Genomic DNA, 84,173 nt, shown 5'->3' on the forward strand with positions numbered 1-84,173 from the left:
CCAGTTTACCGAGCACTGAAAGACTTGAAAGGCTTTTAAAAGCCCTAAGATTCTTAACAGAGGAGAACCCTAACATTCTGAATTCGCTTACACTCATGAGAATGGAAAATATTCCTCCCACAAAAGGTTGACACAATCAAAGGGTGAATCGAGGTTTATCGAGACAGAGGAAATGTGCTATAATACTGGAAGAATTATTTTTTTAGCATAAAAAATTGACATCAAGGAAGGATGCAAGGGTCTGACCGGTCCTTGCATGGAAGATGGGGGACGCTTAAATGGTACGGATGAATCACCTGAATGACAAAGTGAACGAGATAAAAGATAACTTTTATGGGCTCATTGGCCATGCCTATCTTGAAAAGTACATAACGAAACCGATTGTGGATGAGGACAAGCTCCGCTTTTTATATACGATGCTAGCGGAAAAATTGCCGAAAAAAGATACAAAACTATTTACGCTGTCCGCGCTGCTTGTGGATGCGGCCCTCGAAATCCATGAAGCAGTCTCCCTTCATAACATTCAAACCGACCCAATCAAAAAAAATCGTCAGTTAAATGTGTTAGCTGGTGACTACTATAGTAGTCTCTACTATTACTTGTTAGCAGATAGTCGTCACTTGCCGATCATTCAAGTTTTTAGCCATTCAATTCAAGAAATCAATGAGTATAAAATGAAGCTCTATGATGGGAAAAACATTGACTTTGACGAAGTAAAAAACAATGTTGACAAGGTTGATACATTTTTATTGCAAAACTTAGCAGAGCACTTTCAACTCACGACATGGAAAAAAGCAATTTCAGTGTTCTTCCATCTTAAACGTTTAGTACATGAGCGAGAAGCATGGATCAATGGGAAGGCGACACCGCTTATGAAAGCGATTGTGACCGAACTGTTCGGTTCAAATCGACCTGTGGATGAGTTGAAAAAGGACGATCAGCTTCAAGTACTGGAGCTTTGGGAAGAAAAGGTGGAAGAAGGGAAGGATCATCTCCTTGAGCATGTAAAAGCTCTTCTTCCAAAGTTTGAGCGATTTTTCGTTGATCACTTGAACGATCTGTTCGGACCTGATTACATTCATGAAAAAGTAGCGGAAGAAGGGTAGGACATGACAGAAACGAAAGAAGAGCGAGTGCACCAAGTATTCGAAAAAATATATAAGCGTTATGATGTAATGAATTCTGTCATCAGTTTTCAGCGACACAAAGCATGGCGCAAAGACACGATGAAACGAATGAATGTGCAAGAAGGGCAGTCAGCCTTAGACGTTTGTTGTGGAACCGCTGATTGGGCGATCGCCCTCGGGAAGGCGGTTGGACCTACAGGCCATGTGGAAGGATTAGATTTTAGCGAAAATATGCTGAGCATCGGTAAGAAAAAAATTGCGGATGAAAGGCTAGACCATGTTTTTCTTCGCCATGGAAATGTAATGGAGCTTCCGTATGCTGATGATACGTTTGACTTTGTCACGATCGGGTTCGGGTTGCGGAACGTTCCCGATTATATGCAAGTGTTAAGAGAAATGACGCGCGTGACAAAGCCCGGGGGCAAGGTAGTCTGCTTGGAAACCTCTCAGCCAACCATTCCCGTATTTAAGCAATTATACTTTTTTTATTTCCGGCACGTCATGCCGCTCTTTGGAAAAATGTTCGCTAAAAGCTATGACGAATATTCGTGGTTACAAGAGTCAACTTTGTCTTTCCCAGGTCGTGACCGATTAGCCCAGATGTTTAAAGAAGTTGGCCTTACGGACGTGCAGGTAAAACCTTATTCAGGTGGTGCTGCAGCGATGCATCTTGGTGTGAAGGAAAGCTTTGACGAAGAATCGAGGAACGTAACGTGTTAAATAAAATAAAGATTATACTAGAAATGATCAAGTTCGAGCACACGGTTTTCGCATTGCCGTTTGCTTATTTTGGGATGATCTTAGGCTCACATGTTGTCCTAGGGCATTGGCCTTCCCTTACAACCTGGATTTGGATCACGTTAGCAATGGTAGGTGCTAGAAGTGCGGCAATGTCCTTAAATCGGGTGATCGATTGGAAAATCGATAAAGGGAATCCGCGAACCGCTGGACGAGCCATTCCGGCAGGTCTCGTCTCCCGTGTGGAAGTAAGTATCTTTATTATCGTTTCATTTGTTCTTTTGTTTGTTGCGGCATTCCAGCTAAACATACTGGCTGTTTATCTATTGCCGGTCGCTGTCTTTTTTCTTGTAATCTACTCGTACACGAAGCGATTTACGTGGGCATGTCATTTAATTCTTGGCATGACGATCGGGATTGCCCCACTCGGCGGTTGGGTTGGGGCAACAGGTACATTGTCATGGGATGCATTATTCCTTTTTATCGCCGTCGCTCTTTGGACCGCTGGATTCGATGTTATTTACGCTACTCAGGATGCCGAGTATGATCGTGAGCACGGATTAAACAGCATTCCGAGTCGATTTGGAATTAAGCGAGCTTTGCTAATGGCAAAAGGATTTCATATCATAAGCTTTTCCGCATTTTTAACACTGTTTTTCATAACAGAGCTCGGATGGCTCTACTTTATCGGTGTGTTGATTGCTGGTGGGATTATGGTGTATGAGCACTCGCTTGTAAAAGCAGATGATCTATCAAAAGTAGATGTGGCCTTTTTTACGATGAACGGAATCTTAAGCATGGTCTTATTTGTTTTTACGTTAGGAGATATGTTTATATGACAGTGTATAAAGGCATTTATACCGTCGGGATAACAGGAGCAAGCGGAGCGCAATATGGAATACGTCTCGTACAAGAGATGAAAAAAAAGGGATATAAGGTCCACTTAGTGATCACAGAAGCCGGCTGGCAAGTTTTTCGAGAAGAACTGCTCATCCAAACAGACGATCGAAAAATGGTGATTGATGAGCTGTTTGCGGCTGGCGATGGTGAAGTAAGCTTCCACCAGTTGGATGATTATACTGCGCCGATCGCAAGCGGTTCCTATCAAAATACGGGGATGATTATAATTCCGTGCTCGATGGGAACCCTTTCCGGCATTGCGCAAGGAGCGTCAGGGAACTTATTAGAGCGAACAGCCGACGTCATGTTGAAAGAGAAACGCCGCCTCGTCATCGTTCCAAGGGAAACGCCGTTAAATCAAATTCATTTGGAAAATATGCTGAAGCTATCGAAAATGGGGGTAACAATTTTACCTGCCATGCCAGGGTTTTATCAGCTACCAAAAACAATGGATGACCTGATTGATTTCGTTGTCGGTAAAGCACTTGACCAGCTCGGGATTGAACACGAGCTGTTTACGAGATGGGGTGAAGAACGTGACAATCACAGTCGGTGAAATAAAGTATACGAATGCTTTCCCCTTTTTTTACTATGTAGATCGAAATAAATTACTTGAAAAGGATTGCCATTTTCTCATTCAAACGCCAGCGACTTTAAACCGTGAAATGAAAGCTGGTCGAATTCAAGTGGGTCCTATCTCTTCATTTGCCTATGCGGAAAATGTAGATGAGTTCGTGTTGATGCCAAATTTATCGGTCTCGGCAAACGGGCCTGTCGGTTCCATTTTCCTCTATACGAAACGTCCAATAGAGGAGTTAGAAGGAAGTCGTATTGCATTAACAACAACTTCTGCCACTTCCGTTCACTTACTAAAAATTTTGCTCAAACAATATGTCGAGGTCAACGTGACATATGACGAAATGGACCCTTCCTTTGATGAGATGATGCAAGACCATGATGGCTGTCTTCTTATTGGTGATGAAGCGATCGTCACCTCTTGGCGGGAAGAGGTTGAGACATACCGTTATGATCTTGGCGAATTGTGGAAAGAATATACAGGTACTTCAATGACCTTTGCCGTGTTTGCCGTTCGCAAAGATGCAATTGCTCGGCAGCGAGCGATTCTAGAAGAACTTTACACTGCGTTTGTTTTAAGTAAAGAGAAAAATCGCAAGGAGCAGTATGCTTCAATGATTAGACACATCCAAAAAGGAATGGGTGGAACGACGGCTTTTTGGAACCACTATTTTTCGAATCTTGTATATGATTTTCATACGCAGCAGCAAAAAGGTCTGCTTCTCTTTTACGAGAAAGCATACGAAGAAGGTTTTTTACCTAAGCCGATCGAATCAATAAAAATCTGGGGTGACGTACGCACACACCACTCCAGCTTGATGTAAGGTGGCCGTTTATGAAACTAGCAGACATATATGCACATTTTCAGGAAGATATTTTTACGATCGAGCGCGAACTAGAAGAGGCGGTTCAGGCTAGACATGATATTCTACGGAAGGCCTCTGTCCATTTGTTAAAGGCTGGTGGCAAGCGGATTCGTCCAGTGTTTGTGCTGCTGGCAGGTAAGTTTGGCACATATGATGTCAACGTATTAAAGCATATTGCCGTTCCTTTAGAACTTATTCATATGGCTTCTCTCGTTCATGATGACGTGATCGATGACGCTGACTTAAGGCGAGGAAAAAAAACGATCAAGTCTCAGTGGGACAATCGGATTGCCATGTATACTGGTGATTACATGTTTGCGAAAGCCGTACAAACGGCAACCTATTTCGATGATCCAAACATTCATCAAATCATTTCAAATGCTATCAACGAGATGTGCCTCGGTGAAGTTGAGCAAATCCGTGACCAATACAACCCGAATCAACATTTGCGCATTTATTTCCGAAGAATTAAAAGAAAAACCGCTCTGTTAATAGCAGTAAGCTGTCAATTAGGAGCGCTAGCTGCGAAGGCAGATCCAGCGATTGTGAAAAAGCTATATTACTTCGGTTATTACGTAGGGATGTCCTTTCAAATTACTGATGATGTTCTTGACTTCGTCGGTACGGAAGAGCAGCTAGGGAAGCCGGCAGGAAGTGATTTACTGCAAGGAAATGTGACCCTACCCGCTTTGTACGCTCTCCACCACGATATGCACGCCAAACGATTGATTGAACAGGTGTTGGCTGATCGAGGCAACAACTCGGTTCATATGGAAGAGGTCATTGCCGCGATTGTTTCATCTGGAGGCATCGATTACGCTCTATCGATCAGCGATCTTTATTTGAAAAAAGCCATGCGAATGCTTGATCATCTACCCGATGATGAGCCGAAACAATTTTTACAAGAAATCGCCAATTATATTGGCAGACGAAAATTTTAACGGAATCGAAAAGTGACGTCTTGATATTCAACGATCAAGACGTTTTTCACGCTTTCTTAAATCTAATTGCGGAATTTCCTGATTTTTGCTACAATCATGGAGGAATGACCATACATAAAAGAAAAGGTGAGGGAAGAACATGGAACGTACATATTTAATGATCAAACCTGATGGAGTTCAGCGCAATTTGATTGGAGAGATTGTTTCTCGCTTTGAAAAGAAAGGGTTTACATTAATCGGCGCGAAATTGATGACGGTTACAAAAGAGCAAGCTGAAACACATTATGCCGAGCATAAAGAGCGTCCATTCTTCGGGGAATTGGTCGATTTTATTACGTCCGGTCCGGTTTTTGCAATGGTTTGGGAAGGGGAAAACGTGATTGCAACCGTACGGAAAATGATGGGTGCAACGAACCCTGCCGATGCCGAGCCAGGAACGATTCGTGGAGATTTTGGGGTCCAAGTAGCGATGAATGTCATTCACGGCTCAGACTCACCAGAAAGTGCTAAACGTGAAATTGATATTTTCTTTGATTCTTCAGAGCTTAATGAATATGACAAGGTCGTCAATCGCTGGGTATAACATGTTTAATTATTTTGTTTATAACAAGGCTGTCTCATGATCAGAGACAGCCTTTCTGTGTTTCCTTCCGTTTCTGTACAAATGATTCGCAAGCTCACCGTGATTTTAGCGGGTGGTTTGCGCTTTTCGAAAATCAGCTCACCCAAGACCGAGATTTGAATGTATAATAAAAGAAAAAACAACCACTGAAAAAAAGGGAGTCGAAACAAGGAGCTTATGGCAGACGATTATAATTGGTTCATTGAACAAGTAAAAGAGCGGACAGGGATTGATTTAAATCTTTATAAAGAAACGCAAATGAAGCGGCGGTTAATCGCTCTCCGAGAGAAGCGTAATTACCAAGATTTTCGTAGTTACTTCACAGCGATGACGAATGATGATACGCTGCAGAACGAATTTTTGGAACGAATGACGATCAATGTATCCGAATTTTTTCGCAACAGAAAACGGTGGGATGTTCTTGATGAGACGATCATTCCTCAGCTTTTAAAGGAAAAAAAACGGCTAAAAGTTTGGAGCGCTGCGTGTTCAACTGGTGAAGAACCGTATACGCTAGCAATGATTTTACAGAAGCATTTACCTCTCAAGGATGTATCGATTCTAGCGACGGATATTGATCGAGCCATTTTACAACAAGCGAAAGTAGGCTATTATACGGAGCGTTCGCTAAAAGAAATTCCTGTAGAGTTGAAAGAGCGCTTCTTTACAAAAGATCGCGCGGGTTACTACGTGAGCAATGAGCTTAAACAAGCCGTCACTTTTAAACAACACAATTTGCTTGCAGACCGATTTGAACGGGACTGTGATTTAATTGTCTGTCGCAATGTGTTAATCTACTTTACAGAAGAAGCGAAGCGTGAGCTTTATCACAAATTCAGCGAAGCTCTTCGTCCAGGCGGAGTCCTGTTTGTCGGTAGTACCGAGCAGATTTTTGAAGCATCTAAATATGGACTTGAGACGAATGAGACATTTTTTTATCGTAAAGTGTGACACAGCAGGTGAGTCCCTGCTGTGTTTTGTTCCTTTAACTCTGAAGCTTGGGTTGTTCATTGATTCAACTTAACCACGTTCGATCGTTCAGAAGAAAATTGTCATTTATGCTGAATTTGTAAATGCCTTTTGCTAAAATGACAGATGATAAGCAAGACCGATGTTTAAAAAAACATCGTGAACGAAAGACACAAATGATAAAGTATGTTATAATTTAACGCACAAAAGCAATAAAGAGAAGATCGGGTAGGAGGAGAGAGTCGAGATGAGGTATTTGACAGCAGGGGAATCACACGGTCCCCAATTAACGACTATTATTGAAGGTGTGCCAGCCCAACTAGAGCTGGTAGCCGATGACATTAATGTCGATTTAGCTCGTCGACAAGGTGGTCACGGCCGTGGGAGACGAATGCAAATTGAAAAAGATCAGGTGCAAATCGTAGGTGGTATCCGTCACGGTAAAACGACGGGTGCACCGATTGCCCTTGTTGTAGAAAATAAAGATTGGAAGCACTGGACGAAAATCATGGGCGCAGAACCTCTTACTGGCGACGAGGAGAAAGAGATCAAGCGAAAAATCACTCGTCCTCGTCCAGGACACGCTGACTTAAATGGCGCTATTAAATATGGTCATCGTGATATGCGAAATGTCCTTGAACGGTCCTCCGCTCGGGAAACAACTGTTCGAGTAGCAGCAGGAGCCGTTGCGAAAAAAATCTTGCGCACATTTGGAATTGAAGTGGGAAGCCATGTGTTAGAAATTGGCGGAGTCAAGGCGGAAAAAACTTCGTACGATCAATTGTCGAACCTAAAAGAGCTTGCGGAAGCTTCACCTGTGCGTTGTCTTGACAAAGAGGCTGAGCAAGAAATGATAGCGGCGATCGACCAAGCGAAAGAAAATGGTGACTCGATCGGCGGTGTCGTAGAAGTGATCGTCGAAGGTGTACCAATTGGACTTGGAAGCCATGTTCATTATGATCGAAAGCTCGATGCGAAAATTGCCGCAGCGGTGATGAGCATCAATGCTTTTAAAGGTGTCGAGTTTGGAATCGGCTTCGAGGCGGCCTCAAAGCCAGGTAGTGAGGTTCATGATGAAATTGCATGGGATGAAAAGAGAGGCTACTACCGGAAATCGAACAACCTCGGCGGGTTTGAGGGAGGAATGACGAACGGGATGCCGATCGTTGTTCGCGGGGTGATGAAGCCGATCCCAACCCTTTACAAGCCTCTTCAAAGTGTTGACATTGCGACGAAGGAACCTTTTGCTGCAAGCATCGAACGTTCAGATAGTTGCGCGGTGCCAGCAGCTGCCGTTGTAGCGGAAGCGGTCGTCGCTTGGGAAGTGGCCAATGCCCTTCTCGAAAGGTTTGGTGCGGATCAAGTAGAAGAGATTGAAAAAAACATTCGAGAATTCAATGAAAAGGCGAGGTTGTTTTAATGCCGGTTTTGACTGTCCATACATCGTCAAAAGTATATGATGTTACGGTAAAGTCGGGGGTGCTATCGCAGATAGGCTCATACATAGCTCCCCTGCGACCTTCGGCGATTCTCATAGTGACCGATGATCAAGTGGCAGACCTTTATTTGGATACCGTGAAATCAAGCCTGCATAATCTTGCCCCTTTGCATGCCGTCGTCTTGCCGAACGGAGAAGAGACGAAATCTTTTGATAACTATTATGCGTTGCAAACCGCTGCCCTAGAGTATGGACTTGATCGAAAGTCAATGATTATCGCCCTTGGCGGAGGGGTAATTGGTGATTTAGCTGGTTTTGTTGCGGCGACCTACATGCGCGGAATTGCTTACGTTCAAGTGCCAACGACGCTTCTTGCCCATGATAGCAGTGTAGGAGGGAAGGTGGCTATTAATCATCCTCTTGGTAAAAACATGATTGGTGCGTTTCATCAACCGGAGGCGGTTCTTTACGATCCACAGGTGTTTGCCACCTTACCGGAGCGAGAGTGGCGTTCTGGTTTTGCAGAAGTGGTGAAGCACGGATTAATAAAGGATGCCGCGTTTTATGCATGGTTACAGAAGTATATTAACGATTTTTCTCGGATTCAAGGAGAAATAGCTGAGGAGCTTCTGCTCCGCTCGATTCAAGTAAAGGCCAATATCGTGGCAGCAGATGAAAAAGAAAAAGGGGAACGAGCCTTATTAAACCTCGGGCATACACTCGGACATGCGATTGAAGCGGAGCTCGGCTACGGAAAAGTCACTCACGGCGAAGCGGTTGTTATCGGGATTATCTTCGCCATGAAACTGAGTGAAAAAGTGTACCATCAATCGCTACCGATCCAAGACCTAGAAAAATGGCTCAAATCTCTTGGCTATGAAACGAGGATTCCAAAAGGGCTTGATACAGGTGCCCTCATCGGAACGATGAAAAAGGACAAAAAGGTAGAGCGTGGAGTGATCCGTTTTGTCTTGCTTGAGGAAGTGGGTCATGCTGTCATCAAAGAGGTAGATGAACAGCTCATCCGAGAGCTATTGAATGTTGAAATAGAGGAGGAGACAACATGATCGTGCGTGGGGTAAGAGGAGCAACGACGGTCAAAGCAAATCAAGAGAAGGAAATCTTGGATGCAACCGAAGGGTTAATGCGTACCATCTGCGAAGAAAATGAGATCGATCCAGAGAACGTGGCGCAAGTCATTCTAACGGTGACAGAAGACTTAACGGCAACCTTTCCAGCGAAGGCGCTACGTCGTCTTGCTGGTTGGACGCATGTTCCGGTCATGTGTGCTCAAGAGATTCCTGTACCGAATGGGCTTGAAAAATGTATCCGTGTCATGATCACACTCAATACAACGAAGGCACAGAGTGAGATTCATCACGTATATTTAAATGAGGCGGTTAAGCTACGACCAGATTTGCAGTTGACAAAAGATTCCTAATCACGGTAGACTTAATAGCAAGTAGTAAAGCTTAGTTTACCAGTTTAGTTGAGATGAGAATGAAGAGTTGAGGAGAGTCGAGCTGAGGAAAGCCGATAAGTGGAACCAAGGCTAGCTCGAACAAAAAAAGGAGTTGGAAAGTCGTCCTTTCCATCACCTTTGTTAGAGTTAGCCTTTTTTAGATCACTTTTTAAAACCCTCATTTCGAATGATTCCTCGTTCCTTCATTCCTACAAAAAGGAGTGAGAGATCGATGAACGTAACCCCTTTTTCGGCTGTTAAAGCAGCCAACCAGCAGTTTCGCACAATTCCCGTAATCGGTGAATGCTTTGCCGATGCTGTTACCCCGATTCATATTGTCCAGCAACTTGGAGACGAAGTGGCGTTTATTTTAGAAAGTAAGGACGACGAATCCCCATGGGCAAGATTTTCATTTATTGGTCTGAACCCGTTTGTGGAGTTAATAGAACAAAATGGTGTCTATCAATCAATCAGCCGAAGCGGCTCGATTCTCGTGGAGACGGAAGACTTTAAATCGTGTCTACAACAGACGATTGACGTTTTGGATGTACAGCCATTGGAGCGGGAACTACCGTTTTACGGCGGGGCTGTTGGCTATATGGCGTATGATGCGATTGAAACAATTGAGAAAACGTTGGCAAATGCAAGAGAGAGTGAGGCGCCTCTCTATCATTTTCTTTTTTGTGAGACGCTGATTGTCTATGATCATACAGAAAAAAAGCTAGCGGTCATCTACTTAAGTACTGAGGATGGAGGATCCCTTGATACACGGTATAAATGTGCGGTCAATACCATCGAAACAGTGGTTGAAACGATTCATAAACGGCGGGACGGCGATCGGCTGTTACGTCCTGCACCGGTCCAAGATGAAGTCTCGTTTCAAGAGGTATCCTCTAACTATGAAAAAGAAGTATTTCTACGCGACGTAGAACGAATTAAGGAATATATTCGCGCAGGTGATATTTTTCAAGCGGTTTTATCACAGCGCTTTGAACGTGAACTATCGGTCCGTGCCCTTGACGTCTATCGCGTCCTGAGAATGATTAACCCATCTCCTTATTTGTTTTACATTAAGTTTCATGACGTAGAGGTTGTCGGCAGTTCTCCTGAGCGGCTCGTTCAAGTCCAAGATGGACATGTGGAAATCCACCCGATTGCTGGAACGAGAAAAAGAGGGGCAACACGGGAGGAGGATGAGGCATTAGCCAAGGAACTGCTAGCTGACGAAAAAGAGCGCGCCGAGCATTATATGCTTGTTGACCTTGCACGTAACGACATTGGTCGGATTGCAGAATACGGGACGGTCAAGACGCCAACCTTGCTAGAAATCGGTAAATTTTCACACGTGATGCACATCATTTCAAAGGTGACAGGAGAGTTGAAGCAAACGCTCCATCCGCTAGATGCGCTTCGCTATGGGTTTCCAGCAGGAACTGTTTCTGGTGCACCAAAAATTCGGGCAATGGAAATTTTAAATGAATTGGAGCCTACAAAGCGAGGGATTTATGCAGGAGCGATCGCGTACTTAGGGTTTGACGGAAACATCGATTCTTGCATTGCCATTCGCACGATGATCGTCAAAGACGGCCGTGCTTATATCCAAGCAGGTGCTGGAATTGTCGCCGATTCAGTACCCGAAAATGAGTACGAAGAGACGAGAAACAAAGCAAAGGCGTTGCTAAAGGCGGTAGAAATGGCTGAAGCCATGTTTGCGAAAAAGGAGGCGACCCCGCGTGTTTAAGGAAACGTTACGAGAATGTATGGAGGGACATACGTTAGCTGAACGGAAAGCCGAACAAGTGATGGATGCGATCATGAAAGGGGAGGCGACGGCAAGTCAAATCGCTAGTTTATTAACCGTATTACGCTTTCGTGGGGAGACCGTTGCGGAGATGACGGGCTTTGCGAGAGCGATGCGACGCCATTCCATCCAAATTGAACACTCGTTTTCACAAGTGGTCGATACGTGCGGAACAGGAGGAGATGACGTAGGGACATTTAATATTTCCACCGCTACGGCTCTTCTTGTCTCCGCATTAGGTGTACCAGTCGCAAAGCATGGAAATCGTGCTGTTTCATCCAAAAGCGGAAGCGCTGATGTTCTTGAAGCGTTGCAAATCCCGATCCAAAGCAGTCCAGAAGAGGCGACGGCTTCATTACAAAAGCATAACATGTGCTTCATGTTTGCTCCACTTTACCATGAGGCGATGAAACATGCGGTCGCACCAAGGAAAGAAATTGGGTTTCGTACGATCTTTAATTTGCTCGGACCGCTTACGAACCCGGCTCGTGCAGAGCACCAGTTGATCGGTGTTTATGACCGAAACTTTGCAGAGAAAATGGCGGAAACGTTACGTCGCTTAGGAACGAAGCACTCCCTTCTAGTAGCAGGTCACGGCGGTTTGGATGAATTATCGATCACAGGGCCGTCTACTGTATTTGAGGTGAAAGGAGATGCGATCGACCGATATGAGTTAATACCGGAAGACGTAGGGCTGGAACGTGGTGATTTGGCTCAGATCCAAGTAAGTACCGTTCAAGAAAGCGCCACGCTCATTGATCAGGTCTTAATTGGAAAAGCAAACAAATCAGCTCAACAGATCGTATTATTGAATGCAGGTGCGGCGTTATATGCAGCCGACCGCGTCGATTCAATAAAAGCGGGAGTTGCGCTCGCGAAGGAAGGGGTTGCTTCCGGACATGTAGCCGATCATGTGCGGAACTTACGACAAACAGATCAGGAGGCGGAGCAACATGCTTGATACTATTTTGCAAACGAAACGAGAGGAGATCGAGCGTTTAGCATTACCAGAACAGGTTGAAGTGAAGAAGGTATCATTATATGATGCTTTGCGCAAACCGAATCGATCGCTCGGTTTACTTGCAGAGGTAAAAAAAGCCTCCCCATCAAAAGGGCTCATTCGTGCCGATTTTCATCCTGTTGAGATCGGCAAGAGCTACGAGGCTGCTGGTGCGGACGCGATTTCCGTGTTAACAGATGAAACGTATTTCCAAGGGCATCGTGACTATTTGACAAAGGTGAAGCAAGCGGTAAACATTCCTGTGTTGCGTAAAGATTTTATTATCGATCGGGCGCAGATTTTAGAGTCGGTTCGAATCGGAGCCGATGCGATTCTATTGATTGTCGGCACCATTCCTACGACACGGTTAAAAGAACTGTATGATGAAGCCCATGAGCTTGGGCTAGAATGCTTAGTGGAAGTCCATAGCGAGGAGGAAATCGCTGAGCTATTCTCCGCCTTTACACCAACACTGATCGGCGTCAATAATCGTAATTTAAAAACGTTTGAAACCGATGTGGCCCAAACGGAAAAAATGGCCCAAGTTATCCCTCATGGAACGATGTTTTTAAGTGAAAGTGGGCTTCATACGTATGACGATTTGCAACGGGTCAAGCGAGCGGGAGCCACAGGTGTACTAGTAGGTGAATCGCTCATGCGGGCTTCTTCACCAGAAGAAGGGATTCAGCATTTGTTTGGAGGCGAACCAGTTGCAACCGATGCTTAAATATTGCGGAAACCGGTCGCTGGAAGATGTTCAAGCAGCTGCCACTTCAAAAGCCGATTATTTAGGGTTTGTGTTTGCTAAAAGCAAGCGGCAAGTGACGGTAAATGAGGTGACACGTTGGCTTGATCAGGTCAATGTAAACGGGAAAAAGCTAGTCGCCCTATTTGTCAATGAGCCGATTGATCAAATCGTAAATGTAGTGAAGCAAGGCCCATTTGATGTGATTCAATGTCACGGTACGGAAAACCGAGACTACATCATGACGTTAAAGGAGCGAATCGACCTCCCTGTGTGGAAGGCGATCCACCATTCAGGTCAAGGGCTGCAGATGATGAGAGCTCTAGAAGGGGTTGTCGAAGCTTTCGTTGTTGATGCAAAGGTCGAAGGTCAGTGGGGGGGAACGGGTCAGTCATTTGACTGGCACGTAGTCCCTCTCTATTTACAAGAAGGCAAGAGACAGCAGGTTCCTGTATTTATTGCAGGGGGAATCAATCCACATAATGTGGAGCTGCTTCTTCCTTATGGACCATGTGGGATTGATATTTCAAGTGGAATCGAGGAAAATGGACAAAAGAGTTCGGCGAAAATTTGTCAAATTGAAAAGAAGGTGTTAGGCGATGACAGTCACATATCCAGATGAGCGCGGACGGTTCGGCACGTTTGGTGGTAAATACGTGCCAGAAACATTAATGAGCGCGGTTGAAGAATTGGAATTAGCGTTAAACGATGCGATGAACGATGAAGCGTTTATTCACAACTACAAAGAACACCTGCGGGAATATGCAGGTAGGCCAACGGCGCTTACGTATGCAAAAAATATGTCCGAAACGCTTGGCGGCGCAAAGATTTATTTGAAGCGAGAGGATCTTCTCCACACGGGGGCTCACAAGCTCAATAATGCGATGGGGCAAGCGCTTTTGGCCAAGCGAATGGGCAAGAAAAAAATTGTCGCCGAAACAGGCGCAGGTCAGCACGGAGTCGCAACGGCAACGATTGCCGCTCGCTTCGGTTTAGAGTGCAAAGTGTTCATGGGGGAAGAGGACATGGAACGGCAAGCGCTGAATGTTTTTCGCATGGAGCTACTAGGAGCGGAGGTCGTTCCTGCTACGTCCGGCAGCAAAACGCTTAAAGATGCAACCAATGAAGCGATTCGCTATTGGGTGACCCATGCAGATGACACCTTCTATTTAATCGGTTCCGTTGTCGGCCCCCACCCATATCCACAGATGGTTCGTGACTTTCAACGGATTATTGGCGATGAAGCTAGGGTTCAGTTCCAGGAAATAACTGGCACGTTGCCGACAGAGGTGATCGCATGTGTTGGTGGTGGCAGTAATGCGATAGGAACGTTTTACCCATTTTTAGAGGATGACGTGAAGCTTATCGGCGTGGAAGCGGCGGGCAAAGGAGTCGAGACTTCTCAACATGCGGCGACGATTACGAAAGGACGAGTAGGTGTCATTCACGGATCGATGACCTACTTGCTTCAGGATGACGCTGGGCAAATTACCGAGCCGTATTCGATTTCGGCTGGGCTTGACTATCCAGGGGTCGGACCTGAGCATGCCTATTTAGCCAGTACTGGTAGAGTCAAGTATGACGCAGTGACCGATAAAGAGGCGCTCGACGCGTTAAAGCAATTGTCAGTCCATGAGGGGATCATTCCTGCTGTTGAGTCGGCACATGCTCTAGCGAAAGCATTTGAGCGGGCCAAACAGCTTTCACAAGAGGAATCCATTCTCGTTTGTCTTTCAGGGCGCGGAGATAAGGACGTGCATACATTAATGAAACATTTTCGAGGTGAGGGGCATGAGTAGGTTAGAGGGGGCAGTCAACGGCAAAAAGAATGTATTCATTCCATTTATTACAGCCGGTGACCCTAATCCAGAAGTGACGATTGAGTTAGCTCTCACACTTGAGGAAGCAGGAGCTGACATATTGGAACTTGGCATCCCATATTCGGATCCATTGGCGGATGGTCCAGTCATTCAGGCTGCCTCAAAGCGGGCATTAAAACATGAAATGACATTAGAAAAAGCTCTTTCCCTCGTTCCGAAAATGAGAGCGCAAGGGTTAACCATTCCTGTGATTGTCTTCACGTACGTGAACCCACTGCTTCAATACGGTGAAGAACAATTTGTGAAACGGGCGGCTGACTATCAAGTGGACGGTATTCTCGTTCCGGATATGCCATTTGAAGAAGGGGAGGCCTTGCAAGCAGCGTGTCAAGAGCATAACCTGTCCCTCATTTCCCTCGTGGCGCCAACATCGAACAAACGGATTGAAAAAATCGCCGCGCGAGCACAAGGTTTCGTCTATTGCGTCTCCTCGTTAGGAGTGACCGGACTCCGGGATGAGCTTGATCCTCGCGTTCACGAGTTTTTACAAACGGTAAAGATGCACGCCTCCGTTCCGGTTGTCGTTGGCTTTGGTATCTCAAGACGCGAGCAAGTCGAAGCATTGGCGGAAAATGCCGACGGTGTCGTCGTGGGGAGCGCGATCGTTAAGCTAGTTGGTGAGCTAGAAGACGAACTTAACGATCCAGAAAAACGGGAAGATGGACTGTTTAAAATAAAAAGGTTTGTTTCTGAGCTCATTTCATCGTAACATAGAGAGGAAGATCCTTTTACAAGGTGAGGTGCTAAAGTTGAAAATCAAGCCGCAAATTATCGGTTTGCCTCCATATAAGCCTGGAAAGCCGATGGAAGATGTGAAGCGAGAGCTCGGATTAGAGACTGTCGTCAAGCTCGCTTCAAATGAAAACCCGTTTGGTGCATCGCCGAAAGTAGCGGAAGCGATTCAGGAAGCGTTACATCATACGGCGATTTATCCTGATGGCTATGCGCGAACATTGCGGGATAAAGTTGCTCATTATGTAGGGGTAGCACCGGAAGAGCTTATTTTCGGAAATGGCTCCGATGAAGTCATTCAAATTTTATGTCGTGCGTTTTTGAATGAACAAACCAATACTGTTATGGCAGAACCGACCTTTTCTCAATATAAGTTAAACGCCGTCATTGAAGGAGCAGAGCTTCGCGAAGTTCCACTAAAAGATGGTGTCCATGATTTGGATGGGATGCTTGAGGTGATCGATGAAAACACGCGGATTGTCTGGGTATGCAACCCGAACAATCCGACCGGTACGTACGTTAGCGCTGAGGCGTTTCAGTCGTTTTTAGCCAAAGTTCCTGAGGATGTGCTCGTCGTTTCTGATGAGGCGTATGTGGAATATGTGACCGCAGATGATTATCCTGACACAGTTCCGATGATTCGTACGTACAAAAACCTAGTCGTGTTGCGCACATTTTCCAAAGTGTTCGGTCTAGCCGCTTTACGTATCGGATATGGCGTAGCCAATCAAGCACTCATTGAAAAAATTGAACCTGTTCGCCCACCTTTTAACAACAGCACGTTTTCGCAAGTGGCAGCTGTCGCCGCTTTAGAAGACGAAGCTTTCGTTCAATCGTCGGTGGAAAAAAACAACGAAGGGATGGTGCAGCTAACCGAATGGTGCTCACGTATGGGACTTGATTATTTCCCTTCGCAGACCAACTTTTTGCTTATTCATGTTAATCGTTCCAGTGATGACGTGTTTAATGCGATGTTGAAAAAAGGATACATTATTCGTTCTGGACGGGCGTTAGGTTATCCAGCCTGGATTCGTATAACGATTGGCTCAAAAGAACAAAACGACGGCTGTCTCGCAGCACTAGCTGATGTTTTAGCAGAGGAATTGACAACGCAACACCTGTCGTAAGGGTAGGAAAGAAACAGTCCCCCTTCTTCGCGGCAGTTAGGCGAGATCTTTTTCCAAAAAGGGGAGATCTCCCTTTTTCTGTTTTTTGGGTGAGAAAGGAGAGAACGTACATTGGCTCAACGTACAGTGTTCATTATTGGGCTTGGGTTGATCGGTGGTTCGATTGCCCTAGCGATTCGAAAAGAACACGATGTCAAAATGATCGGATTTGATGTCAATGAGCATCAAGTGAAAATGGCCCTCTCTCTAGGGGTCATTGACGAAGAAGCATCAACAATGGAAGAGGGAGCAAGCCAAGCCGATTTGATCGTGCTCGCCACACCTGTTGCTCGTACAACTAGAATTTTGCAACAATTGGCAAAGCTACCTTTGAAAGCAGATGCCATTGTCACCGATGTGGGAAGTACGAAAAAAGAAATCATGGAAGAAGCTCAGTTCCTTGAGGAGAAGAGAATTACTTTTATTGGTGGTCATCCGATGGCTGGTTCCCATAAAAGCGGAGTCGAGGCCGCGCGTGCCCATCTGTTCGAAAATGCTTTTTACATATTAACACCTTCAAAGGAGCTTACCGTAAAACCGATCATTCAATTGCAAAATTGGTTAAAAGGGACAAAAGCGAAGTTCATTGAAATGACACCGGATCAGCATGATCGCCTCGTAGGAGCCATCAGTCATTTTCCTCATATTGTTGCGGCCAGCTTGGTTCACCAAGTAGCCAAAATCGAAAGCGAAGACCCGATGGTTTCAAGACTTGCTGCAGGTGGCTTTCGTGATATTACAAGAATCGCTTCTGGTAGTCCGATCATGTGGCGGGACATCCTACTTCATAACAAAGATTCGCTCTTGCAATTGTTGGAAACTTGGGAGCGGGAAATGGAATTTGTTAAGCAGGTGATCGAAGAGGAGGACGAGGAGAAAATTCTTCAATATTTTCACGAAGCGAAGGTTTTTCGAGATGGTCTCCCGATTCATAAAAAGGGTGCCATCCCGTCGTTTTACGACTTGTATGTGGATGTTCCTGATCACCCAGGTGTGATCAGTGATGTGACTAGAATTTTAGCGAATGAAAAAATAAGCATTACCAACATTCGGATTCTTGAAACAAGGGAAGACATTATGGGGGTGCTTCGGTTGAGCTTCCGTTCTGAGGAAGATCGGGAACAGGCCAAACGCGTGTTGCAAGCAGAAATGTATGAAACTTATTTAATGTAAGGATGTGAGACAATGGAAAACAAAACAGTAACCCCTCATGCGAAAGGGCTAAAAGGTACGATTAAGGTTCCGGGAGATAAATCGATTTCCCACCGTGCGGTCATGTTTGGCGCACTCGCCAAAGGGACAACAACGGTAGAAGGGTTTCTACCAGGGGCTGATTGCTTAAGTACGATTTCTTGCTTCCAAAAATTAGGGGTATCGATCGAGCAAGCTGAAGAGCGAGTCACTGTAAAGGGAAAAGGCTGGGATGGTCTACGGGAGGCAAGCGATATTTTAGATGTGGGCAATTCAGGGACGACGACAAGGTTAATCCTCGGTATTTTATCTACTCTTCCGTTTCATTCGGTTATCATTGGCGATGAATCGATTGGCAAACGGCCAATGAAACGAGTCACAAAGCCATTAAAATCAATGGGCGCTCAAATTGACGGGCGCGACCATGGGAACTTAACGCCACTCTCGATTCGCGGGGGACAGCTAAAAGGGATTGATTTTCACTCGCCCGTTGCGAGCGCACAAATGAAATCTGCGATCCTTTTAGCTGGTTTGCGAGCGGAAGGGAAAACGAGTGTAACTGAGCCGGCGAAAACCCGGGATCATACGGAGCGAATGCTTGAAGCATTCGGAGTCAACATCGAAAAAGATGGGCTGACCGTGTCAATTGAGGGAGGACAAACGTTAACCGGACAGCATGTCGTTGTACCTGGTGATATTTCTTCTGCCGCCTTTTTCCTCGTAGCTGGTGCGATGGTACCACACAGTCGTATCACGTTAACGAATGTAGGGATCAATCCGACGCGAGCAGGCATTCTCGAAGTGCTCAAACAGATGGGAGCAACGTTGGCGATGGAGAATGAACGTGTGCAAGGCGGTGAGCCAGTGGCGGATTTGACGATTGAAACGTCAGTGCTACAAGGAGTTGAAATCGGGGGTGATATCATTCCGCGGTTAATTGACGAGATTCCAATCATTGCTGTCTTGGCCACCCAAGCGTCTGGGCGAACGGTCATTAAAGATGCGGAGGAGTTAAAAGTAAAAGAAACAAACCGAATTGATACGGTCGTTAGTGAACTTACAAAGCTCGGGGCATCGATCCATGCGACCGACGATGGAATGATCATCGAGGGGCCAACGCCATTAAAAGGAGGAGTGACTGTCTCGAGCCATGGCGATCATCGCATCGGCATGGCCATGGCGATCGCCGCTTTGCTTGCGGAGAAGCCGGTAACAGTTGAGGGGACAGAAGCGATTGCGGTTTCTTACCCGTCCTTTTTTGATCACCTAGATCGATTAAAATCGGAATAAGACATTAGGTGGTATACGTATTTGATGCGTGGCCACCTTTTTTCTTTGCAAACCTAGGTTTTCCTTCAAATTCACTACTAGACAAATTTATTTTAATTTTTTGAATGAACTTATTGACTTCTACCACCAATAAGTTATAATAAAGTCAGCGTATGGTTTCTCTCCACTCCTATCCATACTATACTCCTTATTAGCAATTTATTTGCTAAAGCTTAATTTGAAAGCGCTTCCGCTTTTAGGTTAAGCTCTTTTTTTGTTCTTTTTCCACGGCTCGATTCATAGCTTGTCTATAAGCAACGAATCGGGAGGGGAGTAATGGTGACATATGTCATTCAAGGCATTTTAAAAGAAGAAGAAGACCGGATGGTACGGCGCTCGTTTCTCATTAAAGGGAATGAGATTGCCTACGTAAATGGTCGCTTAGATAAGCTAACGTTCATACGGATGAACGGAGATCAGTTTTGCATGGCTCCAGGCCGTGTCATGAACAACGACGAATTAGAAACGAATTTGTCCATCTCCTCATTTAAGAAGACGTTAACTTCCATGATCGAAAAAGGGTGTACGTCGGTCGTTTACTTTGCTTCTGCGAACTATGAACGGCAATTGCCATTCGTCATCAAACAAGCGTACCATCGAATGAACAATTCGTTCATTGATTATGTCATAGGCTTGTCACTACCGGCACATTTACTCCGTCCCTCCGTCCTGAGATTTTGTAAAAAAGAAAAAATTCCTGTGCTACGATTTAGTCTTCAATCGATCGACGACTTGTATGACGTCCCATGGTCTCGCTTGCAGGACGTTCTTTATTCCTACCCTATCGTTCTTTTGCCGAATATGAACGAATTGCTGGAAGGTGAACGGAAGCTGGCGGAGGACCTTTGGGTCAGCTTGTGTGAAGCTCATCGGATTTATGGTACAACCCATCCACCGAACAGCCTAGAGGCATGGCCTAAAACCTTGTTAAAATTAGTCGGTCTGTATCCAAAGAAGGGGGAACTTCGGGTCGGTGGTGATGCGGATTACTTATTGTATTATGTGGCTAGGACAAACGCCACGCTTGCTGAGACGTGTGATCTTGATTATGATAGAGACAAGCCAAATGTCGTTGTGTTACGAGGGTCTGTGTTAAAAGCCAATGAGGTTACTTCCATTCGTCCGGGGGGTGGAAGGCGTATTCGCATCACCCGACCTGGTCAGTTTATTCCTGTCTCGGAAGCGAGTCATTGGGGTATGTAAGAATGAGGGCATGGCATCGTGAGAACGGTGCCTTTTCCTTTCTGTTTCCGCCGTTATTGGCGAGACACAAGTTTTTCTAATAATGAATAAACAAGTGATGAAGGCCAAAGAGGAGCGAATGGGATGAGATTGATTGAACAAGCGATTGAAAAAATTGAGAGTGGACAAGTGACAGAAGGATTGACTGCTTTAGAGGAAGCGGCGAAAACCGCTAACCATGAAATGAAATATACAGTTGCTGAAACGTATTATGAATTAGGTCACTTAGACAAAGCGCAAGCGATCATTGACGAGCTTTTAATGCTTTATCCAGATGAAGGGGGCTTGTATACATTTGCCGCCGAAATCCTCATTGATTTAAATAAAGAAGATGAAGCGATTGAGATGCTTAATGAGATTAAAGAGCAGGATCCCGCTTTTTTACAAGCGCAATTATTGCTTGCTGACCTTTATCAGCTCCAATCATTAGATGAGGTGGCGGAACAAAAGCTACTAAAGGCATACGAGGTAGCGCCGGATGAACCGATCATTTCTTTTGGCTTAGGGGAATTTTACTTAGAACGGGGAGACTATATAAAAAGCATCCCCCATTTAAAACGAGCTAAGCATGGTGGTTTAACAAATGATCAAGTGAATGTAAGTTTAAAGCTAGCGGAAGCCTACAGTGGTAGCGGGCAGTTTGAAGAAGCGCTGCCTCATTATGATGAGGGATTAAAACAGAAACTAGATCCTCATGGGTTGTTCGGATATGGGTACACAGCTTATTTATTAGGTGATTATGTCCTCGCGATTGAGCAATTTCAAGCATTGAAAGCATTAGATCCAGATTTTACGACCCTATACCCGTATTTGGCGAAGGCTTTAGAAGGGGAAAATCGTTTAGAGGAAGCAATGGATGTTTTAAAAGAGGGGATGATCGTGGATGAATACAACGAGACGCTCTACGTGCACGCAGGAAAGTTAAGCTTTAAAATGCAGCAACCGTCCAAAGGCGAAGCATTTTTACGAAAAACGATTGCCTTAAACCCAGCAAATGTTGAAGCAGTTCGGACCCTGGCAGCATACTTAAAACATGAAGGGCGATTTGAGGCGTTGGTAGAGCTGATCGAGCATGTGAAAGGGTATGGGGAGGAGGATCCGCTCTTTACATGGTATGAGGCAGCTGCTTTAAAAGAAGGAGACCAATTTAAAAAAGCTTATGAGCTTTATCAAGAAATCTCTGTTGCCTTCAGTGAAGATCCTGACTTTTTAGAGGAATATGGGGATTTCTTGCTCGAGTATGGCGATCGCGTGAAAGCGTTAGAACAATACCGAGCCGCTTTAACAGTAGACCCCCATCGTCTGCATGTAAAGGAACGGATTTATGAATTGGAGCTTCAAGGGGAAAATTAAAAAAAGTTAGAGGTATTTTCGTCGCCGAAGCCGAATGAATTATGGTAGGATGATATCAAAGGAAACGCCTGAACGTGCAAATGGCATTAGGAGGGGTATGGCGCATGGACGGCATTATTCCTGTTGTTGAAAAAAAGGATTTTTTGCGGTGGTTTTTAAAGGAGTTTACGTTGAAAAAGCGAGAATGTTCGTGGCTGCTTAATTATTTAATGAGCGATGATGATCTGATGGAGAACGTTCATTTTGTAGAAGAAGCAGAACGTTGTCCAAAAGCGCTTATTATGTCCACAAATGATGTGCATACAGTCCCTTTTTGTTTTCATAAGTATCAACAGGTCACAATGGATGCAGAAAAGGCGTTTCATGACATTCGCATGAATCCCGAGGAGGCGATCTACATCCAGCTTCATTTTTCCGGTGCAAAACATAACCCGAACTACATCGCCGTTTTAGAAGATAACCCGTACGTGCCTGAAAACGAGGATTTAATCGCAAAGCAGAAAAAACTGGCAGAGGCCTTTTTAGAAAGGTCCGTTCAGTCCTTTGAAGAAAAGGAGCTGCTTCGCCGAATCGATGAAGCGTTGGATGCGCGGGATAAAGAGACGTTCCTTACGTTCAGTCAACAATTGCAACATTTAAGACAACACTCTGATTAAAGGTTCTCCCCTTTGATCAGAGTTTTTCTGTTGATAAAGAAAGGATAATTGGAGATGCCTTTTCTTTTTTGTTTTTGAAAATATAGTGAAGATCGTTTCCCTGAAATAGTGGCTATGATATGGTTATATTGACAAACTACACGAAACCAAGCAAATTACGTTAGATAGGAGTTTGAACGGATGAAGTGGAATACGAATGATGTGGACGTTTATTTGCAAGAACAAGAGTACATTGATACGGCCGTCCTTTCTTTACTACCTGTTTCGTTTGCTGAGGATAAAAAGAGTAGATTGGAGCAATTTGAGTTTGCCTACACCCTTTCGAATGAAGTAGAGAAACAGTTTAAAGGAAGGATCGTCCAGTTTCCTTCCTTCACGTATCATGTCTCTGAGGAGCAAGAACAAGCAGTTGAGCGATTGCAAGTATGGTTAGATGATCTGAATACTCTTGGAATGAAGCATATTTTTTTAATTACGTCAGATAGTAATTGGAAAGGATACGAAAAAACCTGTGAGGAGAACGTAGAACTCGTTTGGGTGCCATCGATTCCTTTAGCCCATCTGGACGGGCAAGTGAAGCATAAAATCATCCAAGACCAATTGAACCAGCTGATCCCGATTATGACAAAGAAGTGGCAAAATCGGTAACAGTGCGAAGAGAGAATTCGTTTCATACCTTCACGCAATTGACAGTCGGTTCACGTTTTTGTAATATTGAGTATGTCCTAGTATGAATGTGTCTTACTTGTCCGTTTGGACTGAATTAGTATAGGTAGGGGGGGATATCAAGTGAGCGAAAGAGAGCACAAAGTTTCTCGCCGTCAGTTTCTTACGTATTCTTTAATGGGTGTCGGTGGATTTATGGCTGCTGCGGCGTCTTTGCCGATGGTACGGTTTGCCCTTGATCCAGCGCTAAAGGCTGGCGCAGAAACGGAGCTTCATTACATCTGTGATTTGGATGATTTGACAGAAGAACCACAATCTTTCAATTTGCAGTATGCACAGCAAGATGCATGGTATGAATCAGAAGCAAATCATACGGTCTACCTGTTTAGACATGGCGAAGAAGTGGTAGCCCTTTCATCCACATGTACGCACTTAGGGTGTACCGTTGCTTTTGGTACGAATGAAGATCATCCGGATCAGTTCTTCTGCCCTTGTCATTTCGGACGTTTCGAGAAGGACGGTACAAACGTTCCAAACTTGCCGCCTCAACGACCACTTGACCGTTATGAAGTATCGGTTGAAGATGGTAAAGTGTACCTCGGATCATTAATTCAAAACAGATAGGAGGGGGGTTCATAGATGTTACAGAGATTATACGACTGGATTGATGAGCGGTTTGATTTAACACCGATTTGGCGTGATATTGCGGACCATGAGGTACCAGAACACGTCAATCCTGCCCACCATTTCTCAGCCTTTGTCTACTGTTTCGGTGGCTTAACCTTTTTTGTAACCGTTATTCAAATTTTATCTGGAATGTTTTTAACGATGTACTACGTGCCAGATATTATCAATGCGTATCAATCGGTTGCATACTTACAAAACGAAGTGGCTTTTGGTGTCATCGTTCGTGGGATGCACCACTGGGGCGCAAGTCTTGTGATCGTGATGATGTTTTTACATACGTTACGTGTATTTTTCACGGGATCCTACAAGAAGCCTCGTGAGCTTAACTGGGTCATCGGGGTTCTTATTTTCTTCGTGATGCTCGGCTTAGGATTTACGGGATACTTGCTACCTTGGGATATGAAAGCTTATTTTGCCACAGTTGTAGGCTTGCAAATTGCTGAAAGTGTTCCGATTATTGGTGACTTTGCGAAAACGCTACTGGCCGGTGGAGAAATTATTGGTGCGTCGACGCTCGCTCGTTTCTTTGCGATTCACGTCTTCTTCCTACCAGCAGCCTTACTTGGTCTAATTGGTGTTCACTTTTATTTAATTCGAAAGCAAGGTATTTCTGGACCGTTGTAAGCCACCCCAACGATTTTTATCATTACGTTATAAAGGAGGGAATGTGGTGAAAAAAGGTAAAGGCTTAAAATTTGTAGGAGATTCCCGGTTAACGACGAAAGAACACCGGATGGCTAACGTGCCTAAAGATTATTCTGAATACCCAGGTAAGACCGAGGCGTTCTACCCGAACTTCCTCCTAAAAGAATGGATGGTCGGTGCCGTTTTCTTAACCGGATACTTGCTTTTAACAGTTGCTCATCCTGCGCCATTAGAGCGTATGGCTGATCCGACTGACTCAGGATATATTCCACTTCCTGACTGGTATTTCTTATTCTTATACCAGCTCTTGAAATACCCATTCGCATCTGGAGATTATAATGTTATCGGAACGGTTGTTATGCCTGGTCTTGCGTTTGGTGCCCTTCTGCTAGCACCGTGGCTAGACACTGGTAAGGAGCGCCGCCCGCTCCGTCGTCCGATTGCTTCAGGATTAATGCTCCTCGCGTTTGTGCTCATTGCCTATTTAACATGGGAATCGGTTGACCAGCATGACTGGGAAGCAGCTGCAAAGCAAGGGGAAATTGTTGAACAGGAAATCGATACAGAAGCGCAAGGATATGAGATTTACTCAAATCAACAGTCATGTATCGGCTGTCACGGAAACCAGCTTGAAGGTGGAGCTTCAGGTCCTAACTTAATCGAAAGTGAAATGACCGTCGACGAAATTAAAGAGGTCATTATTAACGGTCAAGGTGACATGCCTGGAGGAATGTTCGAAGGAACAGACGAAGAACTCCAGATTCTTGCAGAGTATATCGCCAACGATGGATTTGACCCAGAAGATTAATGGGATGAAAAGCTGACTGTCTCGTCAGCTTTTTTCTTTTTCACATGTTGTTACCGTTGTTATTGATAAAGGGGGAAGCATCTTCCATGTGGATCAAGCACCATTTGTTCTCATTTTTGGTCCGAAAAGACATACTTTGGGCACTGTTGGTCATCAACTTTCTCGGCACGATTTACGGTTACATATGGTACGCAGATCAGCTTGCGCAAACACCAGCGCATTTTTTGATTTTCGTTCCCGATAGTCCGACGGCTAGCTTATTTTTCGTCTTTGTGTTAATAGCTTTTTTACAGAGGAAAAATTGGTCCCTTTTTGAAGCATTTGCTGCTGTTACTTTAATAAAATATGGGATTTGGGCTGTGGCTATGATTCTCGCGGGTGCTGCCGCCGGCGATACGCTCAACTGGCAACATTACATGCTCATCTTCTCCCACGGCGGCATGGCGATCCAAGCATATTTGTATATGTCTTACTACCGCATCCGTTTGTGGCATCTTCTTGTCGTCTCTAGCTGGACGCTCTTGAACGATTATATTGATTACGCCCACCTTATGCATCCTTGGGTATCGAGACGGTTAAACGACTATGTGATTCCTGAAATTGCTATGTTTACCGTCGGGTTAAGCTTGTTTAGTATTTTATCTGTCTATTTCTTGTCGGTGCGGGGAAAGGCAGCGAAACGTTCACTAGAGTAATTCTAAGGAAGCAAGGCCTTCTTGTCCTTTTTTAGGTCTACTCTTGTCCACACCTACATAGGATGGGAGTAGATGAAGGAGGGACGATGGTATGCGTGTAGTAATAGCTGGTCTATGTTTCCTAGTTTTATTTCTCTCTCCCGTCCACCTAATGTACGGAGAATCAGATTCACAAGATACATGGAAAGAGTTGAACCGCACATCGGATCAAGTGCTACAACTTGTGAAGCAGGAAAAACTGGAAGAAGCCAAACAGCTGCTTGATTATTTTCAAACTCAGTTCGTCAAAGCGGATTATGAGGATCGTAAACTATCCATGACATCGCTTCGTACAGTGACGACTTCATATGAGCGAGCGAATCAGGCAGTGACGGCAACGAATATGGGACTTGATGAACGAATCAGGCATGTCACCGAATTTCGTCTTGTCGTCGATGCAATCGTGAGTGAGCACCATCCTTTATGGCTTCATTCTGAAACATCGATCATGCACGCGTTAACGCGAATGAAGGAAGCGATCCAGACGGAGGATCATCAAGGCTTCCAGCACCGTTTAAATGAATTTTTAAACCATTATCAAATGATCCGGCCCTCTTTGACGATTACATTGGAACCGGCCCATTTACAGCAAGTTGAATCACAGGTGAGCTACATGGAGAATTTTCGGATGGAACGATCGGCAGATGAAGTCGAAAACCATCTGAACCTTATGGAAGAAACGTTCACCGCTCTATTTGCTCAAGTGAAAGAGGATAGTGCTGATCCGTCTCTGCTTTGGGTAATGTTTACAATCGGGGGCATGATTATCGCTTCTTTATCGTACGCTGGCTGGAGAAAATACAAAGGGGAAAAGAGCAAAGTGAAAGTCAAAGAATAGTCACATTTTGCGTAGGCAAAAAGTTTGACATCATTTCACGCTTTTTCTATACTTAGAAGTAAGAAATGTTGAAAATAGAGGTGGTGCGACGAAATGGGTTTTTTGATTTACTTTGCGCTATTAATCATCATTCCGCTTTGGGCACAAATGAAAGTGAAAAGCGCCTACAAAAAGTATTCCAAGGTCCCTGCTTCATCAGGAATGACGGGAGCTCAAGTTGCTCGTAAAATTCTAGATGACAACGGGCTTTATGATGTCCGCGTGGAGGAAGTGCGTGGCACGTTAACAGACCATTACGATCCACGTGATCAAACGGTACGTCTCTCATCACAAAATTTCCACGGCACTTCGGTGGCCGGTGCGGCAGTAGCAGCTCACGAGGTTGGCCACGCCATTCAAGATGCCCATGACTACGCGTTTCTTCGCTTCCGTCACGCCCTTGTTCCAGTTGCCAATTTCGGCTCGAATTTTTCGTTCATCTTAATCATCGCTGGGATTCTTATGCAGGCGTCCGGCTTGCTCCTCCTAGGGATCGTCTTTATGGCAGCGGCGGTGCTGTTCCAGCTCGTTACCTTGCCAGTCGAGTTTGACGCGAGCAACCGGGCGATGAGCCAAATCGTCTCGGCAGGCGTCATCCGAAATGATGAAGAACGGGAAACACGGAAAGTGCTTAACGCTGCAGCGTTAACTTACGTAGCGGGCGCGTTAGTGGCTCTGTTAGAATTGGCTCGTTTTATCCTCATGTATATTGGGATGAACGACGACTAATGGTTCGGGTAAAAGCTTGAGTTCTGAATGGAACTCAAGCTTTTTTGTCATTTTAAACGCCGAGTGGTTTTTTGTTTTCATCTAGGGTAAAGCCTTCCCCGATCACATCTTGCACGTCGTTCACCGTAACGAAAGCCTGGGGATCGATTCGCTCTACTAACGACTTCAATCTAATTAATTCGTTTCGTCCTACGACGCAATATAAAATTTCCTTCTCCGTCCCGGTAAAGCTCCCTTTCCCTTTTAAAGTTGTCGCTCCTCGTTCCATCTCTTTTAAAATCGTATCGGCAATCGCTTCCGTATGCTCTGAAATAATAAAAGCAGCCTTCGCCGAATACGCCGTCTGCTGAATGAAATCAATCACCTTTGCGGCAATAAAAACAGCGAGCAATGTATACATCGCTTCTCGGTAGTTTAAATAGATGAGAGAGGAGGCGATGACGACGGCATCAAACATAAACATCGTTTTACCCATACTCCAGCCGAGGTAGCGAAATCCAAGTTTTGCAATGATATCGACACCGCCCGTTGTCCCACCAAAGCGAAACACAATCCCTAGTCCTGTTCCGACGAAAACACCAGCGAACAAGGCGGCCAGCGTCATGTCGTCATGTAAAGGAATGTCCATGAACTTCCAACGTTGAAACATCTCAAGGAAGACGGACACAGACACGGTGCCAATGATCGTGTAAATGAGGGTGACTCGGCCGAGAATTTTCCATCCGATTAGCAAAATAGGAATGTTTAGCACGAGATTCGTCACAGCGGGGTTGATTTGAAACATGAAATAGAGAATGAGGGTAATCCCAGTAAAGCCCCCTTCTGCTAAATTGTTTTCCATATTAAAATAAACAAGACCGAATGAAAAAATCGCGGAGCCTAAAAGAATGAAAACGATGTTTTTCCATTTTAATCGATAGGCCATAACGTGCTCCTTTCTTCCAACATGATAGCCTGCAATTACATATTTTAACGCAACGTGCGCCATTTCTAAAATCTTTTTTTTAAAAGGAATCAATTTCATAAAGCCTATCTCTTGAATCAGACAAGAATCCAATTTTCGTTTTATTGATTTTAAAAATGGATTTAAGCTGCTTGAATCATCTCCTTTTCGGAGAGTACTTTAGCTATGCGATCACACGCGAGTTTCGAACCGTTATAGACTAATTGTGTCAAATCAAAATGTACTTTTGCTCGTTTTCCTGTACGGTAACGAACATTATTTAATTGGAAGAATTCTTTAAGATAAGCGATGACGCGTTCGACTGCACTTCTTTGCTTGTAAAGATTTTTCCAAGCTTTTGAACCACGGGCTGGCGCTGTATAGCGACGTAGATCCGTCGTGATTTTCACTTTATAGACTTTCTGACAGAGCGTATCTTCTGCTAGCGGACAGTCTTTACACTCTTTTGGACGTGTATACTTTAGTGTCTCGTAAGTTGGGTCATAACTATCATACCGATATGAATGTTCGCGAACACAGGTAGGGGCAAAATACTTATCAAAGCCTACTGGTTCTGATTCATTCTTCTTGTTATAAGCAATAATGGACTGGGCACGGATCCGATAGATTTGTTCATAAATAGCGGGATAATCGTAACCTGCATCCAGTGTACTGTAAGAGATCGGAAGGATAGAAAGACGCTCATGAATGCCTTTTAATAAAGGGATTGCCGCTTTTCCATCATTTAGATTACCAGATGAGAATAGAGATTGAAGAATGTACTGACTTTTGGTTCCAACGGCTAAATGTCCTTTATATCCAAACCAATAAGCATTCTTTCCTTCACTATTTTTCTTAATGCCCCATTTAGGATCAGTTGGAACGGACGATCGTAATTCATTTAAAGGCGTATCAAGCTGAGATTCAATGGGTTTCTCAAAAACTGACAGAGCTGCTTCGCGTTCAGCCTGTTCTTGAACCCATTTCTCTTGTTCTTCTTTTGATTTACGCCCACGTTTTTTGGGTTCTGGTTTCGCTTTTTCTACTTTCGCTGGCGCTTGATCACGAGCTTCAATATGAGTCGCATCGATGGCAATGGTGTCGTCCATGACAAATCCTTCAATGATGGCTTGAAGAATCTGCGTTTCTTGAACACGTTCTAAAACATCTGATTCTTCTAATTTTGTGAGCATTCTTGAATAAGATGCTTCAGATGGAATCGCATCAGAAAGAAGGAATCCACAATCTAAACGGAACATGTAGTCATTCTTTAAACGTTTAATAAGATCTTTAATCGTAGGAATTCGTTCAAGAATTCTAGCTGTAAGTGAGTAAATCATCGCTGCGTAGTTTAGCTGAACAGGAGCACCATAAAGGGTTTTTTTCGATACAACAGCTAGAATCGGATCAACCTCAATTGTCGAAAATACCGCTTCAAAACGGTGGGTAGGTTCTAACTCATATAAATCTTGCAGGGCAAATAGGCTTCCTTGTCGTATAATAGTCATAAGGGAGTCTTCCTCCAGTCGTTAGTTTTGTGTGGTAACTTACTAATTCGACTTTTGGGGAGGTACTCCTTTTTTCGTGTCTTAAAAGCCTTACGAGACTAAGGGTTCAAATTATGAAATTTACTCAAAGGAATAAAAGTTTGTCAAAACGATGGCAAGTAAGCTAACATGGAACGTGTATGAACAGTGAGGTGATTAAAAACGTGTCACAGAAAACGATGCGCCAGATGCAGCAAGAAGTCGATGCTTACATAAGCCAGTTTAAAGAAGGATATTTTAGTCCGCTTGCCATGCTTGCCAGGCTGAGCGAAGAGGTCGGCGAACTAAGCCGAGAAGTGAACCATTTCTATGGCGAGAAGCCGAAGAAAGACTCCGAAGAAGAACGAACGATGGAGCAAGAGATGGGGGACATTTTGTTTGTACTCATTTGTTTTGCCAACTCATTAGAGATCGATTTAGAAGAAGCATTCACGTTAGTAATGAATAAATTTCATACACGCGATAAAGACCGTTGGACGAGAATTGAAGGAGATGAGGAACATGATTAAAGTAGCGGTTGCTGGACCGAGAGGAAAAATGGGGCGAGAGGCCGTTAAAATGATTCATGAAGCGGACACGTTGGAGCTCGTCGCTGTCGTTGACTCCAAACACGATGGGATGTTAGTTCGACAGCTAGATGGGCTTCCACCAAGTGACGCACCCGTCTACAATGAGCTGGAGCGATGCTTAACATCACAAACAATAGATGTCCTTGTCGATTTGACAACACCTGCGCACGGAAAGCGTCATATGGAGATCGCGCTCGATCACGGCGTTCGTCCAGTTGTCGGAACGACTGGCTTTACCGATGAAGACATAACGAATTTGCGAAAAAAAGCAGAAGAAAAAGGAATCGGAGCGATCATCGCCCCTAACTTTGCAATAGGAGCGATTTTAATGATGAAGTTTGCCCAAACGGCAGCAAAATATTTACCAGATGTTGAGATTATCGAAATGCACCACGATCGTAAGCTAGACGCGCCATCAGGAACGGCCCTTAAAACCGCTCAGCTGATTAGTGAAGTGCGCAAAGCGAAGCAGCAAGGGCACCCTGACGAAACAGAAGAGCTTAAAGGAGCACGCGGTGCAGACTTTGAAGGGATGTCCATCCACAGTGTTCGTTTGCCTGGCTTGGTTGCCCACCAAGAAGTTTTATTTGGTGGGGTTGGTCAAACGTTAAAAATCCGTCACGATTCGATGAACCGAGAGTCGTTTATGCCAGGCGTGAAGCTTTCAATTGAGACGGTTATGGGAATTGATACGTTGGTTTATGGCCTTGAAAATATTATCGAGTAGGTGAAGAATATGAGAATCGCCCTAATTGCCCACGATAAGAAAAAAGATGAAATGGTTCAATTTACGATTGCCTATAAAGACGTATTAAAAGATCACGAACTGTATGCTACAGGTACGACAGGTATGAAAATCATGGAAGCCACACAATTACCGGTGAAACGATTCAAATCAGGACCGTTAGGAGGCGACCAGCAAATTGGTGCCCTTGTAGCAGAAAATAAATTTGACCTTATTATCTTTTTACGCGATCCTTTAACTGCCCAGCCACATGAACCGGATGTGACCGCCCTTGTTCGCCTATGTGACGTACAACGAGTCCCTCTTGCGACGAATATAGGGACGGCCGAGATCTTAATAAAAGGGCTAGCCCGGGGTGATTTTACATGGCGTGAACTTGTCCATGATGAGGAGGAGCCACGTGTCTAAACTGGATATCCTTGCATTTGGCGCGCACCCAGATGATGTAGAAATCGGGATGGGCGCTACCCTATACCACTATAGGCAAAAGGGACATCGAGTGGGGATCTGCAATTTGACGAAGGCTGAGCTCTCTTCAAATGGGACCGTTGAACAGCGGCAAAAGGAGGCAGCCGATGCGAGCAGAATTCTTGGCATTGATGAGCGAATTCAACTCGATTTACCGGATCGAGGACTTCGTAATCCGTCCGAACAACAAGTGCGAAACATTGTAAGCGTCATTAGACACTATCAGCCGACGTTCGTGTTCGTTCCTTATCCAGTTGATCGCCATCCTGATCATGGGCATTGCGCTGAGCTCGTAAAGGAAGCTGTGTTTAATGCCCGGATTCGCAACTATAAGGCGGAAGGTGGAGCTCACCACGTACAAGATTTGTTCTATTATATGATCAATAGCTTCGAACGGCCGGATTTGCTCGTGGATGTGAGTCACTGTTATGAAGTAAAGCAAGCGGCACTTAACGCATATAAAAGTCAATTTACAAAATCGAAAGCAAGTGTAGATACGCCGCTAACGAACGGCTATCTAGAGGCAGTAGAAGCACGTGAACGCTTATATGGCAAGGAAGCTGGTGCTATGTATGCTGAAGGGTTCAAGCTCGACAAGCCTTTTGTCGTTCCATCATTTTTTAGATAGGAGAGGACGATGAAACGAAAAATTGGAATTAGTTGTTATCCTACAGTAGGTGGGTCAGGTGTTGTGGCGACAGAGCTTGGAAAGCTGTTAGCGGAAAAAGGGCATGAAGTCCACTTCATCACGTCAAGCGTTCCATTTCGCCTTGAGCCAGTCAATCCAAATATTTATTTTCATGAAGTAGAAGTGAACCAATACTCAGTGTTTAAATACCCGCCCTATGACCTGACACTATCGAGTAAAATGGCTGAAGTGGCGAAGAGACAAGAGCTGGATCTTCTCCATGTTCATTACGCTGTACCGCACGCCATTTGTGCCATTTTAGCAAAACAAATGGTCGGGGATTCGCTTAAGGTTGTCACGACATTACATGGAACGGACATAACCGTACTAGGGTATGATCCTGCATTAGCGGAAATTATTAAATTTGGAATTGAAAAGTCAGATTTGGTGACAGCGGTATCTGATGATCTTGTGAAGCAAACCAAAACGCTACTACATACCGAGAAACCGATCGAAACCGTTTATAATTTTGTCGATCCACGAGAGTATTATCGTAAGGATGTTTCAGAATTAAAAGCAACATACGGAATTGGCGAAGACGAAAAGGTGGTCGTTCATGTATCGAATTTCCGGCGTGTCAAAAGGGTCCCCGACATTATTCGCTGCTTCAGAATCATCCGTGAGCACGTGAAAGCGAAATTGCTATTAATTGGAGACGGACCTGACGCTACATTAGCCTGTCATTTAATTAAAGAGTTAGACTTAAAGGATGACGTGCTCATGCTCGGTAACCAGAAGCATATTCCTGAGTTGATGTCCCTTAGCGATGTCATGCTGCTCTTAAGTGAAAAAGAAAGCTTCGGACTAGTTGCGTTGGAAGCAATGGCTTGCGGGGTTCCCGTGATCGGAGCCAACATAGGTGGTATCCCGGAAGTGATTGTAGATGAAGAAACAGGGTATATTTGTGAAATCGGTGATATTCAAGGAGTCGCTCAGAAAGCCATTGAGCTATTAACGAATAAACGAAGACATGAGATGTTTGCTGAGGCAAGCATCAACAGGGCTGCGACTGTTTTTTCGTCTGAGCAAATTGTGCGGCAATATGAAGATTTATACGAGCAGCTTTTATCCGAATAATAATCGGTGTGATGGAGAGCAGGTGGAGCAATGGATGACGTGATCAAAAAAGGGTTAAGCATCGTATCTGAATTAAGGGACCATGGGTTTGAGGCCTATATCGTAGGTGGAGCTGTTCGGGATTATCACATCGGCAGAAAACCGAAAGATGTAGATGTGGTCACAAGCGCGTCACCGGATGAAATTCGCACCCTGTACCCACATGCTTTTCAAATCAACCGTCAGTTTCAAACGCTTACCGTTCACCTGCAAAAAGTAGCGATTGAAGTTTCGACGTTACGTGGTGGAAGCATTGAAGATGATTTATGCTCGCGTGACTTTACGATCAATGCGATGGCCTTAGCAATGAATGGCGACATCATCGACCCTACAGGAGGGAAAACGGATCTGGAGAACGGGGTAATCCGTTCCTTCCATCCGGAGGCGCGTTTTAAAGAAGATCCATTACGTATGCTTCGTGCGCCCCGTTTTGCCAGCGAGCTTGGGTTTACGGTTGCGAAAGGAACAGCTGAAGCGATCAAGGGATCTTGTTCATTACTGGCGGATGTGGCGGTTGAACGTGTAGAGAAAGAGTTAACGCAACTGATGATCGGAACACACCGTTCGAGCGGGTGGTGCCTTTTACATGAGACAGGGCTTTATCCTTTTATTCCAGGTGTTTCTCTTTCAAAGGAAACGGTTTTAAGAATGAAGGAGATCTCAAGAAGCCCAGGCCTCCTTCCTGCCGACGGATTCTGGGCGATTCTTTACCTGTTAGAAAATCGCAGCATGAAGCTCCCGCTAGCAAAAGAGAAGAAAAAACGGATCAGAACGATCGTCCACTATGTTGGCGAGCGCCAGAACCATTCATGGAACGAGACCATGCTTTATCAAGCGTCCTTGTCTGTTGCCACCGTTGTTGAACAAATTAGAGCACTATTTGGACAAGCCTCTGTACATGAAGAGGAGTTGCGGCAATTGTGGTCATCACTTCCGATCCAAACACGGACAGAATTGGCTGTGACCGGTCGAGATGTAATGGCTCATTTTCAAAAAAAGGGAGGGCCATGGCTAGCAGACACTTTGGCAGACATTGAGGAAGCGGTTTTACTTAAACATATAGAAAATGAGAAGAAGTCCATTATCCAATGGCTTGAAGAACGGAGGGTGGAGTCGTGAAAGAAACGTTGTTAAAAATGTTGCTTACGGCTGGAGATGACTTTGTTTCAGGCGAAAAAATAAGCCAAGCGATTGGTTGCTCACGTACGGCTGTATGGAAGCACATTGAGGAGTTAAGAAAAAGCGGTTATGAAGTGGAAGCCGTTCAACGGAAAGGATACCGTATTGTCAAACGTCCAGATCAAATTAAGCCACACGACATTCAAGTTGTGCTGGAAACGGAACGGTTCGGGCGGGAGATTACGTACCTTGAATCAACAGCATCAACGCAAACGGTCGCTCTTAAGCTCGCTCAAGAAGGAGCAAAGGAAGGTCATATTGTTCTCGCAAATGAGCAAACGTCAGGAAAAGGCCGAATGGGAAGAGGATGGTACTCACCACCAGGTTCAAGCATTTCCATGAGCATCATTTTCCGCCCGCAACTGCCGCCGCAAAAAGCACCGCAATTAACGTTGCTAACAGCCGTGGCGATCGTGAGGGCGATCAAGGAAACGACAGGGTTAGATTCCGACATTAAATGGCCGAATGACCTTTTAATCGATGGAAAGAAAATCGTCGGAATCTTAACCGAGATGCAAGCGGATCAAGACTCTGTTCATTCGGTCATTCAAGGGATTGGGATTAACGTAAACCATCAGGAAGAAGCGTTTGCAGAAGAAATCCGCAAAATCGCCACTTCCCTTGCGATAAAAAAAGGGGAACCGATTCAACGTGCTCCACTCATCGCAGCTATTTTAAAAAACATTGAGCTGTTTTACGACCTTTATCTCCAACACGGCTTTTCCCGAATTAAACCTTTATGGGAAGCTCATGCCATTAGCATCGGTAAGCGAATTCGTGCAAGAATGCTAAACGACGTTAAATTTGGAGTCGCAAAAGGGATTACCGATGATGGTGTTCTTTTGCTAGAGGATGATGATGGAAAGCTTCATTCGATTTATTCTGCAGATATAGAAATTGACCAATAGGGGATCTGGTCTTTATACTGTTACTAGATGGGCGGTATCCAATTCGGAACGGCACCATCTGACGAACGTTGTTTAAATTGGATGATTACAAATGAGCTGCCTTGATCCAAAAAGGACTAGGACAGAGGGATGATTGAACAGAGTAAAGTTCTGCATAGCTGAACGCTTATTTACGTATGCATGCAAAACGTCCCCTTCCTAGCGAAGGAGGACGTTTTTTCGTTCTTTCATCGACCTCTGAAAACATGAGGAGGGTGTTATGAAGACGACAGCAAGCTTTAAAAAAATGAAACAACAAAAGGAAAAAATTGCGATGATGACTGCTTATGATGCACCATCGGCAAGGCTAGTAGAGGACGCAGATGTTGACATGATTCTTGTAGGTGATTCGCTCGGAATGGTCGTGTTAGGTTACGATTCAACGATTCCGGTCACATTGGATGACATGATCCACCATACAAAGGCCGTAAAGCGGGGAGCGAAAAACACCTTCATCGTAACGGATATGCCGTACTTAACGTATCATGGCTCATTTAATGAAACGTTGGTAGGAGCAAAACGACTCATGCAGGAGGCTGGAGCTGATGCGCTTAAGCTTGAAGGAAATGGGGACATCATTGAAACGATTGAGCGTCTAACGTTAGCAGGTGTTCCGATCGTGGCCCATTTAGGTCTAACCCCGCAAAACGTAGCAGTGGAAGGCGGCTACCGAGTTCAAGCAAAGGATGCGAAAAGCGCAAAGCAACTATTGGCCGATGCAAAAGCAGTTGAGGCGGCTGGAGCGTTCGCCCTTGTGCTAGAGTGTGTGCCTGAGCAAGTCGCTACCCAAATTAGCGAAGAGTTAACGATCCCCGTTATCGGAATCGGGGCAGGCGCAGGCTGTGATGGACAAGTGCTCGTCTACCATGATGTGATCGGGTATGGAGCAGGTCACGTGCCGAGCTTTGTCAAGCAATATGTAAACATAACAAAGCCGATTGAAGAGGCCATGAAGCAATATGTTCAAGAGGTTAAGGCAGGGACATTTCCCGATAAAGATCACGCCTTTTCTCTTAAAGAGAATGTCATTCAGGAACTGTATGGAGGAGCACTCACATGATCGTATGTACAACGATCTCAGATTTACAAGCGCAGTTGCGAATAGAGCGAGAACAAAAGAGATCCGTTGGGTTCGTGCCAACGATGGGTTATTTACATGAAGGGCATTTATCCCTTGTCAAGCGAGCAAAAGAAGAACATGATACTGTCGTCATGAGCATATTCGTCAACCCACTCCAATTTGGAGCAGGAGAGGATTTAGATACGTACCCTCGGGATTTTGCTCGAGATGAACAGCTAGCCGAAGCGGAAGGTGTGGACATTTTATTTTACCCGTCTACAGACGAAATGTACCCGCGGCCTGCGTCGGTTCGTTTAAAGGTTACACAAGGGGTGGACGTCTTATGTGGAGCAAGTCGTCCCGGACATTTTGATGGTGTCGTCACGGTCGTGTTAAAATTGTTTCATTTAGTCGAACCAGATGCGGCCTACTTTGGATTGAAGGATGCGCAACAAGTAGCTGTTATTACAAATATGGTGGAAGATTTAAATGTAGGGGTGCAAATCGTCCCTTGTGCAACTGTCCGGGAAGTAGACGGTCTCGCGAAAAGTTCACGCAATGTTCGCCTAAGTGAAAAAGAACGAAAAGAGGCACCTGGTCTTTATCAAAGCTTACTTGCCGGGAGAGAAGCGCTAGATGCAGGGGAGAAGGATGCGGCTGTGATTCGAGAGCGGATTCGCCAATCTTTAGAGGAGCGCTTAACAGGCAGGATCGACTATGTTGAGGTGTTAAGCTATCCTCGGTTACAAAAGATTGAGCGCATTGAAGAAACAGTCATCTTAGCAGTCGCGTACCAGTTTGAAAATGCACGGTTGATCGACAACTTGATTGTGCCTTATGGAGAGTAAAGGGAGGATTATTCATGTTTCGTACAATGATGAAAGCGAAGCTTCACAGAGCCAGGGTGACAGAATCAAACTTAAACTACGTTGGCAGCATTACGATCGATGAAGATATTATGGATGCTGTGGACATAGTTGAAAACGAAAAAGTTCAAATTGTGAACAATAACAATGGCGCTAGATTTGAGACATATGTCATAAAAGGACCACGGGGAAGCGGTGTATTTTGCTTAAATGGGGCAGCGGCAAGGCTCGTACAAGAAGGTGATGTAATTATTGTCATTTCTTATGCTCTCGTGGCTGAAGAGAACGTGAAGGAGCACCAGCCAAAAGTGGCAGTTCTGAATGAATCAAACCAAATCGTTGAAATGCTTGGTACAGAGCCAGCTTCTACCGTATTATAAACCGAATACTCTCTCCCTGAACGTCAAACACTGAAAGTAAAAAAGGGGAGAGGACTATGGGTTCGTCATCTCGTCAGGGGTGGCGTTCCGTTTTTAAGGATGTCACACAAAAATGGGACGTCATGACCGTCGAAGAACAAGAAAAAGAACTATCCTTGTTAGAGGAGTGGACCGAGCGGGTGTTAGAGGAGTGGAGCGACATGCACGAAGCATGCATGACCCTTCGTGAGCGACAGCAGCAGTCATCCGTATTGGAAAAGTATCCACCTTACGTTTCAAAAGGAACCGCCCTTTATGATCTAGAAATGTTTCAGGAAGCCGCTATGCAATTTGACCGTGAATTGAAAATGCAACCTCACATGCACCACCCGCTCCTTCACTTGTATGCCATTTTCGCTAATCTCTATGGAGGTCAGAGGGAGCGATGTAAGGAACATTGTGTCTATGTGTTAACAACATCTGTTGACCGTCTCGTCCGTTATTTTACTTATATGGCACTCGGTACGTTATACATGCAGGAAGGTGAAGTGGAAGAAGCGCTTACTTCATATGAGCACGCTTCAAAGCTAACATTTCATCCTGATGTCATGTATAATTTAGGCATGGCGTATTTTCTTCAGCATCAATATGCACTCGCCATTCCTTGCTTTGTGGAAGTGATTAAGGATGGGGAAGAAGATGTGGATGCCCTTTATTTTTTAGGCTGTGCCCTTTGTGAAAGTGGCTATGTAGAAGAGGGGTGTGCAAAATGGCTTGAAGCCATTCAACTTTGTCCCCCTGAGAAATTTTTGCTGACAATCGGCACGAAGCTTGAATGGTACGGCTTTCATCAGGCTGCTGTTCATTGTTTTGAACAATTGCTGCAATCTCGCCAGCTTCGCCATTTAGCGAAGCACGGAATCGCTTGGAATCTTGCTCTTCAGGATGAACGGGAAAAGGCGATTCACATGTTGAAGGAACTCATAGCGGTTCCCCAAATTAGAGAAGATGTTCGCCTATCGATCGAGTTCCTCGCCCATTGTTGGAATGATGGGAACTTAAGGCAGCTTGCAGCAAGTATAGAAAGAGGTTAGAGAGAAAAATGAATAACCGCTTTGTCGTGATTGATATCGAAACGACAGGCCAATCGGTTGCCCAAGGAGATCGAATCATTGAAATTGGTGCTGTCGTCATCGAAGACGAGGAGGCTGTGGAGAGTTTCTGCACGCTCGTGAACCCTGAGCGCTCCATTCCTCCTTTTATAGAAGAATTAACGGGGATCTCTGACGAAATGGTGAAGGGGGCCCCGACATTTCATCAATGCATTCCGGAGCTTATGTCTATGCTCGAAGGGGCGGTTTTTGTTGCCCACAATGTTCATTTTGACTTATCCTTCCTGCAAAAATTATTGGAGCACGAAGGGTACGGACCGCTCCTTGTCCCTATTATTGATACCGTCGAGCTGTCTCGAATATTATTGCCAACTGAGGAAAGTTATAAGCTTTCAGCGTTAACGGAACAATTAGGCTTGGAGCACGAAAATCCCCATCGAGCGGATAGTGATGCGAAGGTAACCGCCGACTTGTTATTACTGTTGTTACAGAAGCTGCGGCAGCTTCCACTCATGACATTACAGCAATTAGAATTATTAAGTGACTCATGGATCAGCGATATGGGGCCGATTTTACGACAGTTGATTGAAAAGAAAATGCACGACCACGCCAGGGAAGAAGAAGCCTTTGACATTTATCGTCAGCTAGCCATTCGTAAGCCTGTCAAGATGAAACCACAAGAAGAAGAGATTATCACAACGACAGATACATTTCAGTCGTTTAAAGATAGGATTACACAAGAGGGAGGTTCCCTTTCCAAAGCCTTTCTTACATATGAATGGCGTCAGGGGCAACTGAAAATGATGGAAGTTGTTCATGAAGCCTTTTCGAATAATGAGCATGTGTTGATTGAAGCAGGGACAGGAACGGGCAAATCACTGGCATATTTACTTCCTGCTGCTTATTTTGCTCATATGGAGAAGGCGCCAGTCGTCATTAGCACACAAACGATCCCTCTGCAATCACAGCTTTTAGAGAGAGACATCCCGCTCCTGCAAAAGATTCTCCCGTTTCCGATAAATGTAGCTTTGTTAAAGGGGAGGAACCATTATTTAAGCTTGTGGAAATTTGAGCAAGCATTAGCGAGGGGCTGTGAACAAGATTCTTACGATACGATTCTTGCAAAGGCAGCGATTCTCGTGTGGTTAACAGAAACGGAGCGAGGGGATCGGGAAGAACTCAACTTGCCCACCGGTCCAGGAAGCTTTTGGGCAACCGTTGAAAGCGATGGTGTTTCCAGCCTTGGTAAATATGATCCTTGGTTTTCACGGTGCTTTTATCAGCGAGCGCGTATGCAAGCAGCAAAAGCAGATTTGATCATTACAAACCATGCGTTACTATGTACCGATATGGTGCAAAAAAACGGCCTTCTTCCGTCATTCAAACAAGCGGTCATTGACGAAGCCCATCATTTTGAAGAAGTGGCAAGCGATCATCTTGGGAAACAGACCGACTATTATAGCTTATATTATTTTATTCAACGGCTCGGTTACGGAGATAAGGAAGGCTTACTTGACCGAATGTTTCAACTCGCAGCAAAAGAAGACGTGAAGCTGACGGTTGATGAGGAGAAAGTAAAAACGATTTTGCAGGAGTGCCAGCTTGAACTTGATGAGCTCTTCCGCATGTTGCACCGTTACGTGCTACAAAATCGGTCAAGTTCAAAATCGGACGTCGGTCGATTAAGCTATCGCTACGAAAGCTTTCGCGAACAGGGGACATTGTGGGAGGCCATATTAGAGAGCGGGATGCGAGTACATCTTATGATGAAGGAAGGGATAAAAAAGCTCGAACTTGTATTAACGTGCTTTCATGATGTGTATGATCAACTTTCTTTTTTTGATCAAGGTTTACTTACCGATGCAAAAGGGGTAATTGACAGACTTCAAGAAGAGGAAAACAACCTTTATGAGCTCCTTCTCGAATCAGATCCAAATGCTGTTTATTGGCTTGAAATTGAACCACGTGGGGCGAAGAATGCTACTTTTTTATATTCTCGTCCAATCGAGGTTGGTGAATCGCTTGCCGATCGATTTTTCGCAACGAAAAAAAGTGTCGTACTCACATCTGCCACTTTATCCATCAAAGGGTCGTTTGATTATCAGATGGAGCGACTCGGGCTCCACGATTTTGGGGTTCGTACGGAAAGTATCCCTTCCCCGTTTTCGTATAAAGAGCAGGCGCGTTTATTGCTTCCGACCGATATTCCGGCAATTAAGGATGTTTCAGAAGAAGAGTACGCACAAGAGGTGGCGATTAAAATTTGGCGGATCGCCGATTGTTCTTCAGGTCGAATCCTTGTTCTCTTTACATCTTACGAAATGTTAAAACAGGTATACCAATATGTGAAGGATCTATCCATGGATGACTCCCTCGCCTTAATTGGCCAAGGAATTACAAGCGGTAGCAGAGCGAAGTTAATGAAAGCATTTAAGCTCCATGAAAAAGCTATTTTATTCGGAACAAGCAGCTTTTGGGAAGGGATTGATCTTCCAGGAAATGAACTACGTTGCCTTGTCATCGTGCGCCTTCCATTTGCTCCACCTGATCAACCATTGTTGAAAGCTAAGTTGGATAAAGCTGAAGAGGAAGGAAAGAATCCATTTCGTCATATTTCTTTGCCTCAGGCGATCATTCGATTTAAGCAAGGATTCGGCCGTTTAATTCGTACGAACCAGGACAAGGGAAGTGTGTTTGTGCTCGATAAACGAATTGCCACAACACGTTACGGTAGAGCCTTTCTCGAATCTCTTCCAGATGTACCTGTATATAAAGGAACGCTGGAATCGCTTATTGAGGCACATAAAGAATGGATGTAGGAGGAGTTATGGGAACGATCGTAAAAAATGTTTCAATCGTGACGGGTCAAGAAGAAGCGCCGTTTATCCGACATGGTTATTTTAAGTTTGCTGATGGCGTGATTGTAAGTGTTGCTGAAGGAACTCCTTCTCCTGAAGAAATCGATCGTGTTGAAGTGATCGACGGGAAAGGAAAGTGGGTCATGCCTGGCATGATTAATACCCATGGACATCTTGGCATGTCGTTATTACGCGGGCATAGCGACGACCTTCCATTGCAGTCCTGGTTATCAGAAAAAATGTGGCCCTTTGAAGGAAAAATGGATCGTGAAGCCGTACATCACGCGCGACAGCTAGCCATGGCAGAAATGATTAAATCAGGGACGACGACATTTTTAGAGATGTATCATTTGTATATGGACGATTTGGCGGAAGCGGTCGTTGAACAAGGGCCTAGAGCTGTCCTGATGCGATCCATGATCGGCCTTTGTTCGGAATCTGAGCAGCGGGAGAAACTGAAAGAAGCCGTAACTTTTGCTACCACTTGGAACGGAGATGGAAACGGGCGAATTACAACGATGATGGCTCCCCATGCCCCGTATACATGCCCACCTTCATTTATTGAGATGATTGTAGATGAAGCGGATCGAATCGATCTTCCGCTCCATACTCATATGGCGGAGACTCAACGGGAAGTGGAAGAGCATCGTAAAACGTACGGTGTCCATCCCCTCGTCCATTTTGAACAGCTTGGATTTTTAAAGGACCGCCATTGGTTACTGGCGCATTGTGTTCATTTAGGGGAGGAAGAGCTTGATATTCTTGAACAGCATCCTTGTGTCCATGTAAGTCATAATCCGATGAGTAATTTGAAGCTCGGTTCGGGAATTGCCAACGTTCAATCAATGCTTGAGCGGGGAATTAACATATGTCTTGGAACGGATAGTGTCGCTTCAAACAACCATTTAGACTTGGTGGAGGAAATGCGGATAGCAGCACTCCTGCAAAAAGGGGCTGTGCTTGATCCTACCGCGGTTCCTGCTGAAACGGCGATTGCTATGGCTACGAAAAACGGTGCAAAAGCCCTCCGTTTGCCACAAGTAGGTACCATTGAAGCTGGAAAGCGGGCTGATTTTATAATGATTGATCCCCAATGTCTTCATTTACAGCCACACGAGCATGTGATGTCCCATCTCGTTTATGCGCTGAAAGGGTCCGACGTTCAAGATGTTTTTGTCGAAGGAGCTCCCCTAATGCTCAACAAGGAATTAAAGACATTTGATGAAGAGAAATTGCAATTTGAAGCGAACGCTCACTATCAGCGAATTTGCGAAAAACTAAAATAGACCAGATGAGTTCCGGTCTATTTTAGTGGGTGTGGGCTTGGCAATTTTTTATTGTTTTTGCAGTTGGTTGCAGTCATCGTCTTGAAAACAGCTAGGGAATTGGGTCTCCCTTACAGACGGAGCAACCATTTGTGTACAAAAAGCTGAGCTTCGTTTGCTTAACGCAACAGATTTTTTGTAATGCTGAAACCATTTGGCAGTTGATACGACTGTTCGCATAACCATTCGTTCCCCCTGAATTGAACAACATACGGAATGTAGGGCTGCGTGTATGTCATTGGTTAGCTTACAATTAGTATGACCGTTTGCTACATCGCTATGATTAGTAATGAATGAGTACAAGGATAACTTTTAACAAGGGAGGATCCACCATGAATAGCAAAGTGGAGCTAATCTCAACTGTGAAAATAGACAAAAGCAAGGATCTGTATAAAATTGTTGATGCGTTAAACCGTACGTTAAAGGAAGATGACTTAATGTTTGGTTTATCGCTGGATAAAAAAGATGAGGAAAAAATGGTGTTTTCGATCTATCGTACATAAACGTAGTGAACGCTGTTAAAAAGGGGACAATCTAAATGAGGAAATGGCTTATTTTAATCGGAATTGTACTCTTTTCCGCCATTATTGGAGCAGGAGCATACGGGTACACTGTCATTAAAAGCCCGTTTAGTGAAGACGAGGAACAAGCGGTTCAGCTTGTGTTGAGCGAAGGCTATTTAACCACCGTAAACGATGCATCTTATTACCATGGTTCTGACGCTTATCAAGTCATTCATGGATTGGATGAAGATGGCGAGGAACGCATCGTTTGGGTCGGTCCAGATGATCAGGTGATCTCAAAGAAAGCTTCAGAAGGGATCAGTGAGGAAGACGTTCGTGCGATCATCGAGAAGGAGCTTGCTGTTCGCGAGTTGGTGGCCATCCGCCTAGGAGTTGAAAACAAGCACCCCGTTTATGAGGTCACATACTATGATGAAGAGGGCCGATTGTCGTATTATTATGTGTCTTTTTATGATGGCACATTCATTAAACGATACAGCCTAAGGCCGTAATCCGGAGCGGCACGAAATAAAAGTAGCAATTTTACGTAACCAATCGCAGAAAAGGCGAAAGATTCACAAGAAAAGCACTTGAATTGTCCGTTTATCCGGTCTATAGTAAGAGAAACAGATGAAGACATGGGAAGGAGAACGTAACAGATGGAGTTAGCTAAGCGAGTTTCTACCTTGACACCGTCATCAACATTGGCGATTACAGCAAAGGCAAAAGAGTTAAAGGAGCAAGGGCACGATGTGATCGGATTAGGAGCAGGGGAGCCGGATTTTAATACTCCTCAATACATTATTGATGCTGCGGTACGATCCATGGAAGAAGGGCATACGAAATACACCCCATCTGGAGGCTTACCAAAGTTAAAGGAAGCTATTATTGAAAAGTTTAAGCAAGATCAAGGGCTTACATATACAGCGAAGGAGATTATCGTCGGTACAGGGGCGAAGCACGTTCTCTATACACTGTTCCAAGCGTTGTTAAATGAAGGCGATGAAGTGATTATCCCATCTCCTTACTGGGTGAGCTATCCAGAGCAAGTGAAGCTTGCTGGAGGGGAACCTGTGTTCGTGGAAGGGAAAGAATCGAACGACTTTAAGTTAACACCAGCTCAGCTTGAGCCTGTTCTTACAGACCGAACGAAGGCGATTATTATTAATTCACCGAGTAATCCAACAGGCTCTTTATATACGCAAGAGGAGTTAGCAGCGTTAGGGGAAGTGTGCCTTAAGCATAATGTCCTTATCGTCTCAGATGAAATTTATGAAAAGCTTGTATATGATGGAGCAAAACATACATCGGTTGCGGAAATTTCCCCACAATTTAAGGAAAACACAGTCGTAATTAACGGTGTTTCCAAATCTCACTCGATGACAGGCTGGCGGATCGGGTACGCGGCAGGACCGGAGGCGCTCATTCAAGCGATGACCAATCTCGCGAGCCACAGTACATCCAATCCAACGACCAGCGCTCAATATGGAGCGATTGCCGCTTACACTGAGGATGATGGATCTGTCGAGAAGATGCGAGTGGCGTTCGAGGAGCGACTCCACACGATTTACGATAAGCTTGTGGCGATTCCTGGTGTATCGTGCGTAAAACCTAAGGGAGCATTTTATTTATTCCCGAATGTAAAGGAAGCTGCAGCATTAACTGGTCACGAAACGGTTGACGACTTTGTGAAAGTCTTGTTAGAGGAAGAAAAAGTCGCCCTCGTACCTGGCTCAGGGTTCGGTGCACCTGACAATGTTCGTTTATCCTATGCAACGTCACTGGAGCTATTAGAAGCAGCGATCGACCGAATTTCCCGCTTCGTCGAAATGAAACGCAGCAAATAACGAAGAACGACCATACTCATGGGGTGTGGTCGTTTTTTACTCCGATTAAGCTACGCTAAGGTCTACATCAAGGCACTAAAGACAACAAGAAAGGCAGACTAAGAACTTCACGTCCGTATAACAAAGAGCTCCAAAAAAATGAAGGTCAGCTTTATTACACAAGTCTTCAACTTCTACACAATGGTAGTCATTGACTTCAATTTTTCCAGAAGTATATAATGGACGTTGGTATACATATGAACCATGGAGGGAAAGACGTGAAAACTACGATTGCAAAGATCGGACAGTATGTTGATCAAGAGGTGACGCTAGGCGCTTGGCTTGCGAATAAGCGATCCAGCGGTAAAATTGCGTTTTTACAGCTTCGAGATGGGACAGGTTTTATTCAAGGAGTGGTTGTCAAAGCTGAAGTTGGAGATGAATGGTTTCAAAAAGCTAAAAATTTAACTCAAGAAAGTTCCCTTTATGTAACAGGGATTGTCCGTAAAGATGAGCGTGCCCCATCTGGGTATGAGCTAACGGTCACTTCCTTTGACATCATTCACGAGGCGACCGATTACCCGATTACACCGAAAGAGCACGGCACGGAGTTTTTGATGGATCATCGGCATTTATGGATTCGTTCTCGAAAACAGCATGCGGTGTTGCGAATTCGAAATGAAATCATTCGCGCGACCTATGAATTTTTCCATGAGAACGGCTTTGTCAAAGTTGATCCACCCATTTTAACGGGAAGTGCTCCAGAAGGAACGACTGAACTGTTTCATACAAAATATTTTGATGAAGATGCGTTTTTATCGCAAAGTGGTCAGCTGTATATGGAAGCTGCAGCACTCGCATTTGGACGGGTTTTTTCGTTTGGGCCAACATTCCGAGCAGAAAAGTCAAAGACGCGCCGCCACTTAATTGAGTTTTGGATGATTGAGCCGGAAATGGCGTTTGTTGAGTTTGAAGAAAGTTTGGAAATTCAAGAAAATTATGTTGCATACATCGTTCAGTCTGTGCTGAAACATTGCGCAATTGAATTAAAAACGCTTGGGCGGGATACTTCTGTTCTAGAAAGCATTCAAGCGCCGTTTCCACGGATTTCATACGACGATGCCATTAAGTTCTTGCATGAAAAAGGGTTTGATGATATTGAATGGGGCGATGACTTTGGGGCGCCACATGAGACGGCGATTGCTGAACATTTTGATAAGCCCGTGTTTATTACCCACTACCCAACCTCGCTAAAACCGTTTTATATGGAACCTGATCCTAACCGGGATGATGTGGTTCTTTGCGCCGATCTAATCGCTCCAGAAGGATATGGAGAAATCATCGGCGGTTCACAAAGAATCTCGGATTATGATTTGTTGAAAAAGCGGCTTGAAGAGCATGACCTTTCGCTCGATGCTTATGCGTGGTATTTAGATTTGCGTAAATACGGGTCAGTACCGCACTCTGGCTTCGGTTTAGGTCTTGAGCGAACCGTCGGCTGGATTTCCGGCGCTGGACACGTACGAGAAACGATCCCGTTCCCTCGTCTTTTAAACCGCTTGTATCCGTAAATCTGGGCAGCCTTTGCCCAGGTTTTTCTTTTTCCATAAATGATAATCAATTTCCATTAAGCCTTGGCGGTGAGGAACGTTTTCTAACATGATTGGGACATAGGTTACGCAAAAAACGGAAAACTCATGATATAATAGCCAAGAGGTGTTTCGACATGTATCCATCCATATTGACAAAGTGGTTAGAAGCAGGAGCCCTTTCCATTCCGAAATTGCTCATGCACCATTATCGCCAATTATCATTAGATGAGCAAGAACTCGTCGCTCTTTTACATATTCAAACGTTTATTGAAGAAGGAAGCTCTTTCCCAACACCCGATGATCTAGCATCTAGAATGTCACTAGCTAGTGTCGAATGCTCCAAGTGTTTAAACGGACTCATTAAAAAAGGCTGTTTGGCTCTTGAAAAGCGATCTGATGAAGAAGGTGTTATTTATGAACAGTTTTCACTATCCCCTCTATGGGAAAAACTTGCAGAGTTAGTGGCACGTGAAATAAAGCAATTAGAAGAGAAGCGCGGCCAGGAAGAAGAGATGACCCTCTATCGTTTATTTGAGCGTGAATTCAGTCGTCCTCTTTCTCCCATCGAAGGGGAAACGCTATCGATGTGGATTGATCAGGATCAACATACTCCTGAGCTAATAAAAGCGGCACTCCGAGAAGCTGTCATTTCTGGAAAGCTCAACTTTCGTTACATTGATCGGATTTTATTTGAGTGGAAAAAAAACGGGGTAACAACTTTAGACCAAGCGAAAAAATATGGGGAGAAATTTCGTACTCGTCAAGACAATCGTCCGCAAGATGCCCCGCGGGCCAAAGCGAATGTGATCCCAACGTACAATTGGTTAGATCAATAAAGGTAGAACAACGCTAGAAAGGGAAGAATCATGTTAACTAAAAAACAAACGCAAGAGGCACTAGCGGTCATTGCGGACATGTATCCAGATGCAGAATGTGAACTGACCCATTCCAATCCGTTTGAGCTACTCATCGCCGTAGTTCTTTCTGCCCAATGTACCGACGCACTCGTCAACAAAGTAACGCCTCGGTTATTTGCAAAATATAAAACACCGGAAGACTATATAGCCGTTCCGCTTGAAGAGTTAGAACAGGACATCCGTTCGATCGGCTTATATCGGAACAAAGCAAAAAATATAAAAAAGCTCTGTCAATCCTTGTTGGAGCAATACGGCGGAGAAGTTCCACAAGATCGAGATGAGCTTGTCAAGCTTGCAGGGGTGGGGAGAAAGACGGCTAATGTCGTCGCTTCCGTAGCATTTGGCGTGCCGGCCATTGCCGTGGATACCCATGTAGAGCGAGTGTCGAAGCGATTAGGCATCTGTCGCTGGAAAGACAATGTGACACAAGTAGAACAAACCCTTATGAAAAAAATCCCGATGGATGAATGGTCGATTTCTCATCATCGTCTTATCTTTTTTGGACGTTATCATTGTAAAGCGCAAAACCCTCAATGCGACATCTGTCCATTGCTTGATATGTGCCGGGAAGGGAAAAAACGCATGAGACGGAGGGGGGCACCATGAGTGTCATTGTGATTCCGCGTCCTTTTCAAAGGGAGCCGTTTTTTCGGTCAGATGAGACAACCGTTGAACCAATGAAAGCTCCCTTTGAAAAGATCATTCAGCAAGTGCCATTTTATTTTGATCTAGAGGGAGCTTTAGCACCGTGGAATGAGCGTGAGACGTATGTTCCACTGCTTTTCTCTGTGTGGCAGAAGCTTCTACCAATACTTGAAGCCTGTTATGAAGATCGAGATGTTCAGCGGGCGAAAGGACCGATGCTTTTAGCAACTGCAGCCTTTATTGATGCGTTATTTTGGACGAACGAACAGCCCGTAGAACGGCTGATCGGCGTTGAGGAAGATGCTAATGAGTTAGCCGTGAAGCCAGTCAACATTGAAGAGCGGCTCGCATTTTTATTAGCCGCTCCGAACAAGTATCATTCCTTTGTTCAATTACGAGCGATGATGGATGAACTGCGAAAAATGTATGCAAAATCGGTAGCCCTAGCGAAGGTAAAAAAGAGATAGCTTTGTGTGGAAATCAAAAGGTGGTGGAGAGAGATGCAGATGACAACGAGTCAACAAACGCGATCAGATGTGCTTACCTTTACGAGCGACGAACAAAAACGCCGAGCGCTCATCGAAGAAAAACAAGCAAGTCATCGATATGACTTAGCTTTTTGTGGCCATTATTCCGCTGGAAAATCAACCATTTTAAACAGACTAATTGGTGCCGAGGTATTGCCGACAAGTCCGATTCCAACGAGTGCCAACATTATTAAAATCGCCCAAGGCCCTCTCGGGTTGAAAGTGGAAAAAAACAATGGGGAATTATCAACTTTTACAGGTGAAATCCCATGGGATCAAGTGCGGGAGTGGGGAATGAATGGAGAGGAGATCTCCAGTTTAACCCTCACACTACCTCTCCCCTTTTTAAATGAGACGAGCTGTATTTTCGATACGCCCGGAGTTGATTCAACAGACCCAACCCATCAGGCCGTGACGACCGAACAGCTTTACACAACCGATGGGATCGTTTATGTCATGGACTACAACCATGTCCAATCGGAAACGAACCTCTATTTCCTCAAGCAATTATCGGATGAGAAAAAGCCAATTGTGATCGTCATTAATCAAATTGATAAACACGATGAGCAAGAAGTTCCTTTTGCTACTTTTGATCAATCGGTAAAAGACGTGTTCAAAAAATGGGGCATCGAGTTTGAAACCATTTATTATACAAGCATGAAAGTAGCTAACCATCCATTGAATCAGTTTTCGACGTTTGCGGAAGATGTGAAGAAGCGTCTGTATTATAGTGATAGCCTGATTCCGTTCGCCAAACAAAGACTATGGCAAAGTTTTTATTATGGGATAGAACGCCGGCTTCGTGATGAATTAGAACAAACGATCGAAGCGATTCATGAAGAGATGAGCGCAAACGGCTATGACCCTGCCGTTTTAACAGAAAAGACCAAGCTGGAAGCGGAACGAGAGAAAGTTCTTCAACTGCCACAAACGTTGTTGGCTAAAGGGGAACAAGAGGTGTCAAAACTTTTTCAAAACGTCACTTTGTTTCCGTTTACAACGACAGATTTGACTAGGGACTGGCTGGAGAGCGTTCAACCGTCGTATAAAGTGGGGCTTCTGTTCTCAAAAAAGAAAACAGAAGCCGAGCGCGCGAGCCGTTTGCAGAAAGCTGTAGCAGATCTTCAGGACAAAGTAAAAAGTCAATTAGAGTTCCATCTACATCGCCTGTTTCAAGAACAGATCGACTGGGAACGATTGACGAATAAAGAGGAAGTGGAACGTGCTATTAGCGAAGTCCACTTCAAAGTAACACCAACGTTATTTATCGATCATGTCAAAATCGGGACGACGAGCCGGGAATATGTTTTTACGTTCACAAGTCAGCTCACTGATTTAATCTGTAAGCAGCTAAAAGCAAAAGCGCTTGTCGTTTTCCAGAAGCAGCAGGAAGGAATCAAGGCTCATGTTCACGAACAACTGGAGCAACTAGAGGAAAAGCTTTCCACCCTTCAAAACGTCAAAAGCTATGTGGATAAAATCGAGGAAGCGGAGCGCTCTTTTCAAAAGCAAAAACAGCATCTCATGGAGGAAGCGGAACGCTATGACGATCAAGGACAATATGCAAAAGCATTAGCAGTGGTGAAGAATCAATCAAACGAGAGCATAATGAAAGAGGCAACGGCGTTTTATGGTATTCGCTTACCGAATAAAAGTGTCATTGCTGATGCTCTTGAAGAGCCTATAAAAGGACAGGATGTTGTCTTCCGTGAAGATGAGACGAAGGAATGGATAGACCGATTGTACCAAGCGATCGAAAAGTACGACACAGACGGTCATCCGTTGCACCATGAGATGAAGAAGCTGCTGGAGCGAATGGAGCGTTACCATCAACAGCAATACGTCGTTTCTCTGTTTGGTGCTTTTAGTGCGGGGAAATCTAGCTTCGCCAATGCGTTACTAGGGGAAGCGGTGCTACCGGTTTCACCGAATCCAACGACTGCTACCGTGACAACCGTTTGCAGGCCGACAGATCAATATGCTCATCGATCCGCTATCATTAAAATGAAAAATCGAGCAGATCTAGACGAAGAAATTCAAGCCGTTGCAGATCAACTCGATTTAAAGCTCAGCTTGAAAAACATCCAGTCTTGGAAACCAAAACGGATGCAAGTGGCGACAAACCAACAACGTTCGTACGTTAATTATTTATCGACTTTGCAAGCATCTCTCAAGGATCAAGAGTGGACCCTCGGGTCAGAGCAAGTGATTGATCTGGAGGAACTCGCACTTTGGGTTGGGACAGAATCGCATGCGTGTCTCATTCAGGAAGTGACGTTGTACTATGATTGTGACTTAACGAGAGCAGGGGTTGTTCTCGTTGACACACCTGGTGTTAATTCGATTCACGGCCGTCATACGAATGTGGCCTTTACCCAACTAAAAGAGTCGGATGCCATCTTTTATTTGACCTACTACAACCATTCGTTTTCTAAAGCAGATCAATATTTTTTACAGCAAATGGCGAAAATAAATGAGGCATTCCATGACGACAAGCTGTATTTTGTTATCAATGCAGCCGATTTGGCAGCTTCAGCCGAGGAGCTTGCAGGTGTCGTTTCCCATGTGAAACAGCAGTTGAAGGCCAATCATATGGAGTCACCACGCCTATTTTACGTCTCGAGCAAGCAGGCACTAGCCGCGAAAACGACAGGTGAGACATCCAATGAAGATGCGTCGTCGTTTCATCAATTTGAAACGATGTTTTATCAGCAGATGATCAATCAATTAAAAAGGATCAGCGCTCAGCGAATTGTTGAAGAAGCGGCTCTTTTTTGCGCCAAGCTAGGGGACACGCTTGCCTTCCTTCAAAAGGAAGAAGGGGAGCGAAAAACGAGAAGACAAGAGGTTCAGCAAATAGTGGAAATGCTCCGTGATGAACTTTTAACTTTAGTACCAACACAATCGTTACGGGAAAGCGAGCAGGAAGTAGCGGAACTATTTCTTTATTTGCGGCAGCGACTACGCTATGTGTTAGCCGATGAGTTTTCTCAGTTTGTCAATGTTACGACCGTTACCGGAGCAAGCCGTAAGCAGCAAAAAGCAGCGCTAACATCGGCGATTCAAGCGTGGAAGCGAGAAGGGGAGCAATACGTTCGGCAAGAGCTTGCAGCGACAACCGTCCGTTTGGAAACGGTCATACAAGGAAGAATGACCAAGTGGCAGGAGCAAATCATCTATGATTGGAAACGAAGCTTGCCCCATTTGACCGTTGATGCCTATGAACAAGAAGTGAAGGTCATCGTCGATTCTGATGTCAAACTACTACTTGAGGTGACCAGTTATGAAGCGTTTTATCCGTCTGCTCGAAGCTTTTTTGAAGAGGGAGGGTTGAAACGATTAAAAGAAACATTAGTAGATGACATGCTTGAAGTTGCAACAAAACAATTAAAGGAAGCGGAATGGGAATATTCGAATGCGATCGTTCAAGCGGTTCATCAGGCAAGTGAAGACGTGAAAAAACAGCTGGATGATGGGCTGAATCGGGAAATAACGAGAATCGACTCACTCATGAGCAGTGAAATAAAGCGCGAGATTACAGAACAACGAGATCAACTGCAAACGTTAATAGACGAGAGTGTGCATTTGTGACATTGAAAAAAACGGCTGCCATCCTGGCGAGCCGTTTTTTCGCGCTATTCCGTTTCTCCGTCCTGTTGTTCATCGTTTGGAGGGTTCGTAGCAGGTGGATCTGTTTCATCATCGTCATTGTCGTCATCATTGTCATTCGGTCGTCCGTCATTACCTGGACGGTTGTTATTTCCATTGCCATTGCCATTGCCGTTCCCGTTGTTGTTACCTTCATTTCCGTTGTTTTGATCATTTCCTTGATCAGGGTCCTCTTCTTCGTTGCCGTCCTGTTGCTCTTCCTCGTCAGGCTCTGTCATTTCTTCCTCATCTGGCTCTTCTTCTTCTCCGCTTGGAACGGTTACTTTGACTTCGGCAGAGTTGCTTGTCACATTAGAATCGCTATCAGAGACGGCAGTGACACGGAAACGATAGGTCGTGCCTGGGGTTACGTCATCAACGATAAATTGCATATCTTTGGTCGTGTCGATCGTGTTAAAGCCACCATCGCCAACGGCCATTTCTAAACGGAAGGATACCTCATCGAGCTTAGACGCATCATATTCCCAGCTACCGATAATTTGTCCTGTTGCTTCATTGTAGTTTGCTGTCAGGTTTGATGGTCCTGACAGACGATCAAATTGTTCAGACACCCGGGTCGGTTCCGTTCCACGGACGAATAGCTCGTAAACAATTTCGCTTTGAGGCGTATGACTGCTCGGTAATAATCCCGTGCTTTTTTCAATGCCAATACGGACAACGGAGTTCGGCATTTCAAAGTCAGGGGTTTCTACTTTACTTGATACTTCTTCCATGACAGCTTTAAATATCTGCATGGCGATCCGTTGTTCCTCTTGACTTAGTAAATAGTTTTCCTCACCGAACTCAGTGAATCCAGTCCAAACAGCAGCTGTATACCGTGTCGTATAGCCTGCAAACCAACGGTCTGGAACAGCTCCACTAGGGAGGCCATATTTTTGCTGGATCTCTCGATCAAAGTTCGTTGTCCCCGTCTTACCTGCGAGAGGAAGACCTGGAATACTTGCGACTGTACCTGTTCCTGATTCAACAGCTGTTTTCAACATGTCAGAGATCATATAGGCCGTATAATCGCTCATCGCCTGTGTTGATTCTGGCGTAGTGTCAATGACGCGGCCGTCAGGGAATTCAATTTTACGAACAGTGTGTGGTTCGATATATTTTCCTCCGTTACCAAACGCCGCATAAGCACCAGCCATATCAAGGGTCGATACGCCTGTGTTAAACCCGCCTAACCCATAGGATTCATGCATTGGCTTTTGATCGATTTCGACGCCGATGCTTTCAGCAAATTCTGCTGCGCGCTCAACGCCTACTTCCTGCAATGCTTTAATCGCAGGAACATTGCGTGATTCAGCGAGCGCCTGTCGCATCGTCATGTTTCCTTTATACGCGCCATCAAAGTTTTTAAATTCCACTCCATTACTGTACTGATGCGGTTCGTCTTTAATGATTCGACCAGTCGACCATTGTAAATACTCAATCACTGGCCCATAGTCAAGAATCGGCTTAATTGTAGAACCTGGCTGACGTTTAATATCGGTTGCGTAGTTAAATCCACGTTGCACATTTGTATTTTCACGACCGCTACCGATCGCTTTAATTTCACCTGTTTGTGTGTCCACGAGGGTAATACCCGCTTGGAAGTCTTCTTTGTTCGGATACGTTTGAATAAACTCATCGGTTTGCAAGACTTTTTCTACGTGTTGCTGCGCTTCTGTGTCGAGCGTAGTGTAGATTTTAAGACCTGCATTGTACAAATCGTTAACGCTGATGCCTTCCATTTCCTCGACTTCTTTATGCACTTGGTTATAAAAGGCTTCAAATGGATAAGATTCTCGCTCTTGAACGTTTAACTGTTCAGCAATCGGAATCGAACGAGCCGCTTCAGCTTCCTCTGCTGTAATTTTTCCTTGATCCTCCATCATCGAGATGACAAGGTTCCGACGGCTTTCTGCGTTTTCAGGGTTGACGACCGGGTCATAAAAGCTTGGCCGACGCGGAATCGCTGCAAGCAAAGCTGCATCAGCAAGGGAGAACGAGTCGTCTGTGATCGATTTCCCGAAATAATATTGAGACGCTTGCTCCACCCCGTATACCCCTTGTCCGAGATAGATTTGATTTAAATACATCTCAAGAATTTGGTTTTTCGAATATTGTTGTTCGAGCTTAACCGCTAAATATTGTTCCTGAATTTTACGTGTAAGTGATTTTTCGTTCGTTAAAAAAACGTTTTTGACGAGCTGCTGGGTGATCGTACTAGCCCCTTCAGCGCCAAAGCCGCTCGTAATGTTCGCAGCGATCGCTCCACCAATACGGCGAAGGTCAATCCCGAAGTGATCGCGGAATCGAACGTCCTCGACGGAGATGAATGCTTCCTCAAGCTCCTCTGGAATGTCTTGATAGTTGACTAGGATTCGGCGCTCAGATGTGTCTAATTGGGAAACAAACTCATCTGATTGATCAAAAATTTGCGCTCCTTGTGGAAATTGAAGCTTTTCAGGATCAATTTCCGGCGATTGTGCGATGATGGCAAAGACGGTAATACCGCCTGCAAGCATGATCGCTCCAAAAAGAAGGATAAACGCAATAAACAGCTTTTTCAATATTCCTCTTTTCGGCTTGCGGCGATCGTTCTTTTTCTTTTTCGCTTGTCGCCGCCCTTGTCTTGTATTTGCTTCATTTGACATGATTGACTCTCCCTTTCTCCTAAAAACTTATGAGAAGTACACTTGATCAACCACATGTAAATAATCAACACGTGGATGATATCCTATTTTAATTAAATGTCCGTAACTGTCAATATAGGACTTTGGAATGGATTTCCGCTTCGTTTCTTTCGTTTCAAAAGCCTTTATAACATGGGACGCGTCGAGAAGATAGGTTTCATCAAACGTTGTAAATCTTACGATAACAAAGCAGATCCCATCTTGGGCGAGCACTTTTTTCATATGTTCCATTTGATGCTCATGAAAGTTTTGAATCGGAAAGGATGTTTTATTCCGTGTTTCTTTCGCTTCGAAATCAAGATACTTTCCGCGGTATACACCGTTGTAATCCGTTGTTGACGGCTGTTTAAAGTAGGCTTCTTTGATGACAGCCGCACTTCGCTTTGGATAATCGACGTTGACGATTTGAACAGGCGTCGGCTTTTTATGGATAACCGCTCGGCCATGGGTTAAATAGTAGCTGTTTGTTTCGTTAATGTCGGATTCGAGCGTCATGCCGCGATTGCTATAATCGATTTTTTTTCGTTTATGAGTCGAAGAAGCTTTAGCCGGCTGAAACGGTCTTCCGTTCGGATAACGAATCGTCAAAAGGATCACCAACCTTTCTGAAACAGCTTCATGCATGAAATGATGGCTATATGCACACACTAAGACCATCAATCTTATATATTCTATCACATTTAATCGGCAAATCTTGTCGATAATCTTGAAACTTTATGGCGAAAAAAGGAGAAGCCGATGAATTCATGCTGCAAAGATTGGATCATCCGTGTCATTCGCGAAGAAACGGAATACTTGAACGCTGATAATGTGAGCCGGACGATGGCTTATCAACGCTTTTTTCAAAAGTATCCTGAAATTCGCTGGGCGTTTTTAGCTAGTATGGTGTCGCGAAATGCTGGCTATCATATGACGGATTTAGAAAGCAAATGGTTTCAATTTCTTTTAAATCCGTTGATCCGAAAGCAATTATTTCTTACATACGAACGAGCCAACTGGGCGATTTTCCGCGATGCTTATCCGCAATTAATGATTTATGAATGGTCAAAACGGTGGGGGCAACCTTTTTTTCATTGGTTAAAAGAGTTTCAAGTGTCACCTTTCATGATGAAAGAGTGGAGACATTTTTGGCGACAAGGAAACATGGATCGTCTCTGTGCAGCGCTCATCATAAACGAACAAAATGTGATACAAAAACCGGTCATTGAAGAACCTTCGCTTAAGAAAGCGGTCTTTCGTCGTCTTCCCTTCTATTTACAGGAGCTTGGACACTTCGGACATGTCTTATTGCCAACGAAGGATGGGTCGTTATTCGGTCTTTATACTCGCCAATTTCAAAAGGTTGATGCGCGAATCTGGTTAGGGAAGAAGTTGGCGGGACTATTGTTTCATCCTGAAGTTTATTCAGGCGTTGCGGCCTTTGCTTTTTCAACGGAGCATACAGGGTCTCGCGGTGACTATTTACGCTACGGTTCATGGAATTCAGGCAATACGAGCCCACTTCTACGACTCACGTATCCAATCATCTCCCATCAATCGGCCACTTCAAGCAGATGGAATGCGACAGTGAAAGATCTCAATAAATGGATGGCGCCGATTGGGGTCACGAAACCTATTGACCATATGCCGTGGGTGAAGAAAAAACAGACCGAGCTGTTTCTTCTTTATTCTGTTAAAAAGAAACTAAGGCATGTAATCCCTTATGAAACAAGCCCCCATTAAGCCTATCAGCTGGCTTAAAAAGGGGCTTGTTTTTACTCTGCTGGTCGATTTGGTCCTGTCAATTTTTTATCACCGTATCCGGGAGCTTGTTTGTTCTGTTGGGAATCCGGTGCTTTATCCTGACGTTGTCCTGTTTGGCGCTGAGCCATCTCCTTCACCTCCAGTCCTAAGGTTGGTGTTAGTATGAGCCTTTCTGACAAAAACAAACAAAGATGCGGAAAATCCTCAATTTCTTTACGTACATTCGTCGATTCCCACTTTCTTTGCCGAATGATTACTAGTTTTGTCAACGAGACAGGGATCTGCCTGTTCATTAAGAATAAATTTAGCAACGAATTGTTTGTAGGAGGGATTTTTTTATGGCAGTACAGTGGAAGACGAAAGAAGTTTCTGAACAGCTTGGGGTTAATCCAACGACAGTGCAACGATGGGTGAAGTTTTTCGGAATCCAATGTGAGACAAATGAACACGGACATTTGCTGTTTGAAAAAGAACATCTCACCGTGTTGAAAGCCATTCAAAACCAGCTTAAGTCAGGAAAAAAGATGAGAGATGTAGTGATTGAAGAGAATGAGCAGCTCATTCAAAAGCCTGAGACGCAACCGATGGTAGCCACGGAACAATACGAACAGCGGACGAAACAATTCATGGAAAAAATAGCGGAGCTAGAAAAGCAGCTCTCACAGAAAGCGGACGATGTCGTGAGCTATCAAATTTTAAAACACCGAGCGGAAATCGATGAAATGTTTAAAACGCTTCAATCACTTGAATTACGAATGGCAAAAGTGGAAGAGCAGCTAGAAAAACAGCAAGAAGAATTTCCATTGGCAGCTGGCGACGTCCCGAAGCGAAAACGTTCGTTCATGCGACTCTTTAGCTTTTAACGTTCGATTCTTCCTAGTTCCCGCAACCTTTGCTACAATATGAGATGGGGGTGGCAGGAATGAATAGGGAAGATTTGGAGCAACTTGAAAAGCTAACAAGCCAACTTCGAAAACAAAATAATGAAGCTTATCATCACTATATCCATACGGTTCGAGGGGATGAATCGTATGAGCCAGATTTTTATGGGCAAGTAAAGCCATTTGCCGATTCAGTAAAAGAAAAAAGTGATGAATGGAAGCCCCTCGCTCTTCGTTACGTGAAACAATATGAACCAGATTACGTCTACCCTTTACAGGTGGAAAATACAGTTGAAAATCTGGAGATCATTTCGGTTCAATCGTTCTTTCCGAAGACGGGAAAAAAACGATTTGTCGAAATGATTAAATCCATTGATTTCATACTAGAACAATTAGAAGAACAAGTTCGTGTCACGAGAAAGGGGAAGGCACATTGAAACAGTATACTGTATCACTAGACTGGTTATCGGAGCACCTTGAGGGGGTAAAGGTCGTCGATTGTCGCTTTTCCTTACAGGATTCTGCAGATGGTTTACGCCGTTATCAGGACGGACATATACAAGGGGCGGTTTATTTTGACCTCGTGCACGATTTGTCAGGCACGGTCCAAGACCATGGTGGGAGACACCCTCTCCCAGAGGTGGATACGTTTTTAGAAAAAGTAGAGGCGGCAGGTATTGATCATGAGACGACAGTGGTTGCCTACGATGATGAGGGAGGACCATTCGCTTCACGCTTTTGGTGGCTGCTTCGCTATCTCGGCCACGAGAATGTCTATGTTTTAGATGGCTCGTTCTCCGAATGGCAAGCGGTGGGTTATCCCGTGGATCGAAATATCCCTATGTATGCAAAAACAACGATGGATGTTAAAGTGAAGCCGGAGCGCCTCGCGACCTATACGTACGTAAAACAGAACCTGTCCGACCCAGCTGTTCATCTAATTGATGCAAGAGAGCCTGCACGCTTTCTTGGAAAGGTGGAGCCGATTGATAAGAAGAAAGGCCACATACCGAACGCTAAAAATCGTTTTTGGCAGGACGGCTTGAACGGGAAGAAGCGAAAGAGCGCAAAGGAGCAGGCGGAGAGATTTGCTGATCTTCCGAAAGAGGATGAGGTCATTGTCTATTGCGGGTCAGGTGTAACAGCTTGTCCGAATGTATTAACCCTTGAGGAGCTCGGGTATAAACGTGTACGCTTATACGTCGGTAGCTGGAGCGATTGGATTTCGCACGATGAAAGTGAAATTGCTACGGGTGAGGAAGGGGAAAGAACACGTGACAAGTGAACGGTCGCGTGTTCTTTTTTACTTCTTTAATATAAGGATAAGAGAGATGCAATCGCTTCTGGCATTTAAGAGGTGCGGTGCTCAATTTTGCGGTGGGGTAAGCACCAATTGTAGTGAACGGATAGCATTCGTAAGAAAACGACTAATATTATAAGAAAGCCGATCCCGATTGGTCCGGAAACGATGTTTAGTCCGATCGCCGCACCTGCGAGCATCGCCCAGCCAATGTAAATTTCTTTTGACAAAACGAGTGGCTTTCGGCGAGCAAGCATATCGCGAACAATTCCCCCACCAGCTCCCGTGAGAGCAGCAGCGACGATGACGGCACTTAATGGATGATCCATGCTCGTCGCAAATAGTGCACCTTGAATCGCAAACGCTGCAAGGCCGATGGCGTCAAATAGCAGTCCGAACTTTAGCCAATGGTTAATCCATAAGTTCGGCAGGAAGAAGGCAATCGTCATCACAATGAAGGCGATCGTAAATAACGTTCCTTGCTCCCAAAGAGCAGAGACAGGGACGCCGATCAACAAGTTGCGGATTGCACCTCCGCCAAAAGCGGTGACAAATCCTAAGATGTAGACACCCATTAGGTCAAAATCTTCTTCCATTGCGACGATGACACCGCTTAATGCAAACGCGATCGTCCCGATGACATTTAACACGTCCCAAGCCATATGTTGTTCTCCTTTTCCGTGATTACAGCAAACACACTATACCATAGCTTCGTTGTTGAATGAAGGGGGGATATTAGGCAAGGAAACGATTACCGAGGAGCAGAGTGCTGGGCATTTACTAGCTGCCGCTATGTGTCTGAACATTTAAAGAAGATTCGGCGATTCCGAGCCATACTGGCACTTATACAAACGAAAGTTTCATACGTGTAAATGTAAAAAAAGATCGACGTTGTCCGCCGATCTTTCCGTTCGATTACCCATTATCTCTAAACATGTAAAAGATCATGACAATGATTGTCACAAAGGACAACCCCATTAAGACAGGTGTTAAAATTGTCGGTTCTGCAGCCGCTGCTTCTTCTTCTCCGTGACCGCCATCACCTGCAGCAAGCACAGTCGAAACCGGTACGAGCAAAAATGTAAAAACAAATGCAGGAACCAAAGCTAACCATTTTGCCATGTATCACTAACCTCCCCACGATCCGTTGCTCATTTTCTGCTAGCAACGGGAATGGTCATTATGTACGTATCGTCTCTATTATAATTTTCTAACTCGCAATAATCAACTCCATTCAGTTACAAGCTTGTGAAAACGCTTTTTCAAATCAGTAAAGCAGACGATCCGCTTCCAAGGGTTCGCAAATAACAGTCCGTATGTTAAGATGATGATATTGTAAGGAAACTCGAAAAAAAGATTAAGGCTGTATAGTGATGGAAAGGATAACCGAACATGGGAAAGATTCAAATTGAAGATATCATTATTGCTAACCAGACGTTAAAAGATGTCGTTGTCCATACCCCTTTGCAAAAAAACCAAGTACTCTCTGAGCGCTATGAGTGCAACGTTTATTTAAAACGGGAGGACATGCAAGTGGTTCGCTCGTTCAAAATCCGCGGCGCGTTCCATCAAATTTCCAGCATTTCGAAAGAGGAATTAAACAACGGGGTCGTCTGTGCCAGTGCAGGAAATCACGCACAAGGTGTTGCGTATTCCTGTCACACGTTGCAAATTCCGGGGAAAATTTTTATGCCGACGACGACGCCACGGCAAAAAGTAGACCAAGTCAAATTCTTCGGTAAGGAATATGTGGAGGTCATATTAACAGGGGATACGTTCGATGACTCTTTTAACGAAGCGAAAGAGTACGGAATAAAGCATAAAATGACCTTTATCCATCCATTCGATCAAGAAAAGATTGTTGCAGGTCAAGGAACCGTTGGGATGGAAATCATGAACGATATTGACGACAACATTGATTACTTGTTCTGTTCGATTGGTGGAGGCGGCCTTATTAGTGGTGTTGGAACATACATTAAAAGCATTAGCCCGCGGACGAAAGTGATCGGATGTGAACCGGCCGGAGCGCCAGCCATGAAGGAATCACTTAAGCAAGGGAAGGTTATCGAGCTTGAAAAAATCGACAAATTTGTCGACGGCGCAGCCGTAAAAAAGGTCGGAGAAATTCCTTTTGAAATTTGCCGAAAAATTCTGGAAGATATTGTTCTAGTACCTGAGGGAAAAATATGTACAACCATCCTTAACCTCTACAATCAAGATGCGATCGTAGCGGAGCCTGCAGGGGCGATGCCGATTGCTGCACTCGACTTTTTTAAAGACGAGATCAAAGGAAAGACGGTCGTCTGTGTGTTAAGTGGTGGAAACAACGATATTGGCCGGATGCAGGAAATGAGGGAACGCTCATTGATCTATGAAGGATTACAGCATTACTTTATCATCCAATTTCCGCAACGAGCTGGGGCATTGAAAGAATTCATTCTTGATGTTCTCGGTCCAGATGATGACATCACTCGGTTTGAATATACAAAGAAAAACAATAAATCAAATGGCCCCGTATTAATAGGGATTGAGCTGAAATGTGATGAGGACTATCATCGTTTAATGGATCGTCTCAACAAAAAAGGCTTTGAATATCGTGAAATTAATAAAAATGAGAGTTTGTTTAACCTGTTAATTTGACAGGGGAAAAGACGCTTCGGTCATAATTCGAGGCGTTTTTTTCGTAAGTAAAGAAAAATTCCGTTTATTACCTAGTGTTTAGATAACGCAGGATTGAATAAAAATGAGGGTTTCAATCGCTATCGATCATTCGTTTCTTCAAAATGACGGAAAAAGGACGATAAAAAGAGTGAACACGTATGTGAAGGGGAGATTGAACATGAGTCAAGACTTATTACAGACAGGAACGAACGAACTAGAAATCATCATCTTTACAGTAGGAAAAGAAACCTTCGCCATGAATGTCATGAAAGTGCGGGAAATCATTCAACCGATTCCTGTAACATCTGTTCCGAATAGCCATCCCCACGTGGAAGGGCTTATCCGACTCCGAGATGAAGTGCTTAGCCTTGTAGACCTATATAAAGTGCTAGGAGAACTGCGAGCAGAAGAGGCGACTGAAGATAAATTTATTGTCGGTGAGCTTAACCGGATGAAGGTCGCATTTCGCGTTGAAAAAGTCTCGAACATCCACCGGATTTCATGGAGCGATATTGAAAAGCCGACCGATCTTTCTCAAGGACTAGAGGGGCTCGTAACAGGGGTCGTTAAAGTCGATGACAAGCTTATCCTCTTACTTGACTTCGAAAAAATCGTTGTTGACATCAATCCAGAAACAGGAATCCACCCTCGCCAAATAGAAGGGCTTGAGAACAAAAACCGCAGCACTAAAAAACTAGTTATTGCTGAAGATTCTGTCATGCTTCGGAAATTGTTACATGATACTCTTACGGCTGCAGGCTATGAAAAGCTTACCTTTTTCGAAAATGGCGAAGAAGCATTTGCGTATCTAAACCATGAAAAAGAGGAAGGCACGCTGTTTGACAATGTTGATCTCGTCATTACAGATGTGGAAATGCCACAAATGGACGGCCTTCATTTAACGAAGAAAATAAAGCAAGATGAAGTTATGGGCAACGTTCCAGTCGTTATTTTCTCATCACTCATCACGAAGGACATTTATTTTCAAGGGGAATCGGTTGGAGCAGATGGACAAATCAGCAAGCCTGAAATCGCCCAATTGGTAAAGTTGATTGATGAGCTATTACATGTATAATAACAGTACATGGAGTAGAAGTTTGAAATACATATAAAGGATGTAGGCGATGGAATTTCATTTTTTTGGAACAGGGTCAGGCGTTCCTTCCATTGAGCGCAATGTGAGCGCGTGTGCTGTACGGTTTTTACAGCAACGTGGCAAGCAGTGGTTATTTGATTGTGGTGAGGCGACACAGCACCAAATTTTGCGTTCCTCGATCGCATTAGGAAAAATTGAGCGAATCTTTATTACCCATTTACACGGGGATCATATTTTTGGCTTGCCGGGTTTGCTCGGCTCCCGTTCGTTTCAAGGGGGAGAGAACCCGCTGTTCCTCTATGGACCTAAAGGTATACGATCCTTCGTGGAAACGGCTCTACAAGTATCAAATACCCATGTGAAGTATGAACTGACCATTGAGGAGTTTTCAGAGCCTGGTCTGTTGTTTCATGAGGAAGGGTTCAAGGTCGAAACAATTCTTCTCGATCATGTCATGCCTTGCTATGCGTTTAAAGTGACAGAAGATGACCGTCCCGGCGAACTGCTCGTCGATCGGTTAAAAGCAAAAGGTGTGCCACCTGGACCGGTTTACCGGAAAATTCAACAAGGGGAAACCGTTGAACTGCCAACTGGTGAACGCTTGGAAGCGAACGCTTTTTTAGGTCCACCAAAACGGGGGCGATCATTTGTGCTTGCGGGCGATACGCGGCCAGTCAAAGAGTTAATCCCGTTTGCTAAGAACGTCAATGTTCTTATTCATGAAGCGACCTTTTTAGACGATAAAAAGGGGCATGCCCACGAGTATGGACATTCTACGATGGCTGACGCAATTCAATTAGCAAAGCAGGCGAATGTGGATCATCTAATTCTTACCCACATTAGCTCCCGTTACCATGATATGAGTGATGAACTGCAAAAGAAAGCGCAAAATGCGTTTGCGAATGCAGTTGTAGCCCATGATTTTTACGTGTTTCACCTGCCGGTTGCAAAGGGATAAATGGCAAGATAACAGGGTATAGTAAGGGCATTCCCAAGTACGAAGGAGTGTCTAACTATGACGGTGCGTGAACACTTTTTTAACATGTTGGAAAAAGTGGACCAAACGTTATCAGAAGTCGAAGAGCAATTTGAAGACGGTTTGCGGGTGGGCGCATACGACGATGTCGCCTACCATGAAGCCCAACTTCGCTTAGAGCAGTTAAATCAGGAGCTCGAAGGGATTGTCAAATCAGCTACACCAGAGCAAAAAGAGGAACTCGAACGAGCGGTGCGGCAAATTCGACAGCTCGAAAACCGAATGATCTTAAAGCGATAAATGAGCAGGGAGCGGTTTAAAACCCGTTCCTTTTCCGTTTTAGCCATCTTTCCGTGTAAAATGGTAGGTTCTTCATAAGCTTTTTGTTACAATATGAGGGGAAGCATGAATGTGGCGAGATGAGGAGGTTTCGTGCTAGTGGGAAGCAAGGCACCTGCAGCTGCTAACACGCATGGGGTATACTTTCACTCACCGTTATGTGGGACGTGCAAAGTGGCAAAGCGGATGATCAAAGTGATGGAAGAAACGTTTCCTCATTTTGAGATTAGGGAAGTAAATATTAATGAAGAGATAGCGCTAGCTCACTCTCTCAAAGTAACGAGCATTCCTTGCTTGATTATTTTTCAAGAAGAGCGTGAAGCGGAGAGATTGTACGCATTTCGCTCGTTAGAACATTTATATACGAAACTAAAACCGTACACGGTTGTGGAGCGATTACATAAATCGTTTCGACTCGACCAAACGAAAGGGGATTAAAACGTCATGTCTATGCATTATGAAGATTATATGCGTCAAGTGGTTGAACCGATGAGAAGAGAATTAACCGAACGCGGATTTAAGGAGTTATTAACACCTGAAGAGGTTGAGCAATATATGGAATCGGCTGAAGGCACGACCCTCGTTGTCATTAATTCCGTCTGTGGCTGTGCGGCAGGGCTAGCCCGTCCGGCGGCAGTTACTTCTCTTGCTCACGATAAGCATCCAGATCATCTTGTGACCGTTTTTGCGGGTCAAGAGAAAGAAGCAACCGCTAAAATGAGAGAATACCTTGCGCCAAATCCACCATCCTCACCATCGATGGCCCTATTTAAAGGAAAAGAGCTTGTCCATTTTATCCCACGGGAAGAGATTGAAGGGGCGGAGCCAGAAGCTCTCATCCGTCGTCTGGCTATGGCGTACAACGAACATTGCGAATAATCGGTGTGTGACCGCTATGAAAGCACCGCTGTTTTCTTTAAAAGATGGTCAGACAGGAAACATCCTTCGTCTAGAGGACGTCAAAGGACAAGTGGTTATGCTCACGTTTTGGGCTTCGTGGTGCCCAGATTCGCAGCGAGATTTAGAGCAAAAGTGGGAGCTCTATAAACAAATGGATAAGGCAAAATTGGCGTTTCTGACGATTAACGTCACAGGTCGTGAGGGAAGATCAGGCGATGGGATAGCCTATGCAAAAGAGCATGGTTATGATTTTACGATTTTGTTAGATGAAGGGACGACCGTATATGACCAGTATCGCTGTATGGGCGTACCGACAACATTTTTGCTAGATGAAGAGCTAAACATAAAGTACCGCTATTCAGATAGAGCAGCATTTATGGAGATCATGCAAGGATTGTCAACGCTCTTGTAATGGGATTAAGAAGGGAGCCGAGAGAACATGAACATTCAATCAATTGAACCAACACCTAGTCCAAATACGATGAAATTAACCCTTGATCAAACGTTACCACAAGGAAAAAGCAATAATTACACGTTAAAAAATAAAGAGGAGGCCCCTCCTTTTATTCAAAAGCTATTTGAGATTGAAGGCGTTAAAGGGGTATACCACGTGGCCGACTTCTTAGCGATCGAGCGAAATGCAAAAGTCGACTGGAAAGTGATCCTGCCAAAGGTACGTGCCGTTTTCGGTGATGAAACAGGTGACGGGCCACAAAAAGAAAAGCCAGAAGTTCAAGAAGGCTACGGGGAAGTCCAAGTATTTTTACAACTATTTAAAGGCATCCCGATGCAAATAAAATTGTCAAATGGGGAAGAAGAAGTGAGAGAAGGCCTACCGGAGCGGTTTGCGAATGCAGCATTTGCCGCCCAACAGCCAGATGATAACGTCGTTCTCGAGCGTAAATGGGTAGAGCAAGGAGTCCGTTATGGGGAATTGGCTGATGTGGCGAAGGATGTAGCGGAGGAAGTATCAGCTGCCTTCTCTCAAGAGCGGCTTGATCGTTTAGTGAACATCGCGAAAGGTCTGGTCGATAAAACGCAAGAGCAAACCGAGGAGCGGTTTCGCAAAGTAACATTAGCGGACATGGAGCAAGACGACTGGCGCGATCGCTATGCAGCCCTCGACAAAATGGATCCAACTGAAGAAGATCTCCCAGTCCTAGAAAAAGCGCTACAGGATGAAAAAGCGTCGATTCGCAGGTTAGCGACCGTCTACCTTGGAATGATTGAAAAACCGGTTGTGCTTCCTTTACTTGAAAAAGCATTGAAGGACCCTTCTGTTACGGTGAGACGCACGGCTGGTGACTGTATGTCTGATATTGGTGACCCTGCAGCGATTCCTGCGATGATTGAAGCGTTGAAGGATAAAAACAAGCTTGTTCGCTGGAGAGCCGCCATGTTTCTATATGAGGTTGGAGATGAGACAGCCATTGATGCTTTGCGGCTGGCGGAGGATGACCCAGAATTCGAAGTAGCGATGCAAGTTAAAATGGCGTTAGAGCGCATTGTCGGTGGTGAAGAAGCAAAAGGCTCAGTCTGGAAGCAGATGACAGAAGAGATGGCAAAAGGAAAGAACGAATAACGAGTCATCGAAGCGGCGCCACACACGGGCGTCGTTTTTCACAAACGATACGAAAGGGAGGATTCACATGGACAAAGAACATATTCTAGATCGGCTCCAAAAAGAGGGGCTTGATGATGTAATTGAGCTTTTAGAAGATGCTGAGAAAGGTGAATTAGAGGAGCTGGAACTTGTTGAGTCACTAGGCCTCTTGCGCGATGAGCATTTAAACAAAGAGGTATTGTCACTTCTTCAATCATTAGGGGTCGAGCTCATTTACGTCAAAGATGAAGATGAATAAACATTAACGAACGAAGGAGGGAGGATTGTGCGCCCAGCACCTGAGCAAACGATTTCCAAAAAAGCATTACCTGTCTGGAGAATCCAGGCGAGCTTAAAAAGTATTTTGGTGTTACTTCTCCCTGTCGGTTATATGATTGCCCGATATTTCTTTGCTGGGCTCCCGCTCTGGCCACTTTGGCCACTACTGGCTCTGTTTGTCCTCTACGTCATCGTATCCGTTTTTATCTACCCAATTGTCCTTTGGCGCAAGTGGCGATATGACGTACTCGAGCAAGAAATTGACTTACAGTATGGCGTGCTTATTGTGAGACGCACACTGATTCCTATGACGCGCGTTCAACACGTTGATACGGAGCAAGGGCCACTATTACGAAAATATCAATTAGCAGCGGTCACCATTTCAACCGCTTCCTCTGTACACCGAATTCCTGCCCTTTCCCTTGAAGTGGCAGACCGGTTGCGAGACCGAATTGCAGTGCTAGCGGCGGTGGCTGAAGATGAATGAATTAAAACGTCTCCACCCTGCATCGATGCTTGTGTCGTTTATGATAAGTTTACGAGGAATGCTGGTGCCTTTAGTCGTTAGTTTCTTTTTAGGCACGAGCGCAACTGGCTTTCAATTTCAATACATATTTTATGGATTACTCATCTTCTCCTTTTTGTCAGGGTTCCTTGACTGGATCACGTTTCGCTACCGTTTGTCTGAACATGAATTGTATGTTCAACGGGGGATACTGATCCGAAAAAAACGGTATATTCAAAAACATCGCGTTCAGTCGATTGATGTGACGGCGGGAATATTTCAACGGTTATTTGGACTCGTAAAAGTGAAAATTGAAACGGCAGGCGGCGGGGCAGAGCCGGAAGTGGAGCTACTTGCCATTACAAAGCGGGAGGCCCAATTTCTCCGTGAGCAACTACTCGAAAAACGTCAGCTTTTAGAAACAGAATGGTTAGACGATTCTGATGAAGATGAGAAGGAAAAAGTTGCGTCAACGATTCCTTTGTTTACGTTAGGAAAGACAAGGTTATGGATTGCAGCGATCACTTCCAGTGGTATTGGCTTAACGTTGTCGGCCATTGGGGCGCTTTATAGCCAACTGCAACAATTCATACCAGACACTGTTTATGAGCAAACATTCGGCTGGTTTACGGCATCGAGTGTTTGGTTAGTGGTCATCGTTGCTTTTACGTTAACCGTAATCGCATGGGTCCTTTCCATATTAGCAACCATGAGCAAATATTGGAATCATCAAGTGCAGGCAGCGAAACAAGGAAGGGAGCTAATCATTACTAGAGGGCTTCTCGAAACCCGTCAGCTTACGTTGCAAACCAAGCGTGTAACAGCCGTACGACTCGTGTCGAACCTGTTCAGACAGCCATTTGGTTACACATCTGTCTATGTGGAGAGCAAGGGGGGCGGATCAAGTGATGAGCAGCTGTCGACCGTGTTGTTCCCCCTCGTCCGCAAGTCAGAAGTGAATGGGCTTTTAGCCAAATGTTTGCCGGAATATCAACTGGAAGATCAGACGATCATACCGATTCCAAAACGAGCCTTATTCCGATTCCTTATTCGAACGGTTAGCCTTCCTGTCATTGTGACAGCCCTTTTGTTTACATTCACCGACTATGGTTGGATTGGTATCGTCCTTATATTATTGGCGGTATGGCTCGGATATTCGCAATACAAAGTGGCTGGGTACTTTTATCGAGAGGATACACTAGTCTTTCGTTATCGCCAATTAAGCCAAGTCCACGTGATCGTTCCTAAACGAAAAATTCAAATGTTCGAAGTGGCAACATCGGTCTTTCAACAGCGCCTGCGCTTATGCAGTCCGCTTGTATCTGTTCAATCGAGCATTGTCGGTAAGACGTTCAGTGTCCGTGACTTGGATCGAAAGGATGGGAACCGGTTGCTGGCATGGTTTTCAATCGAACAGCCGTCGGTCTCCTTTAGTGACCGAACTCCAGAAAGAGCCACCGATTAAAGTAAAACTCCTCTCACCACAAGTGAGAGGAGTTTTACTTACTTCATTTCGAAAATTCATTCGTGTATGTGACGATGGATCGCGTGCCTTGATCGGTAGTAAACTCAAAGCGATCATATACTTCGTCTTTGCCGTTTTTCACTAGCTTTCGATCGTAGTGATGTTGAACGACCAATAATCCGCTAGGGGTTAAATAAGAAAGGAAGTTTACACCAGAAAAGGCTTGAACGGGTTGATGATTCGATTGGAGCAACTGAAACAGCAATGAGTTATGACAATGCACCATTTGCTGATGAGTCACCCCATGATCAGCGAGCCCTTTTTCAAAGGCAAGTAGCGCTTGTTTCTCAAGTTCATTTCGCAAAATATAATAAGGATCGAGTTGAATTTTTTCTAAGCGAATGGCGCTGTTTTCACGTAAACGAAATTGCCTACCGCCCTTGGAAGTAAAAGTCTGATCTCCGGCATATTGAACAGGAATCCATCCGTCCTTTGTTTTCCATTCGAATTCAAACGGACAACCTTCCAGCTCAAGATGTTGACCTTCTCCATCAACTAAAAATGGTCGGTCATTTTCAATTAAACATGTGTAATAAATGAAACGGTCTTCTTCTTGAGAAGAGGAATTGGTCACTCCTTGTTGTTGCAAGTAATGATCAATGGCTTCAATGTGTTTTTGCCCTTGTTGTTGAGAGTAACGAAGGGCGGCGAGCGTCTTAGCAGCTGCTTGCTTGAGCGACGTTTCAAACGGGAGGCGATCTTCCTCTTCAGCTGCTGTCAGTCTGCTACCTGCTACTTCGACCAGTTCACCATTTTCATAGATCGGAAGAGGGGTATGGGCGCTTCCTAAATCAATATGAGGAAATTGCACGACCTCACGAATTTTTACTTGCCCACGCCACGGTCTGCCCGGTTCTGCGATTACTTGTTTTAACTCTCCAATATATACACCCTGTTGTCCTTTATCGAGAATAACAGGTTTCCCTATTAATGCTTTTGCTTCTTTTCGATTCATGAGAAACCCTCACTTTTTTAAAATCAATGTTTTCGGTTCAAGGTTTGCTGAACGATTCGATTGACTTATTTTTTATGCTAATTGTATAAGAAAAAGGATAGGACTGCGACAAGCTTATTTTAATTAAAAGGGGTTACGTTCTATTATAAAAAGACGGACACGAGCTTTCAAGTAATCTACAGTCTACTAAAATAATGAAGAAGTCCCATCGCGCAAACCGGTAAATCCATTTGCAAATGCTTATACACTTTATGGTCATCAGTCACGCCGTTTTCCCTTAGGTGAGCAGTCACTTTATCCAACAGGCGATTGGCTAGTTTTTCTGGGCGATCACCATGTAGATAGGCTGATTCCCCCAATGTCACAAACAGATCAAGCCAGTTTGCCAACTGCTTGTAGACTTTTGCTGGCTGATGAGACACGCCAAAATGACCAAAATAAATTCGTTCTACTTTGTAACCTTCAATTTTTTTTAGTGATTCGAGCATGGCATTAGGATCGAACTGGTTCGGTGATGTAGAGGGGAGAATAAATTCCAACCCATCTTGCGCTAAAGGTTCATAGCGTACCCCCAACGTATCACCTGTAAAAATACCATTTGTCTTTTTATCGTAAATACTCACATGATGATTGGCATGTCCACGCGTATGCAAAAAGGTAAGTCCTTGAATCATCGTATCGCCATCTTCAACCGAAATCAATTTGCTTTCGGGAACTGGGATCACCGGATCAAATAGGGCATCAAAATGTGATCCATACACTTGTCTAGCTCCAGTTATTAGACGGGAGGGGTCAAGCAAATGACGAGCTCCTTTCGGATGAACATATACATGTGCATTCGGACAATGGGAAAGGAGCAGTCCAACGCCCCCTGCATGGTCTAAATGAATATGAGTAAGAACGATGTGACGGATGTCTTTTGGATCAATCATAAGTTGTTTAAGTCCTTTTAATATGTAAGGCACCGAATGACTCGGTCCTGTTTCAACAAGCGTTAATTCTTCTCTAAGCAATAAGTAACTTCCGGTGCGTCCTTGCAAATTGAGGTCAAAGCCATCGATTAACATTATATCTTTTGCTACAGATTGTATTTGCCCCATCATAACCCCCCATTTACTCATTAGTGAAAACCTTTACAAATAGTGTAAAATGAAAAGGGGAGAAGCGCAATGGTTCATATCACCCAAGGAAAAGAGCCAGACGTTGCATCATGTTGTCTGACTCTTTTCATCCGTTATTTTTGATCATAGCGAAGTTCGTTCAACCGTAGGAGATGCTCCATTCGTTCCACCCGCGCTTTTTCTAGCTCTTCGTTAAGGCTGATCAGCGTGAGTTCCATTTTCGATAACGTCACAAACACATTCTCTTTTTGATTGAGCTGATGCTGTGTCGTTAGCGATAAGTAGGTCGTCAATAAGTTCGGAATGTCTTCACGAAGCATACGCCGAACCGTATGGCGCTTTTCAAAATCAAGCAATTGAAAATCGGGTACGAGCTTTTCCGTTTGGCTGGCGATCCGTTTTAAACGACTTTCAAGCAATGGATCAAGGGCAAAATGGGAAAGCTGCTGAATAAATCTTTCCGTTTCTAGATGTAAAAGCTGTAAATCATTTTGGCTAGTAGCCGTCCGTTCTTGATGGCCAATCGTTAAAGCGGAAATCGAGGCTTCTTTGGAGGATTGAACGCCTAAAAAAGCTTCATCCAGCCGATTGATATGGTAGAAAATCCCTTTAAATAAAGGGGATTCCCGAATTGATCGGACGTGGGAGCGCCCATCTTTCATGTAATAGATGGAAGCTTCTTTCGTTTTTCCGATCCCATCTTTTGCCTTCACATATTTCCGATAACAGTCAATATAAATTTTCTTTTTAACGGCAGCTGTTGAATATTTTGTATCAAACATCATAACGCGAATGTGCTTATGATTAAGCTTCACATGTATACGTCGCTCTTTATGCTTCCTGCGTACTGAACGTTTCATGTTTTTTCCGTTTGACTGCTCAATAAGCTTTGTTAATATTCGTTCGGTATCGGCGATTAACTCCCGTGTGGCTTGATCGCTTACAATGTGCAAGTCAACTGGCTTCCGAGCGTTCGGTACAAATAGATGGAAGAAGGGCCATTCCTGAAGCATTTTCAATCGCCCACCTCCTCTCAAACTAAATAGGGTCATTTTCTTTATGAGGACGTTGATTTGCTTTCAATGAGCTTCGTTTTCATTTCCTTATTTAACGTATCTAACTCTGCAATGAATTTCTTACCGGATGAAACGATTCGTTCATTGGATTGTTCAGTTAATTCGATGGCGGCAAACACATCTTGGTACGCCTTTCTAAACGACTCGATCGCGATGGCGGGTTCTTCGAGCGTTTTTAATGTGTCCTCCGTATTTTTCTTCAACATTTCAGCATTAGATAACAGCATATTTTCTGTTGCTTCGTTCACGTTTTGTACAGCGTTGATCACTTTCTTTTGATTGCTCAATGCCAGCTGGATAGAAGCAGTGACGGTAATGATATTTTTCGTCATCGTAATCGCATTAAAAATCGCTTCCTCGAGCTTTTCATTATTTTCAACGATCAGATCGACAGACGCGAGGGATTGCTGTAAGACCATAATGGCCTGGGACATGTTTTTAATTCTAGAAATGACCTTTTGTTGTCCTTTTTTTAAAGCTGTCGGATTGTTTTTCCATTCCTCCGATGTCATTTCCGACTCGAGCATCGCATTAAGCTGCTTTCCCATTTCAATCTGCTCTTCAAGGTGGCTGATTCGTTCACGCGCTACCCCTTTTAACTGGGTGAGCATTAGCGTATCTTCCTGCAATTTATCCTTTCCGGTTAACAAGGCTTCAATGATATTTTCCACCTGTGCTTCCACGGTTTTATATCGTTGAGCGTACTGTTCCATAGGACTACGCCCAAGAATTTTATTCACAAATTTTTTTACGGCTCCCTGTTTTAAGTGATCGGGTTCAAGTTGAGAAACCACTTCCTTCAGTTGGTGCAACTTTTGCGGAAGATGATTGTTTTCGTCATTCATCATCTCTTTAACCGGTCGCTTTAACGCTTCAAGGGATTCCCCAGCTTCCCGCTGCGCCTCTTCACCTAATCCACCGAGAGACTCGATGAGCTCGTCAAGGTTTGATGTTGATTTAAATTTTTGCAGCCATTCTTCACTCTCATGTTTGACTCGTTGTTCCATGTTTTCTTGTTCTGACATACTTATCCCTCCATCCACCACCAAATGGCGTGTTGCTATATTTACGTAGCAAATAAAATGTTGGTTGCAAAGGTGTTCTAATGCAATAGATCTCCCTTTATTATGCAGGAAGGGACAAAACATGACAACAATCTCGGGACTGAAATTCATTGCGCCTTCTGACGGCTATTCGGTAAAGTAAGTGTAGACAATCAAAACAAGGATGGTCATGCCCATGTGCTTACTTACGTTTGCTTATCAAACGAACAAACGATTTCCATTCGTTTTTGCGGCCAATCGAGATGAATACTATGATAGACCTACTTTATTTGCCCATGAGTGGAAAGAGGACTCAAATGTGATTGGAGGTCGCGACCTTGAAAAAGGGGGGACGTGGCTAGGGTTCACAAAGAAGGGGAAACTAGCAGCACTAACGAATGTGCGAGATTCTTTCGAACATAGCGGGGCCCTTTTTCAATCAAGAGGCTTTATTGTCCGGGACTATTTAACTAGTAGAACTTCTGATCAGTTATTTATGGAACGCCTAATCCAAACGGCCAATGAGTTTGATGGCTACAACCTCGTTTTTGGTTCATATCACGACCTATATTATTATACGAACCGGATGGAAAAAGGAGAAAAACTAAAGCCGGGCTATTATATGCTCAGCAACGGACAAATGAACAGCAACTGGCCGAAAGCCGTGAAAGTGCGGACCCACTTGCAGTCTGTGCTTGAAAGAGAAAAGGACGTGGAGACAATCATGAAAAAGTTGCTTGTAACCATGCAGGATGAAGAGCGATTTCCTGATGAGCAATTACCAGATACGGGAGTCGGGATTGAATGGGAGCGTATCCTGTCGCCGATTTTTATTAACGGGAAATCGTATGGAACAAGGGCAACGACTGTGATCGTTTGCACTGATCAAGGAGAGAGCTTTTTTCGAGAATGGAACTACGGACCAAAGGGCACTTTTTTAGAAAAGCGAGAATTTCATATCCAATTACCTTCAAGTTATTTAAATATGAAGAAAGACTACGAATGATTTGAAGGTGATGACGACAATCCTTTCGTAAAATGGTGAAGGTTTATCATGGTGGTTCGCTATATTATTCGGATATAGACATTTGTCCATATGCGGGATATTTTGGTAATAAAATAATCTTTGTCATCTCCTGTTGTTATAAAAATACATTAAAATAAATTAATATTCACCCCGGTTCTGCCTTGAAGAGTGGTCATTAAAAAAATTTTTTAAGGAAAACCCAAGAAGAAAGCGTTTTCATCTTCTGGATTTGAAAGTTTTAATTTGCCGAAATGTCAGAAAAATGATATTATCTTGTATATTAGCTCAAAGCATGCTGTGAAGTGTGATGAGGTTTTTACTTTTAGGAGAAAGGTTGATGCCTATGCAAAACTATGGATACCCGAAGAAACAAGGCCTATACGACCCACAGTTCGAGCATGATAACTGCGGTATTGGCTTTTTGGCTCATATGAAGGGACAAAAATCACACAAAATCGTTGAAGATGCGCTTCACATCTTGTGCAACTTAGAGCACCGTGGAGGACAGGGTGATGAAGTCAATACAGGAGACGGCGCAGGAATTCTGTTGCAACTTCCTCATCGTTTCTTCCAAAAGGTAACTGTAAGCGAAGGCATTTCATTACCGGAGGAAGGGAAATACGGTGTTGGGATGCTGTTTTTGCCACAGGACGAATCGTTGCGTCGTGAAACTGAACGGAAGCTCGAGGCGATTGTCAATGAAGAGGGGCAAACGTTCCTTGGTTGGCGAACCGTTCCGACTGATGACTCAATGCTTGGCAATGCGGCAAAAGCAGCCATGCCATACATCCGTCAATTGTTTATTCAAAAAAGCGAAAATGTAAAGGCAGGACTTGATTTTGAACGAAAGCTCTATGTCATTCGTAAGCGGGCAGAGAATGAAATCGGCTCATTGGTAGAAGATGGCTCTTTCTACTTTGCTAGCTTCTCGAGCCGGACGATCGTATACAAAGGAATGCTGACAACAGAGCAGGTGGATCAATTTTATTTAGATGTAGTGGATCCAGATTTTGAAACAGCTTTAGCGCTCGTCCATTCCCGCTTTAGCACAAACACATTCCCAAGTTGGGAGCGTGCCCATCCGAATCGTTACATGATTCACAACGGTGAAATTAACACCGTAAAAGGGAACGTGAACTGGATGCACGCACGCGAAGCCAGATTTGAATCTGAAGTGTTTGGGACGGATCTTGATAAAATTCATCCAGTCATCGACCAAGAGGGCAGTGACTCGTCCATGTTTGACAATACGATTGAGTTTTTAAGTTTATCTGGACGCGCAATGGCCCATGCAGCAATGATGATGATACCAGAACCTTGGCAAAACGATGAGCACATGAGCAAGGAGAAAAAGGCGTTTTACCAGTTTCATAGTACATTGATGGAACCTTGGGACGGTCCGACAGCGATCGTATTTACCGACGGAACTCAAATCGGTGCCTGTCTTGATCGGAACGGCCTTCGTCCATCACGGTATTACGTGACAAAAGATGATTATATTATCATGTCATCAGAAGTAGGTGTTCTCGACATTGATCCAGAAAATGTTCTTTACAAAGAACGTTTGCACCCTGGTCATATGTTGCTCGTGGACCTTGAGGAAGGGCGGATCATTCCAGATGATGAGATTAAACATCAAATCGCGAGTGAGCACCCTTATGAGGAATGGGTGAAGGAAAACCTCGTTCAGCTGGAAGATGTGTTAGAAACGTCCCATGTGGAAGATACAGATTTCGGCAAGTTACGTGAGCGCCAATTAGCCTTTGGTTACACGTACGAGGAACTAACAAAAATGATTCAACCGATGGTGAAAGAAGGGGAAGACCCAGTCGGTTCCATGGGGTACGATTCACCGCTTGCTGTTTTGTCAAAACGGCCACAGCTTTTGTTTAATTATTTTAAACAATTGTTTGCCCAAGTAACGAACCCGCCAATTGACGCGATTCGTGAAAAAGTGGTCACTGCAATAGGAACAACCATTGGTGCTGAACGTAACTTGTTAAACCCTGAACCGTTAAGTTGTCGGCACATTTATTTACCATCACCAATCTTAAACAATGAAGAATTGGCGAAGTTAAAGCACAACAAGATGGACGGGTTTATGTCAACGACCTTGTCGATCTTATTCGATGCGAAGTCAGGTGCCCGAGGACTTGAGGAAGCATTGGAAAACTTGTTTGCTGAAGCAGATCAAGCGATTGAAGCCGGAAAAACATTGCTTATTTTAAGCGATCGCAAAATGAATGAAACGAATGCTGCTATCCCATCTTTGCTTGCTGTTAGCGGTTTGCATCATCATTTAATTCGCAAAGGAACGCGCACGAAAGTAAGCATTCTTCTTGAATCTGGAGAACCGAGAGAAGTTCATCATCATTGTGTTTTGCTTGGTTACGGGGCAGAGGCCATCAACCCATACCTCGTATTTGACTCAATCGACGCCTTATTGCGCGATGGTTTGTTAGATAATATCTCATATGTGGAAGCGGTTGAGAATTATGTAAAAGCAGCGGTGAAAGGGATTATGAAGGTACTCTCTAAAATGGGTATTTCAACCATTCAAAGTTACCGCGGTGCGCAAATATTTGAAGCGGTCGGAGTGGACGAATCGGTCATTAATCAATATTTTACATGGACAACGACACGGATCGGTGGTGTGACATTAAAAGAGATTGCTGAAGAAGTGCGCCTTCGTCATGAACGAGCTTTCTCTGAGCAAGAAGGTGTCGATAAAGCGCTAGATCCTGGTGACGATTTACAATGGCGACGTAACGGAGATCCGCACCAGTATAATCCACATACGATTCACATGCTTCAGCACGCATGTCGTAAAAACGATTATGACCTTTATAAAAAATATGCGTCGGCTATCAACGAGCAAGAAAAGGAGCAAACGACGTTACGCGGTCTGTTGAAATTCACTACTGACCGGAAACCTATTTCATTAGAAGAAGTAGAGCCTGTTGAGGAAATTGTGAAACGCTTTAAGACAGGGGCGATGTCGTTCGGTTCGATCTCAAAAGAAGCACATGAGACATTGGCAATTGCAATGAACCGACTTGGTGGAAAAAGTAACACCGGTGAAGGGGGAGAGGACCCAGATCGCTTCACTCCAGACGCGAATGGTGATCTTCGTCGCAGTGCCATTAAGCAAGTAGCTTCTGGCCGTTTCGGTGTGACGAGTCATTATTTAGTCAATGCAGATGAAATTCAAATTAAAGTGGCCCAAGGAGCGAAGCCTGGAGAAGGTGGACAACTGCCCGGAAATAAAGTCTATCCGTGGGTAGCGGAAGTACGTGGATCTACACCTGGCGTAGGGCTTATTTCACCACCTCCTCACCATGACATTTATTCGATTGAAGATTTGGCAGAGCTCATCCACGATTTGAAAAATGCGAACCCGCAAGCACGGATCAGTGTGAAACTCGTAGCTGGTACAGGCGTCGGGACGATCGCGGCAGGTGTAGCAAAAGGTCGTGCAGATCACGTAGTCATTAGCGGCTATGATGGTGGAACGGGAGCTGCTGCTCGAACCAGTATTAAACACGCAGGACTGCCGTGGGAAATTGGGCTTGCAGAAACCCATCAAACACTCGTACTAAACAATTTGCGTGACCGCATTTCCATTGAGACGGATGGGAAGCTTATGACAGGTCGTGATGTCGTGATTGCGGCGCTGCTTGGTGCAGAGGAATATGCATTCTCTACAGCTCCACTCGTAGTACTAGGCTGCATTATTATGCGCGTTTGTCATTTGGATACGTGCCCGGTAGGAATTGCTACGCAAAACCCAGAACTGCGTAAAAAATATATGGGTAAGCCTGAGCATGTGGTTAACTACATGACATTTGTTGCACAAGAGATCCGCGAAATCATGGCAGAACTTGGGTTCCGCACAGTTGATGAGATGATAGGCCGAACCGATGTTCTTGAACAGAATCGCAACATTGATAACTGGAAAGCCGTCCATGTCGATCTCTCAAGCTTGCTCTATCAGCCAAAGCCAGGACAGCAGGAGAAAAACTACAAGACGATCGAGCAGGATCATCAGCTTGAGCAATCACTCGATATGACAAAGCTTTTAGACATTTGCCGACCAGCGTTAGAGCGCAAAGAAAAAGTGCAGGCAGCTGTGTCGATTAAAAACATCGATCGTGTCGCTGGTACAATTGTAGGTAGCGAGATTAGCAAGCGTTATGGTGCTGCTGGTCTGCCGGAAGATACGATTGAGCTTACGTTTAAAGGCTCAGCAGGGCAAAGCTTCGGCGCCTTCATTCCGCGTGGGATGACGCTTCACCTTGAAGGGGATGCGAACGACTATACAGCAAAAGGATTGTCTGGCGGAAAAATCATCGTCCGTCCACCTGCCGGCTCGACCTTTAAAGCGGAAGAGAACGTGATTATCGGGAATACGTCGTTCTACGGAGCCACGAGTGGAGAAGCGTTTATCCGTGGTCAAGCAGGCGAACGATTCTGTGTTCGTAACTCAGGTGTCAATGTGGTCATTGAGGGAATGGGTGATCATGGGCTTGAGTACATGACAGGTGGTCGTGTCATCAACTTAGGAAAAGTTGGTAAAAACTTTGGTGCTGGTATGTCTGGTGGTGTCGGCTATATTTACGACTATGATGGGACGTTTGAGAAAAAATGCAACAAAGAAATGATTCTCCTTGAATCGTTATCAGATGAAGGAGATGTGGTCTTCATTAAGTCCATGCTTGAACGTCACTTGGCTTACACCGATAGTGACCTAGCTAAATCGATTCTTGCAGACTGGAATCAAGCAAGGAAACGATTTATTAAAGTCATCCCTAAAGATTACAAACGCATGCTCGAGGCGATTGAGCGAGTGAAGCGGGAAGGGTTATCTGATACCGAAGCGGTCATGGTTGCGTTTGATGAGAATAAAAACGATAAAAGCAGAGTTGGCGGTAAATAACTTGTTTAATCGACGGAGCGGTGACCTTGATCACCGCCCGTCTAATATGCATGAAGAGATCGAGAAAAATCGTTCGTAGTTTGGAGTGAGTGCTATGGGGAAACCAACAGGATTTATGGAATATAAGCGGGAAACACCTCCAAAGAAAGACCCCTTTGAACGCTCAAAAAACTGGCAAGAGTTTACCCTTCTTATGCCGGAGAGTGCATTGAGACAACAAGGGGCACGATGTATGGATTGTGGTGTTCCATTTTGTCAAACAGGGACGTCAATGGATGGTTCTGGGGAGATTGGTTGCCCCGTCTATAACTTGATTCCAGAATGGAATGACCTCGTGTATCGCGGTCACTGGAAGGAAGCGTTAGAACGTCTACACAAAACGAATAACTTTCCAGAATTTACAGGACGAGTTTGTCCTGCTCCGTGTGAAGGCTCGTGTACGGTTGCGATCAGCGACGACGCTGTTGCAATAAAGAGCATGGAATTCCATATTGTAGAACGTGGATTCCAGGAAGGTTGGATTGTGCCTAACCCTCCTAGATCGAGAACAGGCAAAAAAGTAGCTGTCGTCGGTAGCGGTCCTGCAGGCTTAGCAGCAGCGGCTCAATTGAACAAAGCCGGTCATTGGGTAACGGTTTTTGAACGAGAAGATCGCATCGGCGGGCTGTTGACGTATGGAATTCCTGATGTAAAGCTTCCGTATCACGTAGTGGAACGTCGAATCAACCTTTTAAAAGAAGAAGGGATTGAATTCCGCACCAATGTTGAAATTGGAAAAGATGTTTCAGCAAAGCAGTTAAAAGACGACTTTGACGCGGTCGTTTTATGTACAGGTGCGACAAAGCCACGTGATGTAAATGTTAAGGGCAGAGAGCTCAAAGGTATTCACTTCGCCATGGACTTCTTAACAGCAAATACGAAAAGCCTATTAAACTCGAACCATCAAGATGGTAACTATATTTCCGCAAAAGGGAAGCATGTCGTTGTGATCGGTGGTGGAGATACGGGGGCTGATTGTATTACAACCTCTGTCCGTCATGGGGCAAAATCGATTACGCAATTTGATATTAATCGTGAAAAATCAAACGAACGGCCTGACAATAACCCATGGCCTTTGTTCCCAATCGTCCATACGGTAGAGGACGGCCATAAAGAAGCGGCGGCTGTTTATGGAAAGGACCCGAGAGCTTATCAAGTCATGACGACAAAATTTGTCGGTGATGCTGAAGGTCATGTGAAGGAAATTCATACGATTTCTGTGGAAACAACCGTGCATCCTGATGGAAGCAAAACCCGTGTTGAAATTCCAGGCACCGAGAAAGTTTGGCCAGCTGACCTTGTGTTTCTAGCTGTAGGATTTACGGGGCCAGAAGAACAGCTTGTTCGTGAACTAGAGTTGGAAACTGATACACGTTCGAACATTAAAGCTGAGTATGGTAAATATGAGACGAGCTTAGAAGGTGTTTTTGCTGCCGGTGATAATCGCCGTGGACAGAGCCTTGTTGTTTGGGCGATCCACGAAGGTCGTGAAGCGGCACGAGAATGTGATAAATATTTGATGGGAGCCTCGAATTTACCGTAATGACACACAATTCTGTTATGGAATTGTAATAGTATTTTCATAGCTTTCATGAGAAAATAATAGAAACGGAGCGTTCATACTTCGATGGACGCTCCATTTTTTAGATATTTAAAGGGTAAGAAAAACGGTCGCTTCCGCCAGTGGTGGCAAGTCAAGTTTTTCTAAACGTTTTTCATGAAAGGGCGTAGGTTGTCATGGTCAAATGGATGAAAAGAGGAGTACTTGTCTCCACGGCGCTCATTACACTTGGCTTCGCTTCCCCAACAGATGTTGTAAGAGGGACGGAAAATAGTTCACTACCTGAAAAGTCAGAAAACACGGACAATGGAAAGCCGATCATTTACCGCGTAGATGCGGATTCGTATGGATTATATGATTCGGTTCTGAAAACACCAAATCATTATGTGCATCTGGCAGATGAAACAACCGCTAGATTATTTGCCGACGGTATTATTGAAGAAGCGTATGAGCAAAGTTTAAAGAAATTTGGTCCAGTTATCGCAAGAAAAATTGGTTCCATGTACGAAGAAAAAATCTTACCTGAGTTTAAACATGCTATTGTGGATGCGGTTGCAGGCATGCCAGTAGATGATCTGAACGATTTAAAGGTGTCCGATGATCCTGCTAGTGGGCAAGGTGAGAAGATTGTTCATCTCTATCATCAAAAAACAGGGAACGACCTATTACGACTCCACGTGCGGAGAGACCAGCCACCAAAGCAAGGGTATTGGTTTAATTTTCACTATCATTCCTATGAGGATCAATTCCAATCTCATCGCGAATTAGGAACGGTTTTTTGGGGGAAAAACATGCCTCCCTATTGGCAAGCATGAGTATAATGTAATTACAAATCAAAAGCTGCTCATTATGAGCGGCTTTTTTCTTTGGTTGATTCATGGGATCATTTATGTGTGATCGCCGTTTATGTCCTTGTACTTACGTAAGTTACAGCATAAACGAAAACCCTAATTCATTTCTGACATAACATTTTAGTGTGGTGACTTTCACATTATCAGAAGGATCCTTTTTGTGTATGCGCATAACTATACGGACGTTTCCAAGTAGCGTGTCAAAAGCACGGGACGCCTGCGGGAAAAGCCAGAGCTTCCGCTAATCGGGGAAATTTTCCCCGATTAGCGGAAGCCTCGCCCGCGGCACGCGAGTATTTTTAGAAACAATCAATCCTATATAAAAAACACTCGTATTAACTGGATTTTACAATATAGTTCTTTAGGTACGGATTGGTTTAGTGTTTCATATGGTTCATAAAAAGTAGTAGTTCATAGGAGGTGGTTTTTGATTTATTTGTAATAAATAAACCTATTTTACTAAAATAAAATGAGATTTTCTAAGTAAATATACATAAACTTAAGGCGGGCGGAAATAAAATATGGTACTCTATTACTAGATAACGCAGATATACATAGAGAGGAAAATGGAGGGAAGCTCGTATGGTTAAACAGTGGAGCATGATTTTATTTGCGTTCGTTCTTTTTATTGGGGTATGGGCCCTTGCTGTCATTAAGTTAAATAGCGAATCAAGTGCTCCGCAAGAGATGCTTAGTGATGAAGTCGTTGAGCGGGAAGATAACCTAACGTATCAGTTTGGACGTGATGATTCTCAAGCGATTAATTTGCAAGAAAGCCAGTATGAAGAATCAGAGGTTATAGAGAAACACGAGAAAGACAATGAAAAAGTCGAACGATCGATTAAACTCGATGACAAATGGATTGATCTAAGAAAGTATGATCTTTCTGTGATTTCGACACCGTCTGGCGTCCCAATCGATGATTTGCTCGATTTGCTTGAGATTCAGTAAGATGGTTCATAGGATGTTTAAATTTGTTCCGTTCCCGGGCTCGATACTTTTGATAGGATAAAGATAGAACAAAAGGATGAGAGGGGCATGGAAATGAAGCAATGGTTAAGGACGAAGTCTCCTCTTTTAAAGTGGGTACTTCGTCTTCTTTTTGCGTACGTTTGCGTAATAGTGGCAACACTTGCATTAGCGATCATTTCGATTTTTATTACGTTTACTTTTGTGATCATTGATACGATTAGTGACTCTACCCATTTAGGCGATTTTGCAGAAGCCTATTTTGTTCCAGTTTCTGAATATTTATGGGACATGTTCCTCTGGCTTGTTCCAGGATTGTAGTGTAGGATGGGAGGGAAACGATGACAGAAGAAATCATCATTGTACTTACCGTATTTGGTTTTTTTCTAATGAGTATGAGTAAAATGATTGTGGGAGAAGAAAAAACCTCCTCATCCAAGTAATGGAAATTTCCGTTACTTGGATGAGGAGGCCACCAAGCGAAAGCGCGGTAGGGTTTAAGCAAAATGCATGAAAAAAGGGTCTCTCCTTGGTAGAATCATAGTCGACAAAAACCCGATTCAAAGGAGAAACCCTATGCAAAAGAATAACACAGAATACCCAACTTTAAAAGAACTTGAACAGCTAGTTTGGAGGAAGTTACAGGAAACCTTCTCAAGTGTGATGACCTGCATACTAGAGGAATATGACGAAGAAATTATGCAACAACGTGATAAGCAACGCTTCCATTATAAAGATAAACGGCCTCTAAAAATAGACAGTTTATTTGGTGAGATTGAG

At 44.4% G+C, this 84,173-nt stretch carries 84 protein-coding genes; 73 read left to right on the top strand and 11 right to left on the bottom strand.

The features are described 5' to 3' along the window. Positions 1-278: 278 nt before the first annotated feature. The 30 genes from E2L07_RS01645 (at position 279) to E2L07_RS01790 (ending at position 27,880) form a co-directional block, all read left to right on the top strand. Entirely contained in the window at positions 279-1,106 is an 828-nt protein-coding gene (locus tag E2L07_RS01645) for a heptaprenyl diphosphate synthase component 1 (protein ID WP_041820476.1), read from the top strand. A gap of 3 nt (positions 1,107-1,109) precedes the next feature. Further along, on the top strand, positions 1,110-1,847 hold the full coding sequence (menG, locus tag E2L07_RS01650; protein ID WP_134228663.1) for a demethylmenaquinone methyltransferase: 738 nt from the start codon (positions 1,110-1,112) through the stop codon (positions 1,845-1,847). Then, positions 1,841-2,704, top strand: coding sequence for a UbiA-like polyprenyltransferase (locus E2L07_RS01655; RefSeq protein WP_134228664.1), 864 nt, complete (start codon positions 1,841-1,843; stop codon positions 2,702-2,704). Before menG ends, E2L07_RS01655 begins: the two co-directional genes overlap by 7 nt. Next, positions 2,701-3,321: a UbiX family flavin prenyltransferase gene (locus E2L07_RS01660; protein ID WP_134228665.1), complete on the top strand. Its 621-nt coding sequence runs from the start codon at positions 2,701-2,703 to the stop codon at positions 3,319-3,321. Before E2L07_RS01655 ends, E2L07_RS01660 begins: the two co-directional genes overlap by 4 nt. After that, positions 3,302-4,165: a menaquinone biosynthetic enzyme MqnA/MqnD family protein gene (locus tag E2L07_RS01665; protein WP_134228666.1), complete on the top strand. Its 864-nt coding sequence runs from the start codon at positions 3,302-3,304 to the stop codon at positions 4,163-4,165. The genes E2L07_RS01660 and E2L07_RS01665 overlap by 20 nt, the downstream gene beginning before the upstream one ends. An 11-nt stretch (positions 4,166-4,176) precedes the next feature. Continuing rightward, positions 4,177-5,148, top strand: a complete 972-nt coding sequence (hepT, locus tag E2L07_RS01670; protein WP_134228667.1) for a heptaprenyl diphosphate synthase component II — start codon at positions 4,177-4,179, stop codon at positions 5,146-5,148. Between the two features lie 139 nt (positions 5,149-5,287). Continuing rightward, positions 5,288-5,731 (top strand): nucleoside-diphosphate kinase, encoded by a 444-nt coding sequence (gene ndk, locus E2L07_RS01675; RefSeq protein ID WP_134228668.1) that lies wholly within the window; start codon positions 5,288-5,290, stop codon positions 5,729-5,731. Between the two features lie 216 nt (positions 5,732-5,947). Next, entirely contained in the window at positions 5,948-6,721 is a 774-nt protein-coding gene (locus tag E2L07_RS01680) for a CheR family methyltransferase (RefSeq protein ID WP_134228669.1), read from the top strand. A 265-nt stretch (positions 6,722-6,986) separates the two neighbouring features. After that, positions 6,987-8,159, top strand: coding sequence for a chorismate synthase (gene aroC / locus E2L07_RS01685; RefSeq protein WP_134228670.1), 1,173 nt, complete (start codon positions 6,987-6,989; stop codon positions 8,157-8,159). Next, positions 8,159-9,244, top strand: a complete 1,086-nt coding sequence (gene aroB / locus E2L07_RS01690; RefSeq protein WP_134228671.1) for a 3-dehydroquinate synthase — start codon at positions 8,159-8,161, stop codon at positions 9,242-9,244. The genes aroC and aroB overlap by 1 nt, the downstream gene beginning before the upstream one ends. Next, a complete protein-coding gene (gene aroH, locus E2L07_RS01695; RefSeq protein ID WP_041821419.1) occupies positions 9,244-9,618 on the top strand; it encodes a chorismate mutase in 375 nt (124 codons plus the stop codon). The genes aroB and aroH overlap by 1 nt, the downstream gene beginning before the upstream one ends. 253 nt (positions 9,619-9,871) lie before the next feature. Further along, positions 9,872-11,380, top strand: coding sequence for an anthranilate synthase component I (gene trpE / locus E2L07_RS01700; RefSeq protein ID WP_134228672.1), 1,509 nt, complete (start codon positions 9,872-9,874; stop codon positions 11,378-11,380). After that, positions 11,373-12,401: an anthranilate phosphoribosyltransferase gene (gene trpD / locus E2L07_RS01705; RefSeq protein ID WP_134228673.1), complete on the top strand. Its 1,029-nt coding sequence runs from the start codon at positions 11,373-11,375 to the stop codon at positions 12,399-12,401. The genes trpE and trpD overlap by 8 nt, the downstream gene beginning before the upstream one ends. Further along, on the top strand, positions 12,394-13,167 hold the full coding sequence (gene trpC, locus E2L07_RS01710) for an indole-3-glycerol phosphate synthase TrpC (RefSeq protein ID WP_134228674.1): 774 nt from the start codon (positions 12,394-12,396) through the stop codon (positions 13,165-13,167). Before trpD ends, trpC begins: the two co-directional genes overlap by 8 nt. Then, positions 13,151-13,807 (top strand): phosphoribosylanthranilate isomerase, encoded by a 657-nt coding sequence (locus tag E2L07_RS01715; RefSeq protein ID WP_010897824.1) that lies wholly within the window; start codon positions 13,151-13,153, stop codon positions 13,805-13,807. The genes trpC and E2L07_RS01715 overlap by 17 nt, the downstream gene beginning before the upstream one ends. Further along, on the top strand, positions 13,785-14,984 hold the full coding sequence (trpB, locus tag E2L07_RS01720; RefSeq protein WP_134228675.1) for a tryptophan synthase subunit beta: 1,200 nt from the start codon (positions 13,785-13,787) through the stop codon (positions 14,982-14,984). Before E2L07_RS01715 ends, trpB begins: the two co-directional genes overlap by 23 nt. Next, positions 14,977-15,774 carry a tryptophan synthase subunit alpha gene (trpA, locus tag E2L07_RS01725; protein ID WP_134228676.1) on the top strand — a complete coding sequence of 266 codons (798 nt, stop codon included), beginning with the start codon at positions 14,977-14,979 and terminating at the stop codon, positions 15,772-15,774. Before trpB ends, trpA begins: the two co-directional genes overlap by 8 nt. A 40-nt stretch (positions 15,775-15,814) precedes the next feature. Next, a complete protein-coding gene (gene hisC, locus E2L07_RS01730) occupies positions 15,815-16,924 on the top strand; it encodes a histidinol-phosphate transaminase (protein WP_053431348.1) in 1,110 nt (369 codons plus the stop codon). Between the two features lie 111 nt (positions 16,925-17,035). Beyond that, positions 17,036-18,136 (top strand): prephenate dehydrogenase, encoded by a 1,101-nt coding sequence (locus E2L07_RS01735; RefSeq protein WP_053431347.1) that lies wholly within the window; start codon positions 17,036-17,038, stop codon positions 18,134-18,136. 12 nt (positions 18,137-18,148) lie between these two features. After that, on the top strand, positions 18,149-19,444 hold the full coding sequence (gene aroA, locus E2L07_RS01740) for a 3-phosphoshikimate 1-carboxyvinyltransferase (protein ID WP_134228677.1): 1,296 nt from the start codon (positions 18,149-18,151) through the stop codon (positions 19,442-19,444). 315 nt (positions 19,445-19,759) lie between these two features. Continuing rightward, positions 19,760-20,686, top strand: coding sequence for a hypothetical protein (locus E2L07_RS01745; RefSeq protein ID WP_010897830.1), 927 nt, complete (start codon positions 19,760-19,762; stop codon positions 20,684-20,686). Positions 20,687-20,809: 123 nt separating this feature from the next. Further along, on the top strand, positions 20,810-22,078 hold the full coding sequence (locus E2L07_RS01750) for a tetratricopeptide repeat protein (RefSeq protein WP_134228678.1): 1,269 nt from the start codon (positions 20,810-20,812) through the stop codon (positions 22,076-22,078). A gap of 104 nt (positions 22,079-22,182) precedes the next feature. After that, positions 22,183-22,734, top strand: coding sequence for a ReoY family proteolytic degradation factor (locus tag E2L07_RS01755; protein WP_134228679.1), 552 nt, complete (start codon positions 22,183-22,185; stop codon positions 22,732-22,734). Positions 22,735-22,914: 180 nt separating this feature from the next. Beyond that, positions 22,915-23,382 (top strand): YpiF family protein, encoded by a 468-nt coding sequence (locus E2L07_RS01760; protein ID WP_134228680.1) that lies wholly within the window; start codon positions 22,915-22,917, stop codon positions 23,380-23,382. Positions 23,383-23,523: 141 nt separating this feature from the next. Next, positions 23,524-24,024 carry a Rieske (2Fe-2S) protein gene (locus tag E2L07_RS01765; RefSeq protein WP_010897834.1) on the top strand — a complete coding sequence of 167 codons (501 nt, stop codon included), beginning with the start codon at positions 23,524-23,526 and terminating at the stop codon, positions 24,022-24,024. Between the two features lie 15 nt (positions 24,025-24,039). Continuing rightward, complete coding sequence (gene qcrB / locus E2L07_RS01770; RefSeq protein ID WP_010897835.1) at positions 24,040-24,711, top strand: menaquinol-cytochrome c reductase cytochrome b subunit; 672 nt, start codon at positions 24,040-24,042, stop codon at positions 24,709-24,711. A 46-nt stretch (positions 24,712-24,757) separates the two neighbouring features. Next, positions 24,758-25,540: a menaquinol-cytochrome c reductase cytochrome b/c subunit gene (locus E2L07_RS01775; protein ID WP_134228681.1), complete on the top strand. Its 783-nt coding sequence runs from the start codon at positions 24,758-24,760 to the stop codon at positions 25,538-25,540. 86 nt (positions 25,541-25,626) lie between these two features. Then, entirely contained in the window at positions 25,627-26,235 is a 609-nt protein-coding gene (locus tag E2L07_RS01780; RefSeq protein WP_010897837.1) for a DUF1405 domain-containing protein, read from the top strand. A 91-nt stretch (positions 26,236-26,326) separates the two neighbouring features. Continuing rightward, positions 26,327-27,112 (top strand): sporulation protein YpjB, encoded by a 786-nt coding sequence (gene ypjB / locus E2L07_RS01785; RefSeq protein ID WP_010897838.1) that lies wholly within the window; start codon positions 26,327-26,329, stop codon positions 27,110-27,112. Positions 27,113-27,205: 93 nt separating this feature from the next. Continuing rightward, positions 27,206-27,880, top strand: a complete 675-nt coding sequence (locus E2L07_RS01790; protein WP_010897839.1) for a zinc metallopeptidase — start codon at positions 27,206-27,208, stop codon at positions 27,878-27,880. A 52-nt stretch (positions 27,881-27,932) separates the two neighbouring features. Here the strand turns inward: E2L07_RS01790 and E2L07_RS01795 are convergent, their stop codons facing one another. Together E2L07_RS01795 and E2L07_RS01800 are read right to left on the bottom strand one after the other, a co-directional pair. After that, positions 27,933-28,805: a YitT family protein gene (locus tag E2L07_RS01795; protein ID WP_134228706.1), complete on the bottom strand. Its 873-nt coding sequence runs from the start codon at positions 28,803-28,805 to the stop codon at positions 27,933-27,935. A 161-nt stretch (positions 28,806-28,966) separates the two neighbouring features. Next, the gene (locus tag E2L07_RS01800) at positions 28,967-30,331 is read right to left on the bottom strand and encodes an IS1182-like element IS662 family transposase (RefSeq protein ID WP_134228682.1); all 1,365 of its coding nucleotides are present in this window, start codon (positions 30,329-30,331) and stop codon (positions 28,967-28,969) included. A gap of 179 nt (positions 30,332-30,510) precedes the next feature. Here E2L07_RS01800 and E2L07_RS01805 point away from each other — a divergent pair, with 179 nt between their 5' ends. From E2L07_RS01805 to E2L07_RS01865, 13 genes are all read left to right on the top strand, one after another. Next, positions 30,511-30,879, top strand: a complete 369-nt coding sequence (locus E2L07_RS01805) for a nucleotide pyrophosphohydrolase (protein WP_134228683.1) — start codon at positions 30,511-30,513, stop codon at positions 30,877-30,879. After that, positions 30,872-31,666, top strand: coding sequence for a 4-hydroxy-tetrahydrodipicolinate reductase (dapB, locus tag E2L07_RS01810; RefSeq protein WP_010897842.1), 795 nt, complete (start codon positions 30,872-30,874; stop codon positions 31,664-31,666). Before E2L07_RS01805 ends, dapB begins: the two co-directional genes overlap by 8 nt. A gap of 9 nt (positions 31,667-31,675) precedes the next feature. After that, entirely contained in the window at positions 31,676-32,092 is a 417-nt protein-coding gene (mgsA, locus tag E2L07_RS01815) for a methylglyoxal synthase (RefSeq protein ID WP_053431343.1), read from the top strand. Then, the gene (gene bshB1, locus E2L07_RS01820) at positions 32,085-32,780 is read left to right on the top strand and encodes a bacillithiol biosynthesis deacetylase BshB1 (RefSeq protein WP_233444599.1); all 696 of its coding nucleotides are present in this window, start codon (positions 32,085-32,087) and stop codon (positions 32,778-32,780) included. Before mgsA ends, bshB1 begins: the two co-directional genes overlap by 8 nt. A 9-nt stretch (positions 32,781-32,789) precedes the next feature. Next, entirely contained in the window at positions 32,790-33,917 is a 1,128-nt protein-coding gene (bshA, locus tag E2L07_RS01825) for an N-acetyl-alpha-D-glucosaminyl L-malate synthase BshA (protein WP_010897845.1), read from the top strand. Positions 33,918-33,947: 30 nt separating this feature from the next. After that, positions 33,948-35,075, top strand: a complete 1,128-nt coding sequence (locus E2L07_RS01830; protein WP_134228684.1) for a CCA tRNA nucleotidyltransferase — start codon at positions 33,948-33,950, stop codon at positions 35,073-35,075. Beyond that, complete coding sequence (locus E2L07_RS01835; RefSeq protein WP_010897847.1) at positions 35,072-36,043, top strand: biotin--[acetyl-CoA-carboxylase] ligase; 972 nt, start codon at positions 35,072-35,074, stop codon at positions 36,041-36,043. The genes E2L07_RS01830 and E2L07_RS01835 overlap by 4 nt, the downstream gene beginning before the upstream one ends. Positions 36,044-36,302: 259 nt before the next feature. Then, positions 36,303-37,142 (top strand): 3-methyl-2-oxobutanoate hydroxymethyltransferase, encoded by an 840-nt coding sequence (gene panB / locus E2L07_RS01840; protein WP_053431340.1) that lies wholly within the window; start codon positions 36,303-36,305, stop codon positions 37,140-37,142. Then, on the top strand, positions 37,139-37,990 hold the full coding sequence (gene panC / locus E2L07_RS01845; protein WP_010897849.1) for a pantoate--beta-alanine ligase: 852 nt from the start codon (positions 37,139-37,141) through the stop codon (positions 37,988-37,990). The genes panB and panC overlap by 4 nt, the downstream gene beginning before the upstream one ends. A gap of 14 nt (positions 37,991-38,004) precedes the next feature. Continuing rightward, positions 38,005-38,388, top strand: coding sequence for an aspartate 1-decarboxylase (panD, locus tag E2L07_RS01850; protein WP_010897850.1), 384 nt, complete (start codon positions 38,005-38,007; stop codon positions 38,386-38,388). Between the two features lie 56 nt (positions 38,389-38,444). Next, entirely contained in the window at positions 38,445-39,461 is a 1,017-nt protein-coding gene (locus E2L07_RS01855; RefSeq protein ID WP_134228685.1) for a tetratricopeptide repeat protein, read from the top strand. Positions 39,462-39,469: 8 nt separating this feature from the next. Continuing rightward, on the top strand, positions 39,470-42,298 hold the full coding sequence (gene dinG, locus E2L07_RS01860; protein ID WP_134228686.1) for an ATP-dependent DNA helicase DinG: 2,829 nt from the start codon (positions 39,470-39,472) through the stop codon (positions 42,296-42,298). An 8-nt stretch (positions 42,299-42,306) separates the two neighbouring features. Continuing rightward, positions 42,307-43,623, top strand: a complete 1,317-nt coding sequence (locus E2L07_RS01865; RefSeq protein ID WP_134228687.1) for an amidohydrolase — start codon at positions 42,307-42,309, stop codon at positions 43,621-43,623. 48 nt (positions 43,624-43,671) lie between these two features. On the opposite strand, the gene E2L07_RS20715 is transcribed toward E2L07_RS01865, so the two are convergent. Continuing rightward, entirely contained in the window at positions 43,672-43,848 is a 177-nt protein-coding gene (locus E2L07_RS20715; RefSeq protein ID WP_153231706.1) for a hypothetical protein, read from the bottom strand. Between the two features lie 146 nt (positions 43,849-43,994). Between E2L07_RS20715 and E2L07_RS01870 the strand changes: the two genes are divergently transcribed. The 8 genes from E2L07_RS01870 (at position 43,995) to E2L07_RS01905 (ending at position 53,263) form a co-directional block, all read left to right on the top strand. Beyond that, positions 43,995-44,165, top strand: coding sequence for a YpmA family protein (locus E2L07_RS01870; protein WP_010897854.1), 171 nt, complete (start codon positions 43,995-43,997; stop codon positions 44,163-44,165). 35 nt (positions 44,166-44,200) lie between these two features. Further along, entirely contained in the window at positions 44,201-44,677 is a 477-nt protein-coding gene (locus E2L07_RS01875; RefSeq protein WP_134228688.1) for a cell wall elongation regulator TseB-like domain-containing protein, read from the top strand. A 147-nt stretch (positions 44,678-44,824) separates the two neighbouring features. Then, positions 44,825-46,012, top strand: a complete 1,188-nt coding sequence (locus tag E2L07_RS01880) for a pyridoxal phosphate-dependent aminotransferase (RefSeq protein ID WP_134228689.1) — start codon at positions 44,825-44,827, stop codon at positions 46,010-46,012. Positions 46,013-46,269: 257 nt separating this feature from the next. Next, positions 46,270-47,562: an asparagine--tRNA ligase gene (gene asnS / locus E2L07_RS01885; RefSeq protein ID WP_010897857.1), complete on the top strand. Its 1,293-nt coding sequence runs from the start codon at positions 46,270-46,272 to the stop codon at positions 47,560-47,562. A 155-nt stretch (positions 47,563-47,717) separates the two neighbouring features. Next, entirely contained in the window at positions 47,718-48,419 is a 702-nt protein-coding gene (locus E2L07_RS01890; RefSeq protein ID WP_010897858.1) for a DnaD domain-containing protein, read from the top strand. Positions 48,420-48,449: 30 nt separating this feature from the next. Continuing rightward, positions 48,450-49,106 (top strand): endonuclease III, encoded by a 657-nt coding sequence (gene nth / locus E2L07_RS01895; RefSeq protein ID WP_134228690.1) that lies wholly within the window; start codon positions 48,450-48,452, stop codon positions 49,104-49,106. Next, on the top strand, positions 49,103-49,612 hold the full coding sequence (locus E2L07_RS01900; protein ID WP_243854883.1) for a YpoC family protein: 510 nt from the start codon (positions 49,103-49,105) through the stop codon (positions 49,610-49,612). The genes nth and E2L07_RS01900 overlap by 4 nt, the downstream gene beginning before the upstream one ends. 39 nt (positions 49,613-49,651) lie before the next feature. After that, on the top strand, positions 49,652-53,263 hold the full coding sequence (locus E2L07_RS01905) for a dynamin family protein (protein WP_243854884.1): 3,612 nt from the start codon (positions 49,652-49,654) through the stop codon (positions 53,261-53,263). Positions 53,264-53,307: 44 nt separating this feature from the next. Here the strand turns inward: E2L07_RS01905 and E2L07_RS01910 are convergent, their stop codons facing one another. Next, entirely contained in the window at positions 53,308-55,968 is a 2,661-nt protein-coding gene (locus E2L07_RS01910) for a penicillin-binding protein 1A (protein WP_134228692.1), read from the bottom strand. Between the two features lie 27 nt (positions 55,969-55,995). Further along, the gene (gene recU / locus E2L07_RS01915) at positions 55,996-56,595 is read right to left on the bottom strand and encodes a Holliday junction resolvase RecU (protein WP_134228693.1); all 600 of its coding nucleotides are present in this window, start codon (positions 56,593-56,595) and stop codon (positions 55,996-55,998) included. 150 nt (positions 56,596-56,745) lie between these two features. Between recU and E2L07_RS01920 the strand changes: the two genes are divergently transcribed. From E2L07_RS01920 to E2L07_RS01935, 4 genes are all read left to right on the top strand, one after another. After that, positions 56,746-57,729 (top strand): DUF2515 domain-containing protein, encoded by a 984-nt coding sequence (locus E2L07_RS01920; RefSeq protein WP_134228694.1) that lies wholly within the window; start codon positions 56,746-56,748, stop codon positions 57,727-57,729. Between the two features lie 359 nt (positions 57,730-58,088). Continuing rightward, on the top strand, positions 58,089-58,613 hold the full coding sequence (gene racA / locus E2L07_RS01925; protein ID WP_010897867.1) for a chromosome-anchoring protein RacA: 525 nt from the start codon (positions 58,089-58,091) through the stop codon (positions 58,611-58,613). A 59-nt stretch (positions 58,614-58,672) separates the two neighbouring features. Next, a complete protein-coding gene (locus E2L07_RS01930; protein ID WP_010897868.1) occupies positions 58,673-59,068 on the top strand; it encodes a YppE family protein in 396 nt (131 codons plus the stop codon). Next, positions 59,065-59,916 (top strand): sulfurtransferase, encoded by an 852-nt coding sequence (locus E2L07_RS01935; RefSeq protein WP_010897869.1) that lies wholly within the window; start codon positions 59,065-59,067, stop codon positions 59,914-59,916. Before E2L07_RS01930 ends, E2L07_RS01935 begins: the two co-directional genes overlap by 4 nt. Positions 59,917-59,981: 65 nt before the next feature. Here the strand turns inward: E2L07_RS01935 and E2L07_RS01940 are convergent, their stop codons facing one another. Together E2L07_RS01940 and E2L07_RS01945 are read right to left on the bottom strand one after the other, a co-directional pair. Continuing rightward, positions 59,982-60,593 (bottom strand): trimeric intracellular cation channel family protein, encoded by a 612-nt coding sequence (locus E2L07_RS01940; protein ID WP_010897870.1) that lies wholly within the window; start codon positions 60,591-60,593, stop codon positions 59,982-59,984. A 253-nt stretch (positions 60,594-60,846) separates the two neighbouring features. Beyond that, complete coding sequence (locus tag E2L07_RS01945) at positions 60,847-61,053, bottom strand: hypothetical protein (protein ID WP_134228696.1); 207 nt, start codon at positions 61,051-61,053, stop codon at positions 60,847-60,849. A 270-nt stretch (positions 61,054-61,323) separates the two neighbouring features. Here E2L07_RS01945 and ilvA point away from each other — a divergent pair, with 270 nt between their 5' ends. The 11 genes from ilvA to E2L07_RS02000 all read left to right on the top strand — a co-directional run bounded on the left by ilvA (position 61,324) and on the right by E2L07_RS02000 (position 69,755). Further along, entirely contained in the window at positions 61,324-62,571 is a 1,248-nt protein-coding gene (gene ilvA / locus E2L07_RS01950; protein ID WP_134228697.1) for a threonine ammonia-lyase IlvA, read from the top strand. A gap of 199 nt (positions 62,572-62,770) precedes the next feature. After that, positions 62,771-63,667 carry a chemotaxis protein gene (locus E2L07_RS01955; protein ID WP_010897873.1) on the top strand — a complete coding sequence of 299 codons (897 nt, stop codon included), beginning with the start codon at positions 62,771-62,773 and terminating at the stop codon, positions 63,665-63,667. Positions 63,668-63,716: 49 nt separating this feature from the next. Continuing rightward, positions 63,717-64,646, top strand: coding sequence for a ribonuclease Z (gene rnz, locus E2L07_RS01960; protein WP_134228698.1), 930 nt, complete (start codon positions 63,717-63,719; stop codon positions 64,644-64,646). A 57-nt stretch (positions 64,647-64,703) separates the two neighbouring features. Continuing rightward, the gene (locus E2L07_RS01965; protein WP_010897875.1) at positions 64,704-64,964 is read left to right on the top strand and encodes a YtzC family protein; all 261 of its coding nucleotides are present in this window, start codon (positions 64,704-64,706) and stop codon (positions 64,962-64,964) included. A gap of 138 nt (positions 64,965-65,102) precedes the next feature. Continuing rightward, complete coding sequence (locus E2L07_RS01970) at positions 65,103-65,441, top strand: thioredoxin family protein (protein ID WP_010897876.1); 339 nt, start codon at positions 65,103-65,105, stop codon at positions 65,439-65,441. 6 nt (positions 65,442-65,447) lie between these two features. Continuing rightward, complete coding sequence (locus E2L07_RS01975) at positions 65,448-65,882, top strand: BrxA/BrxB family bacilliredoxin (RefSeq protein ID WP_010897877.1); 435 nt, start codon at positions 65,448-65,450, stop codon at positions 65,880-65,882. Positions 65,883-65,898: 16 nt separating this feature from the next. Then, positions 65,899-66,315 carry a TlpA disulfide reductase family protein gene (locus E2L07_RS01980; protein ID WP_041820511.1) on the top strand — a complete coding sequence of 139 codons (417 nt, stop codon included), beginning with the start codon at positions 65,899-65,901 and terminating at the stop codon, positions 66,313-66,315. 27 nt (positions 66,316-66,342) lie between these two features. Further along, entirely contained in the window at positions 66,343-67,485 is a 1,143-nt protein-coding gene (locus tag E2L07_RS01985; protein WP_010897879.1) for a conserved virulence factor C family protein, read from the top strand. A 67-nt stretch (positions 67,486-67,552) separates the two neighbouring features. Next, positions 67,553-67,765 carry a hypothetical protein gene (locus E2L07_RS01990; RefSeq protein ID WP_134228700.1) on the top strand — a complete coding sequence of 71 codons (213 nt, stop codon included), beginning with the start codon at positions 67,553-67,555 and terminating at the stop codon, positions 67,763-67,765. A gap of 27 nt (positions 67,766-67,792) precedes the next feature. Continuing rightward, positions 67,793-68,272, top strand: a complete 480-nt coding sequence (locus E2L07_RS01995; protein WP_053431328.1) for a PH domain-containing protein — start codon at positions 67,793-67,795, stop codon at positions 68,270-68,272. Continuing rightward, positions 68,265-69,755: a PH domain-containing protein gene (locus E2L07_RS02000; RefSeq protein WP_010897882.1), complete on the top strand. Its 1,491-nt coding sequence runs from the start codon at positions 68,265-68,267 to the stop codon at positions 69,753-69,755. The genes E2L07_RS01995 and E2L07_RS02000 overlap by 8 nt, the downstream gene beginning before the upstream one ends. Before the next feature lie 43 nt (positions 69,756-69,798). Here E2L07_RS02000 and E2L07_RS02005 read toward each other — a convergent pair whose 3' ends face one another. The 4 genes from E2L07_RS02005 to E2L07_RS02020 all read right to left on the bottom strand — a co-directional run bounded on the left by E2L07_RS02005 (position 69,799) and on the right by E2L07_RS02020 (position 73,992). Then, positions 69,799-70,770 (bottom strand): DUF2777 domain-containing protein, encoded by a 972-nt coding sequence (locus tag E2L07_RS02005; protein ID WP_010897883.1) that lies wholly within the window; start codon positions 70,768-70,770, stop codon positions 69,799-69,801. Positions 70,771-70,946: 176 nt separating this feature from the next. Continuing rightward, a complete protein-coding gene (locus E2L07_RS02010) occupies positions 70,947-71,870 on the bottom strand; it encodes an MBL fold metallo-hydrolase (RefSeq protein WP_166740003.1) in 924 nt (307 codons plus the stop codon). 134 nt (positions 71,871-72,004) lie between these two features. Next, positions 72,005-72,904, bottom strand: coding sequence for a hypothetical protein (locus E2L07_RS02015; RefSeq protein ID WP_243854886.1), 900 nt, complete (start codon positions 72,902-72,904; stop codon positions 72,005-72,007). Positions 72,905-72,948: 44 nt separating this feature from the next. Further along, positions 72,949-73,992: a toxic anion resistance protein gene (locus E2L07_RS02020; RefSeq protein WP_134228702.1), complete on the bottom strand. Its 1,044-nt coding sequence runs from the start codon at positions 73,990-73,992 to the stop codon at positions 72,949-72,951. Between the two features lie 214 nt (positions 73,993-74,206). Between E2L07_RS02020 and E2L07_RS02025 the strand changes: the two genes are divergently transcribed. From E2L07_RS02025 to E2L07_RS02055, 7 genes are all read left to right on the top strand, one after another. Continuing rightward, entirely contained in the window at positions 74,207-75,016 is an 810-nt protein-coding gene (locus tag E2L07_RS02025; protein WP_134228703.1) for an NRDE family protein, read from the top strand. Positions 75,017-75,380: 364 nt separating this feature from the next. Then, positions 75,381-79,973 (top strand): glutamate synthase large subunit, encoded by a 4,593-nt coding sequence (gene gltB, locus E2L07_RS02030; protein ID WP_134228709.1) that lies wholly within the window; start codon positions 75,381-75,383, stop codon positions 79,971-79,973. Between the two features lie 94 nt (positions 79,974-80,067). Then, positions 80,068-81,555 (top strand): glutamate synthase subunit beta, encoded by a 1,488-nt coding sequence (locus E2L07_RS02035; protein WP_010897890.1) that lies wholly within the window; start codon positions 80,068-80,070, stop codon positions 81,553-81,555. A gap of 194 nt (positions 81,556-81,749) precedes the next feature. Then, on the top strand, positions 81,750-82,388 hold the full coding sequence (locus E2L07_RS02040; protein WP_010897891.1) for a YpjP family protein: 639 nt from the start codon (positions 81,750-81,752) through the stop codon (positions 82,386-82,388). Between the two features lie 618 nt (positions 82,389-83,006). Further along, complete coding sequence (locus E2L07_RS02045) at positions 83,007-83,375, top strand: hypothetical protein (protein WP_134228704.1); 369 nt, start codon at positions 83,007-83,009, stop codon at positions 83,373-83,375. 87 nt (positions 83,376-83,462) lie between these two features. Beyond that, positions 83,463-83,714 carry a hypothetical protein gene (locus E2L07_RS02050; RefSeq protein WP_010897893.1) on the top strand — a complete coding sequence of 84 codons (252 nt, stop codon included), beginning with the start codon at positions 83,463-83,465 and terminating at the stop codon, positions 83,712-83,714. 255 nt (positions 83,715-83,969) lie between these two features. Then, the coding region (locus E2L07_RS02055; RefSeq protein WP_208401959.1) for a UPF0236 family transposase-like protein at positions 83,970-84,173 on the top strand (204 nt) is incomplete at its 3' end.

Origin of the sequence: Halalkalibacterium halodurans, from assembly GCF_004376175.1 — a bacterium.
Taxonomy (GTDB): Bacteria; Bacillota; Bacilli; order Bacillales; family Bacillaceae_D; genus Halalkalibacterium; species Halalkalibacterium halodurans.

Excerpts from the sequence above, each read along its gene's own strand:
- E2L07_RS01745 (WP_010897830.1), top strand. The coding sequence starts at position 19,760 with ATGGTGACATATGTCATTCAAGGCATTTTAAAAGAAGAAGAAGACCGG.
- rnz (WP_134228698.1), top strand. The coding sequence starts at position 63,717 with ATGGAATTTCATTTTTTTGGAACAGGGTCAGGCGTTCCTTCCATTGAG.
- E2L07_RS01875 (WP_134228688.1), top strand. The coding sequence starts at position 44,201 with ATGAGGAAATGGCTTATTTTAATCGGAATTGTACTCTTTTCCGCCATT.
- panD (WP_010897850.1), top strand. The coding sequence starts at position 38,005 with ATGTTTCGTACAATGATGAAAGCGAAGCTTCACAGAGCCAGGGTGACA.
- gltB (WP_134228709.1), top strand. The coding sequence starts at position 75,381 with ATGCAAAACTATGGATACCCGAAGAAACAAGGCCTATACGACCCACAG.
- E2L07_RS01900 (WP_243854883.1), top strand. The coding sequence starts at position 49,103 with ATGAGTGTCATTGTGATTCCGCGTCCTTTTCAAAGGGAGCCGTTTTTT.
- E2L07_RS02035 (WP_010897890.1), top strand. The coding sequence starts at position 80,068 with ATGGGGAAACCAACAGGATTTATGGAATATAAGCGGGAAACACCTCCA.
- E2L07_RS01795 (WP_134228706.1), bottom strand. The coding sequence starts at position 28,805 with ATGGCCTATCGATTAAAATGGAAAAACATCGTTTTCATTCTTTTAGGC.
- dinG (WP_134228686.1), top strand. The coding sequence starts at position 39,470 with ATGAATAACCGCTTTGTCGTGATTGATATCGAAACGACAGGCCAATCG.
- E2L07_RS01870 (WP_010897854.1), top strand. The coding sequence starts at position 43,995 with ATGAATAGCAAAGTGGAGCTAATCTCAACTGTGAAAATAGACAAAAGC.
- qcrB (WP_010897835.1), top strand. The coding sequence starts at position 24,040 with ATGTTACAGAGATTATACGACTGGATTGATGAGCGGTTTGATTTAACA.
- E2L07_RS01945 (WP_134228696.1), bottom strand. The coding sequence starts at position 61,053 with ATGGCAAAATGGTTAGCTTTGGTTCCTGCATTTGTTTTTACATTTTTG.
- E2L07_RS02045 (WP_134228704.1), top strand. The coding sequence starts at position 83,007 with ATGGTTAAACAGTGGAGCATGATTTTATTTGCGTTCGTTCTTTTTATT.
- E2L07_RS01890 (WP_010897858.1), top strand. The coding sequence starts at position 47,718 with ATGTATCCATCCATATTGACAAAGTGGTTAGAAGCAGGAGCCCTTTCC.
- panC (WP_010897849.1), top strand. The coding sequence starts at position 37,139 with ATGATCGTATGTACAACGATCTCAGATTTACAAGCGCAGTTGCGAATA.
- E2L07_RS02010 (WP_166740003.1), bottom strand. The coding sequence starts at position 71,870 with ATGGGGCAAATACAATCTGTAGCAAAAGATATAATGTTAATCGATGGC.
- E2L07_RS01780 (WP_010897837.1), top strand. The coding sequence starts at position 25,627 with ATGTGGATCAAGCACCATTTGTTCTCATTTTTGGTCCGAAAAGACATA.
- E2L07_RS01990 (WP_134228700.1), top strand. The coding sequence starts at position 67,553 with ATGGACAAAGAACATATTCTAGATCGGCTCCAAAAAGAGGGGCTTGAT.
- ndk (WP_134228668.1), top strand. The coding sequence starts at position 5,288 with ATGGAACGTACATATTTAATGATCAAACCTGATGGAGTTCAGCGCAAT.
- E2L07_RS01800 (WP_134228682.1), bottom strand. The coding sequence starts at position 30,331 with ATGACTATTATACGACAAGGAAGCCTATTTGCCCTGCAAGATTTATAT.
- E2L07_RS01980 (WP_041820511.1), top strand. The coding sequence starts at position 65,899 with ATGAAAGCACCGCTGTTTTCTTTAAAAGATGGTCAGACAGGAAACATC.
- E2L07_RS02015 (WP_243854886.1), bottom strand. The coding sequence starts at position 72,904 with ATGCTTCAGGAATGGCCCTTCTTCCATCTATTTGTACCGAACGCTCGG.
- trpA (WP_134228676.1), top strand. The coding sequence starts at position 14,977 with ATGAGTAGGTTAGAGGGGGCAGTCAACGGCAAAAAGAATGTATTCATT.
- E2L07_RS02040 (WP_010897891.1), top strand. The coding sequence starts at position 81,750 with ATGGTCAAATGGATGAAAAGAGGAGTACTTGTCTCCACGGCGCTCATT.
- E2L07_RS01985 (WP_010897879.1), top strand. The coding sequence starts at position 66,343 with ATGAACATTCAATCAATTGAACCAACACCTAGTCCAAATACGATGAAA.
- racA (WP_010897867.1), top strand. The coding sequence starts at position 58,089 with ATGGCAGTACAGTGGAAGACGAAAGAAGTTTCTGAACAGCTTGGGGTT.
- E2L07_RS20715 (WP_153231706.1), bottom strand. The coding sequence starts at position 43,848 with ATGGTTATGCGAACAGTCGTATCAACTGCCAAATGGTTTCAGCATTAC.
- aroC (WP_134228670.1), top strand. The coding sequence starts at position 6,987 with ATGAGGTATTTGACAGCAGGGGAATCACACGGTCCCCAATTAACGACT.
- panB (WP_053431340.1), top strand. The coding sequence starts at position 36,303 with ATGAAGACGACAGCAAGCTTTAAAAAAATGAAACAACAAAAGGAAAAA.
- E2L07_RS02025 (WP_134228703.1), top strand. The coding sequence starts at position 74,207 with ATGTGCTTACTTACGTTTGCTTATCAAACGAACAAACGATTTCCATTC.
- E2L07_RS01660 (WP_134228665.1), top strand. The coding sequence starts at position 2,701 with ATGACAGTGTATAAAGGCATTTATACCGTCGGGATAACAGGAGCAAGC.
- E2L07_RS01880 (WP_134228689.1), top strand. The coding sequence starts at position 44,825 with ATGGAGTTAGCTAAGCGAGTTTCTACCTTGACACCGTCATCAACATTG.
- E2L07_RS02050 (WP_010897893.1), top strand. The coding sequence starts at position 83,463 with ATGGAAATGAAGCAATGGTTAAGGACGAAGTCTCCTCTTTTAAAGTGG.
- aroB (WP_134228671.1), top strand. The coding sequence starts at position 8,159 with ATGCCGGTTTTGACTGTCCATACATCGTCAAAAGTATATGATGTTACG.
- E2L07_RS02005 (WP_010897883.1), bottom strand. The coding sequence starts at position 70,770 with ATGAATCGAAAAGAAGCAAAAGCATTAATAGGGAAACCTGTTATTCTC.
- E2L07_RS02020 (WP_134228702.1), bottom strand. The coding sequence starts at position 73,992 with ATGTCAGAACAAGAAAACATGGAACAACGAGTCAAACATGAGAGTGAA.
- trpB (WP_134228675.1), top strand. The coding sequence starts at position 13,785 with ATGACAGTCACATATCCAGATGAGCGCGGACGGTTCGGCACGTTTGGT.
- E2L07_RS01830 (WP_134228684.1), top strand. The coding sequence starts at position 33,948 with ATGGATGACGTGATCAAAAAAGGGTTAAGCATCGTATCTGAATTAAGG.
- trpC (WP_134228674.1), top strand. The coding sequence starts at position 12,394 with ATGCTTGATACTATTTTGCAAACGAAACGAGAGGAGATCGAGCGTTTA.
- E2L07_RS01790 (WP_010897839.1), top strand. The coding sequence starts at position 27,206 with ATGGGTTTTTTGATTTACTTTGCGCTATTAATCATCATTCCGCTTTGG.
- E2L07_RS01865 (WP_134228687.1), top strand. The coding sequence starts at position 42,307 with ATGGGAACGATCGTAAAAAATGTTTCAATCGTGACGGGTCAAGAAGAA.
- menG (WP_134228663.1), top strand. The coding sequence starts at position 1,110 with ATGACAGAAACGAAAGAAGAGCGAGTGCACCAAGTATTCGAAAAAATA.
- hepT (WP_134228667.1), top strand. The coding sequence starts at position 4,177 with ATGAAACTAGCAGACATATATGCACATTTTCAGGAAGATATTTTTACG.
- E2L07_RS01910 (WP_134228692.1), bottom strand. The coding sequence starts at position 55,968 with ATGTCAAATGAAGCAAATACAAGACAAGGGCGGCGACAAGCGAAAAAG.
- trpE (WP_134228672.1), top strand. The coding sequence starts at position 9,872 with ATGAACGTAACCCCTTTTTCGGCTGTTAAAGCAGCCAACCAGCAGTTT.
- E2L07_RS01855 (WP_134228685.1), top strand. The coding sequence starts at position 38,445 with ATGGGTTCGTCATCTCGTCAGGGGTGGCGTTCCGTTTTTAAGGATGTC.
- E2L07_RS01920 (WP_134228694.1), top strand. The coding sequence starts at position 56,746 with ATGAATTCATGCTGCAAAGATTGGATCATCCGTGTCATTCGCGAAGAA.
- E2L07_RS01965 (WP_010897875.1), top strand. The coding sequence starts at position 64,704 with ATGACGGTGCGTGAACACTTTTTTAACATGTTGGAAAAAGTGGACCAA.
- E2L07_RS01750 (WP_134228678.1), top strand. The coding sequence starts at position 20,810 with ATGAGATTGATTGAACAAGCGATTGAAAAAATTGAGAGTGGACAAGTG.
- dapB (WP_010897842.1), top strand. The coding sequence starts at position 30,872 with ATGATTAAAGTAGCGGTTGCTGGACCGAGAGGAAAAATGGGGCGAGAG.
- E2L07_RS02000 (WP_010897882.1), top strand. The coding sequence starts at position 68,265 with ATGAATGAATTAAAACGTCTCCACCCTGCATCGATGCTTGTGTCGTTT.
- E2L07_RS01955 (WP_010897873.1), top strand. The coding sequence starts at position 62,771 with ATGAGTCAAGACTTATTACAGACAGGAACGAACGAACTAGAAATCATC.
- E2L07_RS01975 (WP_010897877.1), top strand. The coding sequence starts at position 65,448 with ATGTCTATGCATTATGAAGATTATATGCGTCAAGTGGTTGAACCGATG.
- E2L07_RS01755 (WP_134228679.1), top strand. The coding sequence starts at position 22,183 with ATGGACGGCATTATTCCTGTTGTTGAAAAAAAGGATTTTTTGCGGTGG.
- E2L07_RS01760 (WP_134228680.1), top strand. The coding sequence starts at position 22,915 with ATGAAGTGGAATACGAATGATGTGGACGTTTATTTGCAAGAACAAGAG.
- E2L07_RS01805 (WP_134228683.1), top strand. The coding sequence starts at position 30,511 with ATGAACAGTGAGGTGATTAAAAACGTGTCACAGAAAACGATGCGCCAG.
- mgsA (WP_053431343.1), top strand. The coding sequence starts at position 31,676 with ATGAGAATCGCCCTAATTGCCCACGATAAGAAAAAAGATGAAATGGTT.
- E2L07_RS01930 (WP_010897868.1), top strand. The coding sequence starts at position 58,673 with ATGAATAGGGAAGATTTGGAGCAACTTGAAAAGCTAACAAGCCAACTT.
- E2L07_RS01940 (WP_010897870.1), bottom strand. The coding sequence starts at position 60,593 with ATGGCTTGGGACGTGTTAAATGTCATCGGGACGATCGCGTTTGCATTA.
- E2L07_RS01680 (WP_134228669.1), top strand. The coding sequence starts at position 5,948 with ATGGCAGACGATTATAATTGGTTCATTGAACAAGTAAAAGAGCGGACA.
- ilvA (WP_134228697.1), top strand. The coding sequence starts at position 61,324 with ATGGGAAAGATTCAAATTGAAGATATCATTATTGCTAACCAGACGTTA.
- bshA (WP_010897845.1), top strand. The coding sequence starts at position 32,790 with ATGAAACGAAAAATTGGAATTAGTTGTTATCCTACAGTAGGTGGGTCA.
- ypjB (WP_010897838.1), top strand. The coding sequence starts at position 26,327 with ATGCGTGTAGTAATAGCTGGTCTATGTTTCCTAGTTTTATTTCTCTCT.
- nth (WP_134228690.1), top strand. The coding sequence starts at position 48,450 with ATGTTAACTAAAAAACAAACGCAAGAGGCACTAGCGGTCATTGCGGAC.
- E2L07_RS01905 (WP_243854884.1), top strand. The coding sequence starts at position 49,652 with ATGACAACGAGTCAACAAACGCGATCAGATGTGCTTACCTTTACGAGC.
- aroA (WP_134228677.1), top strand. The coding sequence starts at position 18,149 with ATGGAAAACAAAACAGTAACCCCTCATGCGAAAGGGCTAAAAGGTACG.
- E2L07_RS01645 (WP_041820476.1), top strand. The coding sequence starts at position 279 with ATGGTACGGATGAATCACCTGAATGACAAAGTGAACGAGATAAAAGAT.